At 62.4% G+C, this 108,672-nt stretch carries 118 protein-coding genes, 5 tRNA genes and 1 pseudogene (2 of these 124 cut by a window edge); 60 read left to right on the plus strand and 64 right to left on the minus strand.

Going from position 1 to position 108,672, the window contains the following annotated elements; all coding sequences use genetic code 11:
- The 3 genes from V1294_RS21710 to V1294_RS21720 form a co-directional block, all read right to left on the minus strand.
- Positions 1-709: the 5' portion of a TolC family outer membrane protein gene (locus V1294_RS21710; protein WP_334500006.1), read on the minus strand. The gene continues 698 nt to the left of window position 1, outside the view; only the first 709 of its 1,407 coding nucleotides appear in the window; it begins with the start codon at positions 707-709; the stop codon falls past the left edge of the window.
- A 248-nt stretch (positions 710-957) separates the two neighbouring features.
- Positions 958-1,623 (minus strand): protein-L-isoaspartate O-methyltransferase family protein, encoded by a 666-nt coding sequence (locus V1294_RS21715; RefSeq protein WP_334500009.1) that lies wholly within the window; start codon positions 1,621-1,623, stop codon positions 958-960.
- Positions 1,624-1,768: 145 nt separating this feature from the next.
- Complete coding sequence (locus V1294_RS21720; RefSeq protein ID WP_334500012.1) at positions 1,769-1,969, minus strand: hypothetical protein; 201 nt, start codon at positions 1,967-1,969, stop codon at positions 1,769-1,771.
- A 268-nt stretch (positions 1,970-2,237) separates the two neighbouring features.
- Between V1294_RS21720 and V1294_RS21725 the strand changes: the two genes are divergently transcribed.
- Together V1294_RS21725 and V1294_RS21730 are read left to right on the plus strand one after the other, a co-directional pair.
- Positions 2,238-2,312 (plus strand) — tRNA-Asn (locus tag V1294_RS21725).
- A 322-nt stretch (positions 2,313-2,634) separates the two neighbouring features.
- On the plus strand, positions 2,635-2,775 hold the full coding sequence (locus V1294_RS21730; protein WP_334500015.1) for a hypothetical protein: 141 nt from the start codon (positions 2,635-2,637) through the stop codon (positions 2,773-2,775).
- Between the two features lie 57 nt (positions 2,776-2,832).
- Here V1294_RS21730 and V1294_RS21735 read toward each other — a convergent pair whose 3' ends face one another.
- Entirely contained in the window at positions 2,833-3,054 is a 222-nt protein-coding gene (locus V1294_RS21735) for a hypothetical protein (protein ID WP_334500018.1), read from the minus strand.
- A 245-nt stretch (positions 3,055-3,299) separates the two neighbouring features.
- Between V1294_RS21735 and V1294_RS21740 the strand changes: the two genes are divergently transcribed.
- Both V1294_RS21740 and V1294_RS21745 read left to right on the plus strand, forming a co-directional pair.
- Positions 3,300-3,527: a hypothetical protein gene (locus V1294_RS21740; RefSeq protein WP_334500021.1), complete on the plus strand. Its 228-nt coding sequence runs from the start codon at positions 3,300-3,302 to the stop codon at positions 3,525-3,527.
- Positions 3,524-3,670, plus strand: a complete 147-nt coding sequence (locus tag V1294_RS21745; RefSeq protein ID WP_334480709.1) for a hypothetical protein — start codon at positions 3,524-3,526, stop codon at positions 3,668-3,670. Before V1294_RS21740 ends, V1294_RS21745 begins: the two co-directional genes overlap by 4 nt.
- A gap of 81 nt (positions 3,671-3,751) precedes the next feature.
- Here V1294_RS21745 and V1294_RS21750 read toward each other — a convergent pair whose 3' ends face one another.
- A complete protein-coding gene (locus tag V1294_RS21750; RefSeq protein WP_334500023.1) occupies positions 3,752-3,967 on the minus strand; it encodes a hypothetical protein in 216 nt (71 codons plus the stop codon).
- A 148-nt stretch (positions 3,968-4,115) separates the two neighbouring features.
- Entirely contained in the window at positions 4,116-4,373 is a 258-nt protein-coding gene (locus V1294_RS21755) for a hypothetical protein (protein WP_334480707.1), read from the minus strand.
- Between the two features lie 1,022 nt (positions 4,374-5,395).
- On the opposite strand from V1294_RS21755, the gene V1294_RS21760 reads away from it, so the two are divergent.
- Positions 5,396-6,109, plus strand: coding sequence for a choice-of-anchor K domain-containing protein (locus V1294_RS21760; protein ID WP_334500025.1), 714 nt, complete (start codon positions 5,396-5,398; stop codon positions 6,107-6,109).
- A 75-nt stretch (positions 6,110-6,184) separates the two neighbouring features.
- On the opposite strand, the gene V1294_RS21765 is transcribed toward V1294_RS21760, so the two are convergent.
- Together V1294_RS21765 and V1294_RS21770 are read right to left on the minus strand one after the other, a co-directional pair.
- Complete coding sequence (locus tag V1294_RS21765) at positions 6,185-6,670, minus strand: anthrone oxygenase family protein (RefSeq protein WP_334500028.1); 486 nt, start codon at positions 6,668-6,670, stop codon at positions 6,185-6,187.
- A gap of 2 nt (positions 6,671-6,672) precedes the next feature.
- Complete coding sequence (locus V1294_RS21770) at positions 6,673-7,494, minus strand: NmrA family NAD(P)-binding protein (protein ID WP_334500030.1); 822 nt, start codon at positions 7,492-7,494, stop codon at positions 6,673-6,675.
- 101 nt (positions 7,495-7,595) lie between these two features.
- On the opposite strand from V1294_RS21770, the gene V1294_RS21775 reads away from it, so the two are divergent.
- Positions 7,596-8,249 carry a TetR/AcrR family transcriptional regulator gene (locus V1294_RS21775; RefSeq protein WP_334480700.1) on the plus strand — a complete coding sequence of 218 codons (654 nt, stop codon included), beginning with the start codon at positions 7,596-7,598 and terminating at the stop codon, positions 8,247-8,249.
- Between the two features lie 15 nt (positions 8,250-8,264).
- Here V1294_RS21775 and V1294_RS21780 read toward each other — a convergent pair whose 3' ends face one another.
- The gene (locus V1294_RS21780; RefSeq protein WP_334500033.1) at positions 8,265-8,522 is read right to left on the minus strand and encodes a hypothetical protein; all 258 of its coding nucleotides are present in this window, start codon (positions 8,520-8,522) and stop codon (positions 8,265-8,267) included.
- Between the two features lie 254 nt (positions 8,523-8,776).
- Here V1294_RS21780 and V1294_RS21785 point away from each other — a divergent pair, with 254 nt between their 5' ends.
- Entirely contained in the window at positions 8,777-8,956 is a 180-nt protein-coding gene (locus tag V1294_RS21785; protein ID WP_334500036.1) for a hypothetical protein, read from the plus strand.
- Between the two features lie 59 nt (positions 8,957-9,015).
- Here the strand turns inward: V1294_RS21785 and V1294_RS21790 are convergent.
- From V1294_RS21790 to V1294_RS21805, 4 genes are all read right to left on the minus strand, one after another.
- A tRNA-Cys gene (locus V1294_RS21790) sits at positions 9,016-9,089 on the minus strand.
- 115 nt (positions 9,090-9,204) lie between these two features.
- Complete coding sequence (locus tag V1294_RS21795; protein ID WP_334500039.1) at positions 9,205-9,885, minus strand: hypothetical protein; 681 nt, start codon at positions 9,883-9,885, stop codon at positions 9,205-9,207.
- Positions 9,886-10,125: 240 nt separating this feature from the next.
- The gene (locus tag V1294_RS21800; protein WP_334480695.1) at positions 10,126-10,605 is read right to left on the minus strand and encodes a hypothetical protein; all 480 of its coding nucleotides are present in this window, start codon (positions 10,603-10,605) and stop codon (positions 10,126-10,128) included.
- A 207-nt stretch (positions 10,606-10,812) separates the two neighbouring features.
- Positions 10,813-11,574, minus strand: a complete 762-nt coding sequence (locus tag V1294_RS21805) for a tRNA-uridine aminocarboxypropyltransferase (RefSeq protein ID WP_334500042.1) — start codon at positions 11,572-11,574, stop codon at positions 10,813-10,815.
- A 327-nt stretch (positions 11,575-11,901) separates the two neighbouring features.
- On the opposite strand from V1294_RS21805, the gene V1294_RS21810 reads away from it, so the two are divergent.
- On the plus strand, positions 11,902-12,258 hold the full coding sequence (locus tag V1294_RS21810) for a hypothetical protein (protein ID WP_334500044.1): 357 nt from the start codon (positions 11,902-11,904) through the stop codon (positions 12,256-12,258).
- 25 nt (positions 12,259-12,283) lie between these two features.
- Here V1294_RS21810 and V1294_RS21815 read toward each other — a convergent pair whose 3' ends face one another.
- From V1294_RS21815 to V1294_RS21830, 4 genes are read right to left on the minus strand one after another with little or no spacing between them, the layout of a single operon-like run.
- Entirely contained in the window at positions 12,284-15,388 is a 3,105-nt protein-coding gene (locus V1294_RS21815; RefSeq protein ID WP_334500046.1) for an efflux RND transporter permease subunit, read from the minus strand.
- A complete protein-coding gene (locus tag V1294_RS21820) occupies positions 15,389-18,538 on the minus strand; it encodes an efflux RND transporter permease subunit (RefSeq protein ID WP_334500048.1) in 3,150 nt (1,049 codons plus the stop codon). It abuts the gene before it with no gap.
- Positions 18,539-18,583: 45 nt separating this feature from the next.
- Complete coding sequence (locus V1294_RS21825) at positions 18,584-19,978, minus strand: efflux RND transporter periplasmic adaptor subunit (RefSeq protein ID WP_334500050.1); 1,395 nt, start codon at positions 19,976-19,978, stop codon at positions 18,584-18,586.
- Positions 19,968-21,428, minus strand: coding sequence for an efflux transporter outer membrane subunit (locus tag V1294_RS21830; protein WP_334504760.1), 1,461 nt, complete (start codon positions 21,426-21,428; stop codon positions 19,968-19,970). The genes V1294_RS21825 and V1294_RS21830 overlap by 11 nt, the downstream gene beginning before the upstream one ends.
- A 433-nt stretch (positions 21,429-21,861) precedes the next feature.
- Here V1294_RS21830 and V1294_RS21835 point away from each other — a divergent pair, with 433 nt between their 5' ends.
- The 4 genes from V1294_RS21835 (at position 21,862) to V1294_RS21850 (ending at position 26,465) form a co-directional block, all read left to right on the plus strand.
- Positions 21,862-23,187, plus strand: a complete 1,326-nt coding sequence (locus V1294_RS21835; protein WP_334500053.1) for an NAD(P)/FAD-dependent oxidoreductase — start codon at positions 21,862-21,864, stop codon at positions 23,185-23,187.
- Between the two features lie 71 nt (positions 23,188-23,258).
- Positions 23,259-24,047 (plus strand): DUF1365 domain-containing protein, encoded by a 789-nt coding sequence (locus V1294_RS21840; protein WP_442895367.1) that lies wholly within the window; start codon positions 23,259-23,261, stop codon positions 24,045-24,047.
- Positions 24,048-24,104: 57 nt separating this feature from the next.
- A complete protein-coding gene (locus tag V1294_RS21845; protein ID WP_334500057.1) occupies positions 24,105-25,334 on the plus strand; it encodes a cyclopropane-fatty-acyl-phospholipid synthase family protein in 1,230 nt (409 codons plus the stop codon).
- Positions 25,335-25,424: 90 nt separating this feature from the next.
- Complete coding sequence (locus V1294_RS21850) at positions 25,425-26,465, plus strand: cysteine synthase A (RefSeq protein ID WP_334500058.1); 1,041 nt, start codon at positions 25,425-25,427, stop codon at positions 26,463-26,465.
- A gap of 105 nt (positions 26,466-26,570) precedes the next feature.
- Here V1294_RS21850 and V1294_RS21855 read toward each other — a convergent pair whose 3' ends face one another.
- From V1294_RS21855 to V1294_RS21870, 4 genes are read right to left on the minus strand one after another with little or no spacing between them, the layout of a single operon-like run.
- A complete protein-coding gene (locus V1294_RS21855) occupies positions 26,571-27,314 on the minus strand; it encodes an amino acid ABC transporter ATP-binding protein (RefSeq protein ID WP_334480680.1) in 744 nt (247 codons plus the stop codon).
- Between the two features lie 10 nt (positions 27,315-27,324).
- The gene (locus V1294_RS21860) at positions 27,325-28,848 is read right to left on the minus strand and encodes an amino acid ABC transporter permease (protein ID WP_334500060.1); all 1,524 of its coding nucleotides are present in this window, start codon (positions 28,846-28,848) and stop codon (positions 27,325-27,327) included.
- Entirely contained in the window at positions 28,848-30,050 is a 1,203-nt protein-coding gene (locus tag V1294_RS21865; protein ID WP_334500062.1) for an amino acid ABC transporter permease, read from the minus strand. The genes V1294_RS21860 and V1294_RS21865 overlap by 1 nt, the downstream gene beginning before the upstream one ends.
- 23 nt (positions 30,051-30,073) lie before the next feature.
- Positions 30,074-31,090, minus strand: a complete 1,017-nt coding sequence (locus tag V1294_RS21870) for an amino acid ABC transporter substrate-binding protein (RefSeq protein WP_334500063.1) — start codon at positions 31,088-31,090, stop codon at positions 30,074-30,076.
- Between the two features lie 338 nt (positions 31,091-31,428).
- On the opposite strand from V1294_RS21870, the gene metC reads away from it, so the two are divergent.
- The 5 genes from metC to V1294_RS21895 all read left to right on the plus strand — a co-directional run bounded on the left by metC (position 31,429) and on the right by V1294_RS21895 (position 37,409).
- A complete protein-coding gene (gene metC / locus V1294_RS21875) occupies positions 31,429-32,622 on the plus strand; it encodes a cystathionine beta-lyase (RefSeq protein ID WP_108519437.1) in 1,194 nt (397 codons plus the stop codon).
- Between the two features lie 435 nt (positions 32,623-33,057).
- Complete coding sequence (cpaB, locus tag V1294_RS21880) at positions 33,058-33,858, plus strand: Flp pilus assembly protein CpaB (protein WP_334500065.1); 801 nt, start codon at positions 33,058-33,060, stop codon at positions 33,856-33,858.
- 44 nt (positions 33,859-33,902) lie between these two features.
- Entirely contained in the window at positions 33,903-35,345 is a 1,443-nt protein-coding gene (locus V1294_RS21885) for a type II and III secretion system protein family protein (RefSeq protein ID WP_334500067.1), read from the plus strand.
- 40 nt (positions 35,346-35,385) lie between these two features.
- A complete protein-coding gene (locus V1294_RS21890) occupies positions 35,386-36,129 on the plus strand; it encodes a CpaD family pilus assembly protein (protein WP_334480671.1) in 744 nt (247 codons plus the stop codon).
- The gene (locus V1294_RS21895; protein ID WP_334480670.1) at positions 36,126-37,409 is read left to right on the plus strand and encodes an AAA family ATPase; all 1,284 of its coding nucleotides are present in this window, start codon (positions 36,126-36,128) and stop codon (positions 37,407-37,409) included. The genes V1294_RS21890 and V1294_RS21895 overlap by 4 nt, the downstream gene beginning before the upstream one ends.
- 38 nt (positions 37,410-37,447) lie before the next feature.
- Here the strand turns inward: V1294_RS21895 and V1294_RS21900 are convergent, their stop codons facing one another.
- Complete coding sequence (locus tag V1294_RS21900; protein ID WP_334480668.1) at positions 37,448-38,275, minus strand: tetratricopeptide repeat protein; 828 nt, start codon at positions 38,273-38,275, stop codon at positions 37,448-37,450.
- 167 nt (positions 38,276-38,442) lie between these two features.
- Entirely contained in the window at positions 38,443-38,688 is a 246-nt protein-coding gene (locus tag V1294_RS21905; RefSeq protein WP_334480666.1) for a PilZ domain-containing protein, read from the minus strand.
- 260 nt (positions 38,689-38,948) lie between these two features.
- Here V1294_RS21905 and V1294_RS21910 point away from each other — a divergent pair, with 260 nt between their 5' ends.
- Positions 38,949-40,637 (plus strand): Na/Pi cotransporter family protein, encoded by a 1,689-nt coding sequence (locus V1294_RS21910; protein WP_334500070.1) that lies wholly within the window; start codon positions 38,949-38,951, stop codon positions 40,635-40,637.
- Here V1294_RS21910 and V1294_RS21915 read toward each other — a convergent pair whose 3' ends face one another.
- The 6 genes from V1294_RS21915 to V1294_RS21940 all read right to left on the minus strand — a co-directional run bounded on the left by V1294_RS21915 (position 40,638) and on the right by V1294_RS21940 (position 51,909).
- Complete coding sequence (locus tag V1294_RS21915) at positions 40,638-40,976, minus strand: lipid-A-disaccharide synthase N-terminal domain-containing protein (protein WP_108519444.1); 339 nt, start codon at positions 40,974-40,976, stop codon at positions 40,638-40,640. It lies immediately after the preceding gene.
- The gene (locus V1294_RS21920) at positions 40,976-41,731 is read right to left on the minus strand and encodes a glycosyltransferase family 2 protein (RefSeq protein WP_334500072.1); all 756 of its coding nucleotides are present in this window, start codon (positions 41,729-41,731) and stop codon (positions 40,976-40,978) included. Before V1294_RS21920 ends, V1294_RS21915 begins: the two co-directional genes overlap by 1 nt.
- 58 nt (positions 41,732-41,789) lie before the next feature.
- On the minus strand, positions 41,790-42,635 hold the full coding sequence (locus V1294_RS21925) for a phosphatase PAP2 family protein (protein ID WP_334500074.1): 846 nt from the start codon (positions 42,633-42,635) through the stop codon (positions 41,790-41,792).
- 1 nt (position 42,636) lies between these two features.
- Positions 42,637-44,379, minus strand: coding sequence for an ArnT family glycosyltransferase (locus tag V1294_RS21930; RefSeq protein ID WP_334480657.1), 1,743 nt, complete (start codon positions 44,377-44,379; stop codon positions 42,637-42,639).
- A 79-nt stretch (positions 44,380-44,458) separates the two neighbouring features.
- Positions 44,459-46,588 (minus strand): penicillin-binding protein 1C, encoded by a 2,130-nt coding sequence (gene pbpC, locus V1294_RS21935; RefSeq protein WP_442895368.1) that lies wholly within the window; start codon positions 46,586-46,588, stop codon positions 44,459-44,461.
- A 110-nt stretch (positions 46,589-46,698) separates the two neighbouring features.
- Positions 46,699-51,909: an alpha-2-macroglobulin family protein gene (locus tag V1294_RS21940; RefSeq protein WP_334500076.1), complete on the minus strand. Its 5,211-nt coding sequence runs from the start codon at positions 51,907-51,909 to the stop codon at positions 46,699-46,701.
- A gap of 327 nt (positions 51,910-52,236) precedes the next feature.
- Between V1294_RS21940 and V1294_RS21945 the strand changes: the two genes are divergently transcribed.
- Both V1294_RS21945 and V1294_RS21950 read left to right on the plus strand, forming a co-directional pair.
- Positions 52,237-52,313, plus strand: a tRNA-Arg gene (locus V1294_RS21945).
- A gap of 265 nt (positions 52,314-52,578) precedes the next feature.
- Complete coding sequence (locus tag V1294_RS21950; protein WP_334500078.1) at positions 52,579-53,265, plus strand: PEPxxWA-CTERM sorting domain-containing protein; 687 nt, start codon at positions 52,579-52,581, stop codon at positions 53,263-53,265.
- Between the two features lie 264 nt (positions 53,266-53,529).
- On the opposite strand, the gene V1294_RS21955 is transcribed toward V1294_RS21950, so the two are convergent.
- Complete coding sequence (locus V1294_RS21955; protein WP_334500079.1) at positions 53,530-53,820, minus strand: hypothetical protein; 291 nt, start codon at positions 53,818-53,820, stop codon at positions 53,530-53,532.
- Positions 53,821-54,175: 355 nt separating this feature from the next.
- Entirely contained in the window at positions 54,176-54,604 is a 429-nt protein-coding gene (locus V1294_RS21960) for an H-NS histone family protein (RefSeq protein ID WP_334500080.1), read from the minus strand.
- Between the two features lie 381 nt (positions 54,605-54,985).
- Between V1294_RS21960 and V1294_RS21965 the strand changes: the two genes are divergently transcribed.
- Complete coding sequence (locus V1294_RS21965) at positions 54,986-55,243, plus strand: hypothetical protein (protein ID WP_108519525.1); 258 nt, start codon at positions 54,986-54,988, stop codon at positions 55,241-55,243.
- 158 nt (positions 55,244-55,401) lie between these two features.
- A complete protein-coding gene (locus V1294_RS21970; protein WP_334500081.1) occupies positions 55,402-55,686 on the plus strand; it encodes a DUF3551 domain-containing protein in 285 nt (94 codons plus the stop codon).
- A gap of 56 nt (positions 55,687-55,742) precedes the next feature.
- Here V1294_RS21970 and V1294_RS21975 read toward each other — a convergent pair whose 3' ends face one another.
- Positions 55,743-56,021, minus strand: coding sequence for a hypothetical protein (locus V1294_RS21975; RefSeq protein WP_334480645.1), 279 nt, complete (start codon positions 56,019-56,021; stop codon positions 55,743-55,745).
- A 307-nt stretch (positions 56,022-56,328) separates the two neighbouring features.
- On the opposite strand from V1294_RS21975, the gene V1294_RS38065 reads away from it, so the two are divergent.
- Both V1294_RS38065 and V1294_RS21985 read left to right on the plus strand, forming a co-directional pair.
- Complete coding sequence (locus tag V1294_RS38065; protein WP_442895369.1) at positions 56,329-56,580, plus strand: PilZ domain-containing protein; 252 nt, start codon at positions 56,329-56,331, stop codon at positions 56,578-56,580.
- A 242-nt stretch (positions 56,581-56,822) separates the two neighbouring features.
- Positions 56,823-57,134: a hypothetical protein gene (locus V1294_RS21985; protein WP_334500085.1), complete on the plus strand. Its 312-nt coding sequence runs from the start codon at positions 56,823-56,825 to the stop codon at positions 57,132-57,134.
- A gap of 201 nt (positions 57,135-57,335) precedes the next feature.
- Here V1294_RS21985 and V1294_RS21990 read toward each other — a convergent pair whose 3' ends face one another.
- Entirely contained in the window at positions 57,336-57,659 is a 324-nt protein-coding gene (locus tag V1294_RS21990; protein ID WP_244608466.1) for an H-NS histone family protein, read from the minus strand.
- Positions 57,660-57,958: 299 nt separating this feature from the next.
- Between V1294_RS21990 and V1294_RS21995 the strand changes: the two genes are divergently transcribed.
- Positions 57,959-58,222 (plus strand): hypothetical protein, encoded by a 264-nt coding sequence (locus V1294_RS21995; protein ID WP_334500087.1) that lies wholly within the window; start codon positions 57,959-57,961, stop codon positions 58,220-58,222.
- Positions 58,223-58,916: 694 nt separating this feature from the next.
- Here V1294_RS21995 and V1294_RS22000 read toward each other — a convergent pair.
- Entirely contained in the window at positions 58,917-59,069 is a 153-nt protein-coding gene (locus V1294_RS22000; RefSeq protein WP_334500090.1) for a hypothetical protein, read from the minus strand.
- A gap of 53 nt (positions 59,070-59,122) precedes the next feature.
- On the opposite strand from V1294_RS22000, the gene V1294_RS22005 reads away from it, so the two are divergent.
- Entirely contained in the window at positions 59,123-59,350 is a 228-nt protein-coding gene (locus V1294_RS22005) for a hypothetical protein (protein WP_334500093.1), read from the plus strand.
- Positions 59,351-59,695: 345 nt separating this feature from the next.
- Here V1294_RS22005 and V1294_RS22010 read toward each other — a convergent pair whose 3' ends face one another.
- From V1294_RS22010 to V1294_RS22020, 3 genes are all read right to left on the minus strand, one after another.
- Complete coding sequence (locus tag V1294_RS22010) at positions 59,696-60,682, minus strand: IS481 family transposase (RefSeq protein ID WP_334494773.1); 987 nt, start codon at positions 60,680-60,682, stop codon at positions 59,696-59,698.
- A 193-nt stretch (positions 60,683-60,875) separates the two neighbouring features.
- Positions 60,876-61,169, minus strand: coding sequence for a hypothetical protein (locus V1294_RS22015; RefSeq protein WP_334500095.1), 294 nt, complete (start codon positions 61,167-61,169; stop codon positions 60,876-60,878).
- Between the two features lie 98 nt (positions 61,170-61,267).
- Positions 61,268-61,513, minus strand: a complete 246-nt coding sequence (locus V1294_RS22020) for a hypothetical protein (protein ID WP_334480638.1) — start codon at positions 61,511-61,513, stop codon at positions 61,268-61,270.
- A gap of 196 nt (positions 61,514-61,709) precedes the next feature.
- Between V1294_RS22020 and V1294_RS22025 the strand changes: the two genes are divergently transcribed.
- Together V1294_RS22025 and V1294_RS22030 are read left to right on the plus strand one after the other, a co-directional pair.
- Entirely contained in the window at positions 61,710-61,907 is a 198-nt protein-coding gene (locus V1294_RS22025; protein ID WP_334500097.1) for a hypothetical protein, read from the plus strand.
- Between the two features lie 327 nt (positions 61,908-62,234).
- Positions 62,235-62,588 (plus strand): DUF6481 family protein, encoded by a 354-nt coding sequence (locus tag V1294_RS22030; protein WP_334480635.1) that lies wholly within the window; start codon positions 62,235-62,237, stop codon positions 62,586-62,588.
- Positions 62,589-62,807: 219 nt separating this feature from the next.
- On the opposite strand, the gene V1294_RS22035 is transcribed toward V1294_RS22030, so the two are convergent.
- Positions 62,808-63,029 carry a pentapeptide MXKDX repeat protein gene (locus tag V1294_RS22035; protein ID WP_334500099.1) on the minus strand — a complete coding sequence of 74 codons (222 nt, stop codon included), beginning with the start codon at positions 63,027-63,029 and terminating at the stop codon, positions 62,808-62,810.
- 391 nt (positions 63,030-63,420) lie between these two features.
- Here V1294_RS22035 and V1294_RS22040 point away from each other — a divergent pair, with 391 nt between their 5' ends.
- A complete protein-coding gene (locus V1294_RS22040; protein ID WP_334500101.1) occupies positions 63,421-64,443 on the plus strand; it encodes a TRAP transporter substrate-binding protein in 1,023 nt (340 codons plus the stop codon).
- A gap of 19 nt (positions 64,444-64,462) precedes the next feature.
- Here the strand turns inward: V1294_RS22040 and V1294_RS22045 are convergent, their stop codons facing one another.
- Positions 64,463-65,143 carry a GntR family transcriptional regulator gene (locus tag V1294_RS22045; protein WP_334500104.1) on the minus strand — a complete coding sequence of 227 codons (681 nt, stop codon included), beginning with the start codon at positions 65,141-65,143 and terminating at the stop codon, positions 64,463-64,465.
- Between the two features lie 175 nt (positions 65,144-65,318).
- On the opposite strand from V1294_RS22045, the gene V1294_RS22050 reads away from it, so the two are divergent.
- From V1294_RS22050 to V1294_RS22065, 4 genes are all read left to right on the plus strand, one after another.
- Entirely contained in the window at positions 65,319-65,942 is a 624-nt protein-coding gene (locus tag V1294_RS22050) for a TRAP transporter small permease (protein WP_334500107.1), read from the plus strand.
- Complete coding sequence (locus V1294_RS22055) at positions 65,942-67,207, plus strand: TRAP transporter large permease (protein ID WP_334500109.1); 1,266 nt, start codon at positions 65,942-65,944, stop codon at positions 67,205-67,207. The genes V1294_RS22050 and V1294_RS22055 overlap by 1 nt, the downstream gene beginning before the upstream one ends.
- A 26-nt stretch (positions 67,208-67,233) precedes the next feature.
- Positions 67,234-68,217, plus strand: a complete 984-nt coding sequence (locus V1294_RS22060) for a TRAP transporter substrate-binding protein (protein WP_334500111.1) — start codon at positions 67,234-67,236, stop codon at positions 68,215-68,217.
- A 74-nt stretch (positions 68,218-68,291) separates the two neighbouring features.
- Positions 68,292-69,218, plus strand: coding sequence for a dihydrodipicolinate synthase family protein (locus V1294_RS22065; RefSeq protein WP_334500113.1), 927 nt, complete (start codon positions 68,292-68,294; stop codon positions 69,216-69,218).
- Positions 69,219-69,223: 5 nt separating this feature from the next.
- Here V1294_RS22065 and V1294_RS22070 read toward each other — a convergent pair whose 3' ends face one another.
- The 4 genes from V1294_RS22070 to V1294_RS22085 form a co-directional block, all read right to left on the minus strand.
- Positions 69,224-70,132, minus strand: a complete 909-nt coding sequence (locus V1294_RS22070; RefSeq protein WP_334500115.1) for a hydroxymethylglutaryl-CoA lyase — start codon at positions 70,130-70,132, stop codon at positions 69,224-69,226.
- The gene (locus tag V1294_RS22075) at positions 70,129-72,135 is read right to left on the minus strand and encodes an acetyl/propionyl/methylcrotonyl-CoA carboxylase subunit alpha (protein ID WP_334500118.1); all 2,007 of its coding nucleotides are present in this window, start codon (positions 72,133-72,135) and stop codon (positions 70,129-70,131) included. Before V1294_RS22075 ends, V1294_RS22070 begins: the two co-directional genes overlap by 4 nt.
- 2 nt (positions 72,136-72,137) lie before the next feature.
- Positions 72,138-73,742: a carboxyl transferase domain-containing protein gene (locus V1294_RS22080; protein WP_334500120.1), complete on the minus strand. Its 1,605-nt coding sequence runs from the start codon at positions 73,740-73,742 to the stop codon at positions 72,138-72,140.
- A 112-nt stretch (positions 73,743-73,854) separates the two neighbouring features.
- Complete coding sequence (locus V1294_RS22085) at positions 73,855-75,024, minus strand: isovaleryl-CoA dehydrogenase (protein ID WP_442895370.1); 1,170 nt, start codon at positions 75,022-75,024, stop codon at positions 73,855-73,857.
- 178 nt (positions 75,025-75,202) lie between these two features.
- Between V1294_RS22085 and V1294_RS22090 the strand changes: the two genes are divergently transcribed.
- A complete protein-coding gene (locus V1294_RS22090; RefSeq protein WP_334480621.1) occupies positions 75,203-75,871 on the plus strand; it encodes a TetR/AcrR family transcriptional regulator in 669 nt (222 codons plus the stop codon).
- Between the two features lie 18 nt (positions 75,872-75,889).
- A complete protein-coding gene (locus V1294_RS22095) occupies positions 75,890-76,387 on the plus strand; it encodes an Lrp/AsnC family transcriptional regulator (protein WP_334500122.1) in 498 nt (165 codons plus the stop codon).
- A gap of 53 nt (positions 76,388-76,440) precedes the next feature.
- Here the strand turns inward: V1294_RS22095 and V1294_RS22100 are convergent, their stop codons facing one another.
- The gene (locus V1294_RS22100) at positions 76,441-76,746 is read right to left on the minus strand and encodes an ETC complex I subunit (protein WP_108519475.1); all 306 of its coding nucleotides are present in this window, start codon (positions 76,744-76,746) and stop codon (positions 76,441-76,443) included.
- Positions 76,747-76,974: 228 nt separating this feature from the next.
- Here V1294_RS22100 and V1294_RS22105 point away from each other — a divergent pair, with 228 nt between their 5' ends.
- Positions 76,975-78,120, plus strand: coding sequence for an OpgC domain-containing protein (locus tag V1294_RS22105; protein ID WP_334500123.1), 1,146 nt, complete (start codon positions 76,975-76,977; stop codon positions 78,118-78,120).
- Between the two features lie 30 nt (positions 78,121-78,150).
- Here the strand turns inward: V1294_RS22105 and V1294_RS22110 are convergent, their stop codons facing one another.
- A complete protein-coding gene (locus V1294_RS22110) occupies positions 78,151-79,962 on the minus strand; it encodes a carbamoyltransferase family protein (protein ID WP_334480617.1) in 1,812 nt (603 codons plus the stop codon).
- A 339-nt stretch (positions 79,963-80,301) separates the two neighbouring features.
- Here V1294_RS22110 and V1294_RS22115 point away from each other — a divergent pair, with 339 nt between their 5' ends.
- A complete protein-coding gene (locus V1294_RS22115; protein WP_334500125.1) occupies positions 80,302-80,592 on the plus strand; it encodes a hypothetical protein in 291 nt (96 codons plus the stop codon).
- Between the two features lie 125 nt (positions 80,593-80,717).
- Here V1294_RS22115 and V1294_RS22120 read toward each other — a convergent pair whose 3' ends face one another.
- Genes V1294_RS22120 through V1294_RS22130 form a run of 3 tightly spaced genes read right to left on the minus strand, consistent with a single transcriptional unit; the run spans position 80,718 to position 83,665 of the window.
- The gene (locus V1294_RS22120) at positions 80,718-81,815 is read right to left on the minus strand and encodes an amidohydrolase family protein (RefSeq protein WP_334500127.1); all 1,098 of its coding nucleotides are present in this window, start codon (positions 81,813-81,815) and stop codon (positions 80,718-80,720) included.
- A 41-nt stretch (positions 81,816-81,856) separates the two neighbouring features.
- Positions 81,857-82,633 (minus strand): cyclase family protein, encoded by a 777-nt coding sequence (locus tag V1294_RS22125; protein WP_334480613.1) that lies wholly within the window; start codon positions 82,631-82,633, stop codon positions 81,857-81,859.
- Positions 82,634-82,681: 48 nt separating this feature from the next.
- The gene (locus V1294_RS22130; protein ID WP_334500130.1) at positions 82,682-83,665 is read right to left on the minus strand and encodes a fumarylacetoacetate hydrolase family protein; all 984 of its coding nucleotides are present in this window, start codon (positions 83,663-83,665) and stop codon (positions 82,682-82,684) included.
- Between the two features lie 86 nt (positions 83,666-83,751).
- On the opposite strand from V1294_RS22130, the gene V1294_RS22135 reads away from it, so the two are divergent.
- From V1294_RS22135 to V1294_RS22155, 5 genes are read left to right on the plus strand one after another with little or no spacing between them, the layout of a single operon-like run.
- On the plus strand, positions 83,752-84,675 hold the full coding sequence (locus V1294_RS22135; protein ID WP_334500133.1) for an ABC transporter substrate-binding protein: 924 nt from the start codon (positions 83,752-83,754) through the stop codon (positions 84,673-84,675).
- 11 nt (positions 84,676-84,686) lie between these two features.
- Positions 84,687-85,385 carry a GntR family transcriptional regulator gene (locus tag V1294_RS22140; protein ID WP_334500135.1) on the plus strand — a complete coding sequence of 233 codons (699 nt, stop codon included), beginning with the start codon at positions 84,687-84,689 and terminating at the stop codon, positions 85,383-85,385.
- A 4-nt stretch (positions 85,386-85,389) separates the two neighbouring features.
- Positions 85,390-86,193, plus strand: coding sequence for an ABC transporter ATP-binding protein (locus V1294_RS22145; protein ID WP_334500137.1), 804 nt, complete (start codon positions 85,390-85,392; stop codon positions 86,191-86,193).
- Entirely contained in the window at positions 86,190-86,954 is a 765-nt protein-coding gene (locus V1294_RS22150; RefSeq protein WP_334500139.1) for an ABC transporter permease, read from the plus strand. Before V1294_RS22145 ends, V1294_RS22150 begins: the two co-directional genes overlap by 4 nt.
- Positions 86,951-87,718, plus strand: a complete 768-nt coding sequence (locus V1294_RS22155; protein ID WP_334480606.1) for an ABC transporter permease — start codon at positions 86,951-86,953, stop codon at positions 87,716-87,718. Before V1294_RS22150 ends, V1294_RS22155 begins: the two co-directional genes overlap by 4 nt.
- An 82-nt stretch (positions 87,719-87,800) precedes the next feature.
- Here the strand turns inward: V1294_RS22155 and V1294_RS22160 are convergent, their stop codons facing one another.
- From V1294_RS22160 to V1294_RS22195, 8 genes are all read right to left on the minus strand, one after another.
- On the minus strand, positions 87,801-88,106 hold the full coding sequence (locus V1294_RS22160) for a hypothetical protein (protein ID WP_334500142.1): 306 nt from the start codon (positions 88,104-88,106) through the stop codon (positions 87,801-87,803).
- A 61-nt stretch (positions 88,107-88,167) separates the two neighbouring features.
- Complete coding sequence (locus tag V1294_RS22165; protein WP_334480603.1) at positions 88,168-88,392, minus strand: hypothetical protein; 225 nt, start codon at positions 88,390-88,392, stop codon at positions 88,168-88,170.
- Between the two features lie 72 nt (positions 88,393-88,464).
- Positions 88,465-88,992: a CAP domain-containing protein gene (locus tag V1294_RS22170; protein WP_334504762.1), complete on the minus strand. Its 528-nt coding sequence runs from the start codon at positions 88,990-88,992 to the stop codon at positions 88,465-88,467.
- Positions 88,993-89,142: 150 nt separating this feature from the next.
- Positions 89,143-89,219, minus strand: a tRNA-Pro gene (locus V1294_RS22175).
- An 88-nt stretch (positions 89,220-89,307) separates the two neighbouring features.
- Positions 89,308-89,754 (minus strand): DUF192 domain-containing protein, encoded by a 447-nt coding sequence (locus V1294_RS22180; RefSeq protein ID WP_334504763.1) that lies wholly within the window; start codon positions 89,752-89,754, stop codon positions 89,308-89,310.
- A 178-nt stretch (positions 89,755-89,932) separates the two neighbouring features.
- A complete protein-coding gene (locus V1294_RS22185) occupies positions 89,933-90,598 on the minus strand; it encodes a cold-shock protein (protein WP_334480601.1) in 666 nt (221 codons plus the stop codon).
- Between the two features lie 198 nt (positions 90,599-90,796).
- On the minus strand, positions 90,797-91,558 hold the full coding sequence (locus V1294_RS22190; RefSeq protein WP_334500145.1) for an SIR2 family NAD-dependent protein deacylase: 762 nt from the start codon (positions 91,556-91,558) through the stop codon (positions 90,797-90,799).
- Between the two features lie 112 nt (positions 91,559-91,670).
- Positions 91,671-91,946, minus strand: a complete 276-nt coding sequence (locus V1294_RS22195) for a hypothetical protein (RefSeq protein ID WP_334500147.1) — start codon at positions 91,944-91,946, stop codon at positions 91,671-91,673.
- A 197-nt stretch (positions 91,947-92,143) separates the two neighbouring features.
- Between V1294_RS22195 and V1294_RS22200 the strand changes: the two genes are divergently transcribed.
- The 3 genes from V1294_RS22200 to V1294_RS22210 all read left to right on the plus strand — a co-directional run bounded on the left by V1294_RS22200 (position 92,144) and on the right by V1294_RS22210 (position 93,553).
- Positions 92,144-92,311: a hypothetical protein gene (locus V1294_RS22200; protein WP_334500149.1), complete on the plus strand. Its 168-nt coding sequence runs from the start codon at positions 92,144-92,146 to the stop codon at positions 92,309-92,311.
- A 660-nt stretch (positions 92,312-92,971) separates the two neighbouring features.
- Positions 92,972-93,118 (plus strand): hypothetical protein, encoded by a 147-nt coding sequence (locus V1294_RS22205; protein ID WP_190241975.1) that lies wholly within the window; start codon positions 92,972-92,974, stop codon positions 93,116-93,118.
- A gap of 240 nt (positions 93,119-93,358) precedes the next feature.
- Entirely contained in the window at positions 93,359-93,553 is a 195-nt protein-coding gene (locus V1294_RS22210) for a hypothetical protein (RefSeq protein ID WP_108519492.1), read from the plus strand.
- A gap of 39 nt (positions 93,554-93,592) precedes the next feature.
- On the opposite strand, the gene V1294_RS22215 is transcribed toward V1294_RS22210, so the two are convergent.
- The 3 genes from V1294_RS22215 to V1294_RS22225 all read right to left on the minus strand — a co-directional run bounded on the left by V1294_RS22215 (position 93,593) and on the right by V1294_RS22225 (position 94,432).
- Positions 93,593-93,871, minus strand: coding sequence for a hypothetical protein (locus V1294_RS22215; protein WP_334500151.1), 279 nt, complete (start codon positions 93,869-93,871; stop codon positions 93,593-93,595).
- Between the two features lie 11 nt (positions 93,872-93,882).
- Complete coding sequence (locus V1294_RS22220; protein ID WP_334500154.1) at positions 93,883-94,194, minus strand: putative quinol monooxygenase; 312 nt, start codon at positions 94,192-94,194, stop codon at positions 93,883-93,885.
- A gap of 82 nt (positions 94,195-94,276) precedes the next feature.
- Positions 94,277-94,432, minus strand: a complete 156-nt coding sequence (locus tag V1294_RS22225) for a hypothetical protein (RefSeq protein WP_334500156.1) — start codon at positions 94,430-94,432, stop codon at positions 94,277-94,279.
- A 250-nt stretch (positions 94,433-94,682) separates the two neighbouring features.
- On the opposite strand from V1294_RS22225, the gene V1294_RS22230 reads away from it, so the two are divergent.
- Entirely contained in the window at positions 94,683-94,841 is a 159-nt protein-coding gene (locus tag V1294_RS22230; protein ID WP_108519496.1) for a Flp family type IVb pilin, read from the plus strand.
- A gap of 112 nt (positions 94,842-94,953) precedes the next feature.
- Here V1294_RS22230 and V1294_RS22235 read toward each other — a convergent pair whose 3' ends face one another.
- Together V1294_RS22235 and V1294_RS22240 are read right to left on the minus strand one after the other, a co-directional pair.
- Positions 94,954-95,142 (minus strand): hypothetical protein, encoded by a 189-nt coding sequence (locus V1294_RS22235; RefSeq protein WP_334480591.1) that lies wholly within the window; start codon positions 95,140-95,142, stop codon positions 94,954-94,956.
- Positions 95,143-95,310: 168 nt separating this feature from the next.
- Complete coding sequence (locus V1294_RS22240; protein WP_334500158.1) at positions 95,311-95,580, minus strand: hypothetical protein; 270 nt, start codon at positions 95,578-95,580, stop codon at positions 95,311-95,313.
- 307 nt (positions 95,581-95,887) lie between these two features.
- Between V1294_RS22240 and V1294_RS22245 the strand changes: the two genes are divergently transcribed.
- The 3 genes from V1294_RS22245 (at position 95,888) to V1294_RS22255 (ending at position 97,549) form a co-directional block, all read left to right on the plus strand.
- Positions 95,888-96,340 (plus strand): VOC family protein, encoded by a 453-nt coding sequence (locus tag V1294_RS22245; RefSeq protein WP_108519499.1) that lies wholly within the window; start codon positions 95,888-95,890, stop codon positions 96,338-96,340.
- A 3-nt stretch (positions 96,341-96,343) separates the two neighbouring features.
- A complete protein-coding gene (locus V1294_RS22250) occupies positions 96,344-96,559 on the plus strand; it encodes a hypothetical protein (protein WP_334500161.1) in 216 nt (71 codons plus the stop codon).
- Positions 96,560-96,901: 342 nt separating this feature from the next.
- A complete protein-coding gene (locus V1294_RS22255; protein ID WP_334500163.1) occupies positions 96,902-97,549 on the plus strand; it encodes a glutathione S-transferase family protein in 648 nt (215 codons plus the stop codon).
- 86 nt (positions 97,550-97,635) lie between these two features.
- Here the strand turns inward: V1294_RS22255 and V1294_RS22260 are convergent, their stop codons facing one another.
- Together V1294_RS22260 and V1294_RS22265 are read right to left on the minus strand one after the other, a co-directional pair.
- Complete coding sequence (locus tag V1294_RS22260; RefSeq protein WP_334480587.1) at positions 97,636-97,887, minus strand: porin; 252 nt, start codon at positions 97,885-97,887, stop codon at positions 97,636-97,638.
- A 36-nt stretch (positions 97,888-97,923) separates the two neighbouring features.
- Positions 97,924-98,184 carry a PilZ domain-containing protein gene (locus tag V1294_RS22265; protein WP_334500166.1) on the minus strand — a complete coding sequence of 87 codons (261 nt, stop codon included), beginning with the start codon at positions 98,182-98,184 and terminating at the stop codon, positions 97,924-97,926.
- A gap of 246 nt (positions 98,185-98,430) precedes the next feature.
- Here V1294_RS22265 and V1294_RS22270 point away from each other — a divergent pair.
- Positions 98,431-98,505 (plus strand) — tRNA-Glu (locus tag V1294_RS22270).
- A gap of 17 nt (positions 98,506-98,522) precedes the next feature.
- On the opposite strand, the gene V1294_RS22275 is transcribed toward V1294_RS22270, so the two are convergent.
- Complete coding sequence (locus V1294_RS22275; RefSeq protein WP_334500169.1) at positions 98,523-99,092, minus strand: hypothetical protein; 570 nt, start codon at positions 99,090-99,092, stop codon at positions 98,523-98,525.
- Positions 99,093-99,241: 149 nt separating this feature from the next.
- Here V1294_RS22275 and V1294_RS22280 point away from each other — a divergent pair, with 149 nt between their 5' ends.
- From V1294_RS22280 to thrS, 10 genes and pseudogenes are all read left to right on the plus strand, one after another.
- Positions 99,242-99,892, plus strand: coding sequence for a PEPxxWA-CTERM sorting domain-containing protein (locus V1294_RS22280; protein ID WP_334500171.1), 651 nt, complete (start codon positions 99,242-99,244; stop codon positions 99,890-99,892).
- A 136-nt stretch (positions 99,893-100,028) separates the two neighbouring features.
- Positions 100,029-100,289 (plus strand): hypothetical protein, encoded by a 261-nt coding sequence (locus V1294_RS22285; RefSeq protein WP_334500173.1) that lies wholly within the window; start codon positions 100,029-100,031, stop codon positions 100,287-100,289.
- Positions 100,290-100,706: 417 nt separating this feature from the next.
- Positions 100,707-101,936, plus strand: a complete 1,230-nt coding sequence (locus V1294_RS22290) for a Zn-dependent hydrolase (RefSeq protein ID WP_334500176.1) — start codon at positions 100,707-100,709, stop codon at positions 101,934-101,936.
- Between the two features lie 14 nt (positions 101,937-101,950).
- The gene (locus V1294_RS22295; RefSeq protein ID WP_334500178.1) at positions 101,951-103,165 is read left to right on the plus strand and encodes an MFS transporter; all 1,215 of its coding nucleotides are present in this window, start codon (positions 101,951-101,953) and stop codon (positions 103,163-103,165) included.
- 109 nt (positions 103,166-103,274) lie between these two features.
- Positions 103,275-104,319: pseudogene (locus V1294_RS22300) on the plus strand (PrsW family glutamic-type intramembrane protease).
- Between the two features lie 117 nt (positions 104,320-104,436).
- A complete protein-coding gene (locus V1294_RS22305) occupies positions 104,437-105,021 on the plus strand; it encodes an HdeD family acid-resistance protein (protein ID WP_334500180.1) in 585 nt (194 codons plus the stop codon).
- Positions 105,022-105,242: 221 nt separating this feature from the next.
- Positions 105,243-106,331: a 3-deoxy-7-phosphoheptulonate synthase gene (locus V1294_RS22310; RefSeq protein ID WP_334480576.1), complete on the plus strand. Its 1,089-nt coding sequence runs from the start codon at positions 105,243-105,245 to the stop codon at positions 106,329-106,331.
- 229 nt (positions 106,332-106,560) lie between these two features.
- Positions 106,561-106,794: a hypothetical protein gene (locus V1294_RS22315; protein WP_334500183.1), complete on the plus strand. Its 234-nt coding sequence runs from the start codon at positions 106,561-106,563 to the stop codon at positions 106,792-106,794.
- A gap of 52 nt (positions 106,795-106,846) precedes the next feature.
- A complete protein-coding gene (locus V1294_RS22320) occupies positions 106,847-107,179 on the plus strand; it encodes a hypothetical protein (RefSeq protein WP_334500185.1) in 333 nt (110 codons plus the stop codon).
- A 384-nt stretch (positions 107,180-107,563) separates the two neighbouring features.
- Positions 107,564-108,672 carry the 5' portion of a threonine--tRNA ligase gene (gene thrS, locus V1294_RS22325; protein ID WP_334500187.1) on the plus strand. It continues 103 nt past the right edge of the window, so the window shows 1,109 of its 1,212 coding nt (coding positions 1-1,109); the start codon lies at positions 107,564-107,566; the stop codon falls past the right edge of the window.

Raw genomic sequence — 108,672 nt, forward strand, 5'->3', positions numbered from 1 at the left:
CCGGCGCAAGGTTTTGGGGTTCGTTGCCGATGATGCGGCGGAAGTTCGATCGCGTCGTCGTCAGATTGGCTTCCGCGGTCAGGAGCTGCGTCTTGCCGGCGGCAAGCTGGGCTTCCGACTGCGCGACGTCGGTACGGGTGACTTCGCCGACGTTGAAGCGGTCGCGCGTCTGCTTGAGCGTCTGCTCTAGCACGCGAACGTTGCTCTTCTGCACCTCGACGATCGCGGAATCGCGCAGATAGTCCATGTAGCTTGTCGCGGCACTGAGCAAGACGGTTTGTTCGAGTGCGCGCAAGGCTTCGCGCGCGCCGGAAACCTGCCCCTCGGCCGCCCTGGTCCTGTTCGCGGTCTGCTGGCCGTTGAAGAGCGTCTGCGTGATGGTGGCACCGACGCTGCGCGGCGGATTGGCGCCGTGAATATTGGTGCGAACGAGGACGTCGGCGGTGCCGCCCTGCGTGCTCAGCGTATCCGTATATTGGTAGCCTGCGCTTGCCGTAACCGAGACCCGTGGGCGGTAGCCCGACAGCGCCTGCGGCACGTTCTCGTCGGTGAAGCGCACCTGCGCGCGCTGCGCGTTGAGCTGCGGATTGTTCTGATACGCGCGCACCAGGGCCGCCTCAATCGTGTCGGCCAAGACGGGCGTCGAGCCCATGCATACTAATAGAAGGGCCGAAGCCGCAGCTCCGGCAAATTCCTTCACCCCACGCATCCCAAGCAATCCAATCTTTTTTGGTCGCCCGGCCCATGATCATGGTTGCACATGATCCTTAACCGAACGTCGCTTCACTCGAAGTGAGTCCCGGCTCACCTTAGTCCGCACGTAGGCTGGACGGAACTACTCCGCAAGCAAACGCCGTCGAAACTCTTCACGTGGGGCAATCGTGCCACACTTCTGATTTCGAAGGGGATTTAGCCGGCCGCGAAGGGCGAATATTGGGCGTGGAAACGGCTGAAACGCTAGAAAACGAAGGCCGGAACAAGTTCCATGCCGGGCAGCACCGGGGCGGCGGCATCGAACAGCGTCCGGTGACCGAAATCGCCATGCGAAGCGGTCACGATGGTAGCCCGTGCCGGCCGTGACATCGCAAAGACGCCCACCAATCGGCCGCCACTGCGCAATTGCCGGTAGAGCTGCTCCGGCACGACCTCGGTCGCGCCGTTCAGCACGATGACATCATAAGGCGCGCCTGCCGCGTCGCCATCGGCCGGCGCCGCGGGGCGGACCGTCACGTTTCCACAGCCATTGCGGGCTAGGCTAGCCTGCGCCTTCGCCGCCAGCGCCGAATCGCTCTCGGTTGCGGTCACCTGGGGAGCGAATCGGGCGATCACGGCGGCGGCGTATCCGGTGGCGCAGCCGACCACCAGGACGCGGTCGCTCGCCTTGATGTCAGCCGCCTGCAGCATCTTCGCCAGCACCACCGGCTTGATCAGGAACCGTTTGGCCGCGCTGCCTTCGCTGACATCGAGATCGAGATCCAGATAGGCCAGCGCCTGCTTGTTTTCGGGAACGAAGGCCTCGCGCGGCACCGCCAGCATGGCATCAAGAATTCGGATATCGGTCACGTCGCTCGGACGTACCTGACCATCGACCATTTTCTGGCGCGCGGTCGCAAAACCGGACATAGGCTAAGATCCTGAGAGCATGCGGCATGGCCGCCGAAAGAGCTGAAACCGCGTCATCTTTGGTACAAGCTCCGGCAAAACGCAACATGCGGGCAGCTGCTGCCGAGCCGCCGCCGGTGGCGCGGGCAAGCCGCCTGAAAGTCGCCTACTCGATCGCCACGGCGAGCCGGGCGATCAGCCGCGCGACTTCATCCAGGTGCTCGGTATCATGATCCAGGTACTCCGTATCATGCGCTTCAATGGCTTGCGCGAGCCGAAACAGGCATTCGTCGTCACTCATGGCGGGAATGTCGCTTGGGACGATCGAAGGAACCGCGCGTATCAGGTCGGTCGCAATGGCTGGCATCGAATCAGCTCCCATGAAACCCGGACCGATCGAACCTTTTGGGCGATTGCGTCGAATTGGCGGCCCGATCGATCACACCTGTGTATGACGGATTTGCGCCTGCCTGGTTCCAGCCACCGCCTATCCAGGGCAAAAACAACGACAAATGGTTGTGGCACAGGAGCTTTCCCGTTCCGCTTCAAGCAAGCGCGCAGCCTGTGAATTGGTCCTTTGCAAGCCCGAAAGGCTTTGTTATACGCTGCCCGCTCGCGAACCTTGTTTCGCCTGTTCCTCGGTAGCTCAGCGGTAGAGCATTCGACTGTTAATCGAATGGTCGCTGGTTCGAATCCAGCCCGGGGAGCCAAATCAAATCAATCACTTAGATCGGGTTTCGTCTCCTCCCCTTCAGCGCACGCGTTAGGGCGTGCACACTCTTTGCACACACCAGGTGAGCCGTGATTACGCTCATGGCAGCCGGCGGCGGTGCTGGTGCTGGTCGCTACGTTCGCCGCCGTTGTTTCGATCTCAGCCAAGGTCAATAAGTTCGGCAGCAGCATTGACTGAAGCGGCCCTGACCATTGCGAACATGGGGAACGACTCCGGCCCGGGGCCGGGCGCAAATGCCCCACCTTCACCATGATTCTTGCATACATCCGTCCAACGCCTGCTGGGGCAGGACAGCGCCAATGGCTGCTAGTTTCCATGACACAACGGATGAGGAGTTCGAGGTGCAGATTCGCAACCTCGTGCGCGTCGTGTCGGTCTGCACCTTGGGGCTTTGGTCCTTTTCTGCGGGCCTGCTGATCGGGACCTTCTATCTGTTTTGAAAGTATTGCGGACGGGCGACTTCCGCTTTAGGTCGGCCGTTACGTCAGCCATCGCCCTTACCCAACCCCGTACGGCTTGTTGAGAAAGTAATCGCGGTTGCCCAGCGCCTTTTCTGCGTACTGATCGATCGCAATGGTGATCGCCTGGACGTGTTGATAGCAGTGGCCTTCACGCGTTGCCCGCTGCCGCAGTTCGGCGAGCGTGTTGATCCATGGCGAGTTGCCCGCCTTCTCGTCGTGCCATTTCAATTGTCGCGCATCACCAACTCCGGCCGCCAAGGACGCGCCCCTTCGTTGGCCGCCCTCCCTTGAGCCGGTCCCGCTCGGCGCAAAGGTCTTCGATCTTCGCCAGCGGAACGGACGTGATCTAGGTCCATAGCGCTCCTTCATTGCTCACTGGATCGTTCGAATGAGCCCCTCAGCACGGCGCCCGAGCAAGATCATTGCCCGAGTAGATTTTATTGCCCTGGTCCACCTCGTTTGAGGATCCAATACCGCTTCCAGCTGGCCGGTGGCTCCTCACCTTGAGGGATGCCGCCAGCTACATCACGAAGTTGCCCAAGGCCGAGCACTCCGCCCCCGAATGGCAGGCCGCTATGGAGGCGCTAATCCTTGTTGCGGGGAGCGGCGGCCCGACGATGATGGCGCGGATCGGAGTCATGAAGGCGCTGAACCGTCATGTCGAGCGGGTGTTCAATCCCGATCGGAAAGATACCCACTGGGGCAAACGGAAGCTCAAGAGGGACCAATGACCGTCTTTGTCTACGTCAACACCAGCAAGCAGGTCGGCGATCCCGAGCACGTCAAGGTGCTCGCCAACGTGGATGCTGCAGAAAAATGGTTCGAGGAGAACGATCCTGAGGGCGTGGCCTTTGAGTACGAGGTTCTGGAATGAAAGAGGCCGCCAACTGAGGCGGCCTTACTTTCTTAAGGCCCATCCAGCGCGCGCAAGCGCGCGCTGGAGCAGCTTGTCCCTCTACTTCTTCTTCATGCCGGAGTCGCGTTGATTTTTCGCATATAGCTCGCGGTCAGCGGCACTAACCTGGCCCAACATGGGCGGAGCTGCGCCACCCGTGTTCGTGGTCGTGGCGGCGGCGGCAGGTGCCTTCGGCTTCGTCGTTTTCTTGGCTGCCAAAGCGCCAGAAGTGGAGACAGCGAAGATCGCAAGACCGACAAGAATTATTTTCTTCATGCACAGCTCTCCCTTAACTTGGAAAAAGGACGCGCCGGCAGTCGAGCATAAAGCTCGCATCACGGCAAGCTGGAGTGCTACGCTCTAGGCATGACACGTCCCCTTTCGAAAGGCCCGCCAGCGTGAACCGGCGGGCCCGGAAACAACATTAGGACAATGCCCTCGCCGCGATGTGCTGAATGTCGGCGAAGATCGACACCGCCATCGCTTCCTCGCAGCCGCCAGGAATGCTGTCGACTTTCTCACCGTGCCTCCAAAGTTCGGCACATCGCACTTTTGCCCGCATCCCTTCGATTGTGTCTGCAGGCGTTTCGGCGATGTCGTTTTCGAGCCGGAAAACGTTTCTCTCAGCTCGTTTGCTCCAAAGCAATTGTTGACGCGTCGGGCATTCGGCATCAAGTCGCAATGAACCGCATCGATCTCAACTCAGATTATACTTCTGAATGCGGGTCGTGTAGCTAGTATAGCTCGCATAAGTGCCGACGACATAAGTCAGCGCATTTGAGCCCGCCAGCTTTGTTGGCCGGAATTTCTTTTCGCTGCTAATCTGATGATAGCAGATTCACTGGATCGGCACCCGCAGCTTGCAGCGACATGCCGTTAGGCGTGACGGTGGCTTGAAGCTCTCTCGGAAAATTGCCAGCGCCGTCTTGTTATCCAGACGCGGAACTGCATGATGTTAGCCATCTTTGTTTCCCCTACCCGGCGGCATGTTGGGCGAAGCAGAACTAAATTTCCAGTTCAGTCACTTTTCACCACTGGCGAGTTCATCAAAAATGCTGCGCGGGTGCGAGTTCCGGGTGGATCGCCGCTATTAAAAGCAACGTCGGCGTGAAGACGAGCGGGCTGGAACGTCCGCTAGCACCGACCATTCGATTGCTCGCCGATTTTGCGTTCGCTTCGGCGACCATTCGAACTTTTGGCGGACGTGACCTGAGAGCGGTTCGGACTTCAATGTCTCCCGTAAGCTACTGATTTCGTTACAGGTCCGGACATGTCTGGCCATGTCATGCAACACCCACAGGTAGTATGCGACTGTTAATCGAATGGTCGCTGGTTCGAATCCAGCCCGGGGAGCCAGTTACGGCTTTATGTCCTCCGACACGACAGATTAAATCCCGGCCAGCGCGGCACATACGCCCGCTGGGCCGAGAAGCCTCGCCGCGTTTTGCCGGATATCTTTTCCGCAATTCGCCAGCTGTCGCGCGCGCGCCACGAAACGGCTGCGCCGGCCGGTGTTCTGGCCCGAAGCCATCGGAAGCCGCCCGCTCAGCCCGGCCAGCACTTCCTTTCAGGAGAACATGATTCACCCTACAACCGGGGGGATTGATATTTAATTCTGAAAATTAAATCTACTCCCTTGACTAGCTATATAATAACTGAGAGGGTCGCATTATAATAAATCGTTAAAAATTGGGGTGTCCCGACATGGGCAAGGTATTTAAAATTCTGACCGCAGGTTTGTTCGCCGCTGCAGTGCATTCACCGGCCAATGCAGCACTCGTGAGCTTCACCGGCGACGGCAATTTTTCCAACGTCACGAATTGCGGCGGCAGCCCCAGTTGTTCCATTACCAACAACGGCAATGTGCTCAAAATGTCGGGCGCATCCAACTATCAAAACAAGCCGAGCACGCTGACCATCACGGACATCGTCGGCACCAACGTCCCGACCGATAAGAACGATTACGTTATCGGCAAGATCACCTGGGTGAATCTGGCCACCTACAACACCGACCAGAACTTCAACGTCAACTACACGTTCTCGCTGAACTTCACCTCGCCGAGCAATGCGTTTGATTCTCAGGTGTTCAACCTGAACATCCAGCAGACGACCAACCCGTCGCCTGACAACGTGTTCAACATCACCCAGGCAACGCTCAACAACCTTGGTCCATTCGTCCTCAACGGCGTCAAGGTTTCCGACATTCACTTCGTTGAATATGGCGATGGATGGTACGACGGCACCAAATGGGTGAATCCCGAGGGCGGAACGTCGACGCTCAAGATCGTGGCAGACTTCACCGCCGTAGCTGCGGTCCCGGAACCGTCGACCTGGGCGATGATGATCCTCGGCTTCGCCGGCGTCGGCTTCATGGCCTATCGCCGCAAGCGGAATGGAAGCGCTCTCACGGCTGCTTGATCTCACGCGCTGAAAACAATTCGAAAGCCGCCCCCTGATCCGGGGCGGCTTTTGTTTGTCGGCATCTCCGGCGCCCTACCTTGCCGCAATCGCCGCAATAAACAGCGCGCAAGCTGCCGTGGATGCGACCGTCCGCACGTGGTTCCACAACGTCCAGTCCGTCAGATAGCGCGCCCACAGCGAGGCGGCCTCGGGGCTTGCGGGGTCGGCCGCGGCAAGCGCGTTGTTCAAGGGCACGTTGAAGATCATCGTGACGACGAACATGCCGAGCACATAGAGCACGCCGCCGGCCACCATGGCCATCGCGCCGGGCTCGCCCCAGCGAAACAGCGCGGTCACCGCCAGCGCTGCGCTCGCAGCCGTCGTCGCCAGGAAGATCGGCAGGAACAGCGATTGGACGATCGCAACGTTGATCGCATTCATCGCCGCGATGCCTGCCGCCTGCCCGATGCGGCCAAGCGCCGTCATGATGAAGGCCGAAAACGCGAAATAAAGACCGGCGAGCAGGCCGCAGCCAACAGCGGAAAACCACAGCAGGCCGACCATCAACATCTGCAGCATGATCATGCCCTCCAGACACCGGTCGCCGCGGTTCGGCGGACGTAATCGGCAAAGTCGCGCGCGGGGCGGCCGAGCGCCTGTTCGACGCCGTGCGCGACATCAGAATTGCGCCCGTCGAGCACGACGGTGAACAACTCGAGCAGAAGCGCGATGTATTCCTCGGGCACATGGGGCCGCATGCCGTCGGCAAACTCTTCCGAACCGATCTGCCGATAGTGCACCGGCCGCCCCGCGGCCCGGGCGATCTCGGCCACGGCTTGCGCAAACGTCAGCGCGCGCGGCCCCGTCACCTCATAGACCTTGCCGGCATGACGCCGATCCGTCAGCGCGGCGACGCCGACCTCGGCGATGTCATCGGCGTCGATGAACGGTTCGGGCACGGCACCCGCCGGCAAAGCGATCTCGCCGGCCAGCACGCCGTCGAGCAGATAGCCTTCGGAAAAATTCTGGTCGAACCAGCTTGCGCGCACGATGGTCCAGGGAACGCCGGATTGCTGCAACGCCGCCTCCGCCCGTTGCGCCCCCGGCTCGCCGCGGCCCGACAGCAATACGACGCGCTCCAGTCCGTTCGCGCGCGCCAGCCGGCTGACCTCCGCGATCGCCTCGGCGGCGCCCTCGACGGCAAGATCCGGCTGGAAGGTGACATAGGCCATCGAGACGCCGGCAAGCGCGGCCGGCCATGTCTCGGGCCGGGTCCAGTCGAACGGAATGGGCGTCGAACGCGACACCGGCCGCGTCGGGACGCCGCTCGCCCTTAGCAGCGCATTGACGCGCGCCCCGGTCTTGCCGGCGCCGCCGATGATCAGGATCGGAAGTTCTGACATGGATCATCCTTTCGGAACGCAATACGAGAATACCTCGTATTTGCTAAACCCGATAAACTCTCGTATTAGTAACGTCAAGTCGCTTTTATGTGAGAGGATCGATGCCGAGGGGAAAAGCCGGACAGAAAGCCGCCGAAGCAGGCGCTGGGGGATTGGCGCGCCTCGTCCCGACCCAGCAGCGCAGCCGCGAGCGGTTCGAGAAAATCCTCGCATGCGCGGCAGCGCTGATGGCTGAAAAGGGCAGCGAAGCCTTCCGCATGAGCGACGTCGTCGAGCGCAGCGGCGTACCGTTCGGCTCGCTCTATCAATACTTTCCGGACAAGACCGCGATCATCGGCACGCTGGCGGAACGCTACAATGCGGTTGGCCGCGACTGCGTCCGGCGCGACCTCGCCGTGGTCAGGAACGCAAGGGATCTGCATCCGGCTTTGTGCCGTATTACCGACAGCTACTATCAGATGTTCATGGACGTGCCGGTCATGCGCGATATCTGGCAAGCGACGCAGGCCGACCGTGCCTTGCAAAAACTCGACGAGGAGGACGGCGTCTATCTCGCCGGGCTGCTCGGCGATGCGCTGCGGCGGATCGCACCCGGCGCGCCCGCAACCGCCCTCGCCTCGTTTTCCCAACTGATCATGACGCTGATCGCCGCCACAGTCCGCCACGCCATTACGCAGGACGCGAAGGAAGCGGCCCGCATTCTCACTTTGTTCAAGCGGATGCTGCCGAAGAATCTGGCCGCGCTGGAGATGTAAGGAAGCGGTTGGTGCTCACTGCTCGAACACCGCAGCACAAGCCGGGCTCAAGCTCGACTTCTGCCGGCGCAGGCATGCGGTAATCGCCCGGGCGTTCGGGATCTCGCCGGCGCAGAGGCGGTAGACGTCGGGCGTGCAGGCCCGGCGTTGTTCGGGGGTGCCTTGCTGGGCAGTGGCCGAGCCGCTCGCCATCAGCGTGAGCAGGAAGCCGAGCGTCGAAGCCCGGCGCGAACGAAAGAGCCCTGCCGCACTTCGCGCAAACCGTGCCTTCATGACCGCGTCTCCTTGGATCGTGCCCGCCTTGACAAGGCCGGCGTCATCCAGGCGAATACGCGAACTAAATTTTGCAAAAAGTGGTTTTTCTCACACTCGACCCCGCCTGCGCGGGGTTAGCGTTTGAGCGGGGAACTCAACACTTCAGTAACCAGCTTTGCCGCGGTCGCCGAATCGTTAAAATTCGAGCGATCCGCTCAATATGGAAACAAAATAGTTTTGCGACCATCGCCTCTGGAACCCCGGAGAGCGCGATGAGCGAAGTTGAATACGACTTGCTGCTGGAAGCCGTTCAAACGGCTGTTGCGCCAGTCCCGGAGGATGATTTCGTGGTCCAGACCCAGCACTCTTATCCGTCGCCGCGTGCCGCCAACGACAACCGGGGCCCGTGGCCGCTGGTTCCGTTTCCCGAGGGCTGGTACGCCGTCTGCTGAAGCGCGGCTGACCTCCTGCGGCCTCTCCTATAATCGGCCTAAGCCATTGATTATATGGATGGAGGCCACGACCAGAATTGAACTGGTGTACACGGTTTTGCAGACCGTTGCGTAACCACTCCGCCACGTGGCCCCATCGGGCGCACTCATATACGCCCTGCCCCGGATAGGCAACCAAGCAGCGCTGGCCCTGCGCAGCACTGGTTAGCAAACTGAAACAGTCCGGATCGTGCCGCCCGGCCGGCGCCTCAATTGGCGGACCTATCGCCGATACGGTTGTTCCGAAGACCAAGCTTTGCAGTCCTGGCGCGGATACCCGCGACCGTCCGCTTCATTTCCAGCGCGATAGCCCTCGGCGGCTCGCCGTTACGAATCAACGATCGCAACAGCGCATCGTCTTCCGCCGTCCATTCAGCGCCGCTCAGTTGAAAGCGCTCTTCGCGGCTTGCTTCCGCGACTGGCGACGCAAACCTCGCCCAGCCCAGCGTCTCATGGAAAATGACAACGAAGGCGATCCAGAGCACGATGGCGCGTCCTTCCGACAAGGCGGCGGATTTGAGATGTTCCGCGCTGAACGCAGCCGGGCGCAAGGCGTCCAGAGCCGGCCAGATGTCGACGGCGATCGCACTGATGACATACACGTAGAGCGACACGAAGGGGCCGGCGGCGATGGCACCGATGGCCGCAATCAGCCAAAGCGGCAGTCTTCGCCCGGCGCTTTTGCTCACCAATTGGGTGACAAGGCCGGTCAGGCACCAAGGCACAATGGCGAGCGAGAGGATGTAGACGGTCGCGCCGGTGCCTCCCATGATGGCCGTGTACGGTCCGAGAACGGCCGAAGTTATCGCCAGCACGATCGGAACGCCGCAGAAGAAGACGAGATCAATCGAAGCCTGTCTCAACAGGCGCAAATGCGCGACCAATTCCATCCCGTTGCTCCGCTTGCATCCGACGCGTCCGTCATAGTGCGGGGGAAAGAATGGAGCAACCTTCAGGCGCCGCGCGTCACGAGACGTGACCGAGTCTCAGGTCGGAACGGACATCCGACCTGCCATCTGGCGCGTGCCGTCATCGACATCTCGGTGACGGCCGTGCGACCTAGAATACCCAGCTTATGGCCGCGACGACGAACGGCGCGGCCGCCACCAGGACCGGCCACAGCCGGAACATCAGGCGGCGAGATTACTACCTGCGGCAATTTTCTTTTTGAGCGTCTCGCAGACGGTCCGGACTTCGGATGTCATCAGGGAACAATCCTCGATCTGCAGGAAGTAGCGCTTGCCTTCCTCACGATAATTCGCCGCCAACTCCTTGATCTCGCTCACCGTGGCGTGAACGCCTGCGACCATCGCCTCACATTTCCTGGCGGCCTCGGTCAGTTCGGCACCGAGGGCTTCAATCTCTTTCACTGCCGCGTCGTATTCGCGGACCACGGCTTCGGCCGAGAGCTTGCCGACCTGATTGACCCCTTCCCTGTGCTCGACGTAGTCGGGCATCGGGCCTTTCGGCAACGGATGATCGTGGCTTTCGGACACTTCTCGGAGGACCGGCCCTCGCCGGGTTCTGCTGATTATGTTGCCGATTTCTCCTTCCAGTCCATCAGCGTCGAGTAATGGAGAACGCGTCAGAATTTCTGTGCTTAAAGTCATCGACTAAGCTCCAAATTGTTACGCGGAGGGTAAGGAATTTATCACCGTCAAGGGCCGTGTCACCATTGTCCACAGCCGTTTCCGGGCAAAACAGGATTACCTATGTCGTGAGGCCGACATTGGAACCAGACGGGTAACGGTGCAACACTGGACACCCAGCGAGACACACGCACCTCGTCGACAGCCCTCTGGTTGAAAGGTCGGAAGTCAGCCCCGCTTGCGCCGCCGATAGTCCTTCTTCTTCGGCTTGGGCGCGAGCTCGGGCATTTCGGCCTGCACTTCCCGATACCGCGCCAGCATTCGGTCAAAGCTGGCGTTGAGCGCCTCGGCGATCTCAGGCCGCTTTTCGAGCCCCGCCAGCAGCAGGCCTGCGGCCTCGATCGTGGAAAGGCCGTCGCCGCGCGGCTCCTTGCGGAGCTTGCCGTAACGTGACGGGCGTTTCGGGCCCAGAATGACCCGCTGGCATTTCAGCATCCACGCATTGCGCCACCACAGCGCCTTGGCCTGGCTCCAGGTTCCGTCGAGCAGCACGATGCCTTCGATGTCGGAGAGGGTGGCGCGCTGGTGCGGCTCGACCTCGCCCTTGCGATTGATTGCGACGATTTCGGCATCGGTATCGAGATCGGCGACCTTGGCTGAGCCGAGATAAAGCACCGCCCAGCGCGAGGGATCATCGACCTTCCGTCCCAGCGCCTTGGAGAGGCTTGGCCAGGACAGGCCGATCTTGACGACCGCATCCTTGAAATGCATCGCGGTCAGCCGCGCGGTGCCGAGCGCCCTGTCCTGCTCCTGCGGGTGCTGCAGGATCAACAGCGAGATGCGGCTCTTGATCGGCGTAACGCTGTCGCAGATACAGAGCGGCAGCGGCTTGCCGCAATGCGGACAGTCCGGGACCACCTCTTCGGCGGCGCCGGACTTGGGGACGCCGGACTTGGGGACGCCAAACTTGGGATTGGCTTGTTCTGACATTCGCCCGCTATACGCTTCGTGGCGGGTAATTCAACCGTTCGGCAGGCACCGTGACCGCCGGCGCCGCACTTGCAAGGCCGGCTGAAGCCGAAAAAACCGCGGCCTTGTCCCTTTCACGAGAGTTTCGCCGAATACGCTCCGCAGCCGAACCGGGAGACGAAGAAGATGCTCTTGCATCGAATTTGGCGTTGGTGATGAGATGGTCCGAAACTGATATCGAGACGCTCCGCCTCACCGGTTCAGGCCGCTGATCGTCAAGGCTGTGGAAATTGTGCGATTGTTGGTCATGGTGATAAACGACCCAAACTGCAACTGGAGAGCACTGGAATGTCAGCAAGTGAAATGGACAAGACGGCATTGAAACCATCATTTGCCCCTTCGCCGTTGACGACTTTTTTTATAAAGCTTGCCGCTGTCACTTGTGCGGTGCTCGTGTTTTTTTATGTGGCCTTCACTCTTATTACGGGCTTCATCGAAGAGCGGGCGAATGAACTGGCGATACTAAAAGGTGGCCCGGCATTTTGGGGAACAATGGAAGAAAAACTGTACAAACTTGCCAGCGGCCCGGATTTGCCGCCTGAGAAGAAAGAAAAAATCGTCAGTGCTCTGCGAACCCTTTCCGTTCGCTACAAGCCATACGTCGATGCCATTGCGGGCGATGTGAAAAGCCAACAGCAACGCTGAGGCCTGCAAAAGCCCCTCGAAGCTTCTATTCGGCCGGCGCCGGGATCGCTGCCGGCCGAGATCGCTGCCGCAACCGGTCGATCAGCAGGTAGATCACCGGCGTGGTGTACAGCGTCAGGATCTGCGACACGAACAATCCGCCGATGATGGTGATGCCGAGCGGCCGGCGCAGCTCGGTGCCGGGGCCGGTGGCAATGACCAGTGGAATGCCGGCAAACAAGGCGGCCATTGTCGTCATCAGGATCGGCCGGAAGCGGGCACGGCACGCCTCGAAAATCGCGTCCGCCGACGACAGGCCGCGGTGGCGTTCGGCGTCGAGCGCGAAATCGACCATCATGATGCCGTTCTTCTTGACGATGCCGATCAACAGGATGATGCCGACGAAGGCGATCACGGTCAGCGGCGTATTGGTCACCTGCAGCGCGAGCAGCGCGCCGAGCCCGGCGGACGGCAGCGTCGAGATGATCGTGATCGGATGCGCCAGGCTTTCATAGAGCACGCCGAGCACGATATACATCGCCACCAGCGCGCCCAGGATCAGCAGCGGCTGCCGGCCGCTGGTCTTGTTGAAATCGCCGGCATTGCCGTCGAAACTGCCACGGATGCCTTCCGGCATGTGCAGTTCCTCGACGGCGCGCTGGATGTTTGTAGTCGCGACCTCCAGCGGCACGTCGGGCAGCAGATTGAACGACACCGTCGTCGAGGGGAACGATTGCGAGTGATACACCGCGAGCGGCGACAGGCCGCGCTGGTAGCGCACCACAGCCGATAGCGGCACCTGGGCGTCGTTGGCGCCGGCCACGAAGATACGCTCGAGGTTGGAGGGATCGCTCTGGAATTTCGGATCGATTTCCAGCACCACCATGTACTGGTTCCGCTGGGTATAGATGATCGAGATCTGCCGTTGCGCGAACGCGTTGTTCAGGGCGTTGTCGATATCCTGGACGCGCACGCCGAGGCTTGACGCCGTCTTGCGGTCGATCACCAGCGACAATTGCAGCCCGCCGGGGTCGCGGTCGCTGGAAATGTCGGTGATACCCTCCACCGTCTCCATGCGCTTGGCGACCAGCGGCGCCCATTTCTGCAACAGATCGAGATTGGTGCTCGACAGCGTATACTGATAGTCGGAATCGCTCTGCCGGCCGCCGGTGCGGATGTCCTGCGCGGCGAACATGAACAGGCGGATCCCGGCGACCCGGTAGAGATTCCGCCGCAGGCGATCGATCACCTGCGCGGTCGACATACCCGCCCGCTCCTCCGGCGGCTTCAGGCTGATGAACATGGTGCCGCGGTTGGAACCGCCGCCGCCCGGACCGGCGGTGCCGCCGAGGGACGAGCCAACGCCGGCGACCGCCGGGTCGGCCATGACGATGTCGGCCAGTTGCTGCTGCAGCCCGAGCATCGCCTGGAACGATGTGTCGGGGGATGCGCGCGTCGCGCCGATCACGAACCCGCTGTCGTCAGTGGGGAAATAGCCCTTCGGCGTCTTGATATAGAGCACCACCGTCAGCGCGATGGTGGCAAAGAACACGAGCAGGGTCAGGAACGGAAAGCCCAGCACCGCCCGCAGCGTCCAGGTATAGAAAGAAACGATGCGCGACAGCGTGCCCTCGACCAGGCGATCGAACCAGGTCGCGCGATCCGACGTCGCCTCCTTGATGTAATGCGCACAGATCATCGGCGTGATCGTGAGCGAGACCACAGTCGACACCACGATCGCAAAGGTCAGCGTCAGCGAGAATTCGCGCAACAGCCGGCCGACGATCCCGTCCATGAAGATCAGCGGCGTAAACGCCGCGATCAGGGACAGGCTGATCGATAGCACGGTAAAGCCGATTTGCTTGGCGCCCTCCAGCGCTGCCGGGTAAGGCGCCATGCCGTGTTCGAGGTTGCGGTACATGTTCTCGATCATGACGATGGCGTCGTCGACCACGAAGCCGACCGAGATCGCGAGCGCCATCAGCGACAGATTGTCGATCGAGAAGCCGGCGAGCCACATGCCGGCGCAGGTGCCGGCCAGCGCCAGCGGCACCGAGACGCCGGCCGCGATGGTCGGCGTCAGCCGCCGCAGGAACGCGAACACGACAACCATCACCAGGAACGCCGTCGCCAGCAGCGTGTACTGCATATCGAGCACGCTGGCGCGGATGGTGCCGGTACGGTCGACCAGGGTCGAAATCTCTACCCCGCCTGGGAGCCACTGCTTCAGATCCGGCAATAGCGCCCTCACCCGGTCGACCGTGTCGATCACGTTGGCGTCGCCCTGCTTGGTGATCTGGATCAACACCGCGGGCTGTTTGTTGAACCAGGCGATCGAGCGGCTGTTGCGGACGGAATCCTCGACCTCGGCGACATCGGCAAGGCGGACGAAATTGCCGGCCGAGCTCTTGATGATGATGTCGCGGAATTCGGCCGCGGTTCGCATCTGCTTGTTGGTCGAGATCGTCTCGCTCTGGCGGCCGCCGTTGAAGATGCCGACCGGCCCCAGCGGATTGGCGTTGATGATGGCGAGCCGCACGTCGTCGGTCGCAATCCCCGCATTCGACAGCGCCACCGGGTTCAGCGCAATCCGTACCGCCGGCTGGTCGGCGCCGGTGACGTTGACTTCGCCCACGCCCGGCACCTGCGAGATGCGCTGCGCGATCACGGTGTCGGCGACGTCATACATCGCGCTGGTCGTCAGCGTCTTCGACGTCAGCGCCAGCACGAATACCGGTGCGGCTGAAGGGTTGGCCTTGCGGAAGCGCGGCAGCGACGGCAGATCGCTCGGCAGGTCCGCCAGTGAGGCATTGATCGCAGCCTGCACATCGCGCGCCGCGCGATCGATGTCGCGGCCGATCGAGAATTGCAACTGGATGCTGGTGCTGCCGAGCGAACTGGTCGAAGTGATCTGGTCGAGGCCCGCGATCTGGCCGAGCCGGCGTTCGAGCGGCGCGGCAACGGTTGAGGCCATCACGGAAGGATCGGCGCCGGGCCGCGTGGCCGACACCCGGATCATCGGGAAGTCGACATTGGGCACGGCCGAGACCGGCAGAAAGACATAGGCGACGATGCCGACCAGAAAGAGCCCGATCGCCAGCAGCGTGGTGCCAACCGGCCTGCGGATGAAGGGCTCCGAGATCGATGCCATCTATTGCATCCCCTCGGTCGCGCCGGCAACCGTTGGCCCCGGAGGCCCGGGGTCCGGCACCGCCTTCTCGATTTTGCGATTGAGCCGGTCAAGCGCCAGATAGATCACCGGCGTCGTATAGAGCGTCAGCAACTGGCTCAGCAGCAAGCCGCCGATGATGGAAATGCCGAGCGGGAAGCGCAATTCAGCGCCGGTGCCGCTTTCGATCGCCAGCGGCAGCGCGCCGAACAGCGCGGCCAGCGTCGTCATCATGATCGGACGGAAGCGCAACAGGCAGGCCTGCACGATGGCTTCATTAGGCGACATACCCTGATGCCGCTCCGCCTCCAATGCGAAGTCGATCATCATGATCGCGTTCTTCTTGACGATGCCCATCAATAGAATGATGCCGATCAGGCCGATCACCGACAGATCCTGCCCGAACAGCATCAACGCCAGAATGGCGCCGACGCCTGCGGACGGCAGCGTCGAGAGAATGGTGATCGGGTGGATGTAGCTCTCGTAGAGCACGCCGAGCACGATGTAGATGGTGACGATCGCCGCCAGAATGAGCCATGGCTGGCCGGCCAGCGATTTCGAGAACTCGGCCGCATCGCCGGCATAGACGCCGACGATGCTGCCGGGCATGCCGATACTGGTCTCGATCTTCTTGACCGCGTCGACGGCATCGCCCAGCGCCTCGCCGGGCGCAAGGTTGAAACTGAGCGAGACGGCTGGAAACTGCGCCAGATGCGAGATCGCCAGCGGCGCCGTGGTGCGGGTGAGCGTCGCTACCGCCGACAGCGGCACCTGGGCGCCGGGCGCGCCTGCGGTCGTACTCGCGGCCCCCGGTAGATAGAGCTTCGAGAGGATCGACGGATCGCGCTGGTACATCGGCATCGCCTCCAGCACCACGCGATACTGGTTGGCCTGGCCGTAGATCGTCGAAATCTGCCGCTGTGCGAAGGCGTCGTTGAGGGTGTCGTTGACCGCCTGGATGCTGACGCCGAGCTGACCGGCGCGCTGCCGGTTGATGTCGAGCGCAGCGCGCAAGCCGCCTTCCTGCGCTTCCGACGAGACGTCGCGGAACAGCGGATCGCGGCGCATTTCGGCGATGAGCTTCTGCGACCACAGCGAGACCTGCGCCGCATCGGTGCCGGTCAACGTATACTGGTACTGCGAGCGGCTCGACTGGGTCGAGATCTGCACGTCCTGCACCGGCTGGAAATAGATGGTCATGCCGGGGATCGACGCGGTGCGTTGCTTCAGCCTATCGACCACGACGGAAATGTCGTCGTGCCGCTCGCCGCGTGGCCTAAGCGTCATCACCAGGCGTCCGACATTGGTGGTCGGGTTGACCGAGCCCGCCCCGATCACGGAGACCACGCCGACGACGTCAGGATCGGCCTGGATCGCAGCCGCTGCCGCCGCCTGCCGGCTTTGCATCTCGGCAAAGGAAACGTCGGGCCCGGCCTCAGTCACTGCGGTGATCGACGCGGTGTCCTGCAGCGGCAAAAAGCCCTTCGGCGCGATCACGTACATCACGAGGGTCGCAGCGATGGTGGCGAACGTTACAATCAGAGTCGCGCGCTGGCGCTGCAGCACCCACAGCAGCGTGCGATGGTAGAAGGCGACCATGTGGTCGATACCACGGCTGACGGCGGCGAGCCCCGGGACCGTCATCTCCTCGCCGACATGCTTGAGCAGCCGCGAGCACATCATCGGCGTCAGCGTCAGCGACACGATCGCCGAGGTCACGACCGCGATCGTCAGCGTGAGCGCGAATTCGCGGAACATGCGCCCGACCAGCCCGGACATGAACAATAGCGGGATGAACACCGCGATCAGCGACACCGTCAGCGAAATCACGGTGAAGCCGATTTCGCTGGCGCCCTTGAGCGACGCCTCCATGACGGATTCGCCGTTCTCCATGTGGCGGACGATGTTCTCGATCATCACGATGGCATCATCGACCACGAACCCCGTGCCGATTGTCAGCGCCATCAGCGACAGATTGTCGAGGCTGAAGCCCGAAAAATACATGATGCCGAAGCTGGTGATCAGCGACAACGGCAGCGCCACGCCCGCAATCAGGGTCGCGCGCAGCGACCGCAGGAACAGCAGCACCACCAGCGTCACCAGCACCACGGAAAGGATCAACGTGAACTGGACGTCGTGCACCGAGGCGCGAATGGTGACGGTGCGGTCGGAGACGATGGTCAGATTGACGCCGGCCGGGATCGCGCGCTGCACCTTGGGAATTTCCGCGCGGATCTGCCGGACCACCTCGATCACGTTGGCGCCGGGTTGCCGCTGGATGTCGATGATCACGGCCGGCGTGCCCTGATACCAGCCGCCGGTCCGGTCGTTCTCCAGCCCGTCGATGATGATGGCGACGTCGCCGATCGTGACCGGCGAACCGTTGCGATAGGCGATGATGATCGGCTTGTAAGCTTCCGCCGCCGCGATCTGGTCGTTGGCGGCGATGGTGTAGGCCTGCTGCGCGCCGTCGAGCGATCCCTTTGGCCCCGACACGTTGGCGCCCGCGATGGCGTTGCGCAGATCCTCCATCGAGATGCCATAGGCGGCGAGCCGCGCCAGATCGGCCTGCACCCGCACCGCGGGCTTGAGCCCGCCGAGGATTGCAACGCGCCCGACGCCGGAAATCTGGCTGAGCCGCTGGCCCAGGATGGTGTCGGCGATATCGCTCATCGCGCGCAGCGAAATCGTCTCCGACGTCAGCGCCAGCGTCAGGACCGGCGCATCCGCCGGGTTCACCTTGGCGTAGGTCGGCGGATACGGCAGGTTTCTTGGCAGGATCCCGGCGGCGGCGTTGATCGCGGCCTGGACGTCCTGGGTGGCGCCATCGATGTCGCGGTTGAGGTCAAATTGCAGCGATATCTGGCTGACGCCGAACGAAGAGGTCGACTGCATCGACGACAGCGACGGAATCTGCCCGAGCTGGCGCTCCAGCGGCGCCGTGATCAGCGAGGCGACCACGTCGGGGCTCGCGCCCGGCAGTTGCGTCGTCACCTGCACGGTCGGAAAATCGACCTGCGGCAGCGCCGATACCGGCAGCGCCCAGTAGCCGAGCGCACCGCCGATCATCAGCGCGATCCCCAACAACGAGGTCGCGATCGGCCGGCGGATGAACGGTTCGGAGACGCTCATGGTTGCGTCCTCACTTGCGAATTCATTTCAGGCGTGCGGCGTCGATCATGGCTGCGACTTCGCAGCGCCGCCCGACGGCTCGGCTGGTGCCGGGCCGGTTTGTCCCTTCTGATCGCCTTCGCCGCGCTCGCGCTTGCCGCGGTGCTCGCCATCCTTGCCCTGACCACCCTTGGGCTCTCCCTTGGCATCTCCCTTGGCATCGGGGCTGCGGCTGCGCTTGCGCGGCGCGAGGTCCGCGGTCGGCGCCCGGTCGTCGGTGCCGATCAGAACCTTGGCGCCGTCGGACAGATTGGCAAAGCCCGTGGTCACGACGCGGTCGGAGATCGAAAGGCCGTTCGCGATCACGGCGTCGTTTTCGTTCTGCTGCGTCACCACGACCGGCTTGGCGGTCGCGACGTTGTCGGGGCCGATCACATAGCTGAACGTCCCGACAGGGCCGCGCTGTACGGCTGACGCCGGCACGACGATCGCCTTCTCCAGCGTTTCGACCTTCAGCCGCACATTGACGAACTGTCCGGGCCAGAGCTGGAACTTGGCGTTCGGAAATTCGGCCTTCAGCTTCAGCGTGCCCGTGGTCGGATCGACTTGGTTGTCGATGCCCTTGAGCGTACCTGTATCGACAACGGTGACGCCGTCATTGCCGAACACGTCCACCGCCAGCACGCCCTTGGCGGCGGCGGCGTTGACCCGCACGATCTGCTGCTGCGGCAGGCTGAACTGCACCGCGATCGGCTGCAACTGCGTCAGGATGACGAGGCCGGTCGCATCAGCGGCGCGGATAATGTTGCCCTGGTCGACCTGGCGCAGGCCGGCGCGTCCCGTCAGCGGCGCGATGACCTTGGTATAGCCGAGCATCGCCCGCGCATTGTCGATCGCGGCCTGGTCGGCCTGCACCAGCGCTTCCTGCTGGGCGACCACCGCGCGCTGCGTATCGGCCTGCTGCTTGGAGCCGGCATTCGACGCGGCGAGTTGCTGATAGCGCGCCAGATCGAGCTTCTGGTTGGCGAGCAGCGCCTCGTCCTGCGCCTTCTTGGCCACCGCCTGATCGTACTGGGCCTGGTAGATCACGGGATCGATCTCGGCGAGCACGTCGCCCTGCTTGACGTCCTGGCCCTCGACGAAATTCACCTTGATCAGCTTGCCGTCGACCTGAGCGCGCACGATAACGTTGTTCAACGCGCGAACCGAGCCCACGGCATCGAGGTACACAGGCACATCCTGCGTCCGCGGCACAGCCGCCAGCACCGGCACCGGCAGGTCGGGGCGCGCACCGGGGCCGCCACGGCCATTCTGTTTCTGCTGAAAGGCGTACCAGCCGAGATAGCCGAGCCCGCCGAGGATCAACAGCGTGATCGTCAGCGACACCATCCGCCGGCCAATGCCGCGCGCGACGCGCTTGCCGGCCGTCTTCGGTTTGTCATCTTCCGGCTTAAAGAGCATCGACCGGCCTTTCCATCCTGGGCTCCCAGCCGCCCCCCAGCGCCTGATAGAGGCTGACGATCGCCTGCAGCCGGGCCAGTTGGGCCTGCCACAGCAAATCCTCCGCCTGGAATAACGTCGTCTGTGTATTTAGCACAGTTACGATATCGGCGGTTCCAGCCCGCAACTGCTGCTCGGCAAGCTGGAAGGCCCGCCGCGATGCCGCCACCACTTCGCGCTGCAGCCGCAGCCTCTCCGTGGTCTGGCGGATCGAGTACAGGGCATTATCGACATCGGCAAAGGCCTGCACCACGGTCTTGCGATAGATCTGCAGCAACTCGTCCTGCCGCGCCTTGGTGAACTCGAAATTGCCGAGGATCCTGCCGCCGTCGAAGATCGGCTGGGTCAGGCTGCCGACCATGCTGAAGAAGGCGGCGTGCGGCTGAAACAGCGAGGACAGCGCCGAGCTTTGATAGCCACCCTGCCCGGTCAATTGGATACTTGGAAAGAACTGCGCGCGGGCATTGCCGACATTGGCGGTCGCCGAGGCAAGCTGCGCTTCCTGTCGGCGGATGTCAGGGCGCTGCGTCAGCAACTCCGACGGCAGGCCGGGCGTGACCCGCGGCGAACCGATCTGGTTGAGTGACCCGCCCTTGACGCGAACGGATTCCGGCGGCCGCGACACCAGGGTTGCCAGCGCGTTGATGTTCTGGTCGAGCGTCTGTTTCAGCGGTGGCACCTGCGCGCGCTGGTTGGCGACCACACTCTCCTGCTGCGCGACGTCGAGGTCGGTGCCGGTCCCGGCTTTGAAGCGGTCGCGGATGGCGTTGAGGATGCGCTCGGCGCTGGCGATGTTCTGCTGCGCGGTCCGAAGCCGGTCCTGCGCGGTTAGCACCTGGAAATAGGCATTCGCAACCGTCGTCAGCGTAGTCAGCGCGACGACATCGCGGTCGAAGCGGTTGGCGATTGCGGTCTCCTCCGCGGCCTGCGCGGCGTCGCGGTTCTTGCCCCAGAAGTCCAGCTCGTAACTGGCGCTCAGCGAGGCCGAATAATTGACCACCTCACGGCCGCCAATGCTCAAGCCGCTGGCGCTCGATCCGGAGGTCCGGGAATAGCTCTCCGAGCCGCTGCCGCTGAGAGTAGGCAGCAGCGCCGCGCCGGCGATTCGCGCCTGCGCATCGGCCTGCTTGAACCGCGCGGTGGCCGCCGCAATGTCCAAATTGACGGTCTGCGCCTCCTCCATCAGGCCCGTCAACTCGCGCGAGCGGAAGCCGCGCCACCAGTCGAGCGTCGGCGGCGCGTCGGCGGCCTTCGAAAGCCGCGCCGCCTTGTAGCCTTCGGGGACGTCGAGCGCGGGATCGGGAAGATCCTTGGTCAGGATGCAACCGGAGGACGCGGCGACGAGGCCAAGCACCGCAAGCGATCGCGCCAGCCGCTTGCCGCCGGGGACAAGAGCGGGCCAGCCTTCCATCGCAGCAGTTGCAATTCGCTGGGTCACACCCGTTCTCCACCGGGCAAATCCCGGCCCGGCGCACGGCGAGCGCTTCTCCTGATAACCTGCGATACGTTCACGGGGTGATGCTTCCGTTGGAACCTCGGGAATCATACTAGCCTTGGGACTGGGGCGCGGACAGCCCCGCGCGGCCCTGCGCCGACCGTCCGTTCGGGTGAGAAAAACAGGCAGTAAAATTGCTCGCTTCCCCTTATTTATAGGGCTTGGAGCGATGTCGGGACGCGCCAGGACCGCCGAAATCTTACGAAGATTTCATGGGGTTTTCCTTCGGTTTTTCCCTGTTCTGACGTCCCGCATCAGCCTGTCCTGCAAGCTGATCCGCGCCCTGTGGCCGATTTGAAACTCCGGGAACAGCCCTCCGTATCTCGCAGCGTGCCATGGAGGGCCAAAAATGCGGGTCGCGGTGGTCGGGACGGGAATCAGTGGCAATGCCGCGGCCTGGACCTTATCGAAACATTATCCGGTCACCGTGTACGACCGCGAACTCAGGCCCGGCGGCCACAGCCACACCGTCAGCATCGACTATGACGGCACGCGGCTTGCGGTCGACATCGGCTTCATCGTCTACAATGAACTGAATTATCCGGACCTGACGGCACTGTTCGCCCATCTCGGCGTCGAGACCGTCGAAAGCCGCATGAGCTTTGCGGTGACGGCGGACACCGGCCGCTTCGAGTGGAAAGGCGGCGGCAACAACTGGTTCGAGACCGCGCGCGGATTGTTCGCACAAGCCAGCAACCTGCTGTCGCCCTCCTATCTCTGGATGCTGCGCGACATCATCACCTTCAACCAGCAGAGCATCGAGGATTACGCGGCCGGAAAACTGGCCGGGCTAACGCTCGGCGAATATTTCCGCACGCGCCATTTTGCGCCGCGGCTGTTGACCGATTATCTGGCGCCGATGGGCGCTGCGATCTGGTCGGCGCCATCGAGCGAGATGCTGGACTTCCCGGCCGAAAATTTCGTCGCCTTCTTCGCCAACCATCGCCTGCTGCAATATGACCGCCCGGTCTGGCGCACCGTGAAAGGCGGCAGCCAGCACTATGTCGAAAAGCTGACCGCTTCATTCCGCGACCGGATCAGGCTTGGCTGCGCCGTCACGGCAATCGAGCGTACCGCGCATGGCGTCGTCGTCCACGACAGCCACGGCAAGACCGATAGCTACGATCATGTCGTGATCGCCTCCCACAGCGACCAGGCACTGGCGATGCTGTCGGATGCCGACGACCGCGAGCGCGCTATCCTGGGCGCGATCGGCTATTCCCCCAACACGATCTATCTGCACCGCGATCCCGCGCTGATGCCGAAGCGCCGGCGCGCCTGGGCATCGTGGAATTTCCTGCGCTGGCCGCGCCAAGGGGGCCTCGATCACAGCGTGGATAACAACGTCTCCGTGACCTACTGGATGAACGAGCTGCAGGCTATCGATCACGACAGACCGTTATTCGTCAGCCTCAACCCGCCGGTCGCGCCCGACCCCGCACTGACCTTCGGCAAGTACCTGTGCGAGCATCCGCAATATAACGCCACAGCCTTTGCTGCCCAGAAGCGCCTGCCCGAAATCCAGGGCCGGCGACATACCTGGTTCTGCGGCGCATGGACCGGATACGGATTCCACGAGGACGGCTTGCGATCCGGCCTTTCAGTCGCCGAAGCACTCGGCGCGGTGGCGCCATGGCGTCAAGTGCTGCCCGGACTGACCGAAGCCGCGGAGTAGTTATGCGCGCAACACCGGCTGGACCCAAACAACCTTGCTCCGATTCGGCCGCGCTTTACGTCGGTGAGGTCATGCATACACGGCTGAAGCCGATCGGGCATCGCTTCAGCTATCGCGTGATGAGCCTGCTGATCGATCTCGACCGGCTGGCGGACGCAGACCGGCAATCGCCGCTGTTCGGCGTCAACCGCGCGGCGCTTTACAGTTTCCACGAGGCCGACCATGGCAAGCGGGACGGAACATCCGTGCGCGCCTACGTGCAACGTTGCGCGGCCGAGCGTAACATCGACCTGAAAGGCGGACGGGTGCTGCTGCTCTGCTATCCCCGCCTGCTCGGCTACACCTTCAATCCGCTTTCGATCTATTTCTGCTATCGCGCTGATGGTGAGCTGGCGCTGTTGATCTATGAAGTACGCAACACCTTTGGCGACATCCATCCTTACGTCCTGCCGGTGACACCGGGCGAAATCAGCGACGCCGGCGTGCGGCAGCAGCAGGACAAGCTGTTCTACGCCTCGCCCTTCATCGGGATGGCGATGCGCTACCATTTTCGCGTGCTGCCGCCGGGCGAGCGCGTGCAATTGCGAATTCTGGAAACCGACCGCGAAGGCCCCCTGCTCGCTGCAACTTTCAATGGCAGCCACCGCGCCCTCGACACCAAGGAGTTGCTGCGCGCGTTTGTCGCCCTCCCGCTGGTCACAATGAAGATCATGGCGGCGATCCACTGGGAGGCGCTACGGCTCTGGCTCAAGGGCGCCAGGTTTGTCCCGCGGCACACCGCGGCCTTCAATACCAGCTTGGCGACCGGCAAAGGCAACGATTATACTTCGCGGGCGTTGTCCACCCGTGCCAAGGATTGAAGCAGGGTCGATCGGCCATGCGAAGCACGGGGTAAACCGCCATTCGATGGATCGCACATGCCAGAGTTGATTTCGGTCACATCGGAAACCGTACACGCGACGTTTCCGGAATTGCCCCGCCAGGTCCGGCTGGCGCTGGGCTTTGGTTCAAAGCTGCAACACGGCACGCTCGATGTGACCCTCGCTGACGGCCGCGTTGTGCGGCTGGGCGGCAATACGCCAGGCCCCGCCGCAGCCATGACAATCTATGATTACGGCTTCGCCTCACGGCTGCTGCGCGGCGGCGACATTGGTATCGCCGAAGCCTATCTGCGCGGTGAATGGGACACGCCCGACCTCACGCAATTCCTCTATCTGTTCTGCGTCAATCAGAACTGGATGCAGACCATGCTGGTCGGCAACCCGCTGACACGCACCTTTCAGGCCGTCAGACATTGGCTCAACCGCAATACGAAGCGGCAGGCACGCCGCAACATCTATGCGCATTACGACATCGGCAACGCGTTCTATTCAGCCTGGCTCGATCCCAGCATGACCTATTCGTCCGCGCTGTTCGAGGACGACACGGCAGACCTGACCGCAGCCCAACACAACAAGTACCGCCGGCTTGCCGAGGCTATCGATCTGCGGCCCGGCCAGAAGCTTCTGGAGATTGGCTGCGGATGGGGCGCCTTTGCCGAATATGCCGCCAAGACGTTCGGCGCCAAAGTCGTCGGCCTCACCATCAGCAAGGAGCAGCGCGATTTTGCCCAGGCGCGCATTCATAACGCGGGCCTCAGCGACAAGGTCGAGATCAAGCTGCAGGATTATCGCGACGAGCGCGACCGCTACGACCGGATCGCCTCGATCGAGATGATCGAGGCGGTCGGCGAGCAATTCTGGCCGAAATATTTTTCACAGTTGCGCGACCGCCTGCTGCCCGCGGGGCTGGCCGGCATCCAGGCCATCACCATCCAGGACAGCCTGTTCCAGACCTATCGCCGCGAAGTCGATTTCATCCAGCGCTACGTGTTTCCGGGCGGCATGCTGCCCTCGCCGCAGATCCTGAAAACGCTCGGCGAACGCTTCGGCGTTCCCGTCATCCGCGAACGCATTTTTGGGCAAGATTATGCCAGGACGCTTGCGATCTGGCGAAGCAATTTCCGCGCGGCCTGGCCCAACCTGACGCCATCGGGCTTCGACGACCGCTTCCGGCGGCTGTGGGAGTATTATCTCGCCTACTGCGAGGCGGGGTTCCTGTCCGGAAATATCGACGTGCGTCAGGTGGTGTTTGCGAAATCGGCCTGACAGCCCTGTTTCAGCGCCGGCTTGTGCGCCTAACGGCGGTCCTTTAGGGTCGCCTAACGATTAGGCAAGCAAACCGGCAATTTGAAAAACATGGCCTTCAACAAAGACGTCATCGAAGCGATCGGCAACACGCCGCTCATCAAGCTCAAGCGCGCATCAGAGCTGACCGGCTGCACCATTCTCGGCAAAGCCGAATTCATGAATCCGGGCCAGTCGGTGAAGGATCGCGCGGGCAAGTGGATGATCCTCGAAGCCGAGAAGCGCGGCGACCTCAAGCCGGGTGGGCTCGTGGTGGAATCGACCGCCGGCAATACCGGCATCGGTCTCGCCGTCGTCGCCAGCGCGCGCGGTTACCGGACCTTGATCCTGATCCCGGAAACACAGAGCCAGGAAAAGAAGGACATGCTGAGGCTGTGCGGCGCCGAACTCGTCGAGGTGCCGCAGCTGCCCTATTCCAACCCGAACAACTATCAGCATGTCGGGCGGCGGCTGGCCGCCCAGCTTCGCAAGACCGAGCCCAACGGCGTTCTGTTCGCCGACCAGTGGAACAATCTCGACAACGCCAAGGCGCATTACGAGTCCACCGGACCGGAGATCTGGGAGCAGACCGGCGGCAAGATCGACGGCTTCATCTGCTCGGTCGGCACCGGCGGCACGCTGGCCGGCGCCAGCCGCTACCTGAAGGAAAAAAGTAGCGGCGTCGTTACCGCGTGCGCTGATCCGCATGGCTTCGCGATGTACGAGCTGTTCAAGCACGGCACCGCCAAATCGACGCCGGGCGACTCGATCACAGAAGGCATCGGGCTCGGCCGCGTCACGCCGGTCATCGAGACCGCGAAGGTTGACGACGCTTTCCTGATTTCGGACGAGGAAGCCGTAACGGTAATCTATGACCTGCTCGAACACGAGGGCCTGTGCCTCGGCGGCTCGACCGGCATCAACGTCGCCGGCGCGATCCAGCTCGCCAAACAGCTCGGACCGGGCAAGACCATCGTCACGATCCTCGCGGACTCCGGTAACCGCTATCAGTCAAAACTGTTCAATCCGGAATTCATGCGCTCGAAAAACCTGCCGGTGCCGGAATGGCTGGAAAAGCGTACTGAGATCGACGTGCCCTTCGAGAAGGTGTGAGCGGAATTCCGTAGCCCGGATGGAGCGCAGCGTAATCCGGGAATCCCGAGCGCGGCACCAGCTCCCCGGATTGCGCTGCGCTCCATCCGGGCTACGTCACCTGCGTTAATGCCGTAGGATCTGGCTCAGGAACAGCTTCGTCCGCGCGTGCTGCGGGTTGGCGAAGAATTCCTGCGGCGTGTTCGACTCGATCACCTGCCCCGCGTCCATGAAGACGACGCGGTTGGCGACTTCGCGGGCAAATCCCATTTCGTGGGTGACGACCAGCATGGTCATGCCTTCCCTGGCGAGGTCGACCATGGTGTCGAGCACTTCCTTGACCATTTCGGGATCGAGCGCCGAGGTCGGCTCGTCGAACAGCATCACCTTCGGATTCATGGTCAGTGCGCGGGCGATGGCGACGCGTTGCTGCTGACCGCCCGACATCTGGCCCGGATATTTGTTGGCCTGATGCGGGATCTTGACCCGCTCCAGGAATTTCATCGCGGTCGCTTCGGCATCCTTTTTCGGGATGTTGCGCACCCAGATCGGCGCCAGCGTGCAGTTCTCCAGCACGGTCAGATGCGGAAACAGATTAAAACTCTGGAACACCATGCCGACTTCGCGCCGGACTTCGTCCACCCGTCGCAGGTTCGGCCCAAGCTCGATGCCCTCGACGACGATCTGACCTTCCTGGAATTCCTCCAGCGCGTTGATACAGCGGATCAGGGTCGACTTGCCGGAGCCCGAGGGACCGCAGATCACGATGCGCTCACCCTTGGAAACATCGAGGTTGATGTCGCGCAGGACGTGGAACTCGCCATACCATTTATTGAGGCCCTGGATGCCAACGATCGAGTCTGTGCTCATGGTCCCACACTCAGTTGCGGCGATGCGCGTTCAGCCTGTTCTCGACGAACATGGAATAACGCGACATGCCAAAACAGAAGACGAAATAGATGATCCCGGTGAACGCAAAGCCGGTGAACAACGTGGTCGGCGTCGACCAGTTTGGATCGGAAAACGATGCGCGCAACGATCCCAACAGATCGAACAGCGCGACGATCGAAACCAGCGAGGTGTCCTTGAACAGGCTGATGAAGCTGTTGACGAGGTTTGGGATGACGTGGCGCAACGCCTGCGGCATCACGACCAGCGCCGTGGTCTTGCTCCAGGACAGGCCGAGCGCGCTCGCCGCCTCACCCTGCCCGCGCGGGATCGCTTGCAGGCCGCCGCGGATGTTTTCGGCCTGGTAGGCGCCGGTAAACAGCGCGATCCCGATCAGGGCGCGCACCAATCCGTCGATGGTGAAACCGGTCGGAACGAACAGCGGCAACATATAGGTTGCGAAGAACAGTACCGTGATCAGCGGAACTCCGCGCCAGAACTCGATGAAGGAGATCGAGAAAATCCGGATCAGCGGTATAGATGAACGCCGGCCGAGCGCGAGCGCAATGCCGACCGGCATCGACGCTACGATGCCGGTAACCGACACCACGAGCGTCACCAGCAGGCCGCCCCACAGCCGCGTGTCGACGACAGGCAATCCGCCACGGTCGAGCCCCAACACCGCGATGACGATGCCGATACCGGCGAAGATCGCAAGACAATTGACCAGGGGACGCAAACCGTCGCGCTTGCCGGCGCCCAACCAGAACACCAAAGCGCAAGCGATGATGGCGGTAAGCGCAAGATCCGCCCACACCGGACGGCCAAAAGCCTGGATCTGGTCGCGCAGCCAGGTCAGCGGCAGAAGTACCCATCCAATCAGCGTGCTCACCAGCACGATCAGTTTTCCGAGCAGCCACAGCAACGGCCCGATCACGGCCGTCGTCTCGCCCGCGGCCGCGAGCTTTCGCCCGCCGTCGCCAATACTGTCGTTGAAGCCCGACAGAAGTCCGGCCGTCCAGCTCACGCCAAGCCCGTCCAGTCCGCCGCCATGCAGCAGGAAGAAGGCTATGACCGGCAATGCGCCAAAGAAAAGCCCGGCATTGAGGCCCTTGGCCGGTAACCGCGGAATCAGCAGCGGCAGCAGCAGGACCGCGGCCAGGATGAAGGTCAAATCGACCCGCCAGCGCTCCGGCTCCGGATAGAATCCGTAGATGAACTGGCTGAATTTCGCCTGGATGAACGGCCAGCAGGCGCCGACCACATGCCCGGCATTTTCAGCGAGACAGGCGGTGCGATCCTTGCCGGTCCAGACCGCATCGACCAGCAGGAATCTCAGCGAGGGCACGAGGATGAACCACAGCAGCAGCGCGCTGACGATCGTGATCAGGATGTTGGTCGGCGAATTGAACAGGCGCGTGCGCAGGAAGCCGACAAAGCCCGTGGTCTTCACCGGTGCGGGGCGTTCGGCGACGAGGTCCTGGCGGACAAAGCCGGATGGTGTGGTGTCGCTCATCAACCCATGCTCCGGCTGATACGCCAACTGTAGAAACTCATGATCGCGCTCGTCACCAGCGAAATCAGCAGATAGACGCCCATGGTAATGCCGATGATCTCGATCGCCTGCCCGGTCTGGCTCAGCGCCGTGCCTGCAAACACCGACACCAGATCGGGATAACCGATCCCAACCGCCAGCGAAGAGTTTTTGGTCAAATTGAGATACTGGTTGGTCAGCGGCGGCAGGATCACGCGCAGCGCCTGCGGGATCACGATCAGCCGCAGCACCGAGCCGCGTTGCAGGCCGAGCGAGGAACCTGCTTCCATCTGCCCCTTGTGCACGGAGAGAATGCCCGCCCGCACGATCTCGGCGATAAAGGCCGCCGTGTAGGTGGATAGCGCCAGCGTCAGCGCGACGAACTCGGGAATGACCCGCGAGCCGCCGGCGAAGTTGAAGCCTTTGAGCACCGGCACTTCAAACGTGACGGGTAGACCAAAGATCAGCGCGCTGACCAACGGCAGGCCGACGATCATGCCGAGTGCAAAGGGCCAGACCTTGATCACCTTGCCGCTCTGGAACAGTAGCCGGCGGGAGTAACGCCACAGCGCAATCGCCGCCACGATCGCCACCAGCAGCGCAACCACAAACGGCTCGAACCCGGGCGTGCCGATCGGCTTCGGAATCACCAGACCGCGGTTGCTCAGGAAGAAACTGTCCAAAACGGAGATGCTCTGCCGCGGATTGGGCAATGCGGCGAGCACGGCGAGATACCAGAACAGGATCTGGAACAATAGCGGCAGGTTGCGGATCAGTTCGACATAGCCGCCCGAAATCCGCGACAGCAGCCAATTCGGCGACAGCCGGCCGAGGGCCACGAGGAATCCGATCAGCGTCGCAAAGAAGATGCCGATCACCGAGACCAGCAGCGTATTGAGCAGGCCGACCAAAAAGACGCGGGTGTAGGGATCGGATCCCGAATACGGGATCAGGCTCTGGCTGACGTCAAAGCCGGCATTGTTGGCAAGAAAGCCGAAGCCCGCGGTGATCCGCTGCGCCTGCAGATTGGCGCGGGCATTGGCGACGATCTCGTAGGCAATCCAGGACAGCGCCGCGACGAACAGGATCTGGACGACAAAGCCGCTCCAGCCTGCACTTCCACCGAGCATTCGCTGCAGTTTGGCAACGAACTGCGTCGGTGGTTTTCGGGGTTCGATGGCCATCGCCGCAGCCCTCGTGCCGGCGATCAGCGGATCGGCGGCGCGTACTGGATACCACCCTTGTTCCAGAGCGCGTTGAGACCACGGGCAATTCCGAGCTTGGAGCCGGCGCCGACGTTGCGATCGAAGGCCTCGCCGTAATTGCCGACGGCCTTCACGATCCGCGACACCCAGTCCTTGGTCAGGCCGAGCTGTTCACCGAGATTGCCGTCGGTCCCGAACACACGTTTCAACTCCGGCTTGTCCGATTTAGCCATCTCATCGACGTTCTTCTGGGTGATGCCCAGTTCTTCCGCGGTGACCATCGCGAACAGCGTCCACTTCACGATGTCGAACCACTGATCGTCGCCATGGCGCACCATCGGGCCCAGCGGCTCCTTCGAAATCACTTCCGGAAGCACGACATGATCAGCCGGGTTGGCAAGCTTCAAACGGTCGGCATAGAGGCCGGACACGTCGGTGGTGAAGACGTCGCAGCGGCCGGACTCGTAAGCCTTGACGGCTTCGTCGTTGGTGCCGAACGCGATCACCTCGTACTTCATGTTGTTGCCCTTGAAGTAGTCGGCGAGGTTCTGCTCGGTCGTGGTGCCGGTCTGCACGCAAACGGACGCGCTGTTCAGTTCCAGCGCGGAATTCACCTTCAGCGCCTTCTTCACCATGAAGCCCTGGCCGTCATAATAGGTCACGCCAGTAAAATTGGCGCCAAGCGAGGTATCGCGCGACAGCGTCCAGGTGGTGTTGCGGGACAGCACGTCGATTTCGCCCGACTGCAGCGCGGTGAAGCGGTCCTTGGCCGACAGCGGCACGAACTTGATCTTGGTTGCGTCATTGAAGACCGCGGCCGCAATCGCCCTGCAGACGTCGACGTCGAGCCCGGTCCAGTTACCCTTGTCGTCGGGTGACGAGAACCCCGGAAGACCCTGGCCGACGCCGCAGGATAGCATGCCCCGGTCCTTGACCGTCTTGAGGGTTTGCGCCGAGGCGGCCTGGGCCGAGAGACCGGCGGCTAGGGCAAGGGTAACAACCAGAGATACGCGTTTCATGGGCTGGGCCTTTCAAGGAGATCGTGCGGAGATCGTTTTTTAGGCAACGCCTGACGTTGTGGGGCCAACCCGCTGATCCCTTGCTGAAAAGCGTCATCCTGACCATGCATTTGACATGCCATCCCGGTCAGACGGTGGATCCGGTATCGCGGCAGGCCCCTCAACTTGCAGCGACTGTTAGTTGGCATGCATCTCAGAACGACTGGCGTGCCGGGTCAAGGGGTTGACTGCCGTCTTCTGTGTCTTGTTATTACCTCACCCGCCCCGACCCGCCGCCCGGCGGTGTTTTTCGCGATCAAGTTGTGGCTGCGGCATAACGTCTTGGATGATGCAAACGCATGAGCTCTTCGAACGACGGTCCGTCCAACCCGCAAAAGCCCGAAACCAGACTGGTCACCGCGGGCCGTGACACCAAGGGGCAAAGAGGGTTCGTCAACCCTGCCGTGTACCACGGTTCGACCGTGCTCTATCCGACCGCCGAGGACCTGCACGCCCACCGCGCCGAATTCTCCTACGGGCGTCACGGCTCTCCGACCACGCGGGCGCTGCAGGACGTGCTGATGTCGCTGGAGGGCCCGCAATGCGCCGGCGTTGGGCTTGCGCCGTCGGGACTGGCCGCGATCACCACCACCCTGCTCTCGGTGCTCAGCGCCGGCGATCATGTGCTGGTGACCGACAACGTCTACCGGCCCTCGCGCAACTTCTGCAACGGCATGCTCGCCCGCTACGGCGTCGAGGTCAGCTATTTCGATCCACTGATCGGCGCCGGCATCGAAGCCCTGTTCAAGCCCAACACCAAGGCGGTGCTGGTCGAGGCGCCCGGCTCGCAGTCGTTCGAGATGAGCGACATCCCCGCCATCGCCGAAGTCGCCCATGCGAGAGGCGCGCTGGTCATCGACGACAACACCTGGGCGACGCCCTTGTTTCACCGCTCGCTCGACCAGGGCGTCGACATCAGCATGCAGGCCGCCACCAAATATATCGGCGGCCATTCGGACATCATGTTCGGCACGATTTCGGCGAACGCGAAGGCGTGGCCGCTGCTCGCCGAAGGCATCCGGCTGCTCGGCGTCTGCGCCGGGCCGGACGACGTCTTCCTGGCGCTGCGCGGCACCCGCACGCTTTCGGTGCGGCTCGCGCAGCATTATCGCTCGGGCCTTGAAATGGCGCGCTGGCTCGCTACCCGCCCCGAAGTCTTGTCGGTCCTGCATCCGGCCCTCGAAAGCCATCCCGGCCACGCGATCTGGAAGCGCGACTTCACCGGCGCGTCGGGCCTGTTCAGTATTGTTCTAAAGCCGGTGCCGCAAAAGGCGGTCGACGCCCTGCTCGATGCGGTCAAATTGTTCGGCATGGGCTTTTCGTGGGGCGGCTTCGAAAGCCTCATCATCCCGTTCGACTGCGATCCCTACCGCACCGCCACCAAATGGTCCCCCGGCGGGCCGACACTGCGGCTCCACATCGGCCTGGAGAATGTCGACGACCTCAAGGCCGATCTCGAGCGCGGCTTTGCGGCGTTGAAGGCGGCCGCCTAGCTAGAGCGGGATGACGTTTCTTCGAATCGCCATCCCACTCCATCTCTTTGATTTGAGCATGATCTCCGCGCAAACGCGTTTGTCGCGAGGGAAAACCGGTGTCCACTCTTCCGGATCATGCTCTAGCTAGGGTTGCGATTCCCTGTCGATTTTTGAGCGGCCTTCGCGGCGGCCGATGCAGCGGAGCGCCTTCGCTTGCATCCTGCCGGCCAGATCAACCGCGTGTTGCGGTCACCGGCCGCACCTCCGGATTTTTGCGGACGATTTTCTTCAAACGATAACCGCTCGTTCACCATGACGGTGAATCCCGCCGTCCGATCACCCAAAAACTTCACGCCTCAAGTTCCCTTATACCTTTGATGCCTAGTCATACCTCCGGGATGGCTGTTGTTGCGGTGTAGTTGGGGCGTCCCTGCGTAAGAGTAAGTAAAGCGTATGAATATCGCACGTGTCGTCGTTCTGATCATCGCCTTGGGTGCCGGCGGGGTCGCCGCCTATCTCGCCCGTGGCACGGAAGAAACATCGCGCCCGGCAGCCGAACCGGTCGCGCAATTGCCGACGGCGGAGATTCTGGTCGCGAAGTCCGACATCGGACTCGGCCAACTGGTCAAGCCAGAAGATCTGCAATGGCAGACCTGGCCGGCTTCAGCCGCGGGCAGCAATCTGGTCAACCGCGCCAGCAGGGCCGAAGCCATCAAGGAAATCGCCGGTTCGATCGCACGCTCTCCCTTCATCGCGGGCGAGCCGATCCGTGAGCAGAAGCTGGTCAAGGCCAACGGCTCCGGCTTCATGGCGGCCATCCTGCCGACCGGCATGCGGGCGATCTCGACCGAGATCTCGCCGGAAACCGGCGCCGGCGGCTTCATCCTGCCCAATGACCGCGTCGACGTCATCCTCTCCAAGCGCGAAAAAAATCCGGATGGCAAGGGCGCCGACGTCATGCAGTCCGAAATCATTCTCTCCAATATCCGCGTGCTGGCGATCGATCAGGCGCCGAAGGAAAAAGAGGGCATCAACACCCTCGTCGGCCGCACCGTCACGCTCGAACTGAAGCCCGAGCAGGCCGAGTTGCTGGCGCGCTCGCGCCAAAGCGGCACGCTGTCGCTCGCGCTGCGCAGCATCACCGATATCAACGCGACGGCCGAAGGCCAGTCCGAGGATCAAACTAAAAAGCGAAGCGAGAGCGTCAACGTGGTTCGCTACGGGGTCGCCAATCAAACGACGGCACAGAAGTGACCGAAAGGACGCCCGAGATGAAGTTTTGGGAAAATCAGTCAGCGATGCGAACCGTAGCGGCGCGCACCCTGTTGTTGTCGGCCGTCGCTGCGCTGACGCTCGCTCCGCTACTGCCCGTCGTCGCAGCCGAACCCGAGAAGGATCCGGTAACGACCTCCGCCATCGGTCCGGTCAAGATGCGCTTCCTGTCGCTCGGCATCGGCAAATCCGTGGTCGTCGACCTGCCGCGCGACGTGAAGGACGTGCTGGTCGCCGACCCGAAGATCGCCAACGCCGTCGTTCGTTCCTCGCAACGCGCCTATATCATCGGCGGCGCGGTCGGCCAGACCAACGTCGTGTTTTTCGACGCCGACGGCCAGCAGGTCGCCTCCTACGACATCGCGGTCAAGCGTGACCTCAATGGCGTGCGCGCCGCGCTGAAGCAGTCGATGCCGGGGATTCAGATCGAGGGCGTCGGCGACAGCGTGTTGCTGACCGGCTCGGTATCGAGCCCGGTCGAAGCCCAGCAGGCCGGCGAAGTCGCCGCGCGGCTGGTCGGCGGCGCTGAAAAGGTCGTCAACTCGATCGTCGTTCGCGGTCGCGACCAGGTGATGCTCAAGGTCACCGTCGCGGAAGTGCGGCGGGACATCGTCAAGCAATTGGGCGTCGATCTCAGTGCCAGCATGAATTACGGCACCGCGGCAGTCGTTTTCAAGAACAACAATCCGTTCACCGCCAACAGTGCACCGCTCGTGCCCGAGAACGGCTTGGTCGGGGCGGCTTTGAATAAAGCTGGTCTGCCATCGGTCACCGCTACCCTGCGCGCAATGGAAAGCGCCGGTGTCGTGAAGACGCTCGCCGAACCCAATCTGACAGCGATATCGGGCGAATCCGCAACGTTTATCTCAGGCGGCGAATTTCCCATTCCGGCCGGCGTGAGCTGCCAAACGTCGGCGTCGGGCGTTATCGGAGGATGCGTCCAAACGGTCACCTACAAGAAATTTGGCATCTCGCTCAACTTCACGCCGGTCGTACTGGCTGAGGGACGGATCAGCCTGCGGGTGATGACCGAAGTGTCGGAAGTCTCGACCGAAAACGCTTTGACTGGCGGTCCCGGTGGAACAACCATTCCCTCGATCAAGACCCGCCGTGCCGAGACGACGCTGGAAATACCCTCCGGCGGCTCGGTGGCGATGGCCGGCCTGATCCAGGAGCAGACCAAGCAGGCCGTCAACGGGCTGCCGGGGCTCGATCAATTGCCGGTTTTGGGCGCGCTGTTCCGCAGCCAGGACTTCGTCAACAACCAGACCGAACTGATGGTTCTCGTGACACCCTACGTCGTCCGCGCGGTCGCGCAAAAAGAACTGTCGCGGCCCGATGACGGCTTCGCGCCGGCGTCCGATTCGCAGTCCGCGTTGCTCGGGCGCATCAACCGGATTTACGGCGTTGCCGCCCGCGTCGATCCCGTCGGCGGAATCCAGGGCAATTTCGGCTTCATCATTGATTGAAACGCAGAGCTGTTCACCGAGTGGGGACGAGGACAGAACGATGACAACGAGAATTCCGCTCCATCGCGGCAAGGCCTTGCACATGCTTGGCGCCCTCCTCGGCCTCTCGGCCGCGCTCGGCGCCTGCACGCCGCAGACCACGGAAATCGTGACGACCGCCAGCGTGTCCGATGATTATCGCCACCGGCATCCGATAGCAGTGACCGAGGCCAGCCGCTCCATCGTGGTGTTCGTCGGTCATGCCCGCGGCGGCCTCTCCGGGTCGCAACGCACCGACGTCATCGGCCTGGCGCAAACCTGGGTGCGTGAAGGCACCGGCGCCATCATCGCCGACGTCCCGATCGATACGCCAAATGCGCGCGCGGCCGCGGCCTCGTACCAGGAAATCCGGTCGGTGCTGATGGCGGGCGGCGTGCCCTCGCGCGCCATCACGATGCGTCACTATCGGCCGGAAGATCCGCGCACGCTGCCGACGATCAGGCTCAGCTATCCGAAGATTACGGCCGTGGCGGGACCTTGCGGCCTGTGGCCGCAAGACCTCGGACCGAACATCGACAACGTCGCCTACAATGAAAATCGCTCGTACCACAATTTCGGCTGCGCCACCCAGCGCAACCTTGCTGCGATGATCGACAATCCCGCCGATCTCGAACAGCCACGTCCCGAGAGCCCCGCCTATACGCCGCGCCGCGATGCCGCCTTCGAAAAGTATCGCAAGGGCATTGCGACAACGACCACCTATACCGAATCCGACAAAGCCAAACTCAGCGATACAGGCAAATGATCAGCCGCGTCTTTCAAAACTCCGACGATCAAATTGACGACACGCCGGCGCAGCCCGAGGAATACATCTCGCCTGCGCCACGCGTATCGGTACAGGCCTTTTGCGCCAGCGTCGCGGTCGCAACCGCGGCGCGCGCGGCGAGCGAAGACCGCCGTCTCGGCAAGGCCCACCTTTCGGTGCACATGGGCGGCCTGGCCGCCGCCATCGAGGCCTATCACACGGCGCCGACGCCGAACGTCATTGTGCTGGAGACCGAGCCCGGCAGCGATATCCTCGAAGGACTCGACGAACTCGCAACCGTCTGCGACGCCGGAACCCGCGTCGTCGTGATCGGCAACGCCAACGACGTCACGCCTTATCGTGAACTGGTGCGGCGCGGCGTCAGCGACTACGTGACCGGACCGGTCGAACCGATCGACGTCGTGCGCGCAATCTGCGGTCTCTACGCGGCCTCCGAGGCCGTGGCCGTCGGCCGCATTATCGCCGTCGTCGGCGCCAAGGGCGGCGTCGGCGCCTCCACCGTCGCGCACAACGTGGCCTGGGCGATCGCGCGCGATCTCGCGCTCGATTCCGTCGTGATCGATCTCGACCTTGCCTTCGGTACCGCCAGCCTCGATTACAACCAGGATCCGGTTCAAGGCATCGCCAATGCCGTCTTCCAGCCGGAACGGCCGGATTCCGCCTTCATGGAGCGCCTGCTGGCGAAATGCACCGACCGCCTCAACCTGCTGGCGGCGCCGGCAACATTGGACCAGGTCTATGATTTCGGCGCCGATGCGTTCGATGCGATCTTCGATACGATGCGCATGACCACCCCCTGCATCGTGCTCGACGTCCCCCATCAATGGTCGGCATGGACCAAGCGCACGCTGGTCGGCGCGGACGACATTCTGATCGTGGCCGAGCCCGATCTCGCCAACATGCGCAACGCCAAGAACATGCTGAACGTGCTGAAGGCGGCGCGGCCCAACGACCGCCCGCCGCTCTATTGCCTCAACCAGGTCGGCATGCACAAGCGCCCGGAGATCTCCACGCGCGAATTCGCCAAGGCGATCGAGAGCCAGCCGATCGCGGCCATTCCGTTCGATTCAAAGATGTTCGGCACCGCCGCCAATAACGGTCAGATGATCGCGCAGATCTCCGCCAAGCATCGCACCACCGCGATGTTCCTGCAGATGGCGCAGCGCCTGACTGGCCATGCCGTGACCAAGCGATCCCGGGTCTCGTTCCTGGAGCCGATCCTCAAGAAACTGCAGGGCACGAAGGCTCGCAGGGCCTGATCAAGAACAACGGCGGCAGCGCCCTGAGCGCTGACGCTCTATTCGACGCGTCCGGCGGCCGCGATCGGCATCTTCCCGGCCTCGGCGCGCGCGTTCTCTTTTTCCTTCCGCGACAGGATCTGTTTCAACAGCGCGACGTTGGCTGCAGCCTCGGCGGGCGGCAGGTCGGCCTTCACGATCTTTTCGGCATCGGCGACACGGCCCTGCAGGCCAACCGCCAGCGCCAGATTGGCGCGCACGCGCGGATCGGTCGCCGCAATGCCGTGGGCGCGACGCAGCGTCTCCTCGGCCTTGGGCAAGTCCTTCGAAAGCACGTAGGACAGTCCGAGATTGGACAGCACCAACGGCTGGTCGGGCGCGATCTTCAGCGCGCTCGCATAATATTGCCGCGCCTCCTCATATCGGCCGAGTTGATCCAGTGTCGCGCCCTGCGCCGAGAGCAACCGCCAATCGGGATCATCGGGGCTGTGGGCGCGGCCGAGCACGTCGAAGGCCTGCTGGAAATTGCCGTTGTCCGCCAGCGCGCGGCCATAGGCGGCGAGCAGCAGCCTGTTGCCGGGATTGGCGATGGAGGCCTGTTCGAGCACCGCAACCGCCTGCGACCGCTGTCCCGTCGCGCGCAGCGCCCTGCCGTATTTCAGCGCCGCGTCGGTATCCTTCGGATTGGCGCGATAGCGTTCCTGGTAGAGCTCGACGTCGCGGCGCGGATCGCTGGCGCGGCCGGTATCAGCCTTTTCGTCGATCGAACCGGTAATGTCCGATAGTCCTGAAGTCTGGCAAGCGCCAAGCCCCAACGCCAGGATCAGGGTCGACGTGCACGCGAGAAGTCGCGCAAGGCGGGACGGATGGAGCAACTTCTGTCGCATGTACCTGGACTCACGGCGGGAACTGTCCAGGAACACTCACAGCTTAACCCTAAGCTCAGGTTAAGTTCACCCATGTTTGCGGTAATCCGTGACCTTTGCGGCACGCTACGCGCCGGCCAGGCGCTTGCGCCCGCCTGCGCCGTCCCGTACCCACGCAGCCCAGCGGCCTAGTCGACGAATTGCGCGCCGAGTTCGCAGCCGATCCGCCAGGCCAGCCGGCACTGACGCGGCCTGCCCTCCGAAAAGATCACCGTAAATTCGGAAGGAATTTCGGGATATTCGGCGATGATCTTCACCCCGCCATCCGACATGTCGGAAATCATGCAATCGCGCGGCAACCCGCCGGTCGCGAACTGTATTTTTGCAAAGCTTCTGCACGCCCGTCGTTCGCTGCTGCGGCGATTCGCATACATTTCGATCCCTGGCCTTGTTAGATGTGATCCACCCGTTGGTGCACCAGCTTTACCGAAGAATTGTTGGAATTGGCCTATCGCAACGGCTCGCAATATAACGGTTGCATTCGAACTCCGTTTACCGAACCGGGCGCCCTGGCTGAAGGCCGAAGTCCTCGAACGAGGCTGCGCGGCGCAATTTTCGGCAAATTAAAGGGTTGATCCCCCCTCGTTAGGCGATAGCCTGACCCCTCGACTCGATTTGGCGGAACGAAAAGCGCATGGGAAGTCTGGTTCTTCTCGACCTGATGGGCGGCGTCGCGTTGCTGCTGTGGGGCCTGCACATGGTCCACAGCGGGATCCTGCGCGCGTTCGGACCCGATCTGCGCCTGTTGCTGGCGAAGGCGCTGAGCAACCGCTTCACCGCCATTGGCGCCGGCCTTGGTCTCACCGCCCTGCTCCAGAGCAGCACCGCCACAGCGCTGATCACGAGTTCATTCACATCGGAGGGGCTCGTCAGCCTCGTCCCCGCACTCGCCATCATGCTCGGCGCCAATGTCGGCACCACGCTGATCGTGCAGATCCTGTCGTTCAACATCTCGGCCGTGGCCCCCGTGCTGTTCATCATCGGCCTGGTCGCCTTCCGCAGCGGGCCGCGCTCGCGTGTCAAGGACATCGGCCGCGTCTTTATCGGCCTCGGCCTGATGCTGCTGGCGCTGCACATCCTGCTCAATACGCTGGCGCCGGCAGAGAATGCTCCGGGCGTGCGCGTGTTCATGAACGCCATCACCGGCGATCCCGTGCTCTGCATCCTGTTCGCCGCGATCGTGACCTGGCTGGTGCATTCCAGCGTCGCCAGCGTGCTGCTGGTGATGTCGCTGGCCTATGCGCATTTCGTCACGCCCTACGCGGCGCTGGCGCTCGTGCTCGGCGCCAATCTCGGCAGCGCCATCAATCCGATCGTCGAGGGCGCGCGCCGCGACAATCCCGCCAGCTACCGCCTGCCGCTGGGCAACCTCGTCAACCGGCTCGCCGGCATCCTGCTGGTGGCGCCGTTCCTGCAGCCGATCGCGGACCTTCTGATCGCGTGGCAGCCGGATGCTGCCAAGGCGACCGCCCTGTTCCACATCGCCTTCAACGTTGCGACCGCAGCTCTCTTCATCGGCCTGCTCGACGGCATGGCGCGGCTGCTGAAGACGTTGCTGCCCGAGCGCGTCAAGGAGGCCGGCGAGTCAGGGCCACGCTATCTCGACGAGAGCGCGCTGGAGACGCCCTCGCTCGCGCTGGCCGATGCCGCCCGCGAGACCCTGCATATGGGCGATCACGTCGAAATCATGCTGCGCAAGGTGATGGCGGCGATGATGACCAACGACCGGGCACTGGTCGACCAGGTCTCGCAGATGGACAACAGCGTCGACAGCCTCGACGAGGCGATCAAGCTCTACGTCACAAAACTCACCCGCGGCAGTCTCGACGAGCGTGAGGGACAGCGGGCGATGGAGATCGTTTCCTTCGCCATCAACCTCGAGCATATCGGCGACATCATCGACAAGAATCTGAGCGAGCTCGCAACCAAGAAGATCAAGCGCCGCTTCCAGTTCTCGGTCGAAGGCGCCGAGGAGCTGTCCGCCTTCCACAAGCGCACGATGGATTCGCTTCGGATCGCGTTCGGCGTTTTCATGTCCGGCGACGTCAACGAGGCGCGAAAGCTTCTGGTCGAGAAGGCGGCGTTGCGCAATGCCGAACTGGCCGCGACCGAACGGCATCTCGACCGCTTGCGCGAAGGCCGGCCCGAAACCATCGAGACCACGTCGCTCCACCTCGACGTGCTGCGCGACCTCAGGCGCATCCACTCGCACATCTGCTCGGTCGCCTACCCCGTGTTGGATGCGGCGGGCGAACTGGCCGCCTATCGCTCGACGGAGAGCGATCTGGCGGCACTGCCGGCACCGGCGCCCAGCCGCTCCTGATCACCGATCCAGCGTCTTCGACGCCTTGCCGCGATGCTTGACGATCAGCATGATGTTTCTGATGTAGATGATCGTGGCCATCGACTGGCCGACGATGATCACAGGCTCGCGTTTGGCGATACCGTAGATCAGCGTCATCAGCCCGCCGCCCATCGAGAAGAACCAGAACGCAATCGGTATCACGCTTCGCCCGGCGCGCTCACTCGAGATCCACTGCACCAGGAAGCGCGCGGTGAACAGCAATTGCGCGACCAGGCCGAAAGCCAGCCAGAAGTCGAATTTGGCGACGAAGACGTCATAGAGATAATCGCCGAGCGCCTGCCCGAACTGGATGAACATCAGAAAACCTCGGTGACAGCGGGCGTGGACTTCTTGCGGCGGATCAACCACCACACGCCGGCGAGATCCATGATCCCGATCCATAGGCGGTCGAAGAAGCCGTAATTTGATACGCCGGAATGGCGCGGACGGTCGACAACGTCGACGTAGGCGATGTCGAAGCCTTCGCGGCGCACCAGCGCCGGCAGGAAGCGATGCAGTCCGTCGAAGTATGGCATCGAAAGAAACACCTCGCGCGGAAACGCCTTCAGCCCGCAGCCGGTGTCGCGGGTACCGTCGCTCAGGATAGCCTTGCGCACGCCGTTGGCGATTTTCGACTGCAGCTTCTTGAACCCGGTGTCCTTGCGCCCGACCCGCTGGCCCGCCACAAGACCCACGCGGCCGCCGCCGCTTTCGACCGCCGAGATCAAGTCGGGCAGGAACGCCGGATTATTCTGGCCGTCGCCGTCGAGCGTGGCCACGATGACGCCGCGCGCGGCCCGCACCCCGCTGCGCACCGCCGCCGATTGCCCGCAAGAGTTGGCATGTTTCAGTTGCCGGAGCTGACTGTGCTGCTTCATCAGATCAGCCAGCCGTTCGGCGGTCGCATCGGTCGAGCCGTCATTGACATAGATGATCTCGTAGACCCACCGGCCGTCGAGCGCGCCGATGATTTCCGCAACCAGCGGCGCGACGTTCTCCGCTTCGTTGCGCACCGGCACAACGATGGAAACGGCGACAGCACCTCTGTCGGAAGTAGTCAAATCGGCACTCATCTGGTTGGTTTGGAAAGGCCCGGAACCGGGCATATCGGCCGCCTGGCGGCGTCCGCTTTTATGGGGCGAAAGCGCCGCGGGCAACCCTTTTGAGGCGCCCGGACGAGGGCCCTACAAGGGACACAATGGTGCCGTCGCGCTGGATCGCAAACCCGAGCCGGCGGGCCGCAAACCAGTAACGCACGAACATCGCGCCGATGACGCCGACCAGTGCCCCGGCAACCACGTCACTCGGATGGTGGGCGACCAGCACCAGACGGGTCGCCGCAATGACGATGGCATAGACGGCCATCGCAACGCGCGCCTTGGGCCAGATGACCGACACAGCGAAAGCCAGCGCAAAGGCGGTCGTGGCGTGGCCGGAAGGAAAGCTGAAATAAGCGGGGTTGCCTGCGAAGTGCGAGAAGTGGAAAGCATTGGCCTCGCCGCCGACGAACGGACGGCCGCGGCCGACGCAATATTTCAGCACTTCGGTGACCAGACTGGACACGGCGACCGCGCAGAAAATGAACTGCAGCCGTGTTCCGAGGCCAAGCAGCAGCGAGCGCTGGATGCCGCGCAAGCCCGGCGAGACGATCGCGACCGCGATAAGCAATCCCCCCAGCACCGCCAGCACATATTCGTCCTTGCCGAAATCGGTGAGAATGCGGACCCACCACAGCGACGGCGTGCCGCGTTTCGGCATCTGGGCGATTTCCCACGCGTCGATCGCGTACATCAGGACGATGATCGCTGCACCAAGACCAGCCGACAGCCACAGCACGTGTCGCGCCGCCCGCCGTGCCGCCTCGGCGCGCCGAGAATGCGACGGCGAGCGCACGAGCTGCGCCAGCGACAGCCACGCCAGCGTCCCGAAGCGCGAAAGATAGTTTTTGGATTCGACGACAGCAGGGCTCGCGGCCATCTTACTCCGTACCTTCCGAGCGGAAGATGGCGATCGAGATCGCCTTGCCCTGCGAAATGTTATAGCCCTCGATTCGCTTCGCTACGTTGTAGCGCAGCCCGATGGCTTCGGCGCGCTGGACGAAGGCGCGTTCGGTGCGCGATTCCACCAGTGCGAAGCGGCAACTGCCCTGCCCGAGGAAATCGGCAGCGCCCGATCCGTCGGTGAGCAGCGTGCCGGTGCCGGTCATGAAGACGAGGCTCGGCTCGTGAAAACCTGCCGCGGCGGCTTTCGGCCCGACGCAGACCACGTTGCGAAGCGCGCGCGCGACCTCGGCGCTCGGAAACATGGTGGTCAGCGACGGCATGACGATGCCGTAGATTCCAACCGCCAGAAACATCGCCGCGACCACCGCATTCAGCAGCGAGCGCTCGGCGCGGCTGTCCTCGAACATCCACCACGCGATCAGGCCGAAGATCATCGCCGCCGCCAGGAAGGGCCAGGCCGGAAAGGCCGGGTAATGCGTCAGCTTGATGGCTCCGATGACGGCGATCACGGATGCCCCCGCCGGAACGACAAACCACCAGGCCGCACCGCGCACCAGCCAGGACCGCGACAGCACGCGGCGCTCCAGCGCGCCGGCGGTGAGAATCGCAATCGCCGGATAGAGCGGCAGCACGTAATGCGGCAGCTTGGTCAGCACCAGTTCGAACACGATCCAGGACGGCACCAGCCACGCCAGCAGATATTGCGCGCCGGGCTCGCGCCGCGCGCGCCATACCGCCGGCGCCGCCATCCCGGCCAGCGCCGCTCCCGGCCAGAACGTGACCCAGAACAGCAGCAGATAGAGGCCGGGCGGCGCGCCATGGGATTCCTGCGCGCCGAGCTTGCTCAGCATGTCGCCGCCGAGCGAATTGGAGAAGAATGCCTCGCCCGCGCGCCAGAAGATGGCGACGAACCATGGCAGCACCAGCACCAGCGTCCACATCAGGCCCCAGACCGGGCGCAGCCGCCACAGCCATGCCGCCGAGCGGTCGAGGATCGCGAGCGCCAGGATGGTCAGGCCGACGAACATCAGGATCAGCGGCCCCTTGAGCAGGATGCCGCCGGCCAGCCCGGTCCAGAAGATCGCGGGCGCGCTCCAGGACGGATGCACCGGGTCCTCGCCGCGCTGCCAGGACAGATAGACCCGCGCCATCGCCCCCATCGCGGCGACAACGGTCAACAGCAGCATCGCATCCGTCTTGGCGAGCCGGGCTTCGGCGCCGAGCAGGACGGAACTGCACATCATCAGCGCCGCCAGCGCGGCCCCGCGCCGCGTGACGAAGGCGAGCGCCGCCCAGTAGGTCAACAAGACCGCGCCGATGGCGCCGATCAGGGAGGGAATCCGGTAGAGCCAGATGCGCAACTGCGCCCGCGGCAGGCCGAGCGATGAGGCGGTTTCGACCACGGCGGCCTGCAGCCAATAGATGCCGACCGGCTTCTTGTAGCGGACGTCGTCCTGAAAGCGGATGTCGACGAAATCGCCACTTTCGACCATCTGCTTGGTCGCCTGCGCGAACCGCGCTTCATCCCGGTCGATCGCCGGAATATTGAAGAAGCCGGGCAGGAAAAGCACGATGCCGCAGAGCACCAGGAACACGATGGCGCGAAAATGGCTCGTGGTGGCGAAGTCGAACGCGGCGGCCAGCCTGCGACCGGAATGCGCAGGTTTTACAGGCTGTTGGCCTGCTCCAAAGCGTGGGGGCTGGAAGGTTTCCACCATGTTGTTCGCATACGATGAAACCGCACTGCAAACAACACCACAGATTCGCCCTATCCGACTGTCCCCAAGCGCTTTTTCCTTACTGTACCCGGATCACAACGGTATCGGCCGCCCCCGTCGCGTCGATCACGGTCAGGCGCGCAAAACCGGGCCCGGGCGGATCGACCAGGCGCTGGCGCCGGCTGCCGATTTCACCGACAGAGGTACCGTTCAACATGATGGTCAGCGGCAGCACGCCGCCGGCCACCTTGACCGGCATCGGCGCGGCCTGCCCGCCGCCTGAACGGTCGACGTCGATCCGCGAGCCATTCAGCGGAAACTGGATCCGCGGCACCTGATCGCTGCCGGTCCGGATCAGTTCGCCGACGGGACGGAAGCGCCGCAGCGGCAGCGGCAGCTTGGCGTTGCTGGCGATCAGCGCCCCCTTCGGCGACTTCGGCAGCGCCGCCGGGATCTTTCCGGTGCGCGCAAACGCGTCGAACAGGATCGGGGCTGCGGCGGTGCGGCCGACCAGGCCCGGCACCGGCGCGCCGTCGGGCCGCCCGACCCACACGCCGATCGTGAGGCGGCCATCGAAGCCGACCGACCACGCATCGCGATAGCCGTAGCTGGTGCCGGTCTTGAACGCGATTCTGTTGTGCACGCCGTTTTCCGGCGGCGGCGTGCCGAGCAGCACGTTGCCGACCTGCCAGGCGGCGGCCTGGTCCATCAGCCGCATCGGTTCGCGGTCGTCTTTATCTTTTTCTTGCGCCAGCATGATCTCGCGCAGCGGCCGCGCCGCGCCAAGCCGCGCCAACCCAGTGTAGAGCTGCGCCAGGTCCTGCAAGGTGACGCCGACGCCGCCAAGGCCCATCGCAAGGCCCGGCGCCTCATCCTTCGGCAGCACCAAATTGCCGCCGGCCTGCTTCAGCCGCGACGACAACCGGCTGGAGCCGACGCGGTCGAGCAGCGCAATCGCCGGCACGTTCAGCGAGAGCTGCAGCGCCTTGCGCACCGGCACCGTGCCCTGGAACGTCATGTCGAAATTTTCCGGCGCATAGGAGCCGAAGCGAATGGGCCGGTCGTCGATCAGGCTTTCCGGATGGACAAAGCCGTCCTCGAAGGCGAGGCCGTAGATGAACGGTTTCAGCGTCGAGCCCGGCGAGCGCACCGCGCGCGTCATGTCGACCTGCCCGGCGCGCCGCTCGTCGAAATAATCCGACGAGCCGACGCGCGCCAGCACGTCGCCGCTTTCATTGTCGACCGCGATGATGGCGACCGAAATGTTCGGCCCTTGCGCCACGGCACGGTCGCGCGCCAGCGCCTCCAGCGTTTTCTGCAAGGCAGAATCCAGCGTGAGCCTGATCAGCGGCGTATCCTTTACCGTCGCCATCGCGGCGTCAGAGGAATGCGGCGCCAGGATTGGCATCGGCTTGCGCAGCCGCGGCACCGCCGCAGCCCTCGCCTGCGCGGCGTCCTCTTTCGACACCACGCCATCCTCAACCATCCGTGCCAGCACGCGGTCGCGCGCGGCGTGGGCGGCTTGCGGATAACGGTCGAGCCGGCGGCGTTCCGGCGATTGCGGCAACGCGACCAACAATGCGGCTTCCGTAAGCGAAAGTCGCTTCGGTTCCTTGCCGAAATAGGCGATGGATGCGGCGCGGATACCTTCGAGGTTGCCGCCGAACGGCGCCAGCGCCAGATAGAGATCGAGAATTTCGTCCTTGCTCAGTTGCCTCTCGAGCTGGACCGCGCGCACCATCTGGCGCAGCTTTGCGTACACCGAGCGCTTGCGCCGCGGCTCGATCAGCCGCGCCAATTGCATCGTGATGGTCGAGCCGCCGGAGACGATATGGCCGCTGCTGCCGAATTGAAGCGCCGCGCGCCCGAGCGCCAGCGGATCGACGCCGCCATGCGACCAGAACCGGCGGTCTTCATATGCCAGCAGCAGTTTGAGATATCCGGGGTCGACCGCGCTCTTCGCATCGACCGGCAGCCGCCAACGGCCATCCGCCATCGCATAGGCGCGCAGCAATTTGCCGTTGCGGTCCACGACCGTGGTGGAAACTTTTCGGGCCTCTTCCAGCGGCAGCGGCCCGAGCGATACGATCCAAGCCGAGAAGGCGGTGGTGATTACGATGAGCACGAACGCCAGAGCTACAGCCATCCGGAAAAAGCGGCGGCGCCGAACGCCACCGCCGTGATGGCCGGGCTTGTCCCGGCCATCCACGTCTTTGCTTCCGTCAACCAAGGAAGGCGTGGATGCCCGGGACATCTGCGCGAAGACGCGCTTCGCGCTTTTGCCCGGGCATGACGATGAACTATGGTTGCCTGCCTCGCTCATTTCGCCGCGCGCACCTCAACCGTACCTGTGCCGGTCCGGCCGTAGCGCGAGGGGTTGTACATGTCTTCCACATAGGCCTGCGGCAGCACGTACTTGCCCGGCGATACCGCGCGCACGATGTAGGCCACCGTGAACACCGACTTGTCGTCGCTGGCGCGATCGATCGCTGCCGTGAAGCGGTCATCGCGGAACTCGGTATGTTCCGGTTCCTCGCCGTCCTCGATCCAGTCCAGCGTGCCGCTATCGCCCGACGACACCAGATGCGGGTTGTCGATCTCGAGGCCGGCAGGGAGATAATCGGCCACCATGATGTGCCCGTATTCCGGCTTGGTCTCGGTGATCTTCAACACCACCGCGAAGCGGTCGTTCTGCTTCGCCTTGGTGACGTCGGCGGGCTTGCCGTCGAGCGTGAAGTAATTGCGCTCGATCTTGAAGCCGTTCGACGCCGCGGGCTCGGGGGTAACCGGCGAACCCGAGACCGAGACCACCGCCTGCAGCGGCGCATCGCCGGTGTTGGTGATCTTGACCGGCTTGCCGGCCACCGCCTCGGCCTTGTAGCTGCGATAGACCGCGGCCTTGACCGGCGACCCATCGATATCCAGCGCCAGTGTCTCCTTTGATAGCGCGCGCGCGGCCAGCACCAGCCAGGCGTTCTCCTGCGTCGAGGTGTAGGGCGAAAGCCCCCGCGCCACTTCGACCCGCTGAACGGCTTGCGTCAGCGTCGCCCGCGGCGCGTTGCCTTCGCTGGCGAGCGACACGAGCGCCGCCGCATCGCGCAGCGCCGAGCCGTAGTCGACGCGGCCGAACTCGAGCATGGGTTTTGGCGCCAGCGCATCAAGCGCCGCGCCATAGACCCGCTCTGCCCGCGTCTTGTCGCCAACCAGGGCCAGCGCGGCCGCGAGCTGCGATTTCGCGATTGGCGTGGCGAGATTGGAGAGCTTGGTGTCGGCGAGATAGCGGAGGTCGCCGATCGGCGCGGCACCATTGCGGGCGAGCACGTAGAGGCCGTAGGCGAGATCGCGGCCGCCGTCCTTTTCCGGCTCGTTGGCGTTGACGACGGAGTTACGGATGCGGTCGAGCGCGTTCTTGAACAGCACATCCGGCACCGCAAAGCCCTTTTCGCGGGCGCGGGTCAGGAAATCCGTCACGTAGGCGTCGAGCCAGGAATCGTCGCCGCCGGCCGACCACAGGCCGAACGAGCCGTTCGAGCCTTGGCGGGCCAGCAGCCGTTCGATGGCGTCCTTGATGCGCTGGTCGACCGCGGTATCCATCGCCAGATGCGCACCCGCCGCGAGATCGTTGACATAGAGCAGCGGCATGGCGCGGCTGGTGATCTGCTCGGAACAGCCGTGCGGATAGCGATCCAGCGCCTTCAGAATGGTCGCCGCATCGAGCGCGGTGGACAGGCTGACCGACAGCGACACACTGCCGGTGCCTGACACGAGGTCGGAGAACATGTCCGGCGTCAGCGTCAGGCTCTCGCCTTTTGCCAATGTCCGGATTGAGCGCCGCGCCAGAACCTGCGTCGCCGCCTTGACGTCAAGCGCATAATGCCGCACCAGCGTCAGCCCGTTCGGGCCCTTGATGTCGACGTCGAGATTGGCGGTGCCGGCGCCGCCGGCGTCGAGCGCCAGCGACATCGAGGTCCGCTGCTTGGCGGCAAGTTTCACCGTGGTGGTCGGATTGCCCGTCACCTTCACCGGCCCCGACGTTTTCACGCTGATGCTGTAGTCGCCGGGCGCGCCCTCGACATTGTGGAGGTCGAAACTCATGGTGCCCTTGTCGCCATTGAGCAGGAAGCGTGGCAGCGTCGCCGTCAGCACCACGGGATCGCGCACGGTGACGTCGATGGTCGCCCGGCCGAGCTTGGTCGAATTCCACGCCACAGCCATGACGCGTGCGGTGCCGGCGAACTCCGGAATATCAAAACTGATTTCCGCGGTACCGTCGGCGCCGACCGTGACGATCCCCGAATAGAGCGCCAAAGGCTTTTGCGTGGGCGGTGAGCCCTTCAGTTCGGCGCCGGCGGAATCGCCGCCGGTCCGGATCTGGCCGCGCGTGCCCTGCATACCGTCGATCAATTGCCCATAGAGGTCGCGGATCTCGGACGTCAGGCGGCGCTGGCCGAGATAGTAATCATCAGGCGCCGGCGGCTTGTAATTGGTCAGGTTGAGAATGCCGACATCGACCGCGGCAACCACGATCTTGGCGTCCTCGCCGGGATTGAGCCCGCCGAGTTTGACGGGGATCTTGAGCGCTGTGCCGGGCCGCACCAGCGGCGGCGGCGACAGCGCGACCTGCAGCGTGCGCGTCTTCTTGTCGATGCCGAACCACTTTAGGCCGATCGCACGCCCCGGCATCCGCAGCGCTGCCGCATCCAGCGGACGCCGCAGCGTCGCCAGCACATAGGCGCCGGTGCCCCAGTCCTTGCCGACGGTAAGCCTAACCTGCTGGGTACCTTCCTTGACGTCGACAGTCTGCGTCGTCAGCAGGCGGTCGCCGAGCACGTTGATGGTGAGCTTGCCGGCAGTGCGGGCATTGACCGACACCACCATGGTGTCGCCGGAAGCGTATTCCGGCTTGTCGACCGAGGTTTCCAGAAGATCCGGCGTATCAGCGCTGCCGTCGGAGTACCAGCCGACGTCGAATTGCACCGACGTGACCGGCCCGTCCGCTTCGGGCGACTTGACGTCGAGGCGATAGCGGCCCGGCTGCGGCGCGAGCGACACCCGCGCCGCCTTGTCGGCTGCAAGCGTCAGGTCGCCGTCGGCGACGCGCTTGGTCGATTTGACCGGCTCATATTCCCAGGACGAGTTTTGGCGATACCATTGATAGCGCGACTCCATCTTCAGGAGTTCGTAGCGCAGGCCATCGCGCGGCAGTTGCTTGCCGTCGGGACCGACGAACACGACGTCGAACTCGGCCCTGTCGCCCTCGGCGACGCTCTTGTCGCCGAATAGCGGCTTGATGCCGATCAGCGCCGCCTGCGGCGCCACGGGCAGCACCAGCTTGCGCTCGACGGCGCGGCCGCCGGTCTCCACCATGCGGATAAAGATCTGTGCTTCCTGCGGACGGGTCGAGGTCGGCGCCTTGGCAAGCGACACCGGGAACGTCGCAACGCCACTGGCGTCGGCCTCAGGCAGGTTCTCAATCGGGGTGCGTTCGTTGGAAGACGTTTCCTCATCCGCCACGCCGAACTGGTAGCCGGGATAGCCCGGCCGCCCGGAGGCAGCCGGCGCGACCAGCATGTCGCCCTCGAGCTGGAGGCCCGAGGCCGGGGCGCCATAGAGGAACTTGCCGGCGACCTTCAGTTCAACCGGAGTATCAGCCTTGATCACCTTCTCCTTGGCCGAGACGTCGAATTCGATCCGCTCGGGGATGTAGTCCTCGACCATGAAGGTGGTTTCGCCGACGGACGAGCCCTTGGGATCGGTAAACGCGCGCACCCGCCAGGTCCCGGTCGGGACCGCCGAATTGAGCGGCAGGACAAGAGAGCGGCCGCCCGCGCCCTGATCCGGCAACACGGCGCGGCGGAATTCGACGCCATCGGGCCGCTCGATCACCAGCGTCAGCGGCCCGCCGGCCATCGCGTTGCCCTGCCCGTCGCGCAGCAGCGCGGTCAGGTAGACGGTCTCGTTGGAGCGGTAGACCCCGCGCTCGGCATAGACAAAGGCGTCGGCGCCGGCCGGAACCACCCGGCCCGACACGCCGCGGTCGGTGAGGTCGAAGGCGTTGGTCTTCAGGCTGAGGAAGGCGTAGTCCGCCTTGTCGCTCATAACCGTCAGCAGCGCCGGCGAAAGCCCGCCCTCGCCGCGCGCAAGCCCTGCCTCGAACAGCACGTGGCCGGCATCGTCGGTCTTGCGGGTGGCGAGGATCTCGTTGTTGCGCGCGACCAGCCGCACTTCGGCCTTCGCGACGGCCTCGGTCGAGGCCAGCGAATTGACGAACACATGGATGCCGTCATTGCCGGAAAACGCCGTCAGGCCCATGTCGGAGACGATGAACCATTGCGTCGCCAGCGAGCCGTCATCGTCGCCGCTGCCGGGGCCCTTGGCCGACGCCGTCATCACATAGACGCCGGGCTGCAGGTCACCGAGCGCCTGGTCGACCGGGAACGCCGTCACCACGTCCTGGTTCAGCGTGGAAGCGGTCGCAAGTTCACCCGTCCAGACCTTGACGCCGCGCTCGTTGCCCAGATCCGAGAGCTGGTAGCTGGAGAGCGTCTTCTGGAAATCGCTGTCCACCACCGTGTTGATCAGGTTGCGGTCGCCGATCCGGAACACGTTGACGTTCACCGAGGGCGTATTGACGCTGACCAGCGGAATGCCGCGCTGGCCGGTGCGCGGCAGCACATAGGCGCGGCCCGTGAAGCGCACGAACGGCTTGCGGTCGCGGACGTAGATGTTGAACTCGGCCGATTTCGGTAAGGATTCCTTAACCGTGGACGGCAGGCCGGCGCGCAGGTTGATGTTGTAGCGCTCGCCATGCTTCAGCCCGTCGACGCAGAGCTGTTTGCCCTCGCTGGTCAGCGCCGGCTTGTCGATGCCGGCCAACGCCAGGAACGGCGCGAAATCGACCCGCTTGGCGAGGTCCTCGGAGAACTGGAAGCAGGCGCGCGGCGAAGCCCCGTCGGAATCGACGGTGTAGTCCAAGAGCCGGAAACCGTGCTGGTCGCGCATCTTCTCGTACTGGCCGCGGACCTCGGCGACCTCGCGCATGTCGAGCGACAGCCGCAACGCATCCAGCGCCGGACGCCACAGCTTGCGCTCGGACATCGCCCGGCCCAGCACGGCCAGAGCATCGGCCTCCTCGGCCTGGTTGCCGGCGCGCTGATAGGCGATGTAGGCCGCGGTCGAGGCGCGCTCGTACAGGAAGGTCTGTTCGCTGGAACTGGCGGAGCGGATCTGGAAGATGGTTTTGGCGAGTTTTAGCCAGTTGGCGCTGTCCTCGGGCGTGGTGGCGGCGATCTGGCCGAGGATCTGCAAACCCACCCGAAAGTCGGACCGCTTGAAGGCGGCGTCGGCGTCGTTGCGGAGCGTCATGGAGGATTTGGCGACCGGCCCTGCCTCGCTCTTGATCTGGGCTTCCAGCTTGACGGCCGAATCGGCCAGTTCGTCGCGCTTGAACGCCTTGTCCGCGGCCCCTGCCGCCGTCAGGCCAAGCGCCAGCGTGGCGCAAATCACTGTGGCGCGAACCAAACCGATCATGATGGGCTCCTTGCCGCGGACATCAGCCGCGTAACGTCAAAAAGTGCGCGAAAAGGTGACGGACTGATGGCAGTGGATTCGGCTTGCGAAAAGGTCGCATGCATGGCGCTGGCAGTCCAAACGGTCCCGGCCGCACCGCCTGGCGGAAGTGCCGGCGGCTGGCTTTATATTACGGGCGGACCACTGGCTTTAGCCCACCGTCTGCCTTAGTCGCGACCCCAAAGAAATCGGTTCGACCGTCTTGGCGGGAAAGCGGATTTTTCATATTGGCAGTGCTAGATAAGGAAGGCCTATAAGGCGGATACCTGGGGCGGCTACCGCCCGGACGGTCCCATAGCTCAACTGGATAGAGTAACGGATTTCTACTCCGTGGGTTGCAGGTTCGAATCCTGCTGGGATCGCCAAATAACATGGCTAGCAAGCGTAGCCCGGATGAGCAGAGCGACGTCCGGACTGCCATTTCAGCATCTCGCTGCGCTCATGCAGGCTACACCCATCCTGAACCGTCATGTCGAGCGGGAGTTCAATCCTGAGCGTAAGGATACCCATTGGGAATACGCAAGCTCAGGAGAGACCAACGACGGTTTGCGGCTCAGCAACGATTGACAGTATATTAATTAACCGTAACACTGCCGCCCATCGTATTTAATTTATGGAATGACTTAAAATATGAAATTTAAATATTCGTTCGCTTCATTTATTTCATCGAGTGCCGCATTGGCCGTTGTCGCCCTGGCGGGCGTTCAAACTGCCGATGCTGCTACGGTTTTCACCTCGCAAGCAGCATTCAACGCTGCAACGATAGCCCCCGGCGTTGATACCTTCACAGATTTAGGCGTCGTGTTCTCAGCGCCATCACCCATCACCCGGTCTGCGGGCGCCTACAGCTATTCTGCTGCGGCGGAAACCAGCACCTTCTTCATTGCAGGCACGGTCGCCGATCCTTGGCTGTCTACGAACACCGCAGCGGACTCAATAACCTTTTACAATTTCGCGACCACGATCAGCGCGATCGGCGCGAATTTCTTTGGCAGTAATATTGCGGGACTCTTCCAACCTGGCAGCATCGCACTAAGCTTGACTGATAGCTTCGGCGTGACTTCCCACACGATCATTAATGCCACCACGTCAAGCTTCATCGGCTTCGTCTCCGATGGTACTATTACGTCGCTGACCGTCTCCGCCGTACAACCCGCTGGAAGTTTTCTGTGGCCAACGGTCGATGATTTAAGGCTCGCGCAGGGTCTGACCTCGGCCGTGCCCGAGCCTGCCACCTGGGCCATGATGATCCTTGGCTTTGCTGGAGTCGGCTACATGAGCTTTCGCCGCCGCAAGCAGGCTGCGACCGTAGCCTGATCGTTTACCCCAGCAAGCGACAGAGAGACCGCCTTCGGGCGGTCTTTTTGTTTGCGTCCCCGCCAGTTCACTTCGGAAAGGACTTCCCGTTTTCAGAAAGACCTGCCCTTCTCGGAATGCTCCTCCCACTCCGACTAGATTTCTACCATCGAGTTGCCGGGACTTGCGGAACGTTTGGCGGTTGCCGGCATTCGAATTGTACGTGCTGGTCCGCGCAATGCCTTAACGTGACGAGAGAACCGACTGGTCAGCGCGAAGCGCTCGCTACACGCGCCCCACAGGAGGAACTTGCTCATGCGATGGATTATATCGATAGCAATATTCGCCATATCGGTCTTGCCTGCGCTCGCCGATCGCCAGGTTACTGAAGACGAACGCGCACGGCTCGCCGCTGCGGTTCAGGCTGAAGGATGTTCCGGCGGCAAGTTCGAGATGGACGAAGACGATCAGCAGTTCGAGGTTGACGATGCCGTATGTGCAGATGGAAAGAAATATGACCTCAAGTTTGATATGCAAATGCGGTTGAAACGCAAAAATCTTGATTAATAAGGTCATGCGGCCAATCGAACCCGATGAAGCATCTTATGTTGCGTTATGTTGCGCGGATAGCACGACACGTCCCAAAAGTGGAACCGTCATCGATCTTCGCGCGCGCTGTGTCGGGCCGGCACTAGCCGACGACCCAACAAGAGAGCACCGTGAACGTGGGGAGAGTTCAGAAAGGGGGCAACCACGATGGCGGCGAGAGCAACGCAGGGCAGAACCAAACGGCATCCGTCTGCCTCAAGGAAGCCAATCCGTGAAGGGGCCGCCCGCGAAGGGGCCGCAAAGCTCGCCAGACGGCTGGCCGAGGTGCAGGCACTGCGCAAGCAGGTTCAGAAAGCCGAAGCTGCGCGGCTTTAGTGATCGCCTATGCGGCCTGCCTGATCCGAAAGTCGTCGATCCGCTTGCCGGACTTTAGTTGTGCGGCCAGCCAGCGGGGCTTCTTGCCGCGTCCCGCCCAGGTCTCCGACGGCCGCTCCGGATTCCGATATTTCGGAACGACAGCGGGATAGGGCCGGCGCTCCGTCGACGACTTGGCATGGCGAGACAACTTGCCATGAGATGACTTGCCATGAGACGGCTTGGCACTCGAAGACTTGGCACTCGAAGACTTGGCATGCGAAGACTTGGCATCATCAGTTGCATGTTGAATTTCAATGCCGCGCTGGAGTCGCCTCAGGCGGTTTTCAAGCACGTTCTTTTCCGCCGTCAGTGCCGCCGCAAGCCTGGTGGCAATTTCCTCATGGAGCGCCCACAATTCGTCAGTGGACGTCGACTTGAAGTCATTCCGGTTCATGACGGTCCCCAATCATGATTCAAAGTTTTGAGCCCTCATCGTCGGCCGATAATCTGAGCATAACAAGGCCGATTCAAAACGCTCTGCTGGATCAGGTTAGATGGAGTCGTGCTTCCGCGGAAGAAATATGCGTTGTGCAACGCAAGCTTGATCGAAGGAATTTTCCGAATTCCGACAATACAACCGGAGATTGAGCGCCTCGTCCGGCAGCGGCGGAGGAACCGGTAGCGTGGCTTCGCCGCGCGCATCGCTCCGCTCGGGCGGCTATTTGTGCATTAAGGCCAAAGAAAACTGAAGCGGCACGGGTGACGATTTGCGGTTTGGGCTTATAATGCCGGCCGGAAATTGCTCCGTTGCCCCTGACAAAGGATGCGGGTCGTCATGCCGAGAAAGGGAATCACCGGCCACGACGAATGGGTAGTCACGGAAGCGCTGGCAACGGCACTGGTCGCGCTTGAGCAACTCGAACCGACCCAGCAGTCACGCCAGCAGATGGACGACATCAAGAAATTGCTGGCAGCCAATTGTCAGCCCGGGACCCTTAACCTGCATCTCGCCCAGGCAAAGTGCCGGCTAAACCCCCACGCCGATCGCGCCGCTATCTATCGAGAGTATGGATTTGAGGATCGGGAAGTCTGAAACACGGGCTCGTGGCAAGCGTAGCGTAGCGATATCCGGGTTGCACCCCGCATATCGCGGAGCCTGTCACGGTGCGAGCGCAATTGCGCTCGTCGCCGGGCGCGCAATCGCGCGAGCTCATGCGGGCTACTTGCTCAAGGTATTGAGAGGACATCAGGATGGAGTTGCGACACGCACCTGCCACAGCAACGGCTTTGACGATCCTGGCCGCGACGATTGCCCTGCCCGCACCTGCCCGCGCCCAGACCTACGATCCGAGCTATCCCGTTTGCCTGCAGATCTACCAGGGCGGCATCGCGGACTTCTATTTCGAGTGCCGCTATCAAACGATGGCGCAGTGTGCCGCGTCGGCCTCGGGCCGCTCCGCCCAATGCGTGGTCAATCCATATTATGGCGGGCCGAAGACCAAGCCTGGCAAGCGTCAGCGGCCACAGCAGTACTGAAAATCGCGCGCTTCGACGACCGCGCTACCCATTAGGGCGGCGGCCTCTCCGGCGATTCACCAGCCGTAGGTGCCGAGCGCGAGCGGCCTCGATGGGGCCGCCTTGGCGGTTCGCGTCGTGTCGGGCCTCAGGCAGCGCCGGGCTGCTTCGATCTCGGCGTCGCTCGCGCCTTTGCCGCGGGCCCACTGCTCGGCGGCGGACGCACTGTATTGCGCCACGTAGTAGCGCACGACAGGACACGAAATTCGACGCAACACACCGGACTGTTCACCCGCAAATCCGGCGCTTGATGTTCCAAGACACAGCGCCAGCACACATATCCAACGTAAACCCATGTGATTCCCCTCTGCATAACGAGTGAGGCTGGCTTTCACCGGCGCATCAAGCCTGATTGTGAGTTCCGCATACGGAACAGGCGGAGCTGTGCTTAACCCGCAACTGATACTGTCCCGACGGCGGCTGCTCCGCCCGTGGAACACGGTTTATGCGATGACTAAAATTGTTTGTTTACGAAGAAGGCCGAAGCTGTTTGCCGCCTGAGCGCAATTCGCTAAGCCTTTACTTGCCAGGACCTGACTTGCCAGGATCTGACTTGCCAGGATCTGACTTGCGAAGACCTGGCGAAAACTGTTGGAAACTCCGATGGAATTCGAACGCCGATCGATAGGGAGGACGACGATCTCGAAAGACGCGCTGCTGTTCTTTGATGCGCAGCGCGGTGTCCTCACTTGCCGCGTTCAGGATGTGACGAATTCCGGGGCTGGAATCGAACTCCACACCCTCAATTTGCTGCCGCTGGATTTCGAATTGAGCTTCGACAATTTTCACACCGTTCGCGAATGCCGCGTGATCTGGCGGCAAGGCGATTTCGTCGGCGTTGCGTTTCAAAACTGATCAATCTGCAACCCGGCCTGCATCTTCATCGCTCAAGTGCATGACGCCCCTGCACGGCACGCGGAACTCGGGGAACTAACCCCACGGTGAACAAAACAGCCTTGGCAATGGAACCAACATCGAGACTCCGCGTCGAATCCCCGGGCTTCCGGTTCCTCCGGAACACGACCCAAGCGGCTTGACCGTTCCGGCGCGCCCCTTGCACGCTGGAGTCGTTCTGGGGTCTATGACGGGAGTTCAGCATGTCCTGGGATCGTCCGTTCGCTCAGCCTGTCCCACTCCCGGAGGGACCGCCTGCGCAAACCCTGCGAGACGCCGCCGACTACATCCGGAAGCTTCCTCAGCCAGAACGTGATTGTCAGGAATGGCGGCTTGCCGTCCAGATGCTGATCGATGCCGCCGAAGACCGCGGGCCTATGCTGTTTGCGCGGATGGGAATTGTCAGAGCCCTGGAAGCGCATATCGCAAGGACACTCGGTTCCAAGGGCCAAGGTCCAAGCCAAGGCCAGGATCGAGGTCAAGGCAATCTGAAGTGCGACCGTGACGCCATCTGATTCCCGATCGACATCATCCAGATCGACATCAACAGCGATGTTGCCGAAACGCCTGAAGGCGTTCCAGGCCGAACAGACGAGAGCTCGCGCGCACTAGCGAGCCGCACCAAATCGGTGCGGCATCCGCAGCCTTCACTTTGGCCAAATTCGTGGATCGGCCAAAAATGCGGGTACACCGCGACCGAGCGGCTGAAAGTTTTCTTATGCTACCTGCCTGATGCGGAAGTCGTCGATCCGCTTGCCGGACTTCAATTTTGCAGCAAGCCAACGCGGCGTCTTCCCTCGTCCCGCCCAAGTTTCAGACGGCCGGTCCGGATTCCGAAACTTCGGAACGACGGTTGGATATGGACGCTTCCCTGTCGACGAACTCTCGCGCTCGGCTTCGACGCCACCCTTGAGTTGCTTCAGGCGATTTTCGAGCACACGCTTCTCCGCGAGCAGCGAGGCTGCAAGCCTCGAGGCGATTTCTTCGTGGAGTGCCCACAGCTCATCCGTGGACATCGATTTGAAGTTATTGCGGTTCACGACCGTCCCCAATCATGATTCGATGTAGCTTTCATCGTTGGTAGAAAACATGAGCACAATAAGGCCGACTCAGAACCTCTTTCGGGCCGAAAAGTTCCAGCCAGTTGGCTTCATTTCACAACACAACCGTAACGAATTTGCCGGCAGGCGCACTTCAATTTCCCTTTACAACTGGTGATAGATTGGCCGCACTACGCGCGCAAGGCATGTGTGAACATCCGAAGCTAATGGTGTCTTGTTGACGGTTCCCTAACGGCAGCTGCGCTCGATCATTGCTGTGAACGTTGGGCGCGTTGCGCGTGCAGGTCCGCTACGGCAGCAGCTTAGCACGTGTTATTCTGGCCGCGCGATATCATCCGGGTTACTTAACATCGTTCGGATTACCCAACTCGGCGCAATGCCGCCCTGCCTGCGCGCATCGCACCGAAGCGTTTGGCACCATCTTCGTCGTCACCAATCTCGAGAACGGCAAGAAGATCCGCTGCCCGGTGCAGGACCGCGGCCCCTTCGCACGCGGCCGTTCTCGACTTCTCGCTCGGCGCCGCGCGCCAGATCGGCTGTGACGGCTTGTGCCGCGTCACTGTGCGTCGCGCGGTTACGAGTAGCAGGTGTATTCCAGCTCGCCTCCAGGATGTGGCCTAAACTGCACGGCTGTTGCTGCCGGGTGACATCGGTCGCGCAAGAAACGGATAGTCTGGACTCTGCGGGTCGGCCTGAACGATCGCTGGGCGGCCCCGGTAGTCCGAAACGCTGGACGATGATTGATCCGAAATGCCGGAGCCGGGACCGGCAAGCGGTCGGCTGTAGCGGCAAACCGCCGCCGACGCGCTTGAGGGGCCCACAATAGCCGAGCGCTCGTCTCCCTGGGGTAGGTGTAGGGGCGGCGCCCGGCTATTCGGGCCGCGCGGCGGTGCGGCCTGAACAGGAACTCATTTTTAATTTAAAGAGAATTTAAAAAGCCATTGAATCATAACGATTTTTATGGCCGCAGCCAATTGTTGGCGCTGGCGTCCGGGCTTCAAGGGAACCGAAACGACGCAAAACGGGCCGGAATCCCTCCGAATTGGAAACCGAGCGCCTCCGACGCGTTTCCTATCTCCTGAACTAAAACGGCTGAGCGCAAGGGAATCCGTTGAGCCCGCCACCACCCGAATTCGATCGCGGCGAGGTATTGGTGTGCATGGCGCTGGCGTTCTGCCTGGCCGGCGCATCGACCAGCATCGTCTACAGGCTGCTGGGTTAGGGGCGTCCGGACGGCTATTCCTCGGAGACCGCGAAGAACGGCAAATCCACGTCCATGACAAGGCCCAGGAATACGGCAACGCCGCCGATGACCGCCATCAACTCCAGGAGGACGAAGGCGAGCAGCGCGCTCAATCCGATGGCCGCTTTTTTCCAGCCGTTCCACATGGGCACTCCCTTAGCACCGAAATCCGGCCGTCGGAGCAAAACGGCAATTTAAGGTGAATTTGGAACCCCGGACCCACGGCGGCGCCTCCGGCCTGACCGGCCGTCCATCGCCGGTGTTGAAGTCCTGGCAACCCCCTTGGCGACCAAATGTCAGCATCGGCTTTCAGGCGCGCGAAGCCAAAAGGGAAAGTGCGATGGGCGGGATCGGCTGCAAGATCATCTACGTCATGCTCGTGATCGTGGTGCTACTGATTATCTGGCAATTCCTCGGATCGCTTTGATCGTCGGCACGCAGGCCCGATGACCCGCGCCCCGCGTTGCGTTTTTCCGATTGCGATTGTGCCGATGAAGCGGTCGAGCGGCGAAAAGCGGCTCGGCCGATGCGATGAGGAGTAGACGAGGCCCGGAGTGCCTAGGAGTCCGGGCCTCGTGGCTCCAGTGGTAGCCGTTCGTCGTGATGGACGAACGCCCTGCCCCCCGCTGCAAGCGACGTCGTTATAGATGCGCCGTGCTCGCGCAGCCAATCCGTATGAGTACGGGGCGATATTCGTGCGCATATTCCTTGCGTGTGTCCCGCACGCGAGACCGCAAAATTTCTGCCGGGCCGTCATTGCTGTCGATGTTCACTAATTCGCTGATTGGATCGCGGTGGCCTTGGTAGCGGCGAAGGCCTTGGGAGTTTGCCCTGCCAAGGCCTGATGGGGCCTGTGGTTGTTGTAGTAGATCAGGTACTCGAACAGTTCGTTGGCGAAGTGGTCGAGATTGTCGAAGGTGGCGCCCTCGATGACGTCCTCATCGAGCGTGCGCCAGAAGCGTTCGACCTTGCCGTTGGTCTGCGGCCGATAGGGCCTGGTGTAGCGGTGTTTGATGCCGAGCTCGAGCAGCATGGCCTCGAACGGATGCTCGTCCGGCTTGGTGCGGGCGGCGAACTCGGCGCCGTTGTCGGACAGGATTTCGGTAAAGACGAGCCCGTAGGTGACGTTGAGGGTGTTGATCATTTTCAGGGTCTTGAACATGACCGGCAGCGCCTTCTTGGAGGTCAGGACCTCGGCCCAGGCCAGCCGCGAGCAACTGTCGATCAGGCTGACGATGTAGGCCGTGGCCGGGGGTGGCGCGAGAAACATATCGCGCGGCAATTGATGCAGATCGACGTGGCCGAGCTCTCCGAGCTTGTCCTTGATAATGCGGCGTTTCTCCTCGCGCATCGCCGGCGTGCGGCGGTTCAGCCCATAGCGTGTCAGCACCCGATAGATGGTCGAGGGCGAGGGTATCGTGTCGCGCCGCTCGCGCAAGACGGCATGGATCTCGTAGCGGTTCATACCCTTCTGCCGGCATGCAACGATCTCCGCCTCGATGCCCTCTGGCTCGCGCCGTTCCCGCCATTTGGGTCCACGGCGGCGCGGCAACAAATCTGCCTCATCGCCGCTCTGCAGATAGCGGTTGTAATACTTGCGGAACGTCTGCGAGCAGGTTCCGTGGTGGCGGTAGAAATCCCCAACCCGCTTGAACAGCTTCGACCGGCCCGCCTTTACCGCCTCGTACTCCGGGATCAGGAACCGCCACTTCTGCAGGTAATTGCGTTCAATCGTCCGGTCATAGCTGTTATCGCGCATTGGATCGTCCTCCAGAGGAGCGATCCAATCAGCGAATTAGTGAACATGCACAATTGCGAGCGCAGCGAAGCAATCCATCGCGCGGCATAAAGAAAGAATGGATTGCTTCGCTTCGCTCGCAATAACGTGGTCAGATCGCGGCGTGCGGGATATCCGCCTTCGGGACATGACGAGAGCAGCTATCCGCCGTGTTCTACCGCTTATCGAACGGAATATACTGATGATACTCTTTCGGCACCGAGCTCCGGTAACGCGCGGGCACCGTTCCACGGTCGACCGAACGGTCGATTTCCTGCTGCCGGGTCATCTTGGCCGGTTTCTTTTTCTTCGGTGCCGCCTTCTCCTTTTCAGGAGCCGTGTTTTCAGAAGCCTTGTTTTCAGGAACCTTGTTTTCAGGAGTCTTGGCTTCCGGCGCGGCAGTGGACGTTGCCGCAGGCCCGATCCCGCCGCCCGGCGCGCCCTGCGCCAGCGCGACGCCGGCCGGCATGAATACGAGAGCCGCCGCCGACGCGGCCACCATAACGCGAGACAATTTTTGCATGGGAAGCTCCGGTTCCGGTCAACTCCGTTTCCGGCCCGACCCTATTACGTCCGCTGCCGTCCGCACACCGGGATTTTGGCGAGGCGGACGGGCATGGACTGGCTATGCTTGGCCCGGCTGCAGGTCGTGAAGACGAAGGCCAGCCGGCTGCACTGCCAGTCCGGACCAAGGGCTGCACTGGCGGCTGGCTCGGGATAGGACACGCCGAGCACGACGAAGCCCATGAAGGCCAACGCGACGACGGCGGCGGCGAGAACGAGGTATTTGCGGGTCCACCAATTGTGGGGCATGGCGGTCGCTCCTGTTTCGGAAGCCCGGAAGATAGGAACGACCCGTCGCGGTCCCTGTGAACAGGTTCACATTACACGGGTTTGTGCGGGATCGTGATCGGTGCGGACATGGGTATAACTCACGTAAATCCGTTGCGGACTCACAACCCTTGATCGACACTGCGCATTCGGGGCGAGCGCGTGTGCGGGGCGTGCGATGGACAAGCAGGAAACTGGCTACGACTACATCAGGTACAAGCAATTGCTGGCGGAAGCGGTTGACGAGACCAGGCGGCTCGAGCTGATCGAGACCATGATCAGGGAAAATGCCCGCGACAGGCTGGAGGCGCAGCGAACCGCGGATCGGATCGCGATAACGGCGATGACGGTCGCGCGCGTTCTCGGCCCCCGGTAGCCGTCGCGATAGCTTCTAGGATCGTGCGAAGCGAGCATGGCCAGCGAGCCGACCAGGCCAATCAGCGCGCAGGCGAGAAGGCCATATTGCAGGATCGCCAGCGCCCGGCTTGGGGCTTCGGTCGCAGTTGCCATGTCGTAGAGCAGCCAAGCTGACGTACCCGCTGATCAGCATCAGTTTGGGCCATTTGCTGTTCACGCAAGTCTCCCCTGCTCTACCGGCCCCATTTCGACGCTGGCATTTTGCCCCGGGTTCACTTACCTAGGCGCCATTCCGCGCGTGTGGCGCGTCCAACCCCCGAGAATGAAAGCGACAAGGCCTTTTTTTATGAGTGGATTCAAGGAACCGAACTTCGCGGACCGCCAGAAAGCCGCGATGCAGGCGCGGCAGAACATCCTGGACAAGTTTCGCGCCAAGCCGGGACTCGACGATCCCGAGGTAAAGCGCCGTCAGGCCGAGCGCGAAGCCCAGGCCGCCGCCCGGGCCAAGGCGAGGGAGGCCAAGGAAGCGGCAAAGGCCGAACAGAAGCGTCTTGAGGCCGAGGCTGCGGCGGCGGAAGCCGCCAGGATCGCGCGTGAGAAGGAAGAAGAGGCCGCCAGGCAGGCGGCGCTGGAGGCCGAGCAGAAGGCCAAGCGCGACGCGCGTTACGCCGCGCGCAAAACCAAGGGCAAGAAGAGGTAGGCAAGAGAGAGCGGGCTAGATGCGCGCCGCGGTCTCTTGCCGATGACGGATCAAGCCTTCCCGTCATTCCGGGCCGGTGCGTGAGCGCCAGACCCAGATGCATCCAGACCCCCGATGCATAACGGCGCATCGGGGAATCTCGAACGTCCGGGGGTCGATGTTTAAGCATCGCTCCCTTGCGCAAACGCCTTGCGTTGTCGCGGGGAATGACGGCGCGGCTCAGTTCTTTTTCATGCCGTCTTTCATCATGCCATCGTGCTTCATGCCGTCCTTCTTCATCATGCCGTCGTTTTTCTTCATCGCGTCCTTGGACATCGATTCCTTCTTCATGCCGTCGTCCTTGCCCATCTTGTCCTGAGCGAAGACGGCTGGCGCAAACGCAAGGCCGAGCGAAACGAGCGCAGCAGACAGGCCGAGGCCGATACGGGTCGTGGTGGTCATGGGTGGTCGTCCTTTGGGTTTGGTTGGTTTCTCGATAGCGACGTCTGCCGCATCCTCAAACGACGATGCCGCGACCGGGTTTGTTACCGGCCACATTCCAAAGTTCTTCCCTGGTCACGGTTAGTTGAAGCAGGCAATTGATGGCGGCTGACGCGCCGCGAGTGCCCAGGGTCGGAAGTCTTGTTGACTGCTCTTCTGCGAACGGGTGTTCCCCGGCGTGCGCCGCGGCAGTATCAGGCTTTGCTCTGAGGGCTGGACGCTGGGCTTGCCGTCGCGTGCTATCACGCAGCCTCGAACGATCAGACCAAAGCAACTTCAGACGAAGACCGGCTAACATGGGCTGAAGCGATCCGGATCGCCGACCCAACAACCATTTTGCAGGGGATCAACCATGCTCACACGCCGCCATGTCATCGCATCCGCAGTTGCCGCGCCCGCTGTCCTTCGTTTCGGCACCGGCACCGCCCATCCCGCCACGACAATGAAGATCTCGCACCAGTTCCCGGGTGGCACTATCGACAAGGGCGACTTTCGCGACCGGCTGTGCCGCATGTTTGCCGCTGAAGTCGCCAAGCGCAGCGGCGGCGAGATCGCAGCGGAGGTCTATCCGAACTCCTCGCTGATCAAGACCAACGCGCAATTCTCGGCGATGCGCAAAGGCGCACTCGATATCAGTCTCTACCCGATGCCGTATGCCGGCGGTGAATTGCCGGAGACCAATATCGGCCTGATGCCCGGCCTGGTCGCGACCTACGACCAGGGCCTGCGCTGGAAGAAGGAGCCGGTCGGCAAGGCGCTGACCGACTTTCTCGCCGACAAGGGCATCGTCCTTTTGACCTGGATCTGGCAGGCCGGTGGCGTTGCCAGCCGCTCCAGGCCGATCGTTGCCCCGGAAGACGCCAAGGGGTTGAAGGTGCGCGGCGGCTCGCGCGAAATGGACATGGTGCTGCAGACGGCGGGTGCCGCCGTGCTGTCGATGCCGTCGAACGAAATCTACGCCGCGATGCAGACGGGTGCCTGCGACGCCGGCATCACCTCCTCCACCAGCCTGATCTCGTTCCGCCTCGTAGAGGTCGCGAAGTCGCTGACCTCAGGCGCCGGCGCCTCGTACTGGTTCATGCTGGAGCCGCTGATGATGTCGAAGGCGATCTTCGACAAGCTGCCCAGGAACCAGCAGGACATCATCCTTTCGGTCGGCAGCGAACTGGAAGCGTTTGGCCGCAAGGGCGCGCAGGACGATGATATCGAGGTCGCCAAGGTCTATGAAAAGGCCGGCGCCAAGGTCAGCAAGCTCGACGTGGCGACCGTCAGCAAATGGCGGGATATTGCCCGCGACACTGCGTGGAAGGACTACAGCGCCAAGACGGTGATGTCGGCCAATCTGCTGAAGCTCGCCATCGACGTTGCCCCATGACGCACGGTCCGCTTCCGGATCAACGCCCCGCGCCCGCCACGATCGAGCCGCCGCCGACGACCTGCAACAGGTCGGTTCGCACCGCCTCGATATGCTGCTCCAGAAATCGGCAGGCGTGGTCGATCTCTTTCGCCCGGCACAGCTCGATCAGGTGAGCGTGCTCCTTTTCGGCCGTGCCCATTGCCTTGGTATTAGAGAGCTGCAGACGCGTGTAGCGGTCGCTGGTCTGCAAGAGCGCCACGACGATCGCCTTGGTACGCGGCTGCCGGGCGTGAACGTATAGCGCCATATGGAAGTCGGCATTGAGCTGGCCCCACTCGCTGACATTGCCCGCCTTGATCGCCTTTTCGAAGCGCTTCTGGATGTCGTCCAGCCCGGCAAAGTCTTGTTCCGTAAAGTGCGGCGCAGACTGCGCCAACAACCGCGGCTCCATGATCCCGCGCAGATCGAACACATCGTTGATTTCGTCCAGCGACAGCTCCGAGACGATCGCACCTTTTTGCGGGACGATGCGCACCAGCCCCTCGGCCTCGAGCTGAAACAGCGCCTCGCGCACGGGAATGCGGCTCACGCCGTAGGTATCGCCCAGCGCGTCCTGCCGAAGCTGCGAGCCGGCCGGATAGGTCCCGTCGAGAATGGATTGCCTGAGCTGGTCGACGATCGCAGCCGACAGCGTCCGGTGCTTCAGGGGGCCCTTCATTTGATCTTCCGTCGTCATGGCCGGCCTTTCCGATCGGGGCGGCCCCAATTTCGCATGTTGACGTGGTCCCGACCCAGCAAAAGCTAAGCGACCCCCGCAAATCTCATTTGACAGGATTGTATAAATTATACATTTTTGAAGTGCACGGTAAATCTCAGGGTAGCGGGGGCTCTTTATGATCGAGCAGACGATTGCGGATGCGCCGGCGTTAAGCGCCCGGCGGATCGTTGTCAGGACCTCGAGTCTCCTGCTCGCTTTCGAACGCATCGCCTTGATGGGCTTGATGTATCTGCTGACGGCCTTGATCCTGGTGAACGTCGTCACCCGCTATTCGCACTTCCCGATCTACTGGATCGATGAATCGGCCGTCTATTGCGTGGTCTGGCTGACCTTCATCGGCGCCTCCGCCATGACGCGGTTGCGGCTCGATTTCGCGGTCACCATGATGACCGAGCGCCTCTCGGCGCGGAATCAGAAGATCGCAAAAGTCATCGCGACGGGCATGGTCGTCGTATTCGGCGTGGCCCTGATCGCCACCTGCTTCCTCTGGATGGACCCGATCGGTCTCGCCCGCGCCGGCTTCGACGCGCGCAAGCTCGCCGCCGAGACGTTCAACTTTCTCTACACCGAGCGCACGCAGACGCTGAACTGGCCGACCTGGGTGGTCTACCTGACGCTGCCGATCTTCGCGGTGTCGATGACCGTTCATGGCCTGGCAAACCTGCTGGAGGATCTCGAACTGGTCCCGCGGACGCCGCCAAAGGGTTTTCAGCTCTCCGAACTCGACGGGGTCAACTGATGATCACCTCGGCCGCGTTCATCGCGATCATGCTGGTCGGGGTGCCGATCGGGCTATGTCTTTGCCTTGCCGGCTTCGTTTACATCATCGCATCGGGAAATCCGGTCCTGTTCCAGTCCTACCCGCTGCAGCTGTTCGGCGGCGTCGACAGCTACGGCCTGATCGCCATCCCCTTGTTCATTCTGATCGGCGAGATCATGAATGGCGGCGGCATCACCCGGCGCATCGTCGACATGGCGATGGCCTTTGTCGGTTCGCTGAAGGGCGGGCTGGCCTACGTCAACATCCTCGCCAACATGTTCATCTCCTCCATCCTGGGATCTGCGACCGCGCAGGTCGCGATCATGGCGCAGATCATGGTGCCGGAGATGGAAAAGAAGGGCTACGACAAGACGTTCGCGGCGGGACTGACCGCCTATGGCGGCATGCTCGGGCCGATCATCCCGCCGTCGGTGATGTTCGTCGTCTACAGCGTGCTGGCGCAGGTCTCGGTCAGCGACATGCTGATTGCTGGCATCGTGCCGGGCGTCATCCTGACGGTGATGTTCTGCGTCGTCATCGCGCTGATGGGATACGTCTACAATTATCCCAAGGCCGATTATCAAACCCCGCGGCAGCGGGTAGCAACGATCCTGCGCACCTCGCCGACCTTGCTGATCCCCATCGTGATCGTCGGCAGCATCCTCGGCGGCCTCGCCAACGCGACGGAGTCCGCGGCCGTCGGCGCGGTGGCGGCGGCCCTCATCGGAAAATACTGGACCAGGGAGTTCGAGTTTTCGCAACTGCCGCAGATGATGCTGCGCGCCGGCATCTACTCGGCCATCGTGCTGTTCCTGGTTGCTGCCGCAGCCGTGTTCTCCTGGGTGCTGATCTTCGGCAAGGTGCCGCAGGAGACCGCCGCATGGATTCAGACAGTGGCCAAAGATCCGGTCAGCTTCATGCTGCTCTGTAATGTGATCCTGCTGGTGATCGGCACGGTCATCGACGGCATTCCCGGCCTGATCATGACGGTGCCGATCCTGCTGCCGGTTGCGACCGAAATCTATCACATCGATCCGCGTCACTTCGGGGTGGTCGTGGTGATCAATCTGGTGCTCGGATTGCTGTCACCCCCGGTCGGTCTTTGCTTCTTCGTCGCCGCAGCCGTCACCGGGGCCAAGCCCGGAAAGATGTTCATGGTGACGCTGCCGTTCTTCGTCATCAGCTGCGTCCTGCTGGTGCTGCTCTCGCTCTATCCGTCCCTCTCCCTCGTCCTCATCAAGTAGGTCCAACCCCCCAAGGAGCCTTGCCAATGTCTCTTTCACGTCGCCGCTTCCTTGCCGCCAGCGCAGCCGTGCCGCTGTTCGCGCCGTCGCTCGCGCTTGCCCAGGCCAAGGAATTTCGCCTCGGCCTCATCACGCCCAATGGCCATTCCTGGAACAAGGCGGCGCTGAAGCTCGGTGACGATCTCAAGGCGGCCACCAACGGTCGCCTGACCATGACGGTGTTTCACTCCGGCCAGCTCGGCAACGAGCCGGCCATGATGCAGCAATTGCAGTCCGGCGCGCTCGACATGGGCTTCATCCAGGCCGCTGAGCTCGGCTCGCGCGTACCGCATATTGCGGCAATCAATGCGCCCTACATCGTGCGCTCGACGCCGTCGGTCGCGAAGTTCGTCCGCCATCCGGCGGCGATCAAGCTGTTCGAGGCGTTGCCGCAGGAAACCGGAACGATTGGATTGGGCTGGGGCATCACCGGCATGCGCGCCATCTTCTCGGCGAAGGATTTGACCGGTCTCGCCGACATCAAGGGGATGAAGCTGCGCATCAACCCGACGCCGGTCTATCGCGATTTCTATTCCTCGCTCGGCGCCGCGCCGACGCCGATCCCGACGCCCCAGGTGTTCGACGCCATGGCGAACGGCCAGGTCGACGGCCTCGAGGCGGATCTGGAGTTCTCCTGGAACCAGCGCTTCGACAAGGTTGCGAAAGTCATCCTGCAGATGAATGCCGTCTTCATGCCGATGGCGGCGGTCGTCTCCGGCCGTGTCTGGCAGTCGTTGCCGGCGGCCGACCGGGAGCTGATCACCAAGACCGTCAAATCGACGCTCGATGCGCAGATCGATGAACTGGCCGGCAATGAGCCCAAGCTGATCGAGAATTTCAAGAACGCGCCGATCCCGATCCGTCAGGTCCCGGCCGGCGATACCGAGGCCGTCATCGCCGAGTTCGACAAGATCTGGCTGCCCAAGGCGCCCGTCCTTGCCGAGTTGCGAAAGATCGGCGCGACGCTCTGATCCCACCCATCGTTTCCAAGCCAAAGCTCGGCGGATGTGACAATCCGCCGGAAAATTCCAATCGGAGCCAAACAATGAGCCCACGCATTTCCTGGGAAGGCGTCTTCCCGGCCGTTACCACGCAATTCAATGACGACCTGTCGCTCAATATCGATGCAACCGCAAAGGTCATGGACGGCCTGATCCGCGACGGCGTTTCTGGATTGATCGTCTGCGGGTCCGTCGGCGAGAACACCTCGCTGGAGCGCAAGGAAAAGATCGCCATCATGGAGACGGCCAAGTCGGTCGCGGCCGGCCGCGTGCCGGTGCTGTGCGGCATCGCCGAGTTCACGACGGCGTTTGCCGTCGAAACCGCCAAGGAGGCCGCGCGGGTCGGCATCGACGGTGTGATGGTGATGCCGGCGCTGGTCTATTCCTCCAAGCCGCACGAGACCGCCGCGCATTTCCGTTCGGTTGCCAGCGCGACCGATCTGCCTGTGATGCTCTACAACAATCCGCCGATCTACAAGAACGACGTCACGCCGGATATTCTCGCCACCCTCGCCGACGTCGAAACCGTCGTCTGCTTCAAGGACTCCTCCGGCGACACGCGGCGCTTCATCGACACCCGCAACATGGTCGGCGATCGCTTCGTGCTGTTCGCCGGCCTCGACGACGTCATTGTCGAAAGCGTCGCCATGGGCGCCGTCGGCTGGGTTTCGGGCATGTCGAACGCCTTCCCGCGCGAGGGCGAGACCCTGTTCCGTCTCGCCAAGGCGGGGCGCTATGCCGAGGCGATGCCGCTGTACGAATGGTTCATGCCGCTGTTGCACCTCGATGCCCGTCCGGACCTCGTCCAGTGCATCAAGCTTTGCGAGCACATCATGGGCCGCGGCACCGCGCTGACCCGCCCACCGCGCCTCGCGCTGCTGCCGCACGAGAAGGCCGAGGTCGAGGCGATGATGGCGAAGGCGCTGAAGAACCGGCCGATGTTGCCGAACGTTGGCTTGAAAGCCGCGTAAGCGGCCTACGTCGCGGCCCGCATCTTCGCATTCAGCGCCGCCGCGACGCGGCTGACCGGCGGGCGGCCGATCAGCACGCTCACGACATTGGTCGCCGCGACCAGCTTTGCCATGTCGACGCCGGTCGCAATGCCCATGCCTTCGAGCATGTAGACCACGTCCTCGGTTGCGACATTGCCGGTCGCACCGGGGGCGTAAGGGCAACCGCCGAGACCGCCGGCGGCGGAATCGATCACGCGGCAGCCCTCCTCCATCCCGGCATAGAGATTGGCCAGCGCCTGGCCGTAAGTATCGTGGAAATGCATCGCCAGATTGGCCATCGGCACATCGCCCGCCACTGCGCGCAGTAGCTGCCGCGCTTTCAGGGGCGTGCCGACGCCGATGGTATCGCCGAGCGAGATTTCGTAGCAGCCGAGGTCCCACAGCACTTTGGCGACATCGACCACCGCCTGCGGCTTGATCTCGCCCTCATAGGGGCAGCCGAGCACGGTGGAAAGGTAGCCACGCACCCGCACGCCGTCGGCCTTGGCGCGGGCCAGCACCGGCTTGAACCGATCGATCGATTCCGCAATCGAGCAGTTGATATTGGCACGCGAAAAGCTTTCCGACGCGGCGGCAAACACCGCGATCAGCTTGGCGCCGGCCGCCTGCGAGGCCTCGTATCCTTTCTCGTTCGGTACCAGCACCGGCAGTTCGCAGTTCACGTGATGGCTGACGCCGCGCAGCACCTCGGCAGATCCAACCATCTGCGGGATCGCCTTGGGCGAGACGAAGGCGCCGACCTCTACGGTGTGGAGGCCCGCAGCGATCAGTGCCTCGATGAAGGCGATCCGGTCGGCGACGCTGATCGGGGTCCTCTCGTTCTGCAGCCCGTCGCGCGGGCCGACTTCGACGATATGGACGCGATCGCTCATGACGCCACCGGTTCGACTTCGGCAAGTTCGACGCCTTCGCTGACGATATCGCCGACCTTGCACTTGATCTTCTTCAGCACGCCCGCAAAGGGCGCACGCAGGGTTTGCTCCATCTTCATGACTTCAAGCGTGAGGATCGCAGCGCCCTTTTCCAGCGCCGCGCCCTCTTCGGCCAGCAGCGCCACCACAGTGCCTGGCAAGGGCGCCACGATCTTGTCCTCGCCGACCTGCTCCTCGGTTTCGCCGCCGAACGGATCGACCCAATGCAGATCGAAGCGGCCGTTGCGGGTGCGCAAATAAAGCTCATGGCCCTCGATCACGGCAGTGACGCGCGATTTCATGCCGTCGATCGTCAGGTCGAAACTCCCGCAATCGGCAGGCGAGGTCGTGAAAACGAATTCGTGCTTGCCGATCGATACCGTCGATGGCCCGTTGCCATAGTGCAGTGTCACCTTGTGCTCGGCGCCCTGCCCCTGCCGGAACGAGAACACCCGCTGCCGCTTTCCGACCGGCATCCAGCCAAACGTCTGCCACGGCAAATGGGCTTCCTTGCGCGCCGCCTTCTGCTCGTCGTTGACGATCGCGGCCACCGCAGCACAAAGCTCGAGATCGCCAGCTGCGCCCGAGGCTTCCGTCAGCTTCTTCAACTCGCGCTCGATGAAGCCGGTATCGATGGTGTTGGCGCGCACGTTCGGGTGCGTGATCAAGGCCGACAGGAACGGAATATTGGTGACGATGCCGCGGACGTCAGTCTCTTCCAGGCCGCGGTTGAGCCGCTCGATCGCGGCCTGACGCGTCGGCGCCCAGGCAATCACCTTGGCCAGCATGGCGTCGTAATACGGCGACACCGCATCGCCAACGCGATAGCCGGCGTCGATCCGCAGGCCGTCGACGGCGTCCGGCGTGCGCCAGGTCTTGATCCGGCCCACGGAAGGCATGAAATTCTTCTGCGGATTTTCCGCGTAGACGCGCGCCTCGATGGCGTGGCCGTTCAGCTTGATCTCGTCCTGCTTGAGCGGCAGCTTCTCGCCGAACGCCACCCGCAACTGCCACTCTACCAGATCGACGCCGGTAATCAGTTCGGTCACGGGATGCTCGACCTGCAGGCGGGTATTCATCTCGATGAAGAACACCTCCTTGCCGTCGGAGACGAACTCGATGGTGCCGGCGCCGACATAGTTCACCGCACCGGCCGCCTTGCGCGCGGCGGCGCAGACCGCTTCGCGTTGCGTGGCGTCCAGCGTCGGCGACGGCGCTTCCTCGATCACCTTCTGATGCCGCCGCTGCAAGGTGCACTCGCGCTCCCAGAGCGAGAGCAGATTGCCATGGCTGTCGCCGATGATCTGCACCTCGATATGCCGGGGGTTTTGCACGAATTTTTCGATCAGCATGCGGTCGTCGCCGAACGCCGCCTTGGCCTCGCGCTTGGCGCTGACGATCGCCGCCGCAAGTTCTCCGGCCGAATTCACCACGCGCATGCCGCGTCCGCCGCCGCCGGCGGAAGCCTTCACCAGCACAGGGAAGCCGATCTTGTCGGCGGATTTTGCCAGCGTCGCCTCGTCCTGGGCCTCGCCGTGATAGCCCGGCACCAGCGGCACGCCGGCCTTTTCCATCAGCGCCTTCGAGCCCGACTTCGAGCCCATCGCGGTCATCATCTCGGCGGTAGGGCCGACGAATACCAGGCCGGCGTTCAGGCACGCCTGCGCGAACTCGGCGTTTTCAGACAGGAAGCCGTAGCCGGGATGGATGGCCTCGGCGCCGGTCTGGCGCGCGGCTTCGATTACGCGTTCGATATTGAGATAGCTGTCGCGTGCCCGCGCGGGTCCCAGCAATACGGCCTCATCGGCCATAGCAACATGCATGGCGTCGCGGTCGGCCTCGGAATAGACGGCGACGGTGCGCAGACCCATGGCGCGCGCGGAGCGGATGACGCGGCAAGCGATCTCGCCCCGGTTGGCGATCAGGAGCGTGCGAAAACGCCGGTAGAGTTTTGCGCGGTCCATCATCACATCCTGAACAGGCCGAATTTGGTGGGTTCGATCGGCGCGTTGGCAGCCGCTGATAATCCAAGGCCAAGCACCAGCCGCGTGTCGGCGGGATCGATCACGCCGTCGTCCCACAGCCGCGCCGTGGCGTAATACGGATTGCCCTGGTGTTCATATTGCGCACGGATGGGCGCGCGGAACTTGTCCTCTTCCTCCGCCGACCAGCACTCACCCTTGGCCTCGATATTGTCGCGTCGGACCTGGCTCAGCACCATGGAGGCCTGCTCGCCGCCCATCACGGAGATCCGCGCGTTCGGCCACATCCACAGAAAACGCGGGGAATAGGCGCGGCCGCTCATGCCGTAATTGCCGGCGCCGTAGGAGCCGCCGATCACGACAGTGAACTTTGGCACGCCCGCGGTCGCCACCGCCGTCACCAGCTTGGCGCCGTCGCGCGCGATACCGCCGGCCTCGTATTTCTTGCCGACCATGAAGCCGGTGATGTTCTGCAGGAACACCAGTGGGATATTGCGTTGGCAGCACAGTTCGATGAAGTGCGCGCCCTTCAGCGAGCTCTCGCTGAACAGGATGCCGTTATTGGCGATGATGCCGACCGGATAGCCCCAGATGTGGGCAAAGCCGCAGATCAGCGTCGTGCCATAGAGTTTTTTGAACTCGTCGAACTCCGAGCCGTCGACGATCCGGGCGATGATGTCGTGCACGTCGAACGGTTTGCGCCCGTCGGCGGAGACCACGCCGTAAATTTCCTCTGCAGGGAACAGTGGCTCCCGCGGCTCGCGCATGTTCAGCGCCGCCCGCGTCGGCTGCTTCAGCGTGGCGACGATGCGCCGGGCGATTCCGATCGCGTGCGCGTCATTCTGCGCGTAGTGATCGGTGACGCCGGAATGCCTGGAGTGCACGTCGGCGCCGCCGAGTTCTTCCGCTGTCACCACCTCGCCGGTCGCGGCCTTCACCAGCGGCGGCCCGCCGAGGAAGATGGTGCCTTGATTGCGCACGATGATGCTCTCGTCCGACATGGCAGGCACATAGGCGCCACCGGCGGTGCAGGACCCCATCACGATGGCGATCTGCGGAATGCCCTGCGAGGACATCTGCGCCTGGTTATAAAAGATGCGGCCGAAATGCCGCTCGTCCGGGAAGATCTCGTCCTGCATCGGCAGGAAGGCGCCGCCGGAATCGACCATGTAGACGCAGGGCAGATTGTTCTGCCGCGCGATGTCCTGCGCGCGCAGATGCTTCTTTACTGTCATCGGGTAGTAAGTGCCGCCCTTGATGGTGGCGTCGTTGGCGACGATGACGCATTCACGCCCGGAAATGCGCCCCACCCCGGTAATGACGCTGGCGGAATGGACGTCGCCGCCATAGAGGCCGTTAGCGGCGAGCGGCGACAATTCGAGAAAGGCGGTGCCTGGATCGATCAGCAGGTCAACGCGTTCGCGCGCCAGCATTTTGCCGCGCGAGGTATGCCGCTTGCGCGCCGTCTCGCCGCCCCCGCCGGAAACCACTTTAAGCTTCTCGCGAAGCTCCGCCACCAGGCCGCGCATCACGTCGGCGTTGCGGGCAAACTCAGAGGATGTGGGATCGATGGTGGAGTGAAGCGGCATGGTCGGCGTTTTCTTTGGATGCTGGAGTGCCCTGGGATGGCTTCAGGATGGCCGGAACAGCCCATTCGAAGAGAATGCGACAGCCTGTATCATCTTTGCCCCGATGTGAAGCTTAAGCCGTCTTTTCAAACAGTTCCCGCCCGATCAGCATACGGCGGATTTCGCTGGTGCCGGCGCCGATCTCGTAGAGTTTGGCGTCACGCAGCAGCCGGCCGGTCGGGTAGTCGTTGATATAGCCGTTACCGCCGAGCAGCTGGATGGCGTCGAGCGCGCATTGGGTGGCTTTTTCCGCCGCGTACAGGATGGCGCCGGCCGCGTCCTCGCGCGTGGTCTCGCCGCGGTCGCAGGCCTTTGCCACCGCATACACATAGGCGCGTGACGCATTCATCGTGGTGTACATGTCGGCGATCTTGCCCTGCACCAGTTGGAAGCTGCCGATCGGCTCGCCGAACTGCTTGCGCTCGTGCACGTAAGGCAGCACCACGTCCATGCAGGCCTGCATGATGCCGATCGGGCCTGCCGCCAGCACCGCGCGCTCGTAGTCGAGGCCGGACATCAGCACGTTGACGCCGCGGCCGACCTCGCTCAGCACGTTCTCTTCCGGGACTTCGCAATCCTCGAACACGAGTTCGCAGGTGTCGGAGCCGCGCATGCCGAGCTTGTCGAGCTTTTGCGCGGTGGAAAATCCCTTCATGCCCTTTTCGATGATGAAGGCGGTCATGCCGCGCGGGCCGGCCTCGGGATTGGTCTTGGCGTAGACCACCAGCGTATCGGCCTCCGGTCCGTTGGTGATCCACATCTTGTTGCCGTTCAGCACAAAGCGGTCGCCCTTCTTGTCGGCGCGGGTCTTCATCGACACCACGTCAGAGCCGGCGCCGGGCTCCGACATCGCCAGCGAGCCGACGTGTTCGCCCGAGATCAGTTTTGGCAGGTATTTGCGCTTCTGTGTTTCATTGCCGTTGCGGCGGATCTGGTTGACGCAGAGGTTGGAATGCGCCCCATACGACAGGCCGACCGAGGCTGACGCCCGCGACATTTCCTCTACCGCAATGCAGTGCTCGAGATAACCGAGGCCGGTGCCGCCATACTCCTCCTCGACCGTAATGCCGTGCAGGCCGAGCGATCCTATTTTGGGCCAGAGGTCGCGCGGAAACTGGTTGCTGCGGTCGATTTCGGCCGCGCGCGGCGCGATTTCGTTCTGCGAAAACGCATGCACCGTCTCGCGGATCGCATCCGCGGTCTCGCCGAGATCGAAGTTGAGAAGCAGCCTGTTTGAGGCCATCATTTCCCCCGGTGTATTTCTTTGGAATTAAACGATCATACGTTTTTTTAACTTGCCTGCAAGCGGAACCTGTCGGACCTCAAATGATAGCTACAGGCAATTGAAACTACTGTCATTTCGTGACAGAATTATACAATCGACCGCTCGTTTCCACGGCGGCGAATGCCCAGAGGCCCCCATGGCGCGGACGATCGGTTCTCACGGCCCGAAGACGATGGAGGCGATCCGCAAGGCCGGGCTGCGCCTGATCTTCGAGCACGGCTACGCGGCCATGAGCCTGCGTCAGCTTGCGGCCGAGGTCGGGATCCAGTCGGGCTCGCTCTACAACCACATCTCGACCAAGCAGGAATTGCTGTTCGAGCTGGTGCGGGACCACATCAACGAATTGCTTCGCCAGCTCGATCGTGCGCTGCAGGGCAAGCAGCGGCCGGTCGACAAGCTCCGCGCCTTCACAGCCTTCCACGTCACCTATCACATGACCAGGAAGCGCGAGGTCTTCATCGCCAATTCCGAGTTGCGGAGCCTGGAGCCGAAGAACTACGAAGAGATCGTGGCGCTGCGCGGCGCCTACGAACAGCGGCTGGCGGAAATCCTCAGCCAGGGCGTCGCCAAAGGCGAATTCGAGGTGGTGGACATCCAGGTGGCGACATTCGCGATCCTGGCCCTGTTGACCGGCCTCACCACCTGGTACCGGCCCGGCGGGCGGCTCACCAAGGAAGCCATCGTTGCAGCCCACGAAAAGCTGGTGCTGTCGAGCGTCGCTCCCGGCGCAACACCCAGCCGGGCTCAACCCAAACGTTCCCCCTCCCCGAGCACGGCGACGCGTGGCAGGCTGGAACGCCGATGAGGTGCCCGTGAGGAGCCCATGACGGAACGCCACGCCCTCGACGACATCGACCTGAAGATCCTGTCCGAGCTGCAAAGGGATGGACGTATCCGCAACAACGAACTGGCGGAGCGGGTCGGCATTTCGGAGCCGCCGTGCCGGCGGCGGGTTCGCGCGCTCCGCGAGCGCGGCTATGTCAGCGCCATCAGGGCCACGCTCGACGAAACGCTGCTGGGCTACGAAGTCATTTCCTTTGTCCTGATCCAGCTGCAGAGCCAGGCCCAGGCCCCGCTGCAGGCATTCGAAAAATCGATCGCCGCGGTGCCGCTCGTGCTGCAGAGCTGGCGGATTTCGGGCGACGCCGACTATCTGCTCAAATGCGTGGCGCGAAACGTCGAAGGCATGCACCAGCAGCTTCTGCAGTTTTCTGCGATGCCTGAAGTGCGCCACATCAGAACCTTCCCGGTGCTTGGCGTCGCAAAGGACGCGCCGCTGCCGATACCCCACGATCCGGCGGCATCGGGCCCGGCGCAGTAGCCCTCGTCCGGGCTCCCGGCGTCGAGCGGCTGCTGGAAAGCACGCCGGCTAGGCTAATGGGTCCAGGGTTCGACGCGCTTGAAGGCGAAATTGTCGGCGTAGGCGGCCGGCCGGCGCACCGAATCCTTGGGCTCGATCACCTGGTAGGCAATGCCCTTGCGCTCGCAATAGGCGATCGCGTCTTCCTTGGTGTCGAACTGCAGAGTGAGCTGCTGCTTCATGTCGCCCGACGAGGTCCAGCCCATCAGAGGCTCGACCGCCCGGGGCTGCTCGGGCTCGTAATCGAGCTGCCATTCCCGGGCCGTGGCCCTGCCCGATTGCATCGCGTTTTTGGCGGGCTTAAAAATGCGTGCGGTCATGGATGGTCGGGTCCTTGCGTATGCGACACGGTAGCGGTTGGTGGAAACGGCCGGGATAGTATAGAGACACCTTTCAGGAAATTTGATCGGTGATTCCGTAAAACCCGGATGTACCATTTCCGTACCGGTATAGTCATTATGCCGTACTGTGACAATCTAGGCTATCCGGCGGCCGGGACCTGATTCTGCGGCGCCATCCTCCCGAATCATTACTGCGAAACGGCAGCCATGAAAATCAACGCCACCCTGCCAGAAAAAGGACGCGATCTCCGGCTCGACCTGTTTCGCGGGGTCGCGAACTGGGCGATCTATCTGGATCATATTCCTGACAACGTCGTGAACTGGATCACCACCCGCAATTACGGGTTCAGCGACGCCGCCGACCTGTTCGTTTTCATCTCCGGCTATACCGCCTCCTTCGTCTATGCCCGGATGATGCTGGAACGCGGCTTCATCGTCGGCGCGACGCGGCTGACCAAGCGCGTCTGGCAGCTCTATGTTGCCCACATCATCCTGTTCGTGATCTATATCGCCTCGATCAGCTATCTGGCGCTGCGCTTTGGCGATTCCCAACTGGTCAACGACTTCAACGTCGCTGGCCTGATCGACAATGCGACCGAAACCCTGCGGCAGGGATTGTTCCTGAAGTTCAAGCCCGTCAATCTCGACGTGCTGCCGCTCTACATCGTGCTGATGGGCCTGTTCCCGCCGGTGCTGTGGATCATGCTGCGCCAGCCCAACTGGACCATGCTGGCCGCCATCGTGCTTTGGCTGGTGTCGCGGCAAACGGGATGGAATCTGTCGGCCTACCCGACCGGCACCTGGTACTTCAACCCGTTCGCCTGGCAGGTGCTGTTCATATTCGGCGCATGGTGCGCGCTCGGTGGTGCACGGCAGTCAGCGTCAGTGATCATGCACCCGGCCACGCTCTGGTTCTGCATCGCCTACATGATCCTCGCGCTGGTCATGACCATGGCCGGCAAGTTTCCGGCTTTCGGCGAGCTGTTCCCGCACTGGCTGTATTCGACGTTCAATCCGAACGACAAGACCAATCTGGCGCCCTATCGCTTCCTGCACTTCGTCGTCATCGTCATCCTGGTCATCCGCTTCGTGCCGAAGGAGTGGCCGGGCCTGGAGTGGAGGATTTTCGATCCCTTGGTCGTCTGCGGCCAGCAATCGCTTGCGGTGTTCTGCGTCGGCGTGTTCCTGTCCTTCGTCGGACATTTCATGCTGTCGTTGAGTTCAGGCTCGCTGCTCGTTCAGATCCTCGTCAGCGTGACCGGCATCGCGATCATGACCATCGTCGCCTACTATATTTCCTGGTCGAAGCGGCAGGACAAGCCGCTCAAGCCGCCGGCGCCGAAAGCCGCCTGAGCGCTCTTGGCGGGATCGCGGCAGCCGGCCTCAGGCCGGCTGCGCGGTCGACGCCACCAGCGTGCGCACGTCGGCGTAGACGTTGAGCACCGGCGCGACCACCTTGTGCATCGTATTCTTCGAGACGATCGTGTTGTGCATGACCAGATGATCGACGCCCGTGGTCAGAAAGCAGTTCACGGCATCCAGCGGCGTTTCCACGATCGGCTCGCCCTTGATGTTGAATGAGGTGTTGATCAGCACGGGAACGCCGGTCAGCGCCTCGAATTCCTTCAGCAGACGGTAAAGCATCGGATTGGTTGCTTCGCGCACGGTCTGGACGCGCGCGGTGCCGTCGACATGCACGATCGCCGGAATTTTGTCCCGCCACTCCGGGCGCACCGGCTTGGCAATCAGCATGAAGGGCGAGTCCTCCTCGCCTTCGAAAATTTCCGTCATGCGCTCGGCCAGCACGATCGGCGCGAACGGCCGGAACGCCTGCCGGTGCTTGACGCGGCTGTTGAGGATGTCCTTCATCTCGGGCTTGCGTGGATCGGCAATCAGGCTTCGGTTGCCCAGCGCGCGCGGTCCGAATTCCGACCGGTCCTGAAACCAGCCGATCACCTTCTGATCGGCGAGCAGCTTTGCCGTATCGCGGCAGACATTGTCGCTGCTGACGGCATCGACCTGGATCCGCACCAGAAACTTCTGCAGCTCCTTCGCGGCCTCCTGATCGCTATAGCGTTTGCCGACATAGGAATGGTCCATGACGAAGTCGCGGCGCTGCTTCAGGATTTCGAGCCAGCCGTAATAGGCGCAGCCGATCGCAATCCCATCGTCACCGGCTGCTGGCTGGATCCAGACGTTCTCGAATCCCGCTTCGCGGGCGACCCGTCCATTCGCGACGCAATTGAGCGCGACGCCGCCGGCCATGCAGAGGTTTTTTGCGCCGGTGGTTTCGCGCAGCCACCGGGCGCGGGCGAGCAGCACGTTTTCGGTGTCGTCCTGCGTGCGCCAGGCGAGATCTTCCCAGTGCCGCATCGCAGGGCTCTTTTCCCAGTTGCTGCCGGGTTCGAACACGTAAGGCTCCTTGAAATCCGCGGTCCAGTGCGGCACCTGCAGCTTGCCGTCATTCAGTTCGAGCAGATGTTTGACCTGGTTGCGGCGACCATAGGGCGCCAGACCCATCAGCTCGCCGCACTTGTTCCAGTCGCCGAAAATGTAGGTGGAGGCGCGGCTGTAGAGCGCACCGAGACCGGGCATGGTGTAGAATTCATCGCTGAGGAAGCCGCGGTCCGGCTCCATCCAGACCTTCTTCAGGCATTCCAGCGTCGCGCCGCTGAACTTGTAATAGCTCTCCGACTCACGCGCGAGCGGCGTCGCCGTGTCGCTGGCGGGGAAAGATTCCATGACGTCGGAGCGGTAGCTGCCGACGCCATCGACGATCATCACGACGCCATCCTCGAACGGCGACACCGCGAACGCGCTGTAGGCGTGCGCCAGGTGGTGGGAGATCGTGACCACCTTGTCCTGACGCGACAGATACAGCGGGTGCTTGGCCGCGTCGCCGCGCTCGAAATCCGGAAGGAAGCCCGGCGCATCGAAGTAGACCAGCCGCTCCTCCATTTCCTGGACCGGCAGGATATAACAATTGCGCACCACCAGATCGACGTCATCGAGTGTGATGCCCTCAGCTTCGAGGCAATAGTCGATCACTTCCTTGTAAAAGCCCGATGCATGCTTGGCCCGCGTGATCCGCTCCTTGGCGATCGCAAACGCGATGGCGCCGTCGCGCAACAGGCAGGCGCTGACATCATGGTCATAGGTGTTCAGGCCAAGGACATAAGTGTGTTTTTTGGGCATGGGTACTCGTTAAGGCGAGGTGGTCTTACGTTGAAAAAATGGAAATCGTGTCGAGATCAAGTTGCCGGCGTGGCATTGCCGTAGCTTCTCTCGAAATTCTGCGGCGCACAATCATCGGCGTTCAGCAAGCATTCAGGAAGATGAACGGCGCAATGCAAAAACCCTCGATAAACCGGCTGTAACTTGACCTTACCTGCCCTTCTTAATAAAGTCCCGAAAGCTCGAAAGAACCTTAGTAAAAATATTATCTTAGCGCATCTGAACCGAAAGCTGCCTCGCGCGTCTAAGTGAGATAGTCCCGAAGTCCAGATGCCTTGGAAGTGACCCGGAGATTCCCGAATGGCTAAACGCTACAACGTCCTGACTCGCTGCCTTGCAGCTTTGGCTTTGTTCTTCGTCTACTTCGTCAGCACGTCTGCTGTTCTGGTAGGCGCAACGACTTCGCCGGCGCAGGCGTACCGTGGTGGCCGAGGCGGCTTCCGCGGCGGTCGTGGCTTCTATCGCGGCGGCGGTCGTGGCTTCTATGGCCGAGGTTATGGCCGGGGCTACTACGGACGAGGTTATGGCTTCTATGGCGGGGGTCCGCGCTGCTGGTGGAACCCCTACGGCGTCCGCGTCTGCAGGTGGTGATATAGGCCGGTCGTCGTCGCCTTAGACGGGACCGGAGAAGATCGAGGCGCGCCGGACAACCGGTGCGCCTTTTCTTTTTCATGGATCGCTTCGCGACGTGAGGAGAGGCTCGACCTGCTGCCAAACTAGCTTGCCAATCGCGGTAACAACTTGAGCGCATTCCCCCGCTCAATCGCCGCGATCTGATCGTCTGTGAACACACCCGCCTCGCGCAGTCCCTTCACATGATCAATGCCGGTGCGGTACGGGAAATCCGTTCCGAACACGATCTGCGACGGCGGGATGATCGCCGCCAGCGCCGACATCGCGCCGCGGTTGGAGGTCTGCGCGGTGTCGTAGAAGAAGCGCTTTAGCTCGGTGAGCGTACCGTCAGGCACCGTCTCCTTGGCCTTCGGCACCAGCAGCGGATGGCGGACGAAGCGCTCGATCAGGAACGGCATGGTCCCGCCGGCGTGCGAGAAGATCCAGCGGATGTCGGGAAAGCGCCGTGCGTTGCCGGAGAAGATGATGTCGGCGATGGTGCGCGTCGTGTCAGTGCCGAACTCGATCATCACAGGCGGCTGCGTCGGCGCCAGGTTCACGCAGCAATTGGCCGCCGTCGGATGGGTGTAGACCAGCGCCTTGCGGCGGTTGAGTTCCTCCATGACCGGCAGGAACAGCGAGTCGCCAAGCCACTTGTCGCCGTAGCTCGTCATCAAGGCGATGCCGTCGGCCTTGAGCGTATCGAGCGCATAGGTCAGTTCGCGCAGGCTGCCTTCAGCGTCGGTGAGCGGCAGCATCGCGAAATTACCGAACCGTCCGGGATAATCCGCGACCAGTTTTGCGGCATACTCGTTCGACTCGCGGCAGAGCTTTCGCGCCGCATCGCCCTTGGTGAAATTGACCGCGGGCGTTGTCACCGACAGCATCGCGGTGGCAATGCCGGCCTTGTCCATATCCGCGAGCGATTTCTCGATCGTCCAGTTCTTCATCAGCGGATCGCCGAAGCTGCTGTCGTTCGACGCCGTCACGTAGGTCGGCGGCGACAGATGATGGTGAACGTCAATCCGGAACGGTTTTGCCTCGACGGGTTGCGCCCCTGCCCGGTCGCGCCCCATGGCCGCTGATATCGCCAGCGCGCCGGCGCCGAGCATGAAGCCGCGTCGGCTTAGGTTTGAGAGCGACGGACTTGACCGGCCACAGCAGAAGCAGCCCCGCAGCGAGGGCGTACGCAAATCCGTCATTCGTTCTCTCCCCGATTTTTGTTTGTTGTTGCGTGCAGCGTTCAGCCGTCGAGAATGGCGACCGCACGCGTCCACCCGGCCGAAGCGCGTTCGATCTTCACCGGGAAGCACGACACCATGAAGCCGGTCGACGGCAGTTGTTCGAGATTATGCAGCTTTTCGATGTGGCAATAGCCGATGTGGCGGCCGGCCTTGTGGCCTTCCCAGATCAAACTAGCATCCCTGGTCTCGGCATATTTCTTCGCGGTGTAGACGAACGGCGCGTCCCAGCTCCAGCCGTCGATGCCGGTCAGCCGCACGCCGCGCTCCAGCAGATACATCGTCGCCTCGTAACCCATGCCGCAGCCGGACGTGACGTAGTCCTGCCTTCCGTATTTGACGCCGGCGCTGGTGTTGACCACGACGATCTCCAGCGGCGACAGCGTATGCCCGATGCGCTTCAATTCGGCCTCGACATCCTTGGCGGTCGCGACATAGCCGTCCGGCAAATGCCGGAAGTCGAGTTTCACGCCCGGCTGAAAGCACCATTCCAGCGGCACTTCGTCGATGGTCCAGGCGCGCTCGCCGCGATTCATGGTGGGATGGAAATGCCAGGGCGCATCTAGATGCGTCCCGTTGTGGGTGGAGAGCGATACCTGCTCGACCGCCCAGCCCTGCCCGTCCGGCAGGTCTTCCGCCTTCAGGCCGTCGAAGAACTGCAGCATGCGCGGCAGGCCCTGCTGGTGATCGATGTACTGGATGGTCGGGTGATTGCCGGGCGGATCGGCCGGCACGTCGTTTTGCAGGGGAACAGAGATATCGATCAACTTGCGCGCCATGGCGTTTCCTCGCTGGTGTTCTTGTTTTGCCGACCTGTCCGGAGGCGGCTATTGCCGCTCGACCCGGTTCTTCAAAGTGCCGATCTTTTCGACTTCGAGTTCGATGGTATCGCCGTGCTCGAGATACCAGCCGAGCTCGAGGCCGCAGCCGTTGCCGACGGTTCCGGATCCGATGAATTCGCCGGGCATCAGGGTCTCGTCCTTGCTGACATGGGCGATGATCTCCTCGAACGAGAATAGCATGCCCTCGGTCACGCCCTGCGAACGCATCTTGCCGTTGACGCGTGCTTCCATCTTCAATTTGTAGGGATCGCCGATCTCGTCCGGCGTGACGATCCATGGCCCCATCACGTTGCCGCCGTCAAAGCTCTTGCCTTTCGCCGGCCCCAGCCGCCCTTCCATTTCAATGCGCTGGGCATCGCGCGCGGAAAAATCGTTGAAGATCGTATAGCCGAAGATGTGATCCCTGGCCTTGGCCGCGGAGATGTTGGCGCCCTTGTTCCTGGTGATGATGCCGAATTCAAGTTCGTAATCCATCACCTGACTGTAATGCGGCCATTTCACCGTGGTGTTGGTGCCGCGGACGCTGAAACGGTTGGTGATGTAGTAGATCGGCTGCTTGCGATAGACCTCCGGCAATTCGCCCAGCGGCTCCGCCTCGATCCGCGCCAGCTCGGCCATGTCGTTCTTGGCGCGCGCGGCGAGCTTGAGCTGTCCGCGCGGGGCTTGCAGGATGTGCAGCGGAAACGACATGCCGTCCCGCATCTGCCGCGGCTCGGGGATTGGCGCGAGAATTTCGGCCGTCCCGGTCTTGATGGATAGGCTCTCGTCCTTGCCGTGCTTCTCGAACAGCTTCGCCGCTTGTTCGAGCGCGCTCTCGCCGGCGTCGATCAATGCCAGCATCGATGCGAAGGCCGCATTGGCGCTTCCGCTCCGGTTGGCGGCGGCTGCGAGATCGAACAGAAGCGTATCGGCCGTATGCACGATTCCGATCTTTTCCTGTCCGCCGGATTTGAATGTCGCGAGTTTCACTGGATGACCCCTTGTTTTCCGATGAAATATATGATCAAAAAAAATATCGATAAACAAGACAGAAAAATGTGAGTGGGGAAAACACCGTGAAAAAGGCTCTTGCCGCCCTTGCGGTCAGCGTGGCGCTGACCGGCACCGCCTTTGCCCAGGCCAAGATCCAGGTCGGCTGCACCGCTACCTCGGACTGCGCTTCCGCGATGGTGGCCATCGACGAAGGCATTTTCAAAAAGCACGGGCTCGAGGTCGAGATGACGCCGATCGGCATCAACTCGAATATCCCGGCGGCGATCCTGTCGAACTCGATCCAGATCGGCGGACCGACCTCGACCGTGTTCCTGCAGGCGGCCGACGGCGGCCTCGATCTCGTCGCCGTCGCCGGGGCGACCGTGATGAGCCCGGTGTCGAATGGCAACATCACCGCCTTTGTCCGCAACGGCATCACCATCAAGGAACCGAAGGACTTTGTCGGCAAGAAAGTCGGCGCGCCCGGGCTGAACGCCTTCCTGCATGTACTGTTCGTGAAATGGCTGGTGGAGAAAGGCGTCGATCCCAAGGGCGTCAATTTCGTCGAGGTCACCTTCCTGACCATGGCCGATATCATCAAGTCCGGCGGTGTCGACGCCGTGCTGACCGCCGAACCGTTCGTGACGCGGATGACCAATGCCGGATTGGGCTCGGTCGGCGCGCGCTATGCCGTCGAACTGGCCCGCACCGATCCCATCATCTTCTATGCGGCGTCGCGCGAATGGGCGGACAAGAACGCCGCGGCGATCAAGAAATTCCGCGACGCGCTCGCCGAATCCGCTGTCATCGTCAACAACGACCGCGAAAAGGCGTCGGCCTCGATTGCAAAATTCACCAAGCAGCCGATCGAGCTGGTCAAGGCGACGCCGCCGAACCGCTCCGAACCGGTGCTGAAGCCCGAACAACTGGCCTGGTGGATCGAAGTGATGTCGACGCAAAAGATGCTGCAATCCAAGCTCGACACCTCAAAACTGGTCCTGAAGTAACGGATTGCACGATGCCGGCTTTCGACCGCCAACCGAACCGACCGGTGACCGAGGCCGTCACGCTGAGCGAGCGTGCGGCCATGCTGGTCGAGCAGGACATCCTGGCCGGTCATCTGGCGCCGGGATCGCGGCTCGGCATCGTCGATCTCGTGCAGCGCTACGAGATCGGCGCGACCCCACTGCGCGAGGGCCTGTCGCGGCTGATGTCGCGCGGACTGATCGTCGGCACCGGACAGCGCGGCTTTCGCGTCGCCGACATCAGCCGCGAGGATTTGCTCGACATTACCTGCATGCGCACCGCGATCGAGATCGAGGCCATCCGCCTCGCCATCGTCAATGGCGACGACGCCTGGGAGGCGGGAATCGTCAGCGCCCTGCACCAGATGCGCCGGCACATAGAGCGCACCGGCGATGATTTCCGCGAGGGTGCGGAGGATTTCGACCGGCTGCACAAGGGCTTTCATACCGCGTTGCTGGCCGCCTGCGGTTCAAAACGCATGCTATCAGCCCATTCCGATCTCTACGACCAGGCCTATCGCTATCGCAGGGTGATGATGCGCTCCTTCGACAGCGGCAAGAAGTTCGTACGCGCGCACCAATTGCTGGCCGATCGGGTCATCGCGCGCGATATTCCCGGCTCCCAGGCGATGCTGGAAGCGCATCTTCGCTCGACCATGGACTTCGTCTATCCCTCAGGCAGCAAGAGCTGACATCATGGCAAGCGCCGCTAAACGCCTCGAAGCCGTACCCGGCACCCCTGCGCCGCAGATCGCATTTGACAGAGTGACGCTCGTACTCGGCGGTAAGACCATCATCGAGAATTTGAGTCTCGGCGTTCGTCCCGGCGAATTCCTCTGCATCGTCGGCGCCTCCGGTTGCGGCAAGACCACGGCGCTGCGGCTGGCGGCAGGTCTCTACCAGCCGACCAGCGGCAAGGTGAATTTCGACGGCCAGCCGATGCGCGAGCCGCGCCGCGAGATCGCGATTATATTCCAGGACTACGGCAAGGCGCTGTTGCCGTGGCGCACCGCGGCCGGCAACGTCTCGCTGGCGCTGGAAGCGGGCGGCATGCCGTCGGCCGAACGCCCTGCCCGCATCGAGGAATTGCTCCGCACCGTCGGCCTGCCCGGACACGCCGGCAAATATCCGTCCGAAATGTCCGGCGGCATGCAGCAGCGCCTGCAGATCGCCCGCTGCCTGGCGCAGGAGCCGAAGACGCTTCTGATGGACGAGCCGTTCGGCGCGCTGGACGCGATGACGCGGCAGGGTTTGCAGGACGAGGTGCTGTCGCTGGTGGCGGCGAGTGGCGCCACCGTGATCTTCGTGACCCACGACCTCGACGAAGCGATCTATCTCGGCGACCGCGTCATCGGCCTGTTGCCGCATCCGGGACGGATCGGGATCGAGCTATCGGTCAATCTGCCGCGCCCGCGCGACCAGCTATCGACCCGCGAACAGCCTGAATTCCTGCGACTGCGGCGGCAATTGTTCGACTTCATCAAGGCGACCGAGCAGTGACGGGCAATTCCGCCAAGGCGCTGGCGCTGCCGCTCGCGGTACTGGTGGCGTTCGAAGTATGGGTGCGCGCCACCCATCTGCAAAGCGACAGCCTTGCGCCGCCGAGCGAGATTATCATGGCGCTCTTTGGCGCCTTCGCCGATCTCTCGATCCTGGCGGCGACGCGCGACACGCTGTTTTCGGCTTTTGCCGGGCTTGCGATCGGCACGGTCATCGGCCTTGCGTTCGGCATTGCCTTCGGAATCTCCGATACGCTCAACCGCCTGATGGAAGTGACGGTCGAGGCGATCAGGCCGATCCCCTCGATCGCGCTGTTGCCGATCGCGCTGATCGCACTCGGGTTCGGCTACCGCATGGAAATCGTGATCGTGGCGTTTGCCTGCGTCTGGCCGGTCGTGATCCTTTCCCGCGCCGCGGTGCGCAGCATCGAGCCGCGGCTGATGGAAGTGGCGCGGGCGTTACGCTTGCCGCCGGCGCAGCGGGTCTGGAAGATCATCATCCCGGCGGCGCTGCCGCGGATCTTCGTGGCCTTTCGGCTGTCGGCCGGCATCGCACTGATCGTCGCCGTGACGGTCGAAATCGCGATCAATCCGCTCGGCCTCGGCGCCGGCATCATGTTGGCGCAACAAGCGCTGCGCCCCGACCTGATGCTGGCCTATCTGGTCTGGATCGGCATCATCGGCTACGCGCTGAACATCCTTCTGACCGTGGCCCAACAGCGCCTGTTCGGCCGCGCCGCGTTGAGCGGAGACGGTCAATGAACCGGACTGTCATCTTGTGGCGCGTGGCGAGCTTTGCGGTCGCGGCCGGCTTCATCGCGCTCTGGCAATTGATCGCCAATCTGAAACTGGTCTCGCCGGTGTTCCTGCCGGGCCCGGACCGCGCCTGGGCCTCGCTGGTGCGCGGATTTTCCACAGGCGATCTCTGGAGCAAGCTCGCCGGCACCCTCGAACACATGGCCTATGGCTGGCTCGCCGCCTCCATCGCCGGCATCGCGATCGGCGCGATCATCGGATCGTCGCGCACGATGCGGATCTATGTCGCGCCCTCGCTGGAGTTTTTGCGGCCGCTGCCGGTCTCGGCGATCATTCCGGTTGCGATCGCCATGCTTGGATTGACGCAGGCGATGGCGCTGTTCGTGATCGCCTTCGGCGCGATCTGGCCGATCATGCTGGCGACCATCCATGGGTTTGCCGCGGTCGAGCCCCGGCTCTACGAGGTGGCGCGGTCGCTGCAGATGTCGCGGCTCGCCGTGATCTTCAAAATTGCGTTGCCTTCCGCCAGCCCCGACATTCTCGCCGGCATGCGCCTCAGCCTGACAGTGGCGCTGATTCTCTCAGTGGTCTGCGAAATCCTGGCCGGCCTCGACGGGCTCGGCCACTGGGTGCTGCTCTCGGCCCGCGCGTTCCGCTCGGCCGACCTGTTCGCCGGTGTGATCCTGCTGGGGGTCACCGGTTACGTGACGTCGGTGGCGATGTCGCTCGCCGAGCATCGTCTGTTGGCATGGCAGGCCTCGCAGCGCTAATCGATGCGCCTTATCCTTCGAGCGGATGCCATTGGTGCGCCTCGCGCGAAACGCCCCGCGCGGCACTAAGGCTGGAGGCGCTCTAAGGCTGGGAGGCGCTTTCCGGCACGGCGGATGGTGGAACATCGGTCCGGAAGCGCTGCGGCTCACGTTGGAGCCAAAGCGATCGCCGCTTCCCTGCACGCACCAGATCACCGCTCAGGCGCCCGATCGAGCGCAGGAACGCTTTGGGACTGAAGGTGACGAGCACCTCGTGGTGCCGCATCCCCTTGCCGCCCTTGACCAGCCCGAGGTCGCGGATGATGCAATATGTCCCGCTGCTCATGCGGGCGAACTTCGCACCTTGAAAATGATTGCGCACACGCGACAACATGCGTGCAGCATGCATCGCACGTCGATTCAGTCAATCTTGACGACCGCCGAATCAACCGCGCCGAGGTGCGAAGCCATCAAAGCGTTGCGTTGTTGCCGCGCTCGCCGATGCGATGCACCTTGCCGGTCGGAACCCGCACGCGGCTCAACACCTCCCGGCGATCGCTCATCCGCGCGCTCGACGGCTCGCGCTGTGCAAAGCATTCAAGAATCTGGATACGGATTTCCTCCGCGACCGGACCTTCGACCTGGCGCATGCGATTCCAGAGCCGAATTATTTCCCGTTGCTTCTCGACATCCATTGGTCACCTCCGAGGAATGACCAAGAAGAACATAACAGGAACGAGCTTGCAAGCTACAAGTTGCAACTTCCCCTAAAAGCAGATGCTGAGAATCTTCAGTCGGCAGGCCTCAGTTGCGCGCGATTTAGGTCTGGCAGCGGTTGCCTGCTTTGAATCCTTCGGCGAACTCTTGGGCGAACTCTTCGGTTTCTTGGGACGCTCATAGTCGCCAGCAATCACCATGGCCCAATACATACGACCGGTCTTCGCGCTTTTCACGCTGGCTACACCGACGCGCGTGGCGCCGGGCAGCAGCAGGTTTTTTCGGTGACCTGACGAATTGATCCACTGGTCGAGGGTTTTGGGAAAACTGTCATAGCCATACGCAATGTTCTCGGCGGCCCGGCCGGCGCCCGCCGGGTCGACACGCGAATTGAACCGGCCGAGGACATCGTGATCCAGTTGGTCCTTTGCGGCCATCGCCTGGGCTTGATCGTGTGCAATCCGTGTTAGAGCAGCATCCAGGGTGACGCGCTTCTCCCCGTGCTTTAGCCGAAAGTCAGAAATCAGCTGCGCCGGATTGGCCGCGGCCGTCTGGCCCAGGACAGTCAGGACTGTCATGGCCAAACAAAACGCCAGCCCCAGCAAAAGAGCCTGCCGCGCCAGAATGGCTGTCTTCCTGCCCGTCACAAGTATTCCCCCTGCCCCTTCCCAACTGGGACCGCTGGGAAGATTCAAATCGAAAAACACGCAGCAAGTCATTGATTTTATTGGTCGGGGCAGCTGGATTCGAACCAACGACCTGCAGTACCCAAAACTGCCGCGCTACCAGGCTGCGCTATACCCCGATCTGTATTGGGAAATGCGTCGATACACGCTTAAACCCCGGCCATCAAGGCGATCTGCAAGACGATCTGCAAGGCCGATCTGAAAGGCTCAGCGCTTGCTGAAGAGCGGGTGCGCCACCCGGTCGCCGGGCTGAATTCCATATTTTTGCGCCGTGCCGGCGATCACTTCCAGCACGCCCTTGGCGAGACCGCCTGAGGAGATGATCCTGGTGGAGAGCGGCTCGGTATTTTCGGCGATGCGCAGGATGCGGCCGTCTGCGCGGATGAAGATCATGTCGAGCGAGATGTAGGTGTTCTTCATCCACATCGAGATCTGCTGCTCCGGCGAGAAATCGAACAGCATGCCTTTGCCGTCGGGCAGTTCCTTCCGGTACATCAGCCCCTGGGTCTTTTCCTCCTCCGTCGTCGCCATCTCGACCGAGAACACGCGCACGCCCGACTTGGTGGCGATCTCGAGCGGCTGAATGCTCGCGGCCCGCGCGGCAGGATTGATGCACAGGGTAACAAGAACGGCGGACACGGCAGCCAGCAACATCATCAGGCGGCCGCCGATCCGAAGCCGCGCAACCATCAAAGCGAAATTCATCAATGCACTCATGCCGGATATCTGGGAATTGCCGGGGAACCCTAACCCGACGATTGCGGCAAATGCCAGAGGCCGCCGCGCGGGTGCGCGGCGTCCGGCTCACGTTTGCGTCAGCAGCGCGGCAGCATTAGTGCGAGGACAGTGCCGACGGGCCGGTCTCCGGATGGATCTCGGCCGCCATCATGCCCTTGGAGCCGGGCCCAAAGCGCACGAGCACATACTGGCCAGGACGCAGCTCGGTCATGCCGAAACGGCGCAGCGTTTCCATGTGGACAAAAATGTCGGGCGTACCCTCGCCGCAAGTCAGGAAGCCAAAACCACGCAGCCTGTTGAACCACTTGACCTGGGCCCGCTCCAACCCGCTGGTCGGCGTGACGCTGACATGGGTCCGGGGCGGAAGCATTTGCGCCGGATGGATCGCGGTCGATTCGTCCATCGAGACGATTCGGAACGCCTGATAGCCCTTGGCGCGCTGCACACACTCGACTACCAGCCGCGCGCCTTCATAGGCGGTCTGATAGCCGTCGCGCCTGAGCACGGTGACATGCAGCAGCACATCGGGCCAGCCATTGTCCGGCACGATGAAGCCGTACCCCTTGGAAGCGTCGAACCATTTGATGACGCCGGATATTTCGACAAGGTTGGCTGCGGCATCACCGAGCCCCGATAACGCATCCACCGCCGGATCGCGTTGCGTTCCGGTTGTGTATTCACCTGGTCCAAGTCTGTTTTGCCCTGTCCCGCCTGACGGCGGCCCCCCGAGCTTCTTGGACCCAAATTCGTCCGACCCCATGACCCCGGACCTCACACTTCAAAATCGGTCCACTGTCGCCGTCGCGGACCGGAACACGCGCCCTACCATGACCATCATGGTAACGCAGCGCGAATCTCTCGAATCAAAAGATAACACTCCCCATTGCTGCGCATAGCTAAAAAAAACAAAATTGCGGGGGCTATGAACAGGCTTGCACAACTGCGAATCAGTTGGCGATCAATTGCCTACAAACGGTCCGAGCGTTTCCCCGATGTCGAAACGGATCACCAGATCGGCGATATCGTCTTGTTCTGTCGGCTCATTGTTGATGATGACCAGCTTCGCACCGCAATTCCTGGCCATCAGCGGAAAACCTGCGGCGGGCCAAACGACTAGCGATGATCCGATCGCCAGAAACAGGTCGCATTGCCGGGCCAGTTCGGTAGCGCGACGCATCGCGTCTTCCGGCATCGACTGTCCGAACGAGATCGTCGCGGTCTTCACCGGCTCGTCGCAGATGGTGCAGTCAGGCGCACTGCCGGTTTCTTCGAAACGCGCCTTTACCCAAGGAAGATCATAGGCATGCCCGCAGCCGATGCAGCGGGCATAAGTGGTATTGCCGTGCAGTTCGACCACGTCGTCCGACTTGAAGCCCGACGCCTGATGCAGATTGTCGATGTTCTGGGTGATGATCGCCGGCGTCTTGCCGGCCTTGTAGAGCGAGGCCAGCGCGCGATGCCCGCGGCCGGGCCGGGCCGCCGCAAAGGTCTCTTCCATCGCAAAGCGCCGCCGCCAGGCCTCGGCCCGCGCCTCAGTGCTGGAAACGAATTCGTCGAACGCGATCGGGCGGTTACGGGTCCACAGGCCGCCGGGCGAGCGGAAATCCGGAATGCCGCATTCGGTGGAAATGCCGGCTCCGGTAAAGGGAACGATACACGCCGCTTCGGCGATCATGTTGCCGAGCTGCTCGACGCCGCTGCGCAAATCCTTGGCGATCACCGCTGATATTTCCGAAACTGTTGGGCCGCGCGGATTATAGCACGGCCGTTCGGATTGCCAGATCGATGCGCCCTGCCCGGTAGGGCAGCTGCGCATCGTCAGGGCGGCCTTATCAGGCCGCCTTATGGGCGCGCGTATCAGGCGGTTCTAATCGAGCTGCCTTGGCGACCTGTTCCTTCGGCTCTTTGGCTTCTTCGGTCTTCTTCGCCTTGGGCGCGGGTGCACTTTCCGTCTTCTTCACCGGCTTGCCGTATTGGGCGAGCTTATCCAGTTCGGCTTCGAGCTCAGCGCGGCGTGAAGCGACTTTCTCGAACAGCTTGTCTGTCGCGTTCTCGCGCAGACCAGCGAGTTCTTCGATGCTCAGTGAATCCAGATCGATCTTTGCCAATGGAGCCTCCCGTTTCGTCTTTCGCTAACGGGAACTCGCGTGAGCGACAAGAATACGTCACAGCTTATCCACTGCCTTCGCTTCGCAACGACGGGCGATCACAATGCCGCAACCTCGCTTCCGCATTCACGCCCCATTCGCGCGCGCCAATAATGGCGGGGCGCGAATCAAAGAATCAAACAAGACACGGATGGGCGATGACGGAGAAGGAAGAAAGACTCGCGCGCGACCGCGCCGAAATCGAAGCGCGCGTCGCGAGCTTCAGGGAAACCCAGCAGAAGTTTGAACGCGAGCGCGAAGAGTATTACGAAACGACCCTGGCCAATGCGCTGAACGGAACCAGCCGGCCCTCGTTCTGGCGTTGAGGCGAAACCGGTAAAATCCGCCTTCGCCGTTATCGCCGGCGGAATATGTCGCGTGGAACCGCAAGAGAAATTCGCCACAAAGGATTCCTGGAAGAGAATTCCGGGAAGGACCCTGTCTGCATCTTAGGATGTGGCGGGTTTGATTGTGGAGCGAACGGCCCTGCGGCCGCGCGATCGGGATCGCGAGCCATGCGATCGGGCGGGTCTGATCATCGGATTACGCCGGAACTAACACGGCCCTTGCGGAGTTTGTTCGTGGGGAAAGGTGCCTCATGCCCGTGTGGTTGGAAATTCTGATCAATGTGATCGGTTATGCAGGCTTCATAGCCATCGCGACCTATCACCGATCGCCAAGCAACAAATTGCCGGATCGTTGAGCGCCGAACGGTCGGGCGTCAGTCGATCCGGCGTCGATCGCGGGATTGAGAACGGTTGAGAGCAAGACTCCGAGAGCAAGACTCCTTTTGTTCTCGCAGAACGAACAGGGGGCGCGTTTTCCGGTGCCGTTACCTTGTTAAGATACCGTTACCTCGCCACTTCGTCCCCTCACCCATCCGATCGATCCCGCGCGGATTTTCTGTCTCGCATCGCCACGTCCGGTCACGTGCCGGACGTCGAACCTTTTTAGCGCAGCCCGTACATATCTAAAAAGGTGCTGCGATGACCCAAGCCGACCACTATCGAGACCAGTCCAACCGAGCCCGGCGGCTGGCCGAAGCCGTCAAGGATCCGGAAGCCTCGAAGAAGCTGATCGAGATGGCCGAGGAATTCCGCCTCTACGCCGAGCGACTGGAACAGATGCACTAGGATATTTCGATCCCGACTGAACAGCGCCGGGCTTCAGGTTATCGTTTTGTCGCGTGCGCTTGACGCCGTGTCCCCCGGATCAGGCTTTCATTCGAAAACGCTATAAATTTTTTCGGCGCCGGTCAGGGAAACTTAAGCCTCCATTTACCGAGCATCCCTGAAATGATGCCCCATTAACCCAACCTCTTTACAAAAGCGTAAATCGGCGCCTGACAGGGTTTGGCCCAGGAGGGTCATCCCATGGTCATTTATCCCATACCGGTTGAAGTGACGCAGGCCAGAATACAACTCGTTGTCGATCAGAACGCCAAGGCGCCACCGACGACGATCAACCAGGATCTTCAGGCCGTCTATCACGCCAAGGCAGCCGCCGTAGAAGCGGCCCTTGCAGATGTGCCGCCCGACGAACCGTCCCTGCTGGACGTCAAGGTCTGACGAGCCAGGAAGCCCACGACGAAGCGGGGCTACATCACGCTAATATGTGAGCCGCTGTGCCCGCACGGCGGCGAGCATCATCGCGCCGCCGATTTCGGCAAGTACTGCCAACACGGCGAACCAGATCCATTGCGGCCTTTCCCTGTAAGCCAGGAAAGCGGAGCAAGCACGGCAGGACTGCTCGCACATCTGTTCGGCCCCATCATTGGTCAGGCCTTCGCGATCGATGAACTGATACCGACCGCGCTGATCTTCTTCACCATGGCGGCGGCGATGGGTTGGCTTGGAAACAGGTTCTGGCCCGAAGACTGGATGCACAATCCCCTGCTCTAGCGCTGCACTTTCCTATCGCGGTATCGCCTCGGCGCGATAGATCTTCGTCCCTGATGTCTCGACGGTCCGGCAGTTGAGCGATCTGACAAACACCTTCGAACCTTCGACGGCGAATGCGTGCGCAACGCCGCCTCATCAGCCCATTGCTTGAAGAAGAACAACCGCATCGGGTTCTGGCAGTCGACATGCACGTCATGCGAGATGCAGCCCGGCTCCTTCCGGGAGCGCTCGACATGTTCGAGAGACGAGCGGAGCACGTCGTCGAACGTCTCCTCGCGCGCCAAAATGCTGCCAGTTACGAGAATCATGCCGAGCCCCCGTCCACGTCAACCAAACGCCTGCCCTCGGAAAGGCGCCGGTCTTTGCGCGTCGAGGCGGGCAGACCCTTCGTTAATGCAACAGGCGCGGCACGACAACCGATACCGCCAGCAATACGCCGAGGCTGCTTACCACGGACAATTTCATCCGAGCCGTCCTGGCATCGGTAATCGGCAATACGAAAAAGAAAATCATCGCGAGAATGAGCAGGACATTGATCAGAAACATGGTCGATCCTCCTCCGTTGGCGCCACGATGGACGGAGAGGCCAAATCGCGTATGTGTGAGGGATCACGCTGGTAACGCGGCGCTCGGGCTCGCCAAAAGACATTGGTCTGAAAAGCAAGGGGGCGATCGAACGCGATTGAATCAGCTCTGGCCTGCAACTCCAATAAAATTTGCAATTTTACGCTTTTGGCTCTCTTGACAGCAACTTTGGCGTGCTACACCATATTCGTCAAAATTCGAGAGAGAATGAATGTTTGGGAAATTTCTGCGCGACGAGTCCGGCGCCACCGCAATCGAATACAGCCTCATCGCCGGGTTTATCGCCCTGGCCATTATCGCCGCTGTCGGAATGACCGGCCAAAGGCTCGTCGAACTGTTCGAGAGTCTCATCCCCGCACTGACGCGCTAAGCTACGGCTAAAGCCGTCAAACGCGAAAGACCTCCGAGCCGAAGCTGGAGGCCTTCACTGTCACGAGGGGTACATCCGCCCTTCACGACATCACTGGAGCGCAGCAAGTGCGCTATGATTTTGTTTCGGCAGCTTCACGGGCACGCCGCTCTGCCTTGAGCCGCTCGAAGTTCGCACGAAAAGCGTCGTCGGCCTTCTTACGCGCAATAAGCGCCTTCTCGGCGTCCTTGCGGGCCTGCTCTTTCTTTGCCTCGCGCTCTTCCTTCGTGGGCGACAGCTTCTCGTGGGTTTCGTAATCCATGACCGTGAACGTTTTATGACGTTAAAAGTTCCTGCCCCTGAAACCCTCGTTCCTTGAGATACTTGAGTTGGCAGGTGTCGGGAAGTTGATGCTGGTTCGCGAAGCAGATCACAGGGGTCGCCGGCGAAACCAGACAAAGAAAAAGCCCGGATTGCTCCGGGCCATTCCTTACCAACCGTCGTAGTACCGGTAGTGGCGGCGATAGTATCGCGGCCCGTCGTAATACGCATACGGTCCACCACCATAATAGCCGTACCTCGGGCCATAGTAGTAACCGTTGTTGTAGGCGTTAGCTGCTGCCGCCGCGCCTAAAACGCCTGCGGCGACGCCGAAGCCGATGGCCGCGTTACGGCCGCCACGCGCTTCCGCCGGGGAGCTGACGACGGCGGTTGTCGCAAGCGCGGCAACGGTTGCGAGTGCAAGTCCTATCTTTCGCATATGGGCCTCCTTTCCGTAGCCGGGTTAACTCCTCCCGCATGAGGGTGTTGCAGGAACTTGCCCAGTTTAGTTTTCGGATTTTTGCGAAACGGATTTCTGTTCCCGTGATTCAGCGAATTTCCTGAAACCGGCTAGCCGACGCGCCCTCGGCGCCATTCACCAAGCGCCCACCTACGATGGGCGGCGCGGGGGGTGACGCGCAATTGACACGCAACACACTGCCCCGTGATGCATTTTGCTGCTATTTATTGCCCCGAGCGCCCCAAACGCCTGAAAAACAACAAACCTTCTCAAGGAGTTCTCCAAAATGCGCTATCTCCACACCATGCTGCGCGTCCGCAACCTCGATACCGCGATGAAGTTTTACCAGGACGCGCTGGGGCTGAAGGAAGTACGCCGGGTCGACAACGACAAGGGCCGGTTCACGCTGGTGTTCCTGTGCGCGCCCGAGGACGAAGGCCTGTTGAAGGCCGCACCGCAGAACCGCGGCGCGCCGCTGGTCGAACTCACTTACAACTGGGATGAAGAGAAATACGGCGAGGACCGCCATTTCGGCCACCTCGCCTATGAGGTCGACGACATCTACGCGACCTGCGACCGCCTGATGAAGGCCGGCATCACCATCAACCGGCCGCCGCGCGACGGCAACATGGCCTTCGTGCGCTCGCCGGACCTGCATTCGATCGAGCTGTTGCAGAAGGGCGAACCGAAGCCACCGGCGGAGCCGTGGTCCTCGATGCCTAACACCGGCCACTGGTAGGCCTTGTACAACTTCTTCGTGCACGTCCGCCATCCGAACTACAGGCTCGTGACACGCGCGGACGCGCCGTTTCCTGACCACACGAGTGCTGGCGAATGGCGACTGACGCGCAGCCGCCATGCTGACGACGTCAACGCCGAGGTGCGCGAGGCGATCGACCGCGACGGCTATTCGCTGTTTCGAATCGGATTGTCGCTCCCGGAAATTCCGAAATCATAAAATGTTCCTTCGCGCAGGCTTCTTTTCTGCGCAGGAACTGCGCCACGACATCGCGCGTTTTCCCCTCGATGCATTTTGAGGAGGAAATGATGGGACGAGGACTTCTGTTGTGGTTGCTTGGCGTGCCTATTCCGGTGATCATTCTGCTGTGGCTGTTCTTCGGCCACTGACCGGCTGACACCAGACCACGCGCTGCACGGAAATTAGGGCTCTGTCGCACTGCGGCGAAGCCTGATTTTTTATAAGCCCGATTTTGCAACCGTGTCCTGCCCAAACCGCGCGCTTTTTCGTCGATCTTCGGCTATGAACGCATCAACGAGAGATCAACGGGAGCGACGACGCATGGCCGACAACAAGAAACAACAACTCACCATCTGGGGCCGGGCCAATTCGGTCAATGTTCAAAAAGTGCTGTGGTGCCTCGCCGAACTCGACCTCGCTTACGAACGCATCGACGCCGGCATGCAGTTCGGCAAGAACAACGAGGCGCCGTATCTGACGATGAATCCCAATGGCCGCGTGCCGACGCTGGTGGACGGCGACTATGTGCTGTGGGAATCCAATTCCGTGATGCGCTATCTCTGCATGGCCTATGGCGAGAATTCGCCGATCTACCCCTCACAGCCGAAAGCGCGCGCCGGCGTCGACCGCTGGCTCGACTGGACGCTGTCGACGCTGCAGCCGGTCGACCGGCCGGTGTTCTGGGCGCTGGTGCGGACGCCGGTCGAAAAGCGCGACATGGTGGCGATCCAGAAGGATGTCGACGCCGAGGCCGTGGTCTGGCGGATCGTCGAGGCGCAACTGGCGAGCCGGCGCTTCATCGAAGGCGACCAGTTCACGATCGCCGACATCGCGCTCGGCGCCTATGCGCGGCGCTGGCTGGGCGTCGAGGGCGTCACCAAGCCGAAACTGCCGAATCTCGATCGCTGGTTTGCGCAGTTCGCGGCCCGCCCCGGCTTCGTCCAGTTCATCGCGCCGCCGATGACGTAAGCGCTTTGAATCTCGTCGTGCCCGGGCAAAAGCGAAGCGCGTCTTCGCGCAGATGTCCCGGGCATGACGGAAAGTCGCGGCGCTTGTCAGCGCGAGCCGCTGGAAACACCGGCGCCGACGCTCACCGCGCCGCCGATTTTCATGCAGGTGTTGGTGCCTTCGATCTTGACGAAGCCCGCGCCGTACTCCGCGCAGGCGTTGGCCGAATTTGAGCGCTTCAGCGGAAGCTGCTTGCCCGGTGTCGCGGCCTTGTCGGACTTCTGGATACGGGGCTGGTCGGCGAGCGCGGCAACCGCAGGCAACACCACAGCAATCATTACAAGGAGGGATTTTCGCATCCCGCCTTTTATCGCCGCTTGCGGGTCGATGCCAGACTAGCGGACGAACTTGACGCCGACCGATTTGCCGCGGCGCCAGACCACTTCGCAGCGGCGTCCAGTCCTGGCGTCGCGCGAAAACGCCAGCCGCAACTTCGTCGGCAGCGAGTTGGGGTCGTCGATCGTAACCTTCGCCCCCGTCGTGGACAGATCCTTCACCACGCATTGGCGCGCGGCAAAACCACCCTCGAGGGTAATCCACCCGGGCTGACTCAATGATTTGCGCGACTCGCGCTTCTTGCTCGATAGCAAAGCCATGTCGGAAGTTCCCCCGACGAAAGCCTTACGCCCTGCGGCTTTAAATTCCGTTGCACGGTGGTGGCGTGTCTCCGCAAGGGGTGTCGATCGGGGCGCAAACGGCCGTAAAAAACCGGCTTCCGAGCGGCTTGCCCACCCGGCCAAACGCCACTATACGTTCGCCCGTCGCCGCCTCCATGGAACATGGACGGCAGGCGGCCAAACGGCCCATCAGGCGCATAACGCATTGATTTTCCGGTTGTTTTTGCTCCCTTCGTCTATCGGTTAGGACGCCACCCTTTCACGGTGGAGAGAGCGGTTCGATTCCGCTAGGGAGCGCCATCACGTTGCAAACACTTTCAAAGCCCAAGGCGACCATTTTCAAGGCTTAAGGGAACCATTTTCCCAGCCCAGGTTCCATCCACTGCATAAGTCCAGAAAACGGACATCAGTGCGTAAGAGTGAGGGACAGGAAAATGGATATGGCCGCTATTGCAATCACAACATGCGTCGCGCTTTACCTCGCACTCCGCTTGACGTTGCGGGCCTACTTTCCGCCAGATACCTGACCGCTCCTCCTCACGAGGTTCGGGGATCATGCGCGGGGACTGAACGTTGTCAGGCCCACTCCCAAGCTCGTTGACCCGCCAGCGGCCTCTCAAAACAAGTTCGCGACAAGACAGGATAGCCTGACGTTTCCGCTGTTGCCGGCGGCTCGATAACGCCGGCGGCAGCACCGGCAGGCCCCTGCTGAAGCAACCCTCGACCGCACGCACAACGGGAAGATTGTGCATTTCATTATAGAGCATCTTCGAATTTAATAATGCGCCCCGATCAGGCCAATTAAATAAACGGCAAAGGGATTGCAGCAGGCGCAAATACACCCAGAACGTGCGACCAAAGTCAGAAACAGGAAAGCTATAAAACAACCTATAATCGCTTAAATAAATTTTTGTTGCGGTACGATGGTAGAGTTAAATTCCTTTATTAAATTTTAATGGATGCTATAACTCGGGAAAAGTTGGCAAAGCAAGCCGCAGAGAATTATTGGATTCCAGTTTATTGGCAGGAGTAGGTGATGAAAAATCTTCATAAGGCGATGGTCGCAATTTCAATCTCGGCGGCGGCCATGGTCAGCGTTTCGGCTCGCGCCGACATTGTTTCGAGCACCTCGTCGAGCTGGCAAACCAGCAGCACATCGTGGAACGTCGACACCAACAACGACAATGTGAGCAGCTTCAAGGCCCATGTGGGTAGCGAACTCATCAATATTTCTACAGTCGGCATCGTGGACACGGGAAGCGGGAACGCAACGGCCACGCCGGGGACTAAAGACACTCTCTTCACATCGATAACGTTCGACCCCACCAACAACGTGTTCACGTCGTTTTCCTTCCAGGGGCAGCTCGCCATCCTTGGCGATATCTTTGTCGAGGTGAATGACAACTTCGGCAATACCTTCACCTTCACCAACGTCCCCAAGAGCTCAGTCTTCGGACCGTTTGGGGCGGCCGCCGTTGCGGGCAGCGGCCAGTACATCGACAAGGTCAAGGTCTATACTGTGCTCCCCGAAAACTTTAACTCCATCAAGCTGGTCGATTTCGGCAACTACACGGTAGCCGGCGCGGTGCCGGAGCCGTCGACCTGGGCAATGATGTTGCTCGGCTTCTTCGGCGTTGGCTTCCTGGCCTATCGGCGGAAGAATCAAGGTCACGTTCGCCTGGCCTAGCTCTGCACGTCGCATTGTTGGCTGTGGGCAGGCCCCCGATAGGAGGCCTCTCCACGGTCAGCGAACTCTGATGCGTTGCACTACCATCCGATACACGTGCCGTCCGGCCCCGGCGGCATCGTCCTGGGAGGATCGTATGCATCGAGATCCCCGCGCGAAAGAACTGGCTAATCTGAAAGAGGCGCTCGCGAACTTCGAGCATCAGCTCGATGCATTCGAAGCCCGGGTCGGATACCCATCGAAGGCATCTCAAGTTCATTGTCTGGCCTCGACCGATTCTGATTTGGCATCGATCGATCCTCAAATTGCGTTTGCCAATGAAGTCGTCGCCGCGATGAAGAACCGGCTGGCCGAGGGTCGCGCCATGGCCGGCATGCGGCAAAGCGAACTCTCCTAGCACCGACGCGACTTTCCATCACGCAGGGGCCTTTCGGTTCGCTCGCAGCCGCGGCTGGCGGCCGGCCGAAAACGGCGACCATAGCGCTCGCATCGCGACGTTCCACTCGCACGACGCGAACTATCTCTTTCCTGATGCGATAGCGTGAGTGAATATCCTCCCGCAAGCCACGGGCGCATTCACACGTTTTGCGGAAAGTATGCGCGACTACACGTTAAAGGAGAAGACGAGATAACCGCTGGCGCGATTGCAGCGCTCGTCATCGTGGTATGGCTTGCAATCATCGCATTGGTGCTGCTGTCCGGAGGATAAATTAAGGGCGGCTGGCGACGTTCACGGAACTTTGTTCTACTCTCGCGAAAACGTGAGGAACTTTGTTCTCCCCCGGAGAACTACGGACTAGCAGGTGCTTCATCCATGATTGACCATCTCTCGCGTGTCGACGGCACGCGTGTTCTTGCCGACCTTCACGCGCTGCGTGCAATCGGCGCGTATAAAACCGGTGTCCACAAGCCGACGTTCTCGGAACCGCACATACGTTCTTTGCACTGGCTGGTGCAGCGCCTTCCCGAGGCCAGCCTCGCCGGTGAGATCGACGGCATCGGCAACGTCCTCGGCGCCAGCACCAAGCCCGGGCCGAAGCTGCTGGCGGGGTCGCATCTTGAAAGCCAGAACCATGCGGGCTGGCTCGATGGACCGCTCGGCGTGGTCTATGCGCTCGAAGCCGCCCGCGTCATCAATCGCGATCCGAATATAAGCGGCGCGGTCGAAGTTGCATCATGGTGCGACGAGGAAGGGCATTTCGGGCACTTCCTCGGCAGCCGGTCCTATGTCGGCGGCGTCACCGAAGCCGATATCGACGCGGCGCACGACCGCAGCGGCAGGCGCATGCGTGACGCGCTGCGCGACGCCGGCCTCACCGGCCGCGCCCGCGCGCAGTACGAACGCGGGCGGCATATCGGATATCTCGAAGCCCATATCGAACAGGGCGAGACGCTCGAAAGCAGCGGCCTCAAGATTGGGGTAGTCACCTCCATCGTCGGGATCTGGCAATACCGCATCACGTTCATGGGCGAACAAAACCACGCCGGCACTACGCGGATGGCCATCCGCAGGGATGCTGGGCTGGCACTCGCCAGATTTTGCGTCGATATCGACGAGCGCTTTCCCGCAGCCTGCGGCCCCCGCACGGTGTGGACCACCGGCCGTATCAGCCTCGATCCCGGCGCGCCCAGCATCATCCCCGGCGCGGCAGAAATGCTGTTCCAGATTCGCGACGACGATCCGGCGGTGATTGCGCGGCTGGAGGACCTCCTCCGCAGCATGGCCGCGGAGGTCGACAAGCAGGGCCGCTGCAGCGTCGCCGTGGAGCGCATTCGCACCGGCGCGCCCGCGCTGATGGATGTGGCCTTCCAGCAGGCCATCGAACAAGCCGGCGCAGCCTGTGCCGGCGGCAGGTCACTGCGCATGCCGAGCGGCGCCGGCCACGACGCCCAGATTCTCGCGACCGTCATGCCGGCGGGCATGCTGTTCGTGCCTTCGATCGGCGGCATCTCGCACCACTGGACCGAGAACACTGCTGACGCCGACATCGTCACGGGGGCCGAGGTCTTTGTCGAAGCGTGCCGGCGGCTGTTGGCGCGGTGAGACCGAAGGACGACATGGCCGCTGGCACCAAGCCGACCTATTCGATCAGGGATATTCCACCGGGCGTATGGGTCCTCGGTTTCGTCTCGATGCTGATGGACGTCTCGTCGGAGATGATCCACGCCCTGCTGCCGATCTACCTGGTTTCGGTGCTTGGCGCATCGATGGTAACGGTCGGAATCATCGAGGGCATCGCCGAGGCGACCGCCTCCATTACAAAAATATTCTCCGGCGCGCTCTCGGACTGGCTCGGCAAGCGCAAATGGCTCGCAGCCTTCGGCTACGGTCTTGCGGCTTTCACCAAGCCGGTGTTTCCGCTGGCGCCAACCGTTACCTGGCTGGTGGCGGCGCGTTTCGTCGACCGGATCGGCAAGGGCATTCGCGGCGCGCCCCGTGACGCGCTGGTGGCAGACCTCTCGCCGGCCGATCTGCGCGGCGCGAGTTTTGGATTGCGCCAATCGCTTGACACGGTTGGCGCCTTCGCAGGCCCCCTGCTCGCCATCGCCCTGATGTGGTGGACGGCAGATAACTTCAAGGCGGTGTTCTGGTTTGCCGTGATCCCTGCCTTCCTGGCGCTGGCGCTGATCGTTTTTGCCGTGCGGGAGCCGGACCGGCCGGAACAGCTGCGTGCCGTGCGCAATCCGATCAGCCTGACTGAGATCAAAAACCTCGGGCCGGCCTATTGGTGGGTGGTGGCGGTGGCGAGCGTGTTCACGCTGGCGCGCTTCAGCGAAGCATTCCTGGTTCTGCGCGCCCAGAATGTCGGGCTGCCGATCATGCTCGTGCCTGCCGTGCTGGTGCTGATGAATGTCGTCTATGCCGTCGCGGCCTATCCCGCCGGCGTCATCTCGGATCGCATCAGCCGCACGGCCGTGCTGGCGGGTGGCATTCTGTTGCTGGTCGCTGCGGATCTCGCGTTGGCGCTGCTGCCGTCGATCGGCGGCGTTGCGCTGGGCGTCGTTCTCTGGGGCCTGCACATGGGGTTGACGCAAGGATTGCTGGCCGCCCTCGTAGCGGACACCGCGCCGGCCGAGCTGCGCGGCACGGCCTATGGATTCTTCAACCTGCTCGGCGGTCTGGCGATGCTCGCGGCCAGCATCATTGCAGGCAGCCTCTGGGACATCGCGGGGCCGCAGGGAACGTTCCTGGCCGGCGCGGGCTTCGCGCTGGTCGCGCTGGCGGGGCTGCTGATGGTGCATGGAAGGATCGGCCAACGGACAGCGGCCTGAGCGGCGCTGGCTTCGGCCGGGTTCCTTGGTGACAAGGAGTCGCGTTTGACTTTCTTGCAAACGGCGAGATTTGCAGCCATTTACGCTCGCGCGAGGTAAATTTCCCCAGATGTTGTTGCTGCAGGCCCTCCCCACATCGATCGGCGTTGCCGCCATCGCACCGGCATTGCTGTTGCTTTGGCTGGTCATCGCTGCCGACGAGCGCCCGGGCCCGCCTGTGCGGGTGTGGCTCGCCTTCATACTCGGGGCCGCCAGCATTTCTCTATTGGGAATTGCGCGCGCTCCCTTTGCCGCAATCCTCGCGGTGCCGGGAAACCCCTGGATGACGCAGGGCCTGCGCTCGGTCTTCGGCGTCGCCGCGCCCGAAGAGATCGTGAAGGTCCTCGTGATCATTCTGGTGTCATTATCGGTGCGCCGCCGTGCGTTTGCGGACCCGATGGACACCGTGGTCTATGGCGCGGCCGCGGGCCTCGGTTTCGCGGCTTACGAAAACCTCGCTTATCTCGTGCAGCATTCCGATATGTGGCGATCGCTGGCCGCGTTGCGCAGCGTGTTGACGGTGCCGTTTCACGGTGCGCTCGGCATTATCGCGGGCGCCTATATCGCGATCGCGCGCGCGGGAACGGCGCTGGGTGCGCACCGCCATCATCGCGACTGGGCGCGGATTTCAAGCTGGTGTCTGGCGCTGTTCGCGCCGGTCGCGTTGCATGCCGCATTCGATTTTCCGCTGCTGACATTGCAGAAACTTCCCGATCTCGGCCCCAACACGCGAATGCTGCTGGGGACGGCGAGCCTCCTGATCGGCTTCAGTTCGATCGGATTTGCAATTCGGCTGGTGCGGGCGCGTCGGCCGCCACCATGCGCCGCGCACCGAGATCGGGCGTGAGCGGCTGAGCCAGTTGCGGCGGATGTGGGCGCTGCTGCTCGTGGGCAGCGGAGCTGGATTTGCTGGGGCGGCTTTCGTGCTGACCTCGCTCCATCACTGGTTCGTCAATCCCGACCGCAACGCGTCGCTGCTTCTCGTTCCGCTCGGCCTGACCTCCATTCTGATCGGCTTGGCGTTGTTGCTGGCGACCTCGGCGGTCTATGTGTTCGGTCGCAACCGCATCAGGAGGTCCTCGGAGGGATTTTCGTCCGCGCCCGAGCCAGGCTGAGCGTCATCCTTCCGTCGTTGATCTCGCGCAAAAAGGCCGGCGAACAAATTTTACCCGCGGGCGGCGCACGGGCTATATTGGACACTCCATCGGCGCGGCAGGCATCGGGAGTTTCCAATGACCTTTCCCCAGGATATCCCGCCGGACATCGGCAAATTGCAGTCCGAAATGAACGCCAGGGTGAAGGCGCATTGGAAAGCCTTCCTGTTCGAAGGCATCGTGCTCGCTTTGCTCGGCCTGGCTGCGATGATCGTGCCGCCGCTGGCGAGCCTCGCCGTCACCGTCTTCCTCGGCTGGATGTTCCTGATCAGCGGCGTTGCCGGGCTGTTCGTGACGTATTGGGCGCGGCAGACACCGGGCTTCTGGTGGTCGCTGTTCTCGGCGGCACTGGCCGTTCTCGCCGGCGGGCTTCTGCTGGCGCGGCCGGCGCAGGGCATCCTCACGCTCACCATCGTGGTCGGCGCGTATTTTCTGGCCGAAGGCGTCGTCACCATCATGTACGCGCTGGAGCACCGCCGCGAATTGTCGGAGCGCTGGTCCTGGCTGCTGTTGTCAGGGGTGATGGACCTGTTGATCGCGTTCATCATCGTCGCGGGCCTGCCGGGTTCGGCGGAATGGGCGATCGGCCTCCTGGTCGGGATCAACCTCGTGCTCGGCGGCGCATCGCTGGTCGGCATGGCGCTCGCCGCGCGCCAATCCTGAAGATCGCCGATTATGGGGTGACAAGACTGGACCGGTGCGCTATAGAGCCCGCCATGATCATGATCGCCGCCACCAGCTTTTGGTATTTTAGCTACGACAGCTCACTGGCGGTGGGAGGATCGCGCTCAATCTGACGAATTGAAGCCAAGAAGTCCGAACAGCCGCCAAACCTGGCGGCTTTTTTATTGGCCGGCAGGTTCCCAACAACAGGAGCCATAGCCGTGTTGAGCACCACCGACGATCTTCGAATTAGCGAACTGAAAGAGCTGAGTACGCCGCAAGAGGTGATGCGTGAGATCCCGCGCACCTTGACCGCGACGCGGGTGGTGATGGCGGCGCGTAACGCCATCCACGCCATCCTGAACGGCACCGACGATCGCCTGCTGGTCGTCGTCGGCCCCTGCTCGGTCCACGATCCCGTCGCCGCCGTGGCGTACGCCGAGCGCCTCGCCGCCTTGCGCGAAAAGCTTGCCGACCGCCTCGAGGTCGTGATGCGGGTCTATTTCGAGAAGCCGCGCACCACGGTCGGATGGAAGGGGCTGATCAACGACCCCAACCTCGACGGCAGCTTCGACATCAACAGGGGCCTGCGGCTGGCGCGCAACGTGCTGTCGGCGGTGAACAATCTCGGCCTGCCCGCCGGGACCGAATTCCTCGACATGACGACGCCGCAATACATCGCCGACCTGATGGCATGGGCGGCGATCGGCGCGCGCACCACCGAGAGCCAGATCCATCGCGAGCTGGCTTCCGGGCTGTCATGCCCGGTCGGATTCAAGAACGGCACCGACGGCAATGTGCGCATCGCAGCCGACGCCGTGAAGTCGGCATCGCATCCGCACCATTTCATGGCAGTCACGAAGGGCGGCCGCTCGGCGATTGCGGCAACCACCGGCAACGAGGACTGCCACATCATCCTGCGCGGGGGCCACGCGCCGAACTACGACCGGGAAAGCGTCGATGCCGCCTGCCTCGAACTTGTCCGTGCCGGCGTGGCGCCGCGGCTCATGATCGACACCAGCCACGCCAACAGCAGCAAGAAGCCGGAGAACCAGCCGCTGGTCGTGGCCGACATCGCGCAGCAGATCTCGAAAGGCGAGCAGCGCATCACCGGCGTCATGATCGAGAGCAATCTGGTCGCCGGCCGCCAGGACGTGGTGCCGGGCAAGCAGCTGACCTACGGGCAGAGCATCACCGACGGCTGCATCGACTGGGAGACGACGGTGTCCGCGCTGAACGTGCTGGCCGATGCGGTGGCGACGCGGAGGAACGCGCAATCGGGCAATTTGCGGGAGGAGCGTTCGGCCTAGCCACCCGGGTCGAATGATGGCGAAGCAGGGCACGCGGTCGGCGCGTCCTGCTTCCGCCGTTCCATTGCAGCTATAATTCGATCCGGAGTTCACCAAAGCGGCCGCTCGCCCCGCGAATGCGCTCCAAGCCGGCACGACAAAAATCGACCAGCCTGTGGCGTACTTCACATGAGAAAGTAGCATTTCGGAATAGTGCCTTGTCGGGGCTGCTGTCTCGAATGAGATTCTCATGAAACGACTTCCGAGCGAGCTGAGTGCAGATGACCTGCGCACCTACCGTCGGCGGACCGGCGGCTTATACCTATCCTATCTGGCCGCTATCATCGTCGCGGTTGCCCTCACTTTCACGAACAGGCCCGCAACCGAACTCAGGGCGTCGAACGAAATCCAGATGGCACGCTTGAAAGGCTCATCAGCATCTATCAACATTCCGGCAGCAGCCAAGACTGTCGCCAAGCCGTAAGCCGCCACCGGCCGACTACTCAAAATAACATTCATTTTTTGGAAATAATGCGATGATTAAACCAATTATTCGATTGCTCTTGATTTCAGCCGTGCTTGCTCCAGGTTCAGCGCTTGCCGACGCTGAACAGGCTCACGTTCAATTTTGTTGGGCGATGGGAAAGTTCGACCATACGATCTACTTCGCCGAAGTTGAGAATCGCGAGGATCGTCAGGCAAGTTTTGATACGTTGCTTGAGATATCAGGCATAGATCACCACGCCGTGAAATGCAGCGCCTCAGATTCTGCAACGCATCGTTTGGCGCGCACGGAGTTACTTAAAAATTGGCGAGCGTCCGAGTTCGAAATCGTGAACACCACGTTCCTGTCGGATCTTGATTACTAGGGGACTCATTAGCCGCTGGCCATCGATCATCAACGAAAAAACGTTTGCCGACTTCAAGCGCGTTGCTCAGCAAACCGGCATCTGACCAAGGCGCCGGATCATCCGCCACAGGAGTATTGATGTCCCCGCGCATCATCCATATTCCGCGACGCCAAGCGGATGGCGTTGACGCCTGAGCGTTTTCCCGCCATATACAAAGCATGAATAAGCTTCTCTCAGCCGCATTGACCACCACCGCGACCGCTTACGGCGGATCGCCTTCTGGTCGTGCGCGCTAGAGACAAGCGTACTTCACCCAGAAAAGGCCCCGCCGGCGACGGACGGGGCTTTTTCTGTTTTTGATGGTCCCCCGTCCGCGCTTTTCCCCTCGCAAGGATTACAGCTATGGACGATCTCGACCACAGAAATCTCGGTGTGCAGCTCAAGCTCTGGCATCTTCAGGAAGATGCGCCGGGCATGGTGTTCTGGCATCCGCGCGGCTACGCGGTCTATCGGGTGCTGGAGGACTATCTCCGGCGCAAGATGCGCCGCGCCGGCTATGCCGAGGTCCGGACGCCGCAGCTGCTGCCAAAGGAGTTTTGGGGCCGCAGCGGCCACTGGGACAAGTTCGGCGAGCACATGTTCCGGGTCGACGACGGCGAGCACGCGATGGCGCTGAAACCGATGTCGTGCCCGTGCCACGTGCAGATCTTCAACAAGGGCCTGCGCTCGTGGCGAGAGCTTCCGATCCGCTATGCCGAGTTCGGCGCCTGCCACCGCAATGAGCCTTCCGGTTCGCTCCACGGCATCATGCGGACGCGCGCCTTCGAGCAGGACGACGCGCATGTGTTCTGCCGCGAGCAGGACGTGGAGGGCGAAGTCGCGTGCTTCATCGCCCTGCTGGGCGAGGTCTATCGCGACCTCGGTTTTCCCGACTACGAGGTGGCGCTGGCCACGCGGCCGGCAGCGCGCGCCGGCGACGACGCGACCTGGGACTGGTCGGAGGCGAAGCTCGGCGATGCCGCGCGGCAATGCAGCCTCGCGCCTCAAATCAATCCCGGCGAAGGTGCGTTCTACGGACCGAAGCTGGAATTCACGCTGCGCGACCGGCTGGGACGATCCTGGCAGTGCGGCACAGTGCAGCTCGACTGTGTGCTGCCGCAGCGGCTCGAGGCGTCCTACGTCGCACCCGACGGCAGCCGCGCCAGGCCCCTGATGATCCACCACGCCATCTTCGGATCGCTCGGCCGCATGATCGCGATCCTGCTCGAACACCATGGCGGCGTGCTTCCGTTCTGGCTGTCGCCGGAGCAGGTCGCGGTCGCGCCGATCTCGAAAGACCAGGCCGGATACGGCGCGGACGTGCTGGCGGCGTTTTGGGATGCCGGGATCCGGGCCGTTGCCTATGACGGCGCCGATACACTTTCGCGGCGCATCGTGGCGGCGCATGAAATGGCGGTGCCGGTGATGGCCATCGTCGGCGGGCGCGAGATGAGGGACGGCCAGGTGAGCCT

Origin of the sequence: Bradyrhizobium sp. AZCC 1678 (assembly GCF_036924765.1) — a bacterium.
Classification (GTDB): Bacteria; Pseudomonadota; Alphaproteobacteria; order Rhizobiales; family Xanthobacteraceae; genus Bradyrhizobium; species Bradyrhizobium algeriense.

Bases quoted from the DNA above. Each gene is read 5' to 3' on its own strand.
- V1294_RS21850 (WP_334500058.1), top strand. From the start codon at position 25,425: ATGGCCTTCAACAAAGACGTCATCGAAGCGATCGGCAACACGCCGCTC.
- V1294_RS21780 (WP_334500033.1), bottom strand. From the start codon at position 8,522: ATGAAGGCACGGTTTGCGCGAAGTGCGGCAGGGCTCTTTCGTTCGCGC.
- V1294_RS21720 (WP_334500012.1), bottom strand. From the start codon at position 1,969: ATGCCAGCCATTGCGACCGACCTGATACGCGCGGTTCCTTCGATCGTC.
- V1294_RS22235 (WP_334480591.1), bottom strand. From the start codon at position 95,142: ATGGATTACGAAACCCACGAGAAGCTGTCGCCCACGAAGGAAGAGCGC.
- V1294_RS22155 (WP_334480606.1), top strand. From the start codon at position 86,951: ATGAACCGGACTGTCATCTTGTGGCGCGTGGCGAGCTTTGCGGTCGCG.
- V1294_RS22105 (WP_334500123.1), top strand. From the start codon at position 76,975: ATGAAAATCAACGCCACCCTGCCAGAAAAAGGACGCGATCTCCGGCTC.
- V1294_RS22065 (WP_334500113.1), top strand. From the start codon at position 68,292: ATGAGCCCACGCATTTCCTGGGAAGGCGTCTTCCCGGCCGTTACCACG.
- V1294_RS21955 (WP_334500079.1), bottom strand. From the start codon at position 53,820: ATGACCTTATTAATCAAGATTTTTGCGTTTCAACCGCATTTGCATATC.
- V1294_RS21970 (WP_334500081.1), top strand. From the start codon at position 55,402: ATGGAGTTGCGACACGCACCTGCCACAGCAACGGCTTTGACGATCCTG.
- V1294_RS22015 (WP_334500095.1), bottom strand. From the start codon at position 61,169: ATGCCGGCCGGCGTCGCGCTGGCGCAGGGCGCGCCGGGCGGCGGGATC.
- V1294_RS21795 (WP_334500039.1), bottom strand. From the start codon at position 9,885: ATGGAATTGGTCGCGCATTTGCGCCTGTTGAGACAGGCTTCGATTGAT.
- V1294_RS22280 (WP_334500171.1), top strand. From the start codon at position 99,242: ATGAAAAATCTTCATAAGGCGATGGTCGCAATTTCAATCTCGGCGGCG.
- V1294_RS22055 (WP_334500109.1), top strand. From the start codon at position 65,942: ATGATCACCTCGGCCGCGTTCATCGCGATCATGCTGGTCGGGGTGCCG.
- V1294_RS21985 (WP_334500085.1), top strand. From the start codon at position 56,823: ATGTCCTGGGATCGTCCGTTCGCTCAGCCTGTCCCACTCCCGGAGGGA.
- V1294_RS21860 (WP_334500060.1), bottom strand. From the start codon at position 28,848: ATGAGCGACACCACACCATCCGGCTTTGTCCGCCAGGACCTCGTCGCC.
- V1294_RS38065 (WP_442895369.1), top strand. From the start codon at position 56,329: ATGGAATTCGAACGCCGATCGATAGGGAGGACGACGATCTCGAAAGAC.
- V1294_RS21830 (WP_334504760.1), bottom strand. From the start codon at position 21,428: ATGGAAGGCTGGCCCGCTCTTGTCCCCGGCGGCAAGCGGCTGGCGCGA.
- V1294_RS22180 (WP_334504763.1), bottom strand. From the start codon at position 89,754: ATGTTGCTGGCTGCCGTGTCCGCCGTTCTTGTTACCCTGTGCATCAAT.
- V1294_RS21960 (WP_334500080.1), bottom strand. From the start codon at position 54,604: ATGAACCGGAATGACTTCAAGTCGACGTCCACTGACGAATTGTGGGCG.
- V1294_RS21750 (WP_334500023.1), bottom strand. From the start codon at position 3,967: ATGAAGAAAATAATTCTTGTCGGTCTTGCGATCTTCGCTGTCTCCACT.
- V1294_RS22160 (WP_334500142.1), bottom strand. From the start codon at position 88,106: ATGCATGCTGCACGCATGTTGTCGCGTGTGCGCAATCATTTTCAAGGT.
- V1294_RS22230 (WP_108519496.1), top strand. From the start codon at position 94,683: ATGTTTGGGAAATTTCTGCGCGACGAGTCCGGCGCCACCGCAATCGAA.
- V1294_RS21885 (WP_334500067.1), top strand. From the start codon at position 33,903: ATGCGAACCGTAGCGGCGCGCACCCTGTTGTTGTCGGCCGTCGCTGCG.
- V1294_RS22120 (WP_334500127.1), bottom strand. From the start codon at position 81,815: ATGACGGATTTGCGTACGCCCTCGCTGCGGGGCTGCTTCTGCTGTGGC.
- V1294_RS22260 (WP_334480587.1), bottom strand. From the start codon at position 97,887: ATGCGAAAATCCCTCCTTGTAATGATTGCTGTGGTGTTGCCTGCGGTT.
- V1294_RS21865 (WP_334500062.1), bottom strand. From the start codon at position 30,050: ATGGCCATCGAACCCCGAAAACCACCGACGCAGTTCGTTGCCAAACTG.
- V1294_RS21825 (WP_334500050.1), bottom strand. From the start codon at position 19,978: ATGCTCTTTAAGCCGGAAGATGACAAACCGAAGACGGCCGGCAAGCGC.
- V1294_RS22060 (WP_334500111.1), top strand. From the start codon at position 67,234: ATGTCTCTTTCACGTCGCCGCTTCCTTGCCGCCAGCGCAGCCGTGCCG.
- V1294_RS22040 (WP_334500101.1), top strand. From the start codon at position 63,421: ATGCTCACACGCCGCCATGTCATCGCATCCGCAGTTGCCGCGCCCGCT.
- V1294_RS22070 (WP_334500115.1), bottom strand. From the start codon at position 70,132: ATGAGCGATCGCGTCCATATCGTCGAAGTCGGCCCGCGCGACGGGCTG.
- V1294_RS22030 (WP_334480635.1), top strand. From the start codon at position 62,235: ATGAGTGGATTCAAGGAACCGAACTTCGCGGACCGCCAGAAAGCCGCG.
- V1294_RS22020 (WP_334480638.1), bottom strand. From the start codon at position 61,513: ATGCCCCACAATTGGTGGACCCGCAAATACCTCGTTCTCGCCGCCGCC.
- V1294_RS21840 (WP_442895367.1), top strand. From the start codon at position 23,259: ATGCATACACGGCTGAAGCCGATCGGGCATCGCTTCAGCTATCGCGTG.
- V1294_RS22145 (WP_334500137.1), top strand. From the start codon at position 85,390: ATGGCAAGCGCCGCTAAACGCCTCGAAGCCGTACCCGGCACCCCTGCG.
- V1294_RS21940 (WP_334500076.1), bottom strand. From the start codon at position 51,909: ATGATCGGTTTGGTTCGCGCCACAGTGATTTGCGCCACGCTGGCGCTT.
- V1294_RS22255 (WP_334500163.1), top strand. From the start codon at position 96,902: ATGGCCGACAACAAGAAACAACAACTCACCATCTGGGGCCGGGCCAAT.
- V1294_RS21895 (WP_334480670.1), top strand. From the start codon at position 36,126: ATGATCAGCCGCGTCTTTCAAAACTCCGACGATCAAATTGACGACACG.
- V1294_RS21965 (WP_108519525.1), top strand. From the start codon at position 54,986: ATGCCGAGAAAGGGAATCACCGGCCACGACGAATGGGTAGTCACGGAA.
- V1294_RS22110 (WP_334480617.1), bottom strand. From the start codon at position 79,962: ATGCCCAAAAAACACACTTATGTCCTTGGCCTGAACACCTATGACCAT.
- V1294_RS22090 (WP_334480621.1), top strand. From the start codon at position 75,203: ATGGCGCGGACGATCGGTTCTCACGGCCCGAAGACGATGGAGGCGATC.
- V1294_RS21730 (WP_334500015.1), top strand. From the start codon at position 2,635: ATGGCTGCTAGTTTCCATGACACAACGGATGAGGAGTTCGAGGTGCAG.
- V1294_RS22220 (WP_334500154.1), bottom strand. From the start codon at position 94,194: ATGATTCTCGTAACTGGCAGCATTTTGGCGCGCGAGGAGACGTTCGAC.
- V1294_RS21975 (WP_334480645.1), bottom strand. From the start codon at position 56,021: ATGGGTTTACGTTGGATATGTGTGCTGGCGCTGTGTCTTGGAACATCA.
- V1294_RS22085 (WP_442895370.1), bottom strand. From the start codon at position 75,024: ATGGCCTCAAACAGGCTGCTTCTCAACTTCGATCTCGGCGAGACCGCG.
- V1294_RS21950 (WP_334500078.1), top strand. From the start codon at position 52,579: ATGAAATTTAAATATTCGTTCGCTTCATTTATTTCATCGAGTGCCGCA.
- V1294_RS21775 (WP_334480700.1), top strand. From the start codon at position 7,596: ATGCCGAGGGGAAAAGCCGGACAGAAAGCCGCCGAAGCAGGCGCTGGG.
- V1294_RS21930 (WP_334480657.1), bottom strand. From the start codon at position 44,379: ATGGTGGAAACCTTCCAGCCCCCACGCTTTGGAGCAGGCCAACAGCCT.
- V1294_RS22165 (WP_334480603.1), bottom strand. From the start codon at position 88,392: ATGGATGTCGAGAAGCAACGGGAAATAATTCGGCTCTGGAATCGCATG.
- V1294_RS22140 (WP_334500135.1), top strand. From the start codon at position 84,687: ATGCCGGCTTTCGACCGCCAACCGAACCGACCGGTGACCGAGGCCGTC.
- V1294_RS22200 (WP_334500149.1), top strand. From the start codon at position 92,144: ATGACGGAGAAGGAAGAAAGACTCGCGCGCGACCGCGCCGAAATCGAA.
- V1294_RS22025 (WP_334500097.1), top strand. From the start codon at position 61,710: ATGGACAAGCAGGAAACTGGCTACGACTACATCAGGTACAAGCAATTG.
- V1294_RS22290 (WP_334500176.1), top strand. From the start codon at position 100,707: ATGATTGACCATCTCTCGCGTGTCGACGGCACGCGTGTTCTTGCCGAC.
- V1294_RS22315 (WP_334500183.1), top strand. From the start codon at position 106,561: ATGAAACGACTTCCGAGCGAGCTGAGTGCAGATGACCTGCGCACCTAC.
- V1294_RS22080 (WP_334500120.1), bottom strand. From the start codon at position 73,742: ATGCCGCTTCACTCCACCATCGATCCCACATCCTCTGAGTTTGCCCGC.
- V1294_RS22240 (WP_334500158.1), bottom strand. From the start codon at position 95,580: ATGCGAAAGATAGGACTTGCACTCGCAACCGTTGCCGCGCTTGCGACA.
- V1294_RS22095 (WP_334500122.1), top strand. From the start codon at position 75,890: ATGACGGAACGCCACGCCCTCGACGACATCGACCTGAAGATCCTGTCC.
- V1294_RS22245 (WP_108519499.1), top strand. From the start codon at position 95,888: ATGCGCTATCTCCACACCATGCTGCGCGTCCGCAACCTCGATACCGCG.
- V1294_RS21765 (WP_334500028.1), bottom strand. From the start codon at position 6,670: ATGCTGCAGATGTTGATGGTCGGCCTGCTGTGGTTTTCCGCTGTTGGC.
- V1294_RS21770 (WP_334500030.1), bottom strand. From the start codon at position 7,494: ATGTCAGAACTTCCGATCCTGATCATCGGCGGCGCCGGCAAGACCGGG.
- V1294_RS22100 (WP_108519475.1), bottom strand. From the start codon at position 76,746: ATGACCGCACGCATTTTTAAGCCCGCCAAAAACGCGATGCAATCGGGC.
- V1294_RS21815 (WP_334500046.1), bottom strand. From the start codon at position 15,388: ATGGCATCGATCTCGGAGCCCTTCATCCGCAGGCCGGTTGGCACCACG.
- V1294_RS22115 (WP_334500125.1), top strand. From the start codon at position 80,302: ATGGCTAAACGCTACAACGTCCTGACTCGCTGCCTTGCAGCTTTGGCT.
- V1294_RS22000 (WP_334500090.1), bottom strand. From the start codon at position 59,069: ATGTGGAACGGCTGGAAAAAAGCGGCCATCGGATTGAGCGCGCTGCTC.
- metC (WP_108519437.1), top strand. From the start codon at position 31,429: ATGAGCTCTTCGAACGACGGTCCGTCCAACCCGCAAAAGCCCGAAACC.
- V1294_RS21800 (WP_334480695.1), bottom strand. From the start codon at position 10,605: ATGACTTTAAGCACAGAAATTCTGACGCGTTCTCCATTACTCGACGCT.
- V1294_RS21890 (WP_334480671.1), top strand. From the start codon at position 35,386: ATGACAACGAGAATTCCGCTCCATCGCGGCAAGGCCTTGCACATGCTT.
- V1294_RS21810 (WP_334500044.1), top strand. From the start codon at position 11,902: ATGTCAGCAAGTGAAATGGACAAGACGGCATTGAAACCATCATTTGCC.
- V1294_RS22170 (WP_334504762.1), bottom strand. From the start codon at position 88,992: ATGACAGTCCTGACTGTCCTGGGCCAGACGGCCGCGGCCAATCCGGCG.
- V1294_RS22225 (WP_334500156.1), bottom strand. From the start codon at position 94,432: ATGTTTCTGATCAATGTCCTGCTCATTCTCGCGATGATTTTCTTTTTC.
- V1294_RS21920 (WP_334500072.1), bottom strand. From the start codon at position 41,731: ATGAGTGCCGATTTGACTACTTCCGACAGAGGTGCTGTCGCCGTTTCC.
- V1294_RS22045 (WP_334500104.1), bottom strand. From the start codon at position 65,143: ATGAAGGGCCCCCTGAAGCACCGGACGCTGTCGGCTGCGATCGTCGAC.
- V1294_RS21745 (WP_334480709.1), top strand. From the start codon at position 3,524: ATGACCGTCTTTGTCTACGTCAACACCAGCAAGCAGGTCGGCGATCCC.
- V1294_RS22210 (WP_108519492.1), top strand. From the start codon at position 93,359: ATGGTCATTTATCCCATACCGGTTGAAGTGACGCAGGCCAGAATACAA.
- V1294_RS22305 (WP_334500180.1), top strand. From the start codon at position 104,437: ATGACCTTTCCCCAGGATATCCCGCCGGACATCGGCAAATTGCAGTCC.
- V1294_RS22295 (WP_334500178.1), top strand. From the start codon at position 101,951: ATGGCCGCTGGCACCAAGCCGACCTATTCGATCAGGGATATTCCACCG.
- V1294_RS21845 (WP_334500057.1), top strand. From the start codon at position 24,105: ATGCCAGAGTTGATTTCGGTCACATCGGAAACCGTACACGCGACGTTT.
- V1294_RS21925 (WP_334500074.1), bottom strand. From the start codon at position 42,635: ATGGCCGCGAGCCCTGCTGTCGTCGAATCCAAAAACTATCTTTCGCGC.
- V1294_RS21835 (WP_334500053.1), top strand. From the start codon at position 21,862: ATGCGGGTCGCGGTGGTCGGGACGGGAATCAGTGGCAATGCCGCGGCC.
- V1294_RS22205 (WP_190241975.1), top strand. From the start codon at position 92,972: ATGACCCAAGCCGACCACTATCGAGACCAGTCCAACCGAGCCCGGCGG.
- V1294_RS21910 (WP_334500070.1), top strand. From the start codon at position 38,949: ATGGGAAGTCTGGTTCTTCTCGACCTGATGGGCGGCGTCGCGTTGCTG.
- V1294_RS22265 (WP_334500166.1), bottom strand. From the start codon at position 98,184: ATGGCTTTGCTATCGAGCAAGAAGCGCGAGTCGCGCAAATCATTGAGT.
- V1294_RS22185 (WP_334480601.1), bottom strand. From the start codon at position 90,598: ATGGGGTCGGACGAATTTGGGTCCAAGAAGCTCGGGGGGCCGCCGTCA.
- V1294_RS22075 (WP_334500118.1), bottom strand. From the start codon at position 72,135: ATGGACCGCGCAAAACTCTACCGGCGTTTTCGCACGCTCCTGATCGCC.
- V1294_RS21820 (WP_334500048.1), bottom strand. From the start codon at position 18,538: ATGAGCGTCTCCGAACCGTTCATCCGCCGGCCGATCGCGACCTCGTTG.
- V1294_RS21805 (WP_334500042.1), bottom strand. From the start codon at position 11,574: ATGTCAGAACAAGCCAATCCCAAGTTTGGCGTCCCCAAGTCCGGCGTC.
- V1294_RS21715 (WP_334500009.1), bottom strand. From the start codon at position 1,623: ATGTCCGGTTTTGCGACCGCGCGCCAGAAAATGGTCGATGGTCAGGTA.
- V1294_RS22035 (WP_334500099.1), bottom strand. From the start codon at position 63,029: ATGACCACCACGACCCGTATCGGCCTCGGCCTGTCTGCTGCGCTCGTT.
- V1294_RS22125 (WP_334480613.1), bottom strand. From the start codon at position 82,633: ATGGCGCGCAAGTTGATCGATATCTCTGTTCCCCTGCAAAACGACGTG.
- V1294_RS22285 (WP_334500173.1), top strand. From the start codon at position 100,029: ATGCATCGAGATCCCCGCGCGAAAGAACTGGCTAATCTGAAAGAGGCG.
- V1294_RS21760 (WP_334500025.1), top strand. From the start codon at position 5,396: ATGGGCAAGGTATTTAAAATTCTGACCGCAGGTTTGTTCGCCGCTGCA.
- V1294_RS22050 (WP_334500107.1), top strand. From the start codon at position 65,319: ATGATCGAGCAGACGATTGCGGATGCGCCGGCGTTAAGCGCCCGGCGG.
- V1294_RS21855 (WP_334480680.1), bottom strand. From the start codon at position 27,314: ATGAGCACAGACTCGATCGTTGGCATCCAGGGCCTCAATAAATGGTAT.
- V1294_RS21900 (WP_334480668.1), bottom strand. From the start codon at position 38,275: ATGCGACAGAAGTTGCTCCATCCGTCCCGCCTTGCGCGACTTCTCGCG.
- V1294_RS21915 (WP_108519444.1), bottom strand. From the start codon at position 40,976: ATGTTCATCCAGTTCGGGCAGGCGCTCGGCGATTATCTCTATGACGTC.
- V1294_RS22010 (WP_334494773.1), bottom strand. From the start codon at position 60,682: ATGCGCGATAACAGCTATGACCGGACGATTGAACGCAATTACCTGCAG.
- V1294_RS21905 (WP_334480666.1), bottom strand. From the start codon at position 38,688: ATGTATGCGAATCGCCGCAGCAGCGAACGACGGGCGTGCAGAAGCTTT.
- V1294_RS21785 (WP_334500036.1), top strand. From the start codon at position 8,777: ATGAGCGAAGTTGAATACGACTTGCTGCTGGAAGCCGTTCAAACGGCT.
- V1294_RS21870 (WP_334500063.1), bottom strand. From the start codon at position 31,090: ATGAAACGCGTATCTCTGGTTGTTACCCTTGCCCTAGCCGCCGGTCTC.
- cpaB (WP_334500065.1), top strand. From the start codon at position 33,058: ATGAATATCGCACGTGTCGTCGTTCTGATCATCGCCTTGGGTGCCGGC.
- V1294_RS22320 (WP_334500185.1), top strand. From the start codon at position 106,847: ATGATTAAACCAATTATTCGATTGCTCTTGATTTCAGCCGTGCTTGCT.